Annotated in this window: 55 protein-coding genes; 45 read left to right on the top strand and 10 right to left on the bottom strand. The window is 62.4% G+C overall.

The window, feature by feature from the left end:
• From JQ617_RS38155 to JQ617_RS38140, 4 genes are all read left to right on the top strand, one after another.
• Positions 1 to 3,090 (top strand): beta strand repeat-containing protein (locus tag JQ617_RS38155; protein WP_212030848.1); only part of this gene is annotated, 3,090 nt, incomplete at its 5' end.
• Positions 3,091 to 3,401: 311 nt separating this feature from the next.
• Entirely contained in the window at positions 3,402 to 18,866 is a 15,465-nt protein-coding gene (locus JQ617_RS38150) for an Ig-like domain-containing protein (RefSeq protein ID WP_212030847.1), read from the top strand.
• A gap of 51 nt (positions 18,867 to 18,917) precedes the next feature.
• A complete protein-coding gene (locus tag JQ617_RS38145; protein ID WP_063695025.1) occupies positions 18,918 to 19,172 on the top strand; it encodes a hypothetical protein in 255 nt (84 codons plus the stop codon).
• 48 nt (positions 19,173 to 19,220) lie between these two features.
• Positions 19,221 to 19,439, top strand: a complete 219-nt coding sequence (locus tag JQ617_RS38140) for a hypothetical protein (RefSeq protein ID WP_212030846.1) — start codon at positions 19,221 to 19,223, stop codon at positions 19,437 to 19,439.
• A gap of 31 nt (positions 19,440 to 19,470) precedes the next feature.
• Here the strand turns inward: JQ617_RS38140 and JQ617_RS38135 are convergent, their stop codons facing one another.
• Positions 19,471 to 19,917, bottom strand: coding sequence for a hypothetical protein (locus JQ617_RS38135; protein ID WP_063695020.1), 447 nt, complete (start codon positions 19,915 to 19,917; stop codon positions 19,471 to 19,473).
• A 210-nt stretch (positions 19,918 to 20,127) separates the two neighbouring features.
• Between JQ617_RS38135 and JQ617_RS38130 the strand changes: the two genes are divergently transcribed.
• Complete coding sequence (locus JQ617_RS38130) at positions 20,128 to 20,592, top strand: hypothetical protein (protein WP_212030845.1); 465 nt, start codon at positions 20,128 to 20,130, stop codon at positions 20,590 to 20,592.
• A gap of 765 nt (positions 20,593 to 21,357) precedes the next feature.
• Positions 21,358 to 25,416, top strand: a complete 4,059-nt coding sequence (locus JQ617_RS38125; protein ID WP_212030844.1) for a CLIPPER-2 domain-containing protein — start codon at positions 21,358 to 21,360, stop codon at positions 25,414 to 25,416.
• A 78-nt stretch (positions 25,417 to 25,494) separates the two neighbouring features.
• On the opposite strand, the gene JQ617_RS38120 is transcribed toward JQ617_RS38125, so the two are convergent.
• Positions 25,495 to 27,894, bottom strand: a complete 2,400-nt coding sequence (locus JQ617_RS38120) for a S8 family serine peptidase (protein ID WP_212030843.1) — start codon at positions 27,892 to 27,894, stop codon at positions 25,495 to 25,497.
• Between the two features lie 1,220 nt (positions 27,895 to 29,114).
• On the opposite strand from JQ617_RS38120, the gene JQ617_RS38115 reads away from it, so the two are divergent.
• The 3 genes from JQ617_RS38115 to JQ617_RS38105 are packed head-to-tail and all read left to right on the top strand — an operon-like array spanning position 29,115 to position 32,758.
• A complete protein-coding gene (locus JQ617_RS38115; RefSeq protein WP_212030842.1) occupies positions 29,115 to 30,827 on the top strand; it encodes a type I secretion system permease/ATPase in 1,713 nt (570 codons plus the stop codon).
• Positions 30,828 to 30,836: 9 nt separating this feature from the next.
• Positions 30,837 to 32,195: an HlyD family type I secretion periplasmic adaptor subunit gene (locus JQ617_RS38110; protein WP_212030841.1), complete on the top strand. Its 1,359-nt coding sequence runs from the start codon at positions 30,837 to 30,839 to the stop codon at positions 32,193 to 32,195.
• 5 nt (positions 32,196 to 32,200) lie between these two features.
• The gene (locus JQ617_RS38105; protein WP_212030840.1) at positions 32,201 to 32,758 is read left to right on the top strand and encodes a hypothetical protein; all 558 of its coding nucleotides are present in this window, start codon (positions 32,201 to 32,203) and stop codon (positions 32,756 to 32,758) included.
• Positions 32,759 to 32,868: 110 nt separating this feature from the next.
• Here JQ617_RS38105 and JQ617_RS38100 read toward each other — a convergent pair whose 3' ends face one another.
• Positions 32,869 to 33,450, bottom strand: a complete 582-nt coding sequence (locus JQ617_RS38100) for a hypothetical protein (protein WP_502754915.1) — start codon at positions 33,448 to 33,450, stop codon at positions 32,869 to 32,871.
• A gap of 552 nt (positions 33,451 to 34,002) precedes the next feature.
• Here JQ617_RS38100 and JQ617_RS38095 point away from each other — a divergent pair.
• The 9 genes from JQ617_RS38095 (at position 34,003) to JQ617_RS38055 (ending at position 72,799) form a co-directional block, all read left to right on the top strand.
• Complete coding sequence (locus JQ617_RS38095; RefSeq protein ID WP_212030839.1) at positions 34,003 to 34,368, top strand: helix-turn-helix domain-containing protein; 366 nt, start codon at positions 34,003 to 34,005, stop codon at positions 34,366 to 34,368.
• A 929-nt stretch (positions 34,369 to 35,297) separates the two neighbouring features.
• Complete coding sequence (locus JQ617_RS38090) at positions 35,298 to 63,563, top strand: LEPR-XLL domain-containing protein (protein WP_212030838.1); 28,266 nt, start codon at positions 35,298 to 35,300, stop codon at positions 63,561 to 63,563.
• A 30-nt stretch (positions 63,564 to 63,593) separates the two neighbouring features.
• Positions 63,594 to 64,403, top strand: coding sequence for a SapC family protein (locus tag JQ617_RS38085; protein ID WP_212030837.1), 810 nt, complete (start codon positions 63,594 to 63,596; stop codon positions 64,401 to 64,403).
• A gap of 122 nt (positions 64,404 to 64,525) precedes the next feature.
• Positions 64,526 to 66,388 carry a GAF domain-containing protein gene (locus tag JQ617_RS38080; protein WP_212030836.1) on the top strand — a complete coding sequence of 621 codons (1,863 nt, stop codon included), beginning with the start codon at positions 64,526 to 64,528 and terminating at the stop codon, positions 66,386 to 66,388.
• A gap of 13 nt (positions 66,389 to 66,401) precedes the next feature.
• The gene (locus tag JQ617_RS38075; protein ID WP_212030835.1) at positions 66,402 to 68,549 is read left to right on the top strand and encodes a peptidase M50; all 2,148 of its coding nucleotides are present in this window, start codon (positions 66,402 to 66,404) and stop codon (positions 68,547 to 68,549) included.
• Positions 68,550 to 68,556: 7 nt separating this feature from the next.
• Positions 68,557 to 70,557, top strand: a complete 2,001-nt coding sequence (locus tag JQ617_RS38070; RefSeq protein WP_212030834.1) for a preprotein translocase subunit SecA — start codon at positions 68,557 to 68,559, stop codon at positions 70,555 to 70,557.
• Positions 70,554 to 71,465, top strand: a complete 912-nt coding sequence (locus tag JQ617_RS38065; RefSeq protein WP_212030833.1) for an efflux RND transporter periplasmic adaptor subunit — start codon at positions 70,554 to 70,556, stop codon at positions 71,463 to 71,465. The genes JQ617_RS38070 and JQ617_RS38065 overlap by 4 nt, the downstream gene beginning before the upstream one ends.
• A gap of 88 nt (positions 71,466 to 71,553) precedes the next feature.
• The gene (locus tag JQ617_RS40485) at positions 71,554 to 71,817 is read left to right on the top strand and encodes a cold shock domain-containing protein (protein WP_212030832.1); all 264 of its coding nucleotides are present in this window, start codon (positions 71,554 to 71,556) and stop codon (positions 71,815 to 71,817) included.
• Positions 71,818 to 72,517: 700 nt separating this feature from the next.
• Positions 72,518 to 72,799: a hypothetical protein gene (locus JQ617_RS38055; protein ID WP_212030831.1), complete on the top strand. Its 282-nt coding sequence runs from the start codon at positions 72,518 to 72,520 to the stop codon at positions 72,797 to 72,799.
• 467 nt (positions 72,800 to 73,266) lie between these two features.
• On the opposite strand, the gene JQ617_RS38050 is transcribed toward JQ617_RS38055, so the two are convergent.
• Complete coding sequence (locus tag JQ617_RS38050; protein ID WP_212030830.1) at positions 73,267 to 74,799, bottom strand: glycosyltransferase family protein; 1,533 nt, start codon at positions 74,797 to 74,799, stop codon at positions 73,267 to 73,269.
• 600 nt (positions 74,800 to 75,399) lie between these two features.
• On the opposite strand from JQ617_RS38050, the gene JQ617_RS38045 reads away from it, so the two are divergent.
• Positions 75,400 to 76,767: a hypothetical protein gene (locus JQ617_RS38045; protein WP_212030829.1), complete on the top strand. Its 1,368-nt coding sequence runs from the start codon at positions 75,400 to 75,402 to the stop codon at positions 76,765 to 76,767.
• A gap of 119 nt (positions 76,768 to 76,886) precedes the next feature.
• On the opposite strand, the gene JQ617_RS38040 is transcribed toward JQ617_RS38045, so the two are convergent.
• On the bottom strand, positions 76,887 to 78,425 hold the full coding sequence (locus JQ617_RS38040) for a glycosyltransferase family protein (protein WP_212030828.1): 1,539 nt from the start codon (positions 78,423 to 78,425) through the stop codon (positions 76,887 to 76,889).
• Between the two features lie 131 nt (positions 78,426 to 78,556).
• Between JQ617_RS38040 and JQ617_RS38035 the strand changes: the two genes are divergently transcribed.
• Positions 78,557 to 79,825, top strand: coding sequence for a glycosyltransferase family 87 protein (locus tag JQ617_RS38035; protein ID WP_212030827.1), 1,269 nt, complete (start codon positions 78,557 to 78,559; stop codon positions 79,823 to 79,825).
• Positions 79,826 to 79,912: 87 nt separating this feature from the next.
• Here the strand turns inward: JQ617_RS38035 and JQ617_RS38030 are convergent, their stop codons facing one another.
• On the bottom strand, positions 79,913 to 81,070 hold the full coding sequence (locus JQ617_RS38030) for a glycosyltransferase family 87 protein (protein WP_249157848.1): 1,158 nt from the start codon (positions 81,068 to 81,070) through the stop codon (positions 79,913 to 79,915).
• Between the two features lie 439 nt (positions 81,071 to 81,509).
• On the opposite strand from JQ617_RS38030, the gene JQ617_RS38025 reads away from it, so the two are divergent.
• From JQ617_RS38025 to JQ617_RS37930, 20 genes are all read left to right on the top strand, one after another.
• Entirely contained in the window at positions 81,510 to 81,704 is a 195-nt protein-coding gene (locus JQ617_RS38025) for a hypothetical protein (protein ID WP_212030825.1), read from the top strand.
• A gap of 123 nt (positions 81,705 to 81,827) precedes the next feature.
• Positions 81,828 to 81,977, top strand: a complete 150-nt coding sequence (locus JQ617_RS38020) for a hypothetical protein (protein WP_212030824.1) — start codon at positions 81,828 to 81,830, stop codon at positions 81,975 to 81,977.
• A gap of 61 nt (positions 81,978 to 82,038) precedes the next feature.
• Entirely contained in the window at positions 82,039 to 82,242 is a 204-nt protein-coding gene (locus tag JQ617_RS38015; RefSeq protein WP_212030823.1) for a hypothetical protein, read from the top strand.
• 171 nt (positions 82,243 to 82,413) lie between these two features.
• A complete protein-coding gene (locus JQ617_RS38010; protein WP_212030822.1) occupies positions 82,414 to 82,920 on the top strand; it encodes an A24 family peptidase in 507 nt (168 codons plus the stop codon).
• Between the two features lies 1 nt (position 82,921).
• Positions 82,922 to 83,785 carry a Flp pilus assembly protein CpaB gene (cpaB, locus tag JQ617_RS38005; RefSeq protein WP_212030821.1) on the top strand — a complete coding sequence of 288 codons (864 nt, stop codon included), beginning with the start codon at positions 82,922 to 82,924 and terminating at the stop codon, positions 83,783 to 83,785.
• A 10-nt stretch (positions 83,786 to 83,795) separates the two neighbouring features.
• On the top strand, positions 83,796 to 84,995 hold the full coding sequence (locus tag JQ617_RS38000; RefSeq protein ID WP_349630678.1) for a CpaE/TadZ family protein: 1,200 nt from the start codon (positions 83,796 to 83,798) through the stop codon (positions 84,993 to 84,995).
• Positions 84,992 to 86,413: a TadA family conjugal transfer-associated ATPase gene (locus JQ617_RS37995; protein WP_349630677.1), complete on the top strand. Its 1,422-nt coding sequence runs from the start codon at positions 84,992 to 84,994 to the stop codon at positions 86,411 to 86,413. Before JQ617_RS38000 ends, JQ617_RS37995 begins: the two co-directional genes overlap by 4 nt.
• Positions 86,413 to 87,342 carry a type II secretion system F family protein gene (locus JQ617_RS37990; RefSeq protein WP_212030819.1) on the top strand — a complete coding sequence of 310 codons (930 nt, stop codon included), beginning with the start codon at positions 86,413 to 86,415 and terminating at the stop codon, positions 87,340 to 87,342. The genes JQ617_RS37995 and JQ617_RS37990 overlap by 1 nt, the downstream gene beginning before the upstream one ends.
• Positions 87,339 to 88,250 (top strand): type II secretion system F family protein, encoded by a 912-nt coding sequence (locus JQ617_RS37985; protein ID WP_212030818.1) that lies wholly within the window; start codon positions 87,339 to 87,341, stop codon positions 88,248 to 88,250. The genes JQ617_RS37990 and JQ617_RS37985 overlap by 4 nt, the downstream gene beginning before the upstream one ends.
• 3 nt (positions 88,251 to 88,253) lie before the next feature.
• Positions 88,254 to 88,742: a hypothetical protein gene (locus JQ617_RS37980; RefSeq protein ID WP_212030817.1), complete on the top strand. Its 489-nt coding sequence runs from the start codon at positions 88,254 to 88,256 to the stop codon at positions 88,740 to 88,742.
• Positions 88,743 to 88,751: 9 nt separating this feature from the next.
• Complete coding sequence (locus JQ617_RS37975) at positions 88,752 to 90,194, top strand: pilus assembly protein TadG-related protein (RefSeq protein WP_212030816.1); 1,443 nt, start codon at positions 88,752 to 88,754, stop codon at positions 90,192 to 90,194.
• Positions 90,195 to 90,196: 2 nt separating this feature from the next.
• Positions 90,197 to 90,616: a TadE/TadG family type IV pilus assembly protein gene (locus tag JQ617_RS37970; protein ID WP_212030815.1), complete on the top strand. Its 420-nt coding sequence runs from the start codon at positions 90,197 to 90,199 to the stop codon at positions 90,614 to 90,616.
• Between the two features lie 483 nt (positions 90,617 to 91,099).
• Positions 91,100 to 92,716 (top strand): type II and III secretion system protein family protein, encoded by a 1,617-nt coding sequence (locus JQ617_RS37965; protein WP_212030852.1) that lies wholly within the window; start codon positions 91,100 to 91,102, stop codon positions 92,714 to 92,716.
• 12 nt (positions 92,717 to 92,728) lie between these two features.
• A complete protein-coding gene (locus JQ617_RS37960; RefSeq protein ID WP_212030814.1) occupies positions 92,729 to 93,121 on the top strand; it encodes a hypothetical protein in 393 nt (130 codons plus the stop codon).
• 187 nt (positions 93,122 to 93,308) lie between these two features.
• Complete coding sequence (locus JQ617_RS37955; RefSeq protein WP_212030813.1) at positions 93,309 to 93,845, top strand: tetratricopeptide repeat protein; 537 nt, start codon at positions 93,309 to 93,311, stop codon at positions 93,843 to 93,845.
• 96 nt (positions 93,846 to 93,941) lie between these two features.
• Positions 93,942 to 94,529 carry a hypothetical protein gene (locus JQ617_RS37950; RefSeq protein ID WP_212030812.1) on the top strand — a complete coding sequence of 196 codons (588 nt, stop codon included), beginning with the start codon at positions 93,942 to 93,944 and terminating at the stop codon, positions 94,527 to 94,529.
• Between the two features lie 266 nt (positions 94,530 to 94,795).
• Complete coding sequence (locus tag JQ617_RS37945) at positions 94,796 to 95,788, top strand: hypothetical protein (RefSeq protein ID WP_212030811.1); 993 nt, start codon at positions 94,796 to 94,798, stop codon at positions 95,786 to 95,788.
• Positions 95,789 to 96,516: 728 nt separating this feature from the next.
• On the top strand, positions 96,517 to 96,816 hold the full coding sequence (locus JQ617_RS37940; protein WP_212030810.1) for a PilZ domain-containing protein: 300 nt from the start codon (positions 96,517 to 96,519) through the stop codon (positions 96,814 to 96,816).
• 7 nt (positions 96,817 to 96,823) lie between these two features.
• A complete protein-coding gene (locus JQ617_RS37935) occupies positions 96,824 to 97,066 on the top strand; it encodes a PilZ domain-containing protein (RefSeq protein WP_212030809.1) in 243 nt (80 codons plus the stop codon).
• Positions 97,067 to 97,313: 247 nt separating this feature from the next.
• A complete protein-coding gene (locus JQ617_RS37930) occupies positions 97,314 to 97,610 on the top strand; it encodes a hypothetical protein (protein WP_212030808.1) in 297 nt (98 codons plus the stop codon).
• Between the two features lie 102 nt (positions 97,611 to 97,712).
• Here JQ617_RS37930 and JQ617_RS37925 read toward each other — a convergent pair whose 3' ends face one another.
• The gene (locus JQ617_RS37925; protein WP_212030807.1) at positions 97,713 to 98,066 is read right to left on the bottom strand and encodes a hypothetical protein; all 354 of its coding nucleotides are present in this window, start codon (positions 98,064 to 98,066) and stop codon (positions 97,713 to 97,715) included.
• Positions 98,067 to 98,266: 200 nt separating this feature from the next.
• Here JQ617_RS37925 and JQ617_RS37920 point away from each other — a divergent pair, with 200 nt between their 5' ends.
• Entirely contained in the window at positions 98,267 to 98,482 is a 216-nt protein-coding gene (locus JQ617_RS37920; protein ID WP_212030806.1) for a hypothetical protein, read from the top strand.
• A gap of 13 nt (positions 98,483 to 98,495) precedes the next feature.
• Here JQ617_RS37920 and JQ617_RS40140 read toward each other — a convergent pair whose 3' ends face one another.
• A complete protein-coding gene (locus JQ617_RS40140) occupies positions 98,496 to 99,662 on the bottom strand; it encodes a hypothetical protein (RefSeq protein WP_249157847.1) in 1,167 nt (388 codons plus the stop codon).
• On the opposite strand from JQ617_RS40140, the gene JQ617_RS37910 reads away from it, so the two are divergent.
• Positions 99,637 to 100,044 carry a hypothetical protein gene (locus JQ617_RS37910; protein ID WP_249157846.1) on the top strand — a complete coding sequence of 136 codons (408 nt, stop codon included), beginning with the start codon at positions 99,637 to 99,639 and terminating at the stop codon, positions 100,042 to 100,044. The two genes, JQ617_RS40140 and JQ617_RS37910, sit on opposite strands and share 26 nt — an antisense overlap.
• Before the next feature lie 25 nt (positions 100,045 to 100,069).
• Here the strand turns inward: JQ617_RS37910 and JQ617_RS37905 are convergent, their stop codons facing one another.
• Positions 100,070 to 100,444 carry a hypothetical protein gene (locus JQ617_RS37905; protein WP_249157845.1) on the bottom strand — a complete coding sequence of 125 codons (375 nt, stop codon included), beginning with the start codon at positions 100,442 to 100,444 and terminating at the stop codon, positions 100,070 to 100,072.
• A gap of 713 nt (positions 100,445 to 101,157) precedes the next feature.
• On the opposite strand from JQ617_RS37905, the gene JQ617_RS37900 reads away from it, so the two are divergent.
• Together JQ617_RS37900 and JQ617_RS37895 are read left to right on the top strand one after the other, a co-directional pair.
• The gene (locus JQ617_RS37900) at positions 101,158 to 101,667 is read left to right on the top strand and encodes a hypothetical protein (RefSeq protein WP_212030805.1); all 510 of its coding nucleotides are present in this window, start codon (positions 101,158 to 101,160) and stop codon (positions 101,665 to 101,667) included.
• 111 nt (positions 101,668 to 101,778) lie between these two features.
• Positions 101,779 to 102,153 (top strand): hypothetical protein, encoded by a 375-nt coding sequence (locus JQ617_RS37895; RefSeq protein WP_212030804.1) that lies wholly within the window; start codon positions 101,779 to 101,781, stop codon positions 102,151 to 102,153.
• 55 nt (positions 102,154 to 102,208) lie between these two features.
• On the opposite strand, the gene JQ617_RS37890 is transcribed toward JQ617_RS37895, so the two are convergent.
• Complete coding sequence (locus JQ617_RS37890) at positions 102,209 to 102,637, bottom strand: hypothetical protein (protein ID WP_249157844.1); 429 nt, start codon at positions 102,635 to 102,637, stop codon at positions 102,209 to 102,211.
• A 240-nt stretch (positions 102,638 to 102,877) separates the two neighbouring features.
• Between JQ617_RS37890 and JQ617_RS37885 the strand changes: the two genes are divergently transcribed.
• On the top strand, positions 102,878 to 105,635 hold a 2,758-nt coding region (locus tag JQ617_RS37885), incomplete at its 3' end, for a DUF5801 repeats-in-toxin domain-containing protein (RefSeq protein WP_249157843.1).

Genomic DNA, 105,635 nt, shown 5'->3' with positions numbered 1-105,635 from the left:
ACGGTCACGGCGGGAACGCCGTCCGTGGGCGGCACGCTGGCATCGAGCGATGTCGACCATGGCGCCACGGCGACCTGGAGTGGCTCCGCGGCGGGCAGCTATGGCTCGTTTGCGATCGGGACCGACGGGACCTGGACCTACACGCTGGACAACACGCCAGGCAGTGCCGCGGACCAGCTCGCCGAAGGCGTAGTGAAGACCGAGACCTTCACCGCGACGGTCACCGACGACAAGGGCGCGACGGCGACCGAGACGGTGACCGTCACGGTCACCGGCAGCAATGATGCGCCGGTGATCACGAGCTCGGCGCAGACCGGCTCGGCCACGGAAGACACCAAGCTGACGGCGACGGGCCAGGTGACATCGAGCGACGTCGACCATGGCGCGACGGCAGCCTATAGCGGCAACGCGACGGGGCTGTATGGCAGCTTTGTGGTAGACGCCGCGACGGGGCAGTGGACCTACACGCTGGACAACGCCAACCATCAGGATCTGGCGGCGGGCGAGAGCCATACCGAGATCTTCACGGTCACCGTGACCGACGACAAGGGCGCGACCGCGACCCAGGACGTCGAGATCACGGTCAATGGCACCAATGACAACCCGACGCTGACGGCGGGTGCACAGAGCGTGCAGCTGGTGGAGGCGGGTGTCGGCACGACCGGCACGGCGAATGCGTCGATCGCGCTGACAAAGGGCGATCCCGATACAGGCGATGCAGCGACCTACGATAGCACGGCGTTGTCTTCCAACGGCTGGGCAACCGGCAATGGCGGGGCGACGTACACCAAGGCTGGAACCTACGGTACTGCAACATTGACCACGGCGACCGGCGTGGTGAGCTATGCCCTCAACGACGGGGCCAGCGCCACCAATGCCCTGGCAGGTGGCGCTGGTGTGTCGGACAACTTCACCGTCTTCGTCAAGGACGGCAGCACGGGCACTGCATCGACGGCGGTGAACTTCGCGATCACCGGCACCAATGACAACCCGACGCTGACGGCGGGTGCACAGAGCGTGCAGCTGGTGGAGGCGGGTGTCGGCACGACGGGTACGGCGAACGCATCGATCACGCTGACAAAGGGTGACCCCGATACGGGCGACGCGGCGGTCTTTAACGGCACGGCGCTCACCTCCAACGGGTGGGCAACCGCGAATTCGGGCGCGACCTACACGAAGACGGGTACTTACGGTGTCGCGACGCTGACCACGGCGACCGGTGTGGTGACCTATGCGCTCAACAATGCAGACCCCGACACCAACGCTTTGGCGCAGGGAGCAAGCGCGTCGGACAACTTCACCGTCTTTGTCAAGGATGGCACGACGGGGACGGCATCGACGGCCGTGAACTTTGCGATCACCGGCACCAACGACGCACCCGTCCTAAACACTGCTACTTGGGAATGGGGTACGGGAAATCAGAGCAAGATCCTTACCATTTCGGGCAATCTCTCCGATCCGGACTCAGGAAATCTGACGACGGAGACGGTCACCATCAATTGGGGTGATAATTCATCCGTAACGTTCAATCCTGCAAGCAGCGGAGCGTTCAATCAAACTCATACCTACTCCAATAGCGGCAAATTCACGATCACGCTGACCATTACCGACCAAAATGGAGCCGTGATCACGCAGTCTACAGTAACTTCGAACAATGGGTCGGGTTCGTTCCCTGCCGGCGTGGCGGGAGAACCGATAAACCTTGCTCTAATGGACCCAACGGGTGAGCGCGGTGAGGTAACCCTGGTCATCAAGGGAGCGCCCTCTGATTGGACGATCAGCGGTGGGACGCAAAATCCGGATGGATCGTGGACGGTGGTCACAAATGACGTCAAATCTCTGAGTGTAACCACGCCAGAGACCTATATCGGTGCATCGGTCCTTCACATCGTTGAGACGTGGGTGAACGCCGATGGCACTACGAGTGAGATCTCGATAGCCGACAATGTCGAAGCATACGCTGCTGGCTCACCCATCTTTGCCTGGTCGGGCGATGACACACTTACCGCCTCGAGTGGCCATGACCTGCTCGTGTTCTCGCAGCCGATCGGTCACGACACGGTTTACAGCTTCGATGTCGCGATGGATCAAATCGACCTCATCGGGTACACGTCGTACATCGACTTCGCAGATGTCCAGGCGAACACGGTCGACGATGCGCATGGCAATGCGCTCATAACGCTCGGCGATGGTCAGACCATTACGTTGAACGGGGTACATGCGGCTGACCTGACCGCAAGCAACTTCGTCTTCGACCGGACGCCGGTCACGGAAAATTCCGGCACGATGGCAATCAGCGACGGCGCGATGCTGCCGTTGTCGGGCGACATCAACAACACGGGGATCATCGAGCTCAATTCGAGCGGCGATGTCACCAACCTGCAGCTGATCCAACATGGCATCACCCTGGAGGGCGGTGGAGCCGTCGTGCTGTCCGACAGCACCGGCAACGTCATCGAAGGTACGGCCGCGGATGTCACCTTGACCAATGTCGACAACATCATCAGCGGCGCGGGTCACCTCGGCAATGGATTTATGGCGCTCATCAATCAGGGCTCCATCATCGCGACCGTCACCAACGCGTTGGAAATCGATACCGGCGCTTACACGATCATCAACTCCGGTACGCTTGAAGCAACGGGGACGGGCGGCCTCACGATCGACAGCGCGGTTGCCAATTCCGGAGTGCTGTGGGCCAATGGTGGCAACATCACCGCCAAGGCCGATGTCAATGGCGGGTCCGCGCTGATCAGCGGCTCAGCGACTTTGGAGCTGGGTGCCGCGTCGTCTGTGGACGTCAAGTTCGATGCCGCCGGCGATGGGCTTCTGCAACTGGATCAGTCGATCAGCTTCTCGGGCCTCGTGTCAGGGTTCAACTCGGGCGATCAGATTGACCTGCACGACATCCTGTTCTTGTCCGGTAGCGCGGCTTCGTACACGGCCAACGAGACCGGGACGGGTGGGGTGCTGAGCGTGACCGATGGTGCCCATACGGCAAATATCGGCATCCTTGGCCAGTACACGTCTGACAATTTTGAACTCACCACGGACGAGTCCGGCAGTTCGGTGATCAGGTTTCACGGAGCCTGATGCGGCCAGAGGTTGAGGGAAGGGCGGCTGATGAAGCCGCCCTGTTTAGCAGCCCCTTTCGGGCGGGCTGCGAGCTAGTCGGCGACTCTTCCCTCGTTCGGGAGGTGATCGGAGTTTGCTGTCGTTATGTCGATTATATAGCAAAATCAGATAGATAATCGAAATTCGTCTTTATCGAAGTTTGGCCGACCGCCGGATTAATTAAGGGCGGAAAAACTTGCACGTTGCGCGCGCGACCGCTTTTCCAGCGTGCGTCGTGATGATATGCAAAAAGACAATTTAATTCATTTTTAACTATTTACGGTGGCGTCTTGAAGTACACCGGCACATTTCCGTCGATCGGCTCTGATCACCAAGGCCTTCACTTCGACTCCATTCCGGCTGCAGATCGGCTCGCGGGGAGCGTCGAAATCCCCGACGCGCATCTGCTCTTCTCCGGCAATTTCGAGCGTATCGGCGTCGACCTGATCCTTTCCGATCAGCTCCATCGCGTCATCGTGCCGAACTATTTCCGCGACCACGCGCGCCCGCTGCTCGTTTCGCCGGAAGGCGCGCGCCTCGATCCCGGCGTGGTCGATGCCCTGACGGGGCACACCCTTTATGCGCAGGCCGGCGCGCCAGCGGCCGGCGGCAAGGTGGTGGGCCATGTCGTCAAGATCACCGGCAGTGCGAGCATCGTGCGCAATGGCGTGACGATCGTCGCCAACGTCGGTGATGCGATCAACCAGAACGACGTGGTGCAGACGGGCAGCGGCTCGACCCTCGGTCTCGTGCTCGACGACGGCACGACGTTCAATCTGTCCGCCAATGCGCGGTTCATGCTGAACGAACTGACCTACGACGCCAGCAGCACCTCCAACAGCTCGCTGATGACCCTGGTCCAGGGCGCCGCCAGCTTTGTGGCGGGGCAGGTCGCGAAGACCGGTGACATGCGGGTGTCGACGCCGACCGCCACGATCGGCATTCGCGGCACGGCCGTGATCCTCGACGTCTCGGCGACCGACGGAAGGGTGTCGGTGTCCGTCGTCGACCAGCGCGACGGTCTGGTGCATGCGGTTCAGGTCTTCAACACCGCCGGCGTCCTGATCGGTACGGTGACGAGCAACGGATCGACGCTGACGCTGACGCCGACGGCGAATTTCGACGTGATTGCGCAGCAGAGCAACAAGACGACGGACCAGGTCGCGCAGGAGTTCGGTGCCTTCCAGCAGGTGCTGAGCACGTATGATTCCGCAAAGCAGCTGTTTCCAAACCTTCCGCAGCATACGGAGAACAAGGACAACAACAATAAGGACAATACAAATCCGAACAGCACGACGAAATTCGCAGGAAGCCCGCCGCTTCAGCCCCCCGGCACCGAATATCATTCCGCGACCGGGACAAGTCCCACGCAGCAGGCGAGCGCAGCCCCGAGCGTCGGCGTCACGGTCAATCCGGCCTCCGACACCAGCACGAGCTCGACTGCGAAGCCCGTCGTGGTGGATCCGATCATCATCCCGGTCAAACTGTCGGCTGTTCCATTCGTCGTCACTCCGCCGAACGTGGCGGCCATCACCTCGGGGGCGGGAGATCATATCGGTCCGGTGATGAGCGCCAATGGCGACGTGGTCTACGACCCAGACGGCGCGATCTATTTCTTCAGCCACGAGACTGGCGAGACCACCACCATCGCGTCTCCGGCGAACGGTTGGAGCTACGGTTCGCCGACCATCAGCTCCGACGGCCGCTACATCGTCTATCAGGGCTCCGACGGCGCCGGGAGCTTCGTCTTCGTCTATGGCACGGATACGTCCGATCCGACGCATTACCATGTACAGATCGAGGTCGCGCCGGGGAGCGCCCCCGCGGTCAGCGGCGACGGCAGCACGATCGTCGCGCAGAACGGTGGAAACATTTCGATCTACGGCCTTGACGGCACGCTCAAGGGAACGATCACGCCGGGCGCGGTCGGCGGTTCGGGGGCGCTCTGGAAGCCCGCCATCAGTGCCGACGGGCACTTGATCGCTTTCTGGAACTCGGATGCGACCGCGCCAGGCGGCAGCGGCAGGCTCCTTGCCTTCGATTTGTCGACGGGTGAGCTCGCCGATATCGCCAGCACCTCCGCTGGAGCCGGTGCGGTTGCGCCGACCATCAGCGCAGATGGCCACATGATCGCGTATCAGCTCACTGACAGCGCCGGTCATTCCGAGATCTACCTCTATGACCTGAATGCCGGCGCCGTCGTATTTCACACCTCCAACGCCTCGGGCAGCAGTTACAGTCCGGTCTTGAGCCCGGACGGCCACTTCATCGTCTTCACGAGCGAGGCCAAGCTGGTCTCGGCCGATCAGAACGGCTTCGCGGACATCTATATCGTCGACGTCACGAACCCGGCGGACCCCGCCTATCGGATGGTCTCGGACGGGGTGGGGACGGCGTCGAACGGCGGGGCCGCGATCAGCGCCGGCGGCCAGTACGTCGCCTTCGGCAACAGCAGCAACATCTTCTTTGCCGATCCGACCTCGGGACTGAGCGCGATCATCCTGGAGACGACGAAGTCGCCCGATGTCCTCACCACGAAGGGATCGATTGCCGTCACCGGCGACTACACCGGCGTCACGGTCAGCGTGTCGGATCAATTTGGCGGCGCGACCCCGTATTTCAGCGCCAGCTTCGACGCGAACGGACACATCAACTGGCGCTTCGCCGAGCCGAAGAGCGATTTTGCGGATCTGTCTTTCGGCGAGACCGCCACGCAGGAATTCCTCATCAAGCTCTCCGCCGACAATGGCTACGTGACGATCCCCGTCTTCGTAACGGTGCACGACGGTGTGCAGCCCACGATCCAGAAGGTCGATGCGGCTCCGGTGGCGGTGCCCGTCACGCTCGCGCAAGGACAGCAGGACAACCCCTACGTCATCACGCCGACCGACTTGCTCAGGGGCGCCGCCGACATCGACGGTCCCTCCCTGTCGATCTCGTCGCTGACGATCCAGAGCGGGGGCGGCGGTCTGGTCCTGAACGGCGATCAGACGTGGACATACACGCCGGATCCCGGCTTCAGCGGCCGCGTTGTCTTCGGCTACACGGTCACCGACACGATCAAGTCCGCGACGTCGACCGCAAGTCTCAACATCACGCTGCCGCTCGCCATTACGGCGATCAGTCCGGACAGCGGGGCGCCCGGCGATTTCGTCACCAACAGCACCCAATTGTCGGTCTCCGGCACAAACGGCGCGCTCTCGCCCGATGAGAGGATCCAGGTCAGCAGTGACAACGGTCTGACGTGGAGCGATGTGGTCCAGACGTCGGCGACGACGTGGAGCCTGACCGATCCCGGCGCCCACAACGCGAATTTTTCGTACCAGGTGCGCGTCGTCGACGCCGCCAGCAATACCATCGGTTCCGCCTCGCGGGCCGTCACGATCGATACGGATGCGCCCACGGTCACGATCGACACTGCGAGCGCGCTGACCAACCAGGCCAGCCAGAGAATTTCCGGAACGGTCGACCTGGCCGATGCCGGAACCAGCGTGATCGTCTTCGACAACGCGCAGGCCGTGGCCGGTGCCGTCGTCCAGGCAGACGGAAGCTGGAGCGTGATCGTGTCGCTTTCCGAGGGCGGCAACAGTTTCGTCGCCCAGGACATGGATGCTGCCGGCAATCTGGGCTCGAGCAATACCGTGGTCCTGACGCTGGACTCGACGCCGCCGACGGCAGTTGCGTCCGTTGGGGCGTTGAGCGCCGACAGCGGCACCTCGGCGACCGACTTCAATACCAATGTGACCTCGCAAACGATCGGCGGCACCTATGCCGGTGCCCTGGGTGCGGGGGAGGTGATCCAGGTCAGCGCCAACAATGGCTTCACGTGGGTGACGGCGGCTGCATCGGGCGGCGCGTGGTCGGCATCCGGCGTGCCGCTGTCGCCTGGCACCAACCTTCTGTCCGTTCGCACGATCGACCTTGCCGGCAACATCACGGCGGGAACGGGACACAGCTACACTCTGGATACAGTGGCACCGACGGCGGTTGCGACGGTGACGCTGCTGAGCTCCGACAGCGGCAGCTCCGCGACCGATTTCGTCACCAACATTTCGTCGCAAATCGTCAGCGGCACCTATACGGGCGTTCTGGCCTTCGGCGAAACAATTCAGGTCAGCGCCGATGGCGGCGTGACCTGGATCGCCGCGACCGCCAATGCAGCCAACAACACCTGGTCGGCGTCGGGGATGACGCTGTCGCCGACGGGCACCACGCTGTCGGTCCGCACGGTCGACCTTGCGGGCAACGTCGCAGCCGGGACAAGCCACAGCTACAGCTTCGACACCATCGCGCCGTCCGCGATTGCGACAGTGACGGCGCTGGGGTCGGATAGCGGGAGCTCGTCGAGCGATTTCGTCACCAACGTCGCGTCGCAGACGGTCAGCGGCTTCTATTCCGGCGCCCTGGCTGCCGGCGAGTCCATCCAGGTCAGTGCTGACGGCGCAACCTGGGTAACGGCGGTCGCCAACGCGGCAAACGGCACCTGGTCGGCATCCGGCGTAACGCTGTCGGCCGCCGGGAGCACGCTGTCGGTTCGGACCATCGATCTGGCTGGCAACAGCCTCGCGGGAACGGGGCATGGCTACACGCTGGACACCGGCGCGCCGACGGCGGCGGCGGCGGTGACGGCGCTCAGTGCGGACAGCGGCAGCTCGTCGAACGATTTCGTCACCAACGTCGCGTCACAGACCGTGACCGGAACGTATACGGGCGCTCTTGCTCCGGGCGAGTCGATCCAGCTCAGCGTCGACGGCGCGACCTGGGTGACCGCGAACGCGGCAGGCGGCGCATGGTCGGCTCCGGTGATCCTCTCCGGGGGCGGCAGTCTGCTGTCGGTCCGCACCATCGATCTCGCCGGCAATATTGCCGCAGGCACCGGCCACAGCTACACGCTGGATCAGACCGTCCCGTCCGGCGGCACACCGGATCTGATTGCGGGTTCGGATTCCGGCGCCTCCAGCAGCGACAACAACACCAACATATTGGCTCCGACGCTGACGGTCGCGCTTGGCGCCGGCGTGGCCGTGGGCGACTCGGTCCAGCTGCTGCTGAATGGGTCGTCGTTCTCCCATCCCCTGGTGCGGACCGTCACCTCCGGCGATATCGCCGCGCAAAGCGTCAGTTTCACGGTGAGCCCCGGCGATCTCGGAGCCGACGGGCCCAAGCTGATTTCCGTCCGGTTTTCCGATCTGGCGGGCAACAGCTCGACCAGCAGCGCCTTGACCATCACGCTCGACACCAGCGCGCCCGTGCTGGCAATCGCCAATGCGGGCGGCAATACCAATCAGCCCGTGCAGACGATTACCGGCACGGCGGATCCCGCTGACGCGGGTGCGATCGTTACCGTGCTCGATGACGGCGCCTCGGTGGTCGGCGTCGCGACCATCCAGGCCAACGGCAGCTGGAGCACCGACGTCACGCTGCACAGCGACAGCAACAGCCTGACCGCGCAAGCGACGGATGCTGCCGGCAATCAGGGCGTCAGCAACACGGTGATCTATGTCCTGAACACCAATGCCCCGACCGGCGGCACGCCGGACCTGGTAGCGGCCTCCGATTCCGGCAATTCCAGCAGCGACAACACGACGAACGTGACCGCGCCGACGTTCACGGTTGCGCTCGGTGCCAACGTGGCGGCCGGAGACACGATCCAGCTGTTGCTCAATGGCTCGCCGCTCGCCCATCCCGTCACGCACACGATCAGCGCAGCCGACATCGGCGCGCAGAGCGTGAGCTTGACCGTCACCGGCGGCGACCTCGGCGCTGACGGCGCCAAGTCGATTTCGGCCAAGCTCTCCGACAGTTTCGGCAACACCTCGACGACCGCCGCACTGATCATCACGCTCGATACGGCTGCACCGACGGTGAACAGCGAGGCGATCACCAGTGCGACGGGCGCGCAGAACAGCACGCTCAATGCCGGCGACGTGGTCAACGTCACGGTGTCGTTCAGCGAGGCCGTCACGGTGACCGGGACGCCGCAGCTGGCCCTGAACATCGGCGGCACGCCGGTGCAGGCGGCTTACTCCGCTGGCAGCGGCAGCACCCAGCTGGTGTTCACCTACACGATTCAGGCGGGCCAGAACGACGCCAGCGGCATCAGCCTCGACGCCAATCCGCTGAGCCTGAACGGCGGCACCATTGCGGACGCGGCCGGCAACGCTGCCGTGCTGACTGCGGCCGCGGTAACCGACAACGCCAGCTACAAGGTCGATACGACCGCACCGACAGTGAGCAGCGAAGCGATCACCAGCGCAACGGGGACGCAAAGCAGCACGCTCAATGCCGGTGACGTCGCAAGTGTAACGGTGACGTTCAGCGAGAACGTCACGGTCACGGGAACGCCGCAGCTGGCCCTGAACATCGGCGGCACGCCGGTGCAGGCCAACTATGCTTCCGGCAGCGGCAGCACCCAATTGGTGTTCACCTACACGATCCAGGCCGGGCAGAACGACGCCAACGGCATCAGCCTTGACGCCAATGCGCTGAGCCTGAATGGGGGCACCATCACGGACGCCGCCGGCAATGCGGCGGCGCTGACCGCGGCAGCGGTGACCGACAATGCCAGCTACAAGGTCGATACGGCTGCTCCGACGGTGAGCAGCGAGGCGATCACCAGCGCAACGGGGGTACAAAACAGCACGCTCAATGCCGGGGACGTGGTCAGTATTACCGTGACGTTCAGCGAGAGCGTCACGGTGACGGGCACGCCGCAACTGGCCCTGAACATCGGCGGCACGCCGGTGCAGGCCAGTTACACCTCGGGGGGCGGCAGCACCCAGCTGGTGTTCACCTACACGATCCAACCGGGCCAGAACGACGCCAACGGCATCAGCATCAACGCCAACGCCCTGAGCCTGAACGGCGGCACCATCACGGACACCGCGGGCAACGTGGCGGTGCTGACTGCGGCCGCGGTGGCGGACAATGCCAGTTACAAGGTCGATACGACCGCCCCGACGGTGAGCAGCGAGGCGATCACCAGCGCGACGGGCGCGCAGAACAACACGCTGAATGCCGGCGACATCGTCAGCATCACCGTCACGTTCAGCGAGAGCGTCACGGTGACAGGCACCCCGCAACTGGCACTGAACATCGGCGGCACGCCGGTGCAGGCGGCTTACGCCTCCGGCAGCGGCAGCACCCAGCTGGTGTTCACCTATACAATCCAGGCCGGCCAAAACGACGCGAACGGCATAAGCCTTGACGCCAACGCCCTGAGCCTGAATGGCGGCACGATCGCGGACGCCGCGGGCAACGCGGCGGTGCTGACTGCGGCGGCGGTGACCGACAATGCCAGCTACAAGGTCGATACGGCCGCGCCAACGGTGAGCAGCGAGGCGATCACCAGCGCAACGGGGGCGCAGAACAGCACGCTCAATGCGGGCGACGTGGTCAGTGTTACGGTGTCGTTCAGCGAGAGCGTCACGGTGACGGGTACGCCGCAACTGGCCCTGAACATCGGCGGCACGCCGGTGCAGGCGGCTTACGCCTCCGGCAGCGGCAGCACCCAGTTGGTGTTCACCTACACGATCCAACCGGGCCAGAATGACACCAACGGCATCGGCATCGACGCCAACGCCCTGAGCCTGAACGGCGGCACCATCACGGACGCCGCCAGCAATGCGGCGGTGCTCACCGCGGCTGCGGTGGCGGACAATGCCAGCTACAAGGTCGATACCACCGCGCCGACGGTGAGCAGCGAGGCGATCACCAGCGCGACGGGCGTGCAGAACAGCACGCTGAATGCCGGCGATGTCGTGAGCATCACCGTGTCGTTCAGCGAGAGCGTCACGGTGACGGGAACGCCGCAACTGGCACTGAACATCGGCGGCACACCGGTGCAGGCCAACTACGCCTCCGGCAGCGGCACCACCCAGCTGGTGTTCACCTACACGATCCAGGCCGGGCAGAACGACGCCAACGGCATCAGCCTTGGTGCCAACGCTCTCAGCCTGAACGGCGGCACGATCACGGACGCGGCCGGCAATGCGACGGTGCTGACCGCGGCCGCGGTGGCTGACAATGCAAGTTACAAGGTCGATACGGCCGCCCCGACGGTGAGCAGCGAGGCAATCACCAGCGCGACGGGCGCGCAAAACAGCACGCTCAATGCCGGCGACGTCGTCAGCGTCACCGTGACGTTCAACGAAAGCGTCACGGTGACCGGTACGCCGCAGCTGGCCCTCAACATCGGCGGCACGCCGGTACAGGCAAACTATGCCTCCGGCAGCGGCACCACCCAGCTGGTGTTCACCTACACGATCCTGGCCGGCCAGAACGACGCGAACGGCATCAGCCTTGGCGCCAACGCTCTGAGCCTGAACGGCGGCACAATCACGGACGCGGCCGGCAACACGGCAGTGGTGACCGCGGCCGCGGTGGTGGACAATGCCAGCTACAAGGTCGATACGGCCGCTCCGACGGTGAGCAGCGAGGCGATCACCAGCGCAACGGGCGTGCAGAACAGCACGCTCAATGCCGGCGACGTTGTCAGCGTGACCGTGACGTTCAGCGAGAGCGTCACGGTGACGGGGACGCCGCAACTGACACTGAACATCGGCGGCACGCCGGTGCAGGCGGCTTACGCCTCAGGCAGCGGCAGCACCCAGCTGGTGTTCACCTACACGATCCAGGCCGGGCAGAACGATGCCAACGGCATCAGCATCGACGCCAACGCGCTGAGCCTGAACGGCGGCACCATCACGGACGCCGCGGGCAATGCCGCGGTGCTGACTGCGGCTGCGGTCGCCGACAATGCCGGCTACATCGTCGATACCGGTTCGCCGACAGAATCCCTCACGATTGCCTCCGTTGCCGGAAGCTCGTCCTCGACGAGCACCGCGATCGCCGTGACCGGGACGAACGGCACGCTTGCACTCGGCGACAAGGTGCAAATCGGGACGGACAATGCGACGTGGACGGACGTCGTCCGGAACGGTCCGACAAGGTGGACTTTCACCGACACCACGGTCCGAAGCTCGGGCTTCACATACTTCGTGCGCGTGGTCGATGCGGCGGGCAACGCCAGTCTCCCGGTGACCTTGCCCGTCCTGGTCGCCAGCGGCGGTGCCACGGTCGTGATGGCCGCAGCAGGCGGGGTCGCCGAGTTCACCGGATCCGGCGGCACGTTACAGATCGGAGCGCCTGTGACCGGGACGGTCAATGCCATCTCGATTGCCAGCGGCCCGGTCGCGATCAGCGGAAGCGGCAACGTTACGACCAGCGCGGGCGATGCGATCGACCTCTATGCGACTGGTGCAAGCGCGGGCAATCCCGCAAACCTGACCGTCAATCCCACCGGCCAGATCACCGGAGCCGGAAGCGGCATCTCCGTGATTCAGAATGCGGCCGGATCGATTACGGTCACGACGTCCGGGCCGGTGTTGGGCCAGGCGGGCAGGGGCATCCTTGCCCAGCAGAACGGGACGGGCACGGGCAGTATCCTGATCAATGGATCGGGCAATGTAACCGGAACCGGCGCGGCATTCAGCGGGATCGTTGCCGTAAACCTCAATTCCGCGAACAACAGCGACATCACCGTCAGCCAAAGCGGAAACGTCACCGGCGGTCATGACGGCATTCGCGTCCAGACCAATGGCAACGGAAACGAGTTCATCACGACCGGTACGAGTGCCATCATTCAGGGCCTGACACTCTACGGGATCGAGGCGCAATCCAAGGGCGTGGGCAACATCACGATAACGACAGGGGCCGGTGGGAGCGTCACCTCCGCCGCGGTCGGCATCTTCGCCTACAACGAGGCGACCTCGATCCCCCAGAATGCCGGCGTCACGACGAGTACGATTTCGGTCACGGCCAACGGCACAATTCAATCGGGATTTGAACTGACCAGCAACGGCAGCCGCCCCGCCGGAATTCTGGCCGGCTACAAGGGCGGCACGAACAACACCGTCAACCCCGGTGTTTTCGGCAACGTGCTGATCAACAACTCCGCCACGATCACCGCCTCGGGTGGAGACGGCATCCGCGGCTTCAACTACGGAAGCGGTGACGTCAGCATCAACGAACTGGCCAATTCGATCACCGCGAAGGACGTTTACGGCATCGACGGGGCGAGCTTTGGCAGCGGAAACGTCGCAATCACGACGGCTGACAACACGAGCATCCTCTCGGGCTCGCACGGAATCCTGGCGATCAACCAGGCGGCCGCGATTTCCACGCTCAGTTCGACCGTGACCGTCACGGCGCGCGGCAGCATCGCGACCGGGGTGCATCTGTCGGTTGGAGGAGCCCAGTCAGGCGGCATTTCCGCAGGGTTCTGGTCGACCACAGGCGCTGCGAACACCGCTGTGAACGGAACCGTTCTCGTCGACAACTATGCCGATGTGACCGCCCGGGCGGCTTTTGGCATCGTCGCCTATAACGTCGGCTACGGAGACATCACCGTCTACAATCGGACCGGCGCCTCCGTGTCGGGCGTACAATCCGGCATCAGCGCGAGTTCGTCGGTCTCCGGAACCGCCAGGCCCTCGACCGTGACCATCAACGTGGAAGCGGGAACGACCGTCTCGTCCGGTACATCAGGCGTTACGGGTGTCAATGCCAACAACAGCAGCGGCGGCAATATCGCGATCACCGCTGCCGGCGCCATTGCGTCTGGCGGCACCGGCATCAATGCCAATGCGGTGCCGGCAAACGCCTTGTCGTCCAGTCAGATCCTGATCAATGCCGCCGGGTCGGTCACATCGGGTTACAATTTCTTCCAGGCCGGCAACATCTCGTCGGGTATCTCCGCGGGTTACGGAAGCAGCAACGGACAGTTCAATGGGGCCGTCCATGGCTCGGTCGTGCTGACCAACAATGCGGTCGTGAGCGGGGCCACGACCGGCATCAACCTCTACAATTTCGGCGTCGGGGATATCAGTGCCACGCTGCTGGCGGGGTCGATCACCGCGGGGCTGTCCGGCGTCAACGCCTTTGCTCAAGGTGGCGGCAACATCACGATCGACAATCGCGCGGCGATCAATGCTGGTGCCATCGGCATCAACACCGGCAACGGCACGAGCAACGCGGCTGCAACCGGCACCGTGTCGGTCACCAATTCCGGAACCATCATCGCGCCCGGCGCCCCGTACATTCCTGTCGTCAATCTCGGCAATTCGAACAGCGGCCAGTTCGCAACTCTTTCGAACACCGGGACGATCAGGGCCGATCTGTTCACGCGGACGACCGGCAATATCGCGATCAATATGGGGTCGAGCCACGGCTCCGCGACGAACAGCGGTACGATTTACGGCAACGTTTCGCTGAACGGAACGTCGAGCTTCACGAACGCCCTGGGCGGCGTATGGAATTTGAACGGGCAGAATGTCGTTAGCGGCAGTCTCAGCAACAACGGGACAATGAACATCTCGGGCGTTGCCACCCTGTCCGCGGGCTCCTTCAGCCAGTCCGGTACGGGAAGCATCGATCTCCTGGCGAACGGCGTCGCGCAGATCTTCAGCAGCATGACCGGCAGCGGCATCATCACGCTCGAAGACCGGTCGGTGTTGCAGTTCTCCGGCTTTGGCGCGGTGTCGCCGACCCTGAGATTCAACGGCAAGGGCCAGCTGAGTTTTGACAACCCGTCATCACTGCAGCCCAACGTCGCCCTCAATTTCGCCGGGGCCGGATTCGCGAATATCGGCGATATCATCACGTTGTCCGGCGCGAATATCGCGGGTGATGCCAGCCTCAATCTGACCGGCTCGACCCTGACGGTCACCGGCTCCGCCCAGAGCTACACGTTCCAGGTCTCCGGGCAGGGTCTGACCGGTAACACCTTCTACATGTTGTCGCCCGACCGCTTCATTCTGGCGCCGTCTTCCGCGATCGTTAACCCGGCCTCCAACGCGGTGACCCCGATAAGTTCCAGCTTCTACATCGTCACCAATGCGATCTCGGGAACGGGGACCGGATTCAGCCTGTCGACCGGCGATGCCGCGGCGGCGGATGCTTACGCCGTGGCCATCAGGTCGACCGCGCCGATTACAATGACGGGTGCCGGTGCGGGCGTCGCCGTCAGCACGGCGGGGGCGAGCGCGGCCATCATCAACGCCGCGGCCGTCTCCAGCGGCGGAGCCGGTCTGAGCGTCAGCGTCTCGAGCTCGACCGGCGGAGCCGATGTCATCGACTACGGCAGTGTCAGCGGTGCGCAGAACGCAATTTTCGCCAGCACGACCAACGGAAACGTCAACGTCAACTTCAATGTCAACGCCGTCACGGAATCAGGTGTCACGCTGACCGGCACCAGCTCCTTCGGCATCTTCGGCCGCAGCACCGGAAGCGGCGGGGTCAATGTCCTCACCACGGGCGGGACCATCAATGCGGGGCTGATCGGCATTCTTGCGGTCGAGCAGCAGAGCGCACCCGGCGCAGGGGGCAACGTCCAGGTCTATAATTCCTCGACCATCAACAGCGGCAGCAATCCGACCAACGCCGGCACCGGACCGGCCGGCATTCGCGCCGACATATTCAACAACAACACCTCGACGCCGAACCCGCTGATCACAGGCGATGTTACGGTCGAAAACCGCGGCAACATCACGGCACAGGCCGGCGCCGGCATATTTGCGGCCAACTATGGTTCGGGCAATACGTCGGTCACGCTGGCGCCGGGATGGTCGATCACGGCGACCGCTGCAGGAACGACGCCGACCAACCAGGGACTGACCCAGTACGGTATCTTCGCTTTCACTTACGGCACGGGCAGCAGCCTGGTGGATGCCGGCTGGGGAACGACGATCACGTCCGGCAGTACCGGCATCAATGCAGGCAACCAGTCGACCTCGATTGGGGCGAACAGCGGCAGCACGGTCGCGGTCTACTCGCAGGGCTTCATCTCGTCCGGCGCGAGCAACAACAATTCCGGCAGCGCGCCCTCGGCGATCCAGGCCGGCTACAATCCGTCCAACGCCGGCGCATTCAGCTCGAGCGTGCACGGCGACGTGATCGTCAACGTGGCCAGCGACGGAAATCCCCACAACAACCCCAACCCGACGATCATGGCCGCAAGGGGCTCGGGCATCAACGCCTACAATTACGGCATTGGCGACGTCACGGTCACGGTCGGGACGGGCGTGTCGATCCAGGCGCTGTTGCCGGCCTCGGGTGCGACCGGCGGCGGCATTGCACCCTACGGCATCGGTGCGGACAACCGCGGCCCCGGCAATATCGTCGTCACGACGTCTTCGGGGAGCTCGATCAACGCCGGAAGTTCCGGCATCAGTGCAAACAATGGCTCGAACCCTGCGTCGGTCAATGATCCCGCTGCGGCGTCAGCAGCGGCGCCGGCCATCATCGCTGTCACCGCCGCCGGCACGATCCTCTCGGGCAGCCAGTCCACCAACAGCGGCGGCACGCCGTCCGGCATTTCCGCCGGATTCCTGGGCGGCTCGAGCGCCCACGCGAACCTGTTCGTCAACGGCAATGTCTTCATCAACAATGCCGCGACCGTCACCGCCACCGGCTTCGGCCTCCAGGCATATGACTACGGCAATGGCGACATCGTGGTGAACAACGCCATCGGCGCCAACGTCACCGCAGGCTCGCACGGCATCTATGCCCACGCCGAGGGCGCCGGGACCGGCGATGTTGCGGTCACCGTTTACGGCAATACGAGCACGGCCACGACGATCAAGGCGGGTACCGCCTCGAGTTCGGCCTACGGCATCCTCGCGTTCAGCACCAATGCGGGCGACATATCCGTCGTCACCTCGGTTGGCGATACCATCGATTCACAGCTCGGCAGCGCCGGCATCAACGCCGTGAACGAAGCCACGAGCATTGCGGCGTCCGTCAACAGTTCGGTCGTGGTGACCAATGCCGCCACGGTCCATTCCGGCGCCGGGCTGACCGCGTTCGGCCAGCCAGGCGGCATCCTCGCCGGCTATATCGGCGGAACGACGAACCCGTCCTTGTCGGGCAACGTGGCGAACTATGCCGTCAACGGCGAGGTCGTCGTCAACAATTTCGGTGACGTCACGGCCGATGCCGGCGACGGCATCAGGGCGTACAACTATGGTGTCGGTGACGTCAGCATCAACAATTTCTCGGGGACGATCACGGCGCTCGGCGGTGCAAATCCGCCGAATGGATCAGGTGTCGGTCTCCTCGCCCAGAACTATGGGCCGGGCAGCGTCTATGTCACCACCTCGGCGAGCACCAGCATCACCTCGGGCAGCACCGGCATCGCGGCCTTGAACAAGGCGATATCGGCCGATCCCGCCAATCCCTCCGTGGTCGTGCCGGCAACGACCGAAGTCTTCGTGAATGCGTTCGGCACGATCCATTCCGGAACGACGCCGACGGGCACCGTCGCCGCCGACCCCGCCGCGGGCATTCTGGCCGGCTACAATCCCAACAATCAGAACACCGCGAACAATTCGGTCCACGGCAATGTCCTGGTCCACGATCACGCCACGATCGTCGCGCCGACCGGCACCGACGGCATCCGCGCAGTGAATTACGGCACGGGCGACATTGCGGTGATCGTCGAATCGGATTCCCGTGTGTTCGCGGGCCGCTACGGCGTTGCGGCATTCGGTTTCGACGGCGGCGATGTGAGCGTTACGATCGCCGGTTCGGTGATCGGCGGCACCGCGGGGCTCGACGTCACCACGACCGGAGCGGGCACGGTCACCATCGACAATGCCGGCGTCGTCGAGGGAATCGTCATCGGCTACAACGCGACGTTCACGAACGAGGCGGGGGCCGACTGGCAATTCAGCGATGCCAGCGGGGTCACCGGCGTCACGACGCTCGCGAATGCCGGCACGATCGAAAGCAACGGCGTCTCGTCGCTTCTGGGCCTGACGAGCTTCACCAATACCGGAACGATCGCAGTGGAATCCGGCAGCCTGGCCGTCGGCACCGCGGTGACCGGCGGCGGCACGGCGGTCATCTACAGTGCGTCGCTGGCGTTCAACGCAGCGTCCGACACGAACGTTGTCTTCGACAAAGGCATCACCAGCACGCCCGGGACTCTCGTGCTTGCCGACGCCGCCGATTTCACCGGCACGGTCACCGGCTTTGCACTCGGAGACACGATCGATCTCGTCGGGATCGCTCCCGCGAACGTCAGCGTGTCCACCGCCGGTGGTCTGCACGTCGAGTTCGGCACCGGTTCATTCGCGCTGATCGGCAGTTACGACCCGACCGCATTCCTGATCGCTTCCGACGGCCAAGGAGGCACGAACGTCACCTGGAATCACAACGGGCCCGTCATCGATACCAGCCATCTGGCTGTGAACTTCAACAGCGGCGTGTACACCGTGACCGGGATTCACGTGACCGACAGCGATCCGAACGTCCAGACCGCGCCGGTCGTGACTTACACACCCGGCCCGACGCCACCGGCGTCCGAAAAGGTGGCACTGACGCTGTCGGACATTGCGAACGCCACTCAGACCGTGAATTTCTTCTTCCAGAACGGCACGGGATCGACCGTGCAGGGCACCTCCGGCAACGACGTCATCTTCGCCGCCAGTGGTCAGGACGTGCTCACCGGCGGCGGCGGGCGGGACCAGTTCGTGTTCGCGGCCCCTCCGGCATCGACGCCTGTCCAGCACACGATCACCGATTTCACGGCGGGCATCGACAAGCTCGACGTTCGACAGTTCACGAACGTGTCCTGGGCTTCGTCGGCGGACAGTCCCAACGACACCCTGGTGACGCTGGACGCCAACGACTCCATTCTGCTCAAGAACATCGTGGCGTCGCATCTCAAGGCGGGCGACTTCATCTTTGTGTAGTCGGCGCCAACGGGAGGTGGACTGAACTGAATGCGTGACGTAGAGGCCTTGTTGAATTCGCTCGTCGATGTCGATCGCGACACGCTGATCTCGGTGTTGTCCATGGAGGTGCAAACTGCCGCGAAGCTCGCGATGAGCGGGCACCAGCGCACGGCCTGGCAGCGCGCGAAGAGGCGAAGCACCGTTGAGCATGCGGCCCGGCTTGCGCATATCCTGGCCTATTTCAGGGATGGAGAGACGCCGCAGGGCATGTCGGAAGAGGATCGCCGCCTTTGCGCTGGTCTTGCGAAGAAGCGAAGCATGTAGCCGGCCGCGTGATCCGATCCGGAAGAGATTGATGATGAGTTGATCGCCATGAATGAGAACGCCGCGATCTTGCTGGACCTTGCGGTCGGCAGCCGCTTCCGCGTGAAATCCCTCGGCAAGCACAGCAAGCGCCTGGAAGGACGGACCGGGCGCGTGGTCGGCTTTGCTCACACCAAGAACGCGCTGCGGGTCATTCTGGACGGACACAAGCATCCGCAGACGCTTCATCGCAGTTATCTGGAACCGCTGGTGGAAACCGCGTCCTGAAGCGGCCGTCGTCGCCCGCGCCGGCGCCGCCTCAGTTGGACTCGATCGGCGCGATGAGATCGACGATCCGGAGCAGACCCTGGCAGACGCGCCAGATGCAGCCGGTGCCGAGGAACAGTTCGGTGGCCGCGTTCATGTCGCCGAACTGGAGGTGGTATCCATTGGCGATCACGTTGATGGATATCCTGATGCCGTTCGTGCCCACGAGCTGGGTGCGGGCGGTGTGGACCGCCTCGACCAGGCGCCGCCCGAACTCCCTGGCATCGTCGAGATCGAGCGCGACCAGCCGGGGCGGCGTGCGCGTCTGGTTGAACGGATACACGGCGTCGACAAGGATGGTGTGGCCGTCGGACTGCAACAGCAGCTGGCTGACCGACTTGCCTGCCGGAAACAGGAAGCATCGCTCGTCGAGGTCGATCTTGATCTCGTACTTCGGCCGCAGCTCTGCAATGATCCGGGGCGCGGGATTGATATTCATCGTGCTGCAATGCGAGTTGACCGTAACATGGCTTTATCCTAGGTCGCTCGTACGTAAGCGGCAAGACGGATGCGTCCGGGGCGATGTGCCCCGTCATCTTCGGGCGACCGGCGGAGGTGCTATCCCCGGCCGGCGCTCGCGGTATAGTCGGCGCGGAATTGGGCAACAGGGGCCGGCGAGGCCCCGACCAGATTGCGGGACACGGGGCTAATGGCGATCAGGATTGCGGCGGTGAGCTCCGCCAACATGTCGGATGACGAGAAGGAAGTCATCGTCCAGACCACGGGCAAATATACCGGCGCGCTGGAGCTGAGATTCGGCGTCGACTGCGTCGACGACCTGATCGCTGTGCTGACGAAGGTGCGGGGCGGTGCGCAGCCGGGAGTCTTGAACGGCGGCGGGCCAGCCGAAACAGCCGCTCCCGATGCGGACGGCGCGGCGCCGGTCAAGCCGGTTGCGGTCGACAAGGCCAGCGAGGTGCGGTTCGAGATCCCGAAGAACTGCACGATTTCCGCGGACACCAGCGGCCGCGGCCTCGTGCTGTTCATCCTCAATCACCGGCTGGAACGACAGGCCGGCTACGCGTTCTCGCCGGATGCCGCCAAGCAGCTCGCCGGAGGGCTCATGAAGAGCGCCGACGCGCTGTTGGCGCAGCGGCCGATACCCAAGAGCTAGCCGTCACCTCCGCGGCGCGTTGGCGCCGCGCTACATAAACTCCATTGTTGCAAGCATTTACGATGATAAATAACGCCATCACGCTCAGCATTCGGCCGAAATGGCCTGACATCCCGGACCACTATGCGGTCCGCTCGCAAGGCCAGGAGATCGGCAGGATCCGTCATGCGGCCGACGCCGGGAGGCCCGATCGGTCGTGGGAGTGGTTCATCCTGATTCCAATGGGCCTGCCGGCCTGGGCGAGCGGCGCAGCACAGGACAGGGACACGGCAGTCAAGGCCTTCAGTGCGGCTTGGGGAAGACTGCTGAAGGAGACCAAGCCGGAGCGACTGCAGCGGGCCTGGGAGCTTCAGGGGGCGGCGCAATCCCGGATTGCGTCCGCGGAGCAGTCAGCGTCCGTAATTACGGTCTGAGAACCCCGCCAATCATCGAACGGTTGAAGGTATCCACCAACCTGCGTGGCGCGATCGTCCAACCTGCGTGGCGCGGTCGTCCCAAATCTTCCCGAATTTGTGTGTGGTAAGCCAATAATATTTACTCAATAAATCATTGCCTTAATCGTAAATAATTGCTTAAATTTCCCGGTTGGGCTTGTTTGGGCAGAGGCTGTTTTGATTGATTTTTGCCGACGTAGGTCTGCGTAGGCCGGCACGCTTATTCGCGTGATCCGGTCTTTTTTAATGCGCAACCGAAGGTGGCATTCCGGCTTCCTCCCACGCAGCTTCGGAAGTTTTTTTGTTGCGATTTTTTTTGGAGGGTTAAGTCATGGCATCCTACAAGTACGACCCGGCAATCGGCATGTACGTTCTTGTCGATGACTTTCAAATCATTGCCGATCCGACGCTCGCCGCCACCTCCGTCAGCACTGATCAGCCCGACTACGCGCCGGGATCGACCGCGTATTTCACCGCAAATGTCGGCATCGGCGACGTGGTCACCTTCGAAGTTCTCGACGTGGATGGAGATCCCATCTCCGGCACCAATGCGCCATGGACCGTCAGGGATGGCGGCGCCGGCGATCTCGACGGTGTTGCCAACGGTGTTGTCCAGACCTCCTGGAGCGTCGGCCTGGATGCTGCCGGCGAGTCGTTTGTGCTGCGCGCCACCGACGAGACCGCGGGGGTGATGGTCACGACCTCATTCACCGACTCCAATGGCACCCCGACGACAAACATCTCGTTCGATACCCAAGTCGATCTTTCGGCTGTCCAATCGACCGCTGAGGTCAACGGAGTGCATATCGAGCAGATTCTCCAGGGATCAACGCCTTCGTCCGGCACCGGCATATTCCCGTCGTTCCTGCGAATTCATAACAGTGGAAATGGCGGTACCGAGCAGGGTTACAACACCGACGGTGACACCAAGCCCAGTACCGGTGCGCAGGATTTCCAGTTCGATCAGGTCGCCGGAAATTTCACGCACTCGGTGCAGCTCGGGCAGATGGCTGTCGTCTCGGTTGACGGGCACCTCTATCGGGAATTCCGCCTCGATCTCGGCGAGAACGTCAACAATCTGATCTCCCTCGACGTCCTCAAGCTCTATTGGTCAGGCAGCGCAACGCTGAAGAGCTACGATCCGATCACCGCGCTCGGCGGTGGCAACACGGCCTTCGGTGGAAGCGCAACCCCGATATGGGACATGGATGCGGGCTCGGACGGCGATGTCACGCTCAAGCTGAACGATCTTTCGTCGGGCAATGGCCATCCGGACTACACCTTCCTGGTCCCGAACGAGTTGTTCGCCGGTATCAGCAACAGCTCCTACATATACCTGTACTCGGCGTTTGGCGGCGTGGACGGCGAGCGTGTCGACGGCACTTTCGAGGAATGGTCGTATCGAGCAACCGCGAATGGCGCGATAAGCATCAACAAGATCACGGGCGATGGACCCGGCGGCATCGCCGACGGCGACGGCGTGACGCTCACCATCAATGACCCGGTGGTCTGGACCTACACGGTGACGAATACCGGTAATGTCGCTCTGTCCAACGTGACCGTCACCGACGATCACCTGGGCGTGACACCGACGTTCGACCACGTCGTGCTCGGGAACAATGATGCAATTCTTGACCCGGGCGAGGTGTGGGTCTTTACCGCGACCGGTACGGTGGTTGACACCTCGCTCCTTCCCGGCGGCGTATATACGAACGTCGGTACCGCCTCGGGCACATATCAGGGCCAGGTGTTCACGGCTCAGGATCCGTCGAGCTATGTATCTGGTGGCCCCGTCGAGACCGTCGATCTCACGCTCACGAAGGATACCCTGTGCCTCGACGATCAGGGGCAACCGGAGCACAGCATCGGCGCAGGCGGCACCATTCTGAGCGGCAGCCCGATCGAATGGGTGTACACGCTGACCAACCCAGTGGACAGCCCGGCCGGTCCCCCGGTGACGAACGTCACGCTCACCGACACGATTACGGATGCCGCGCATCCATTGGGCATAACGGTTACCATCTACGGCAACGGCCAGCTGGATCCGAACGGCGACCTTGCAGCGCTGGGTTACACCGTCGATACGAACTTCGGCGATGTGGGCAGTGACAAAACCTTGAGCGACGGCGAGACGTGGACCTTCACCGTGAAGGGGGCCGCGACGGCCGGCGACTACAGCAACATTGCTGATGCCTCCGGCACCAGCAGTGGCGCCAACCCTGCACCCTCTGCCGAATCGGAGACGAATTCCTACTTCGGCGCGACGGCCGGGGTGTCAATCGAAAAGCAGGTTTCTTTCGACCATGGTACGACCTGGCTCGACGCCGACACCGTGGCAGGACAGAAACTGGTGCTGGTCGGGTCGGACGTCTGGTACCAGGTTCTCGTCACGAACACGACCGACGCCAATCTGTCGCTCGACGGCGTCGACGTGAGCGACAACACCGGTATCGATTTCAAGTTCGCGGGTCTCCAGACCGTCGATATTGCGGCGGGCCAGACGGCGACGTCGGACACGTACAAGACCACCGTCGCGAAGGGGCAGGAGTCGGATACGGCTTCGGTGATTGCCGGGACAGTGACTGACGACTGCGGCAACACCGCTACGCCGACAGCGCACGACGACGCCAACTATTTCGGCGCGGCGCCGAGCATGAGCATCGACAAGTACATCGTCTGCGAAGACGGAACGTTCGGTCCGTTCGGCAAGGGCAGCGACACCACCGTTCCCAAACTGCTGTCAGGCGACGTGAACTACGTGATCGCGGTGACCAACACCGGCAATGTCACGCTGGACAATCTGCTGGTCACCGATCTGTCGGGTCTCACGTTGACCCTGTCGCAAACGTTGAGCACCGGTGCCGGAGACCTCAGCTTCGATCAGGGCGATGTTTGGGTCTATACGGCCGTTGGAACGTGGGCCAAGGGTACCCAGAGCAATACGGCGGAAGCCACGGCGAGCTTTACCGACAGTCTCGGGCAGACCGCCGACAAGACCAACACCGCGGCGCTCGACGTCAAGGACACCGTCAGCTACTTCGGCATCGCTCCGCACATCACGCTCACCAAGCTGACCAACGGGAGCGACGGCCCGACCTTGCTGCAGGGCCAGGCGATCACCTGGACCTACGACGTCTACAATGACGGCAACGTCGATCTGACGGGCGTGAGCGTCAGCGACAATCCCAGTCAGAGCATTACGGGCGTGCTGATTACCTCGGGTCAGTACACCGGATACAACACCGGTGATACCGACCACGATGGCGTGCTCGATCAGGGCGAGACGTGGCATTTCAAGGCGACGGGCTCGGCTATCGACACATCGTCGCTTCCCGGCGGGATCTATTCAAACCTTGCGACGGCGACGACTGCTGATGTTACGGACAGTTGCGGCGACACCGTGCCTGTTTGCGCGAAAGACGGCAGCAGTTACACCGGGCTGGGTCGAGCGGTGGAAGGTTTGACCAAGGGTTACTGGGCGACGCATGCCACGCTGTGGGATGTCGTCAATGGTGACGAGAAGGGCGCCGGAGCGGAGATCAACAGCTTTGGCGTCAACCCGCCTGGCATCACGACCGATTGGAACAAGGACGGCTCGATCACGCAAAGCACTGTCGCAACCAAGGGGGCCGCGAGCGGCCTTGGCCTGGTCTCCGGCAACAACAATGGAGGAGGCGACTCCGGCCTGCTGATGGGTGACCTGAACCACGATGGTCTCGTGACCGGCGATGGTTCGGCTCATCACCTCTTCCTTGATCTTGCCTCTGCTCAGGCGCTGACGAACAGCTCAGTTGTCGGCGATGCCCGCATCATTCTTGCGGGCCAGGCGGTTGCCGCTCAACTCAATGAGTATCAGGACTACGTCATGTACGGCCATGACACGTCGCCGAACGGACTCATTAGCGAAGCGGTCGACTGGTTGCTGGGGCAGGGGCCGATGGGCAACTCCAAGAGCAACATCGATACGGTTGCGGCCAACAACAAAGGCCCGGCTCCGGAGGTCATCTCCGACTCCTGGGGGAGCGACTACACGCTCAAGGGCGGCGCGATCACTCTCGGCGCTCCTGCGTTGTCGTCCAGCGATCCTGCCTGGCAGACCAAGGTCCTGATGTTCTCCGAGTCGACCTTCGGCTTCGATGTCAATCATGACGGCGACACCAAGGACACCGTCTATGCCAACGGCGAGGGACTGAAGAACGCGCTTGCGGCCTACAATCACGGGCTGTCGGGCGGAACTCAGGGCTTCGTCACGAGCCAGGATGGATCGTTGATTGGTTGGGAAAGCAGCATCGGGGGAACGCCCGTCGACGTGTTCCAGAACAAGCCGGACGTGTTCTGGGGAATCCTGGCCAACCAGAACGTCACCGGTGTGGAGTGGCACCTCGCATAGCGGGCGATTGCTTCGCCAGAAATACCCTGCAGCAGAATGTTGCAGGGTATTTGAACAACGCGTGTCGGGGCCGCCGGCCTACGCGGTGAGCAGGCCGAAACTGCTTCCCTGATGCAGCGATGCAGGTTGTATGCCGGCGAGGTCGACAACCGTTACCGGCGACAGTCCGTTGTGCTGATCGATCTGCAGATAGGTTCCTCCAGCTCCGTCGGAAACCAGAGCGACCCATTTGTCGGCGACCGCATCGGCTCCCTTGTAGCCCACCGACGTCAGCAGCACATTCAGATCGATGACGTCCTGGCCCGCGGCGAAGTCGGTGATCACGTCGAACGTGGCGGCCAGGGCCTTCCACGCAAAGACATCACTTCCAGCACCACCGGCGATGATGTCCTTGCCGCCGCCCGCGACGATGGTATCGTTGCCCCGGCCGCCCTGGATCGTGTTGCCCGCATCGTTGGCAATGATCGTGTCGTTCCCGTCACCAGCCCAGACGTTCTTGATGAGCGTGCCCGCGGCGATCTGAAGCGTCTTTCCGGCGATCGTGTCGACCGCGCCGGCATGCAGGTCGAGATATGATCCCGTCGTCACAGCGGCCGTATTGATCGTCGCATTGCCGCTGGCGTCTGTGAGAGTCTGGTTGCCGGGGCTGGTCGCGCTCGCGAATTCATCCGTGTATACATAGGTCGTGGGTGTCGATGATGCCGATCCCATTGCCGTCAGGGACCAGTTGTTGAGGGTGCCCGTGTTGCCGGCGACATTGTCCGACACGCTCAATGTCCAAACACCCTTGGCGTCTTCACCCCAGAAACTATTTGCCGTCGCTTCGAATACGATACCGGTGCCCGTGCCATTCGCCGGGTGCGAGACGAGAGTTGCCGTCGTGCCGCCCGGCGACGTCAGGGTGACGGTCAAATCGCTCACGTGAAGATGCGAGATGTCGAGGTCGATCACCATCTTGTTGATGTCGAGGGAGGACGCAAACGTGATCTGGCTTTTCAGGCTGCCCGTGCCGTCGGGAATCGAGAGGTTATCCGTTCGGCTTGCAGCTTCGGTGGACATGTTCGAATAGGTCGTCTGATACTGCCAACTTTCGGCAAGTCTCACGGCCGCCGTGGCGTCGACCAGACCGAAGCCGTAATTTTCGCTGAAATGCAGACCGCCGCCATTCCAGTTGTGCGCACCGTTTGTCTGCCAGCTTGCACTCGCGGCATCGGTGTTTCTGGCCGAGTAGGCCAGGATTTCCTGGACGTCCCAAAACCCGAGGTTCGGATTGGCCTGGAGCATCAACGCCACGACGCCCGAGACGTACGGGGCAGCATAGGATGTTCCGGAATTGTTGATGTAGTCCCCGGTCGAATAGCCGGTCGTCCCGACGCGATCGTCGGTCTTCGCGGTCCCCGGTGCAGATACCAGGATGGCCGCGCCCGGGCTGCTATAGCTGGTGATGTGTCCCGATGAATCGGTTGCTGCGACGGTAATGACGAAAGGATTGTTCTGGAAGTTGTGATAGTTGACGTTGTCGCCCAGGCTGCCGTTTCCGGCGGCAAAGATGATGTCGATTCCCAGGCCGCCGCGACCCATGGCCACGTCGTTCTGGATAGCGCTCTTCGTTGCCGCGAACGCTGTCGAGAGGAAATTGTCCGAGTAGGCGGTGGGATATCCCCAACTGGCATTCACCACATCCATGCCGCTCGCGAGAATATGGTTGAATGCGTCGGCGATCTGGCTGGCGCTACCGTTTGCGCCGTATCCGATCCGGAACCCAGCCATGCTGGCATCGTGAGCGACACCCACGACGCCCGTACCATTGTCCGCAGCGCCAATGACTCCCATGACGGTCGTGCCATGCTTGTCCGCAACGGGGTCGCCGAAGGCATCTGCGCCGGCCGTAATGGCGTCGTAGTCCAGATTGAACAAATAGTTTGGATTGATGTCGCTGTGCTTGTAGTCGAAGCCGTCGTCAATGACGCCAATCTTGACACCAAGACCCGTATAGTTCTGCCAGGCCTTGACGACATCGATCCCGCCCGTGGCGCTGGTTAAGCCCCACTGCTGGATATAGTAGGTGTCCGTCGGCGGCGCCGAATCTCCGGTCGGCGGATTGAGTGTCTGCCAGTGAACTGGAATGTCGTGAGTGACGAACGTCGTCGTTCCCTGCCCGGTGGTCCCGCCGGACGTCGTCGGACCGGACCCTGAGGTGGTTGTGCCGGAGCCGCTCGTACCGGAGCCGCTTGTGGATGTGGTTCCACCGCCCGTTGTTCCTCCCGCTCTCTTCGCAAATGCGTCGGGTCCGGCGCCGTCGGTGACAGGATAGTCCCAATTTGAATCGATTGATCGTACCGATGTGAGCGCTGCCGGATCCTCGCGCTCGAGGGAGCGAGAAGAAGCGATGTTCAGTCCGGCGAATTCCCATTCCACAGCATTTGCGTTCGCTTCGGAGAAATTCCCGTGCTGATCATTCGCGCCCCGCTTCGCCATCGAATCTCCTTGCATGTGCGACGGAAGAAAACGCGCGTTACGTCGCGCGTTGCTGCGGGGATCGGACGGCGTCGCGAATTAAAGGCGAGTAAATTCGGTCGTTAAACGGGGAACAGTGGTTCCAAAGCCCTGATGGGCGCGTTCCAATTTTCCGCATCGATTTAATCGTGCGTAAATTTTTGACGTTCGTTTATGTCGCCTGTTTACTGGGGCGGTGAAATCGTCCGGCCGGCACGGTGACGATGGCGATGATGCCGTTCCGGGACGGAGCGTCGTTTCTCCGCGCACATGATCTCGCCCTGCCGGATCCGATGCCCTTCCGGCGGGAAGAGGGGTTGGCCGTTGCCGGAGTCGTATTCGTAATTTTCAAATATTCGGATTGACAGAAATTGCGAAGAGAGCTATAGACGTTGCCATCCTGGCCCATCAACAGGGGCGTATCGCGATCGTCACGAGACGGGGGCCGGGATGCGGTGGACGCGACGGCGTCGGCGCGGGCAGGGTCGCAGGGCGGGAATGCTTCCGTGAGCGGCAATGGCGCGCGCAACGACACGGCGCCGAAAGCGTCTTCACATGGTCCTTGCGGCGCGCCCAGTGGAGATGTGCGCGGACGGAGAAGTCGTGTGGTCCTGGCGCCCGAAGTCTGGCGCCAAGCCTGGCGGATGCGTTTCGCGTCAACCGGCGCGAGCGCTCCATATCCGCCAGGTGACGGGGGCAATAGAGCTCGTCTCCCCGGGGAGAGCGCGAAGGAAACCGTTAAAACCATCCGCGCAGGGAAGGCGGAGTGCCGGCTTCACCTGTGACCCACCCGTGCGCATGTCCTTGCACACGGGGCTGCGGGTGCCGGCGGGCGCCCGGCCTTCCCTGCGCCCTTACTTGCGGAAAGGGCAGTTCCAAGGTCAAGCTCGGGCATGTTGCGCCGCGAGAACGCGAACCCGTGCCCGGCCGTGCGTCCGCGTACATCTCGCTGCCGCCGCGCCTGGGCGGATTTAAGTACGTTTCATGCGAGATAAATCCCTTAACTCGGAGAAAATCCGTAGCTCTACGGGGGCCTTTACCTTTTCGGCGAGGATTGATTTCGCTGCGTCCGGGGATTGTGCTAATCATCGTTCTCGATTTGACGAGAATTGTAACGACTGTCGGCAGGCTTTTTAATTCGGCCAGGGCGTTGTCGCTCCGGCGGGCTTTTCATTAGAGGGGCGGGGGTCCCGCCGAATTGCGTGAGTGCGCCTTTCAGAAGGCCGGATGAACTCCGGCGCCTGCTGCAGACATGCCAGGGCTATTTCGTGACGGCGGGCGTCTTCAGCCTCGCCATTAACCTGCTGTACCTCGCCGGCCCGCTCTACATGCTGCAGGTTTATGACCGCGTGATCTCCAGCGCGAGCGAGATCACGCTGCTGATGCTCACGATCGCGCTGCTGCTGGCGTTCATGGCGCTTGCGGGGCTGGACGCGGTTCGTGGCAGGGTACTGACCCGCGCCAGCGTCCGTCTTGACCGGAAGATCGCCTCGCGGGTGATGACGGCGATCATCGATCGTTCGGCCGGCGCGGGCGGCGCCCGCAGCCAGGCGCTCCGCGATTTCGATACGTTTCGCCAATTCGTCACCGGGACGGGCATCCACGCCATCTTCGATCTGCCCTGGGCCCCGATCTACATCGCGGTGATCTTTGCGCTGCATCCGTTCCTCGGAGCCTTTGCGCTGGGCTGTTCGGTCATCCTGGTGCTGATGGCACTCCTGAGCGAGTGGCTGGTCAAGCTGCCGCTCACGGAATCGAACGAAGCCGCCGCGCGCAGCTACAGCTTTACGGAAATGAGCCTGCGCAACACCGAGGTCGTGCGTGCGATGGGCATGACCGGCGGCCTGCTGCGGCGCTGGAGTCGCGATCGCGACCGGATGCTCGAGCGCCAGGTCGCAGCGAGCGACCGCGCCGCCGCGATCCAGAGCCTGATCCGCTTCCTGCGCCTCGCCATGCAATCGCTCATTCTGGGGCTCGGCGCCTACCTCGTGATCGAGCGGGTCACGACCGTCGGATCGATGTTTGCGGCCAGCATTCTGCTCGGCCGCGCGCTGCAGCCGGTCGAGCAGATCGTGGGATCCTGGCGGGGCCTCGTGTCGGCACGTGCTGCATTCCTGCGCATTCGCGAACTGCTGACGGCGCATCCTCTGCTCGAGGCCGGCCTCACGCTGCCCAAGCCCAAGGGGCGCGTCTCGGTCGAAGCGCTCACCTTCGTTCCGCAAGGGAGCGCCAAGCCGATCCTGCGAGGCGTGACCTTTGCGGTGGAGGCCGGGGAGGTGCTCGGCGTCATCGGACCATCCGGCGCCGGCAAGTCGACCCTGTCGCGCCAGCTCGTGGGCGTGCTGACGCCGTCTGCCGGCGCCGTGCGACTGGATGGGGCCGACGTCTCGACCTGGGTCAAGCGGGCGATCGGCGACCATGTCGGCTACCTGCCGCAGGATATCGAGCTGTTCTCGGACACGATCGCCGCCAATATCGGCCGCTTTGACGAGGGGAGCGACGGCGAGGTCATTCTTGCCGCGCAGCTCGCCGGCGTGCACGAGATGATCCTGAGGCTTCCCGGCGGATACGACACCCAGGTCGGAGAAGGCGGTGCCATTCTGTCCGGCGGCTTCCGTCAGCGGATTGGCCTCGCGCGCGCCGTCTATGGCGGCCCGAGTTTGGTCGTGCTCGACGAGCCCAGCTCGAACCTTGACGCCGAGGGCGATGTCGCGCTGGCAGACTGCGTCGTGCAATTGAAGAAGCGCGGAGCAACGGTCGTCATCGTCTCGCATCGGCCGGCGACCATCGGCGTCGTCGACAAGATTCTCGTACTCAGGGACGGCGTCGCCGAAATGTTCGGGCCGCGGGCCGAGATCATGGCACGTCTGACCCGTCCCGTGCCCATGCATGCCGTCCAGGGCTCCGGCAGTTAGGTTCGCGCAATGACCGTTCTCGATGGGACACCCAGGAATCTCGCAGCCGCTGGTAGCCAGTCCGGTCGTTCCGCGGGCGCGCCGAGCGACTCGATCAAGCGGATTGCTTTCGCCGGCTGGGCGATTGTCGCCGTGTTCTTCGGCGGGATCGGTGCGTGGGCTCTGACCGCGCCGCTCAACGGCGCCGTGGTGGCGAACGCGGTCGTCAAGGTGGAAGGCAATCGCAAGAGCGTGCAGCACCTCGACGGCGGCATCGTGAAGGAGCTGCGGGTGAGGGAGGGCGACAGGGTCCGTTTCGGCGACCTGCTGATCGTGCTCGACGAAACCCAGGCGCGCGCCGAATACGAAGTTCTGACACAGCAATGGGTCGTGCTTCGTGCGACGGAGGTTCGTCTTCTGACCGAGCTCGATCACGGCTCCGAGCTCGTGATGCCGTCGGATCTGAAGGCGCGGTCCGAAGACCCCTATCTCAAGAGCGTCTGGAACGGGCAGGTCAGCCAGTTCGAGAGCCGCCGGGCCGCGCTGGAGGGACAGCGCAGCGTCATCCGCGAGAAGATCAATCAGCTCGGCTCGCAGATCGTCGGCTCCCAGGCGCAAGTGAAATCATTCACCGATCAGATCAATTCGGTTCACAGCGAGGCAAAGGATATCGCGCCTCTGGTCGAGCGCGGCCTGATCGCGCGGCCGCGCATTCTGCAACTGGAGCGGACCGCCTACGGCCTCGAAGGCCAGATCGCGGATAGCAACGCCAACATTGCCAAGGCGCGCCAGGCGATTGCCGAGCAAGAGCAGCAAGTGGCGCAGCTCGACAATGATCGGATGACCGACGTGACCAAGGACCTCAGGGACACCCAGGCGAAGATCCTGGAGGTCATCCCGAAAGCCATGAACGCCAAGGCCGTGCTCGGACGCATGGAGATCCGCGCTCCCTACAGCGGCCAGGTCGTCGGCCTCAACGTCTTTTCCGTCGGCGGTGTCATCCAGCGCGGTGACAAGATCCTGGACATCGTCCCCGAACAGGACGGGCTGACGATCGAAGCGCAGGTGGCGGTCGAGGACATCAGCGACGTGCATCCCAACACGCGTGCGGAAGTCCACCTGACGGCCTACAAGCAGCGGATCGTCCCGATCATTCACGGCGACGTCATCCAGATTTCGGCAGATCGCCTGGTCGACCCCAAGACCAACAATCCGTACTACACGGCCTTCGTCCGGATCGATCAGGACGAGCTCGCGGCCATGCCGAACATCAAGCTCTATCCGGGAATGCCTGCAACCGTCATGATCCCGACCGTCCAGCGCACGGCATTTGAATATCTGGTTGGTCCGTTGATCATGTCGTTCAATCACTCCTTCCGCCAGAAATAGGACGCATGGGCCCGTTCGAGCGTGCTCGCGCGGATGGCGGTGAGGCGACCGTCAACCCGCGGCGCCGACGCGGTAAAGACGGCATTACGATGCGTAATGCCGTTGTTGCGCTCCTGTTCAGCCTGCTTGCGGGCTGCGGAGGAACGCGACTTGCGCTTCAGAGCGAGGCGGAGGAGTCGTCCGTCAATTTGGCCGACGCGCTCGCGGATTGCCGCAACGGATTTCCCGACCAGATCGCGCAGGCGGTGCCGCGCGCCGATTGTATCGTGAAGGCAACCGAGCTCTCGGTTCGGCCGGGCCTGCGGTTTCCGGAGCTGCTCGACCGCGAGAATATGCTGCGCAAGGCGCTCGCTGCCCAGGTCGCGGCCGGCAACGTCTCGCTGCTCGAACGAAACGACCGGATTGCGAAGACGCACAAGGCCATCCTGGCGGAAGAGGCCGAGAGGCTGAGAGCCGCGCCGCCGGAAGGTCAGGGGACGACCCCATTGGCCGTCGTTCAGTGGCGGGCGTCCAATTCGGATGCATGTGCCCGGCTCGGGGGCAACTCTCCGAATTGTTATTGAACACGCCCGCCATGGCGGCGGGCATGTCCGGGTTCGCGAGGGCGGCGCGAAAACCTGCCTGCGTCGCTACAGGACTATTTGCAGGACTGTTTGCAAGACTATTTGCAGGACTATTTGAAAGGGTCGTCGATCGAAGCGGCCGACTGCCTGACGCGTCGCACCCCGATGGGGGAGCCGTCCGACACGAACTGCAGCTCGTAGCTCTGTCCCCGCGAGTCCGTCGCGGTGCAACTGACGCTGGAGACGCGGCGCGCGGCAAAATTGCCGAACTGCCGGCAGATGCCGGTCGAGGCTTCCTCCGCGGGCACCGGCAGCCCATGGACCTTCGGCCGGTGCTTGGAATTCAGGAGCATCCGATCGACCGGAAGCTCGTAGGAATTATCGTCGAAGCGCTTTCCCTTCTCGCCGGAAAAGGACACGACGTGGCCATCGTCCGCGGGATCCTCGAGGGCGACTGCGAAGCTGACGCGCCCGGCTTCGCTGTGGGCGTAGGCAACCGCCTTGCAGGCGTAGCTGCGCCCCGCGACCTTGAGGACGGTGCACTTGCCGGACATGTGCGCGAGGATGTCGATCAGAGGCAGGCGATGCTCGATGCGCTTCGGAGCCTCCGCTCTCTGCTCGGCTGCCGGTGGGGTCCCGGGCGTCTGCGCGGCGCAAGGGGCCGCAAACGCAAAAAGCGCTCCCGTGAGCAATAACCCGGGCCGCCGCCAACGTAAAAAACCCAACCGATCGATCACGCAATCCCCGCTGCCGGGTTGAGCGCCGCGGCGAAGAAAAGCCCGTCCGGCCAAACCCTTAACATGCTTGTCCCGGCGCATAGTGACATTGAAGTCAGCACCGATCAATCGGTTGAACGAGCGGCAAAAACCGTTTGCCTGTTTACTTAACAGCGTTGAAGCTTTACAGGGCCGGAATCGGCCGGCATCGCCCCTTTCGCTCGGCAGAGCGGCCGTCCTCCGCCAGGTCGGGCTGGTCACGCGGGCGTAGATATAATGAGTTAGGAACAACTCGTGATGCTGTGCGATAATCCATGTTCTGCAGCTCTGGCTCGGGCCTTGCATACCTGCGGGACGGCGGCCCAAGGGGGGTGGTCAGGCTGACCGACTGCATGGGGTTGCGACCGGCTGCACCGGTTTCGAACGCGGAATTGAAGGGGCGATGATTGACTTGAAATCGAACGCAACCGTAATCTCGCTCACTTATGGTAGTTAAGGCCGATTCTCACATATAGAAATGGAATTTCAGTGTCTAAGACCAAGAGCAAGACGGTCGCCAGCTTCGGATCGCGCTTGAAACAGCTGCGTGAAGAGCAGTCGATGACGATCACGGAGCTGGCGAGGCGGATTGACGTCACGCCGCCCGCCATCTGGCATTGGGAAAAGCGCGGCAGGGTGCCCAAGCCCGCCACCATAAAGGCCGTGGCAAGGGTGCTTAACGTCAGCTCCGAGTTTCTCGAGAACGGTGTCCACGTCGTGAGCAGCCAGGACCAGGGGCCTCTGGATCAGCTTTCGAGGCGGCCCGACGACATGAACCTCGAGGAGCTGATCCGCGCCATCGAAGCAAAGGGCTTTTACGTCCGGATCTCTTCGGCCCGCGATCGCGAAAACTAGAGGATGGCGGGGGAGCCGTTTGGTTGAACCGGGCTCCCTTCTTCAATCGTCGCGAGGAGCCTCGCGCCATCCGTGCGTCGAGCACCGCGTGCTCGATATCTGACGATCCGCCGCTACCACAGGCCCTTTGTGCCGAACCCGCGAGCTCAATAGAGGCTGCAACCGCCGCGTCACTCGTGTTGCATCGAAGCGCCTCGCGCTGTCGTGCAAAGGCTTCTTCGTAAGGCCCGCTCACGGAGCGCTGCGGAACAAGCTGCCGAGGCAACGCCCGGCTTGAATGATCTTTCCGCGCAATACTAGGCTACTTCCGGTGTTCGGGTTGTGCCCTTGATCGTGATCCCCCCCCCCCCCGCCGAACGCGTCATCGCGCGAGCCGTGCGCTGATAAACTCAGATTAAATGTTTAGTTCCGGGTGGCGAAACGCAATAACAGGTGCGTTATTCTCGCGCCGAGGTTTTGCAACTTGCGAGTGCGGCCGACGTTCGGTTTTGATGCCGCGATTCGCTAAGCGCTTGATCAGATGTGCCTTGTCTGCGCGAGGCCTGATTTGATCGAAACTCGGAATGCAACCGAAAGTAAGTGCTCCAATCCACACCAGTTGCGCGAGTAAATGCTGGTGGTAAAGCGCTTGTGGTGCGGCTACCGTCGTGTCATACTTTCGTAGTTAAGCGGAATTAAACTCCGCGTAAATTCGATTAAGTCGCCAACTCGACGTTCGAAGGAGGCGCTGCAATGAAAAAAGATTTTAGCACCTTAGATGTTTTGCATTTAGCTCATCTCCTGCCGCGTGCTGTTGAAGGCACAAGCGGTCAGGCTCTCCCCGGTAGACATCGCTAATCCTTCTACTCAAGCGCGTCTGTGCTTGAGCGTCTTCGCGTACGTCAATTTGCTGCACGCCGTTCGGTCCATTTTTTTGATGGGGCATTCCGATGGGTATAGCCTGGCGCTGGAACAAGGAAGCTCACAAGCGCTCCGCGTTCGAAACCCTGCTCGACAAGGTCATTCGCGAAATCCTTCCGGGACGCGACAGCAGAAGGCGCCACTGGGGCGGCGCGGCGAAACCGGCGGCAAAACCGCGGCGGCAGAGCTTCACGCTGGAGGCGATCGAGCCGCGCCTGCTGTTGTCTGCGGATCTGACCTATGGTGCACCCGGCAGTGTCCCCGGCGGCATCACCAGTGCGACCGATATCAGCAACTACGTCAGCACGCTGACGTCGACGACCTTCGTGCTGAAAGCCGAAGAGAGCAGCGGCAACGCCTTCTGGAATCTCTACGCGACCGGGCTGGACGGCAATGCCTCGCCGACGCTCGCTGCACAACACCAGATCACTGCAGCCAGCGACCTCGATGTGAACATCAAGCGCGACGATCTGGGCGTGAGCAATTCCAAGCTCAGCCTGATCGACTTCATCGGCGACAAGGTGACGGTCGATACCGACAGCCTGTCGGTGCTCAACGCCAGGTTCGCCGGTACCAAGATCGACATCGACTTCGCCGGCGGCAAGGATATCGACATCGGCTCGCTGATCGGCATTCAGCTTCCGCTGCCTCTTGCGAACGACCAGGTCGTGTTGAGCGGCAACGGCGGCACCTTCAGCGGGCATGACTTCACGCTGCACAGCTCGTCGGACATCGTGAACGATTCCTCCGGCCTGCAGGTCACCGATTCGGGCGGCACGTTCGAGGTCATATCCGACTCGAAAGTCACCATCGACCAGGGTTCGGTGATCAGCGCTGCGAACATCACCCTGAAGGCCGATTCGAAGAGCACGGGCGGATTGTTCCAGGGGCTGCTCGCCGACGCGAAGAGCGAAGTCACGCTTGGCGACGCGACCCTGACCGCCACCGGCGGGACGGTGCAGTTGCTCGCCCATTCCGACGCCACCTTCGTCGAGAGCGGCGACACCTATTTCAGCAACGGCCTCGCCGGTACCGCCGTGCTCAGCTTCGGCGATGCGCTGGTCGACGTGAAGTCCGGCGCGGCCGTCCACGCCAAGGATGCCATCATCGACGCGACCGTGAAGGACGACATCACGGCGAATACCAATTCCGCCTCGGCGACGGTCAAGGCCGTCGTCGTCACGGTCATCGACAATCCCGAAGTCAAGCTCGCGGGAAGTTTCGATCTGAGCGGCTCCTTCGATGCCAAGGCATCGTCCGACATCAAGATCGTCGCGACGACCGCCCCCAAGGACGGCGGTGCCTCGACGTCCGACGCGGCGGTGGCGGTGTCCGTCGTCAAGAGCGATCCGAAAATCACGGTAACCGGCGGCAGCATCGTTGCCGGCGGCACGGTCACGATCGCGGCGGACAACAAGGTCGATGTCAATGACGCCGCGGCCGGCGACAAGGGCGGCTCGGATGGCAACGGCGCGGGCGCGACAGGTGCCGCTGTCGGCGTCACCGTCCTGTGGGGCGACACCTCGGCCGCCATCACCGGCGGTACCGTGCAGGGTGCCGGCGTCACGCTCTCTTCAACCAGCGACCGTACCGCGACGACGCTCTCCGTTGCAACCGGAGGCGGCTCCGACGACGGCAGCTCGTCCAACCAGTCCAAGCAGCGTCTTGCCGATCCCAATCCCAACAAGGCCAATGACGGCAAGTCCGTCGACAAGGCGAAGACCAGCGATGGCGATCTCCCGTTCGCCGCCGGTGTCTCCGTCGGTGTCGTCACCGGCGATACCACTGCCTCTATTATCGGCGGTTCCGTGATCGCCACCGGCGGTACCGTCATCGGGGTCACCGCCAGCGGCAAGCACACCGTGGCCACTACGGCTGACGGATCGCACAAGAGCGATAATTCAGGCACGGCCGTCGGCGTTGCCGTGGCGATCCAGGTCGTCGACAGCACGAGCTCAGGCTCGATCGGCGGCACGGCGAGCCTTACGGCCGCGCACGTCAATGTGCTGGGCGAGATGCCCACCAGCACGCTCGACGCGGAGGCGACAGCGGGGGCCAGCGGTTCCGGCATCTCTGTTGCCGGTGCGCTGTCAATCAATGTCGCGACTCTCGACGCGAGCGCGATGGTCAGTTCCGGCACGGCGGACGTTCACGGCGCGGATGTTGCGCTGACGTCCAGTTCGACGCTGAGCAATACCTCCAAGGCGCTGGGCAAGTCCGAGACCAGCGGTAACGTCGGCGTCGGCGCCGCCGTGGCCCTCAACATCGTCAACGACACCACGGTGGCGGGGATCGCGAACGGCGCGGGCCTGCTGTCCGCGCACGATCTCACTCTCTCGGCAACGGCAGTCGATACCATCGCCACCACGTCGCAGGCGGGGTCCTCCGGCGGCGTCGCAGTGTCGCCGAGCGTTGCGATCACAATTGCCAATGTCAACACCACGACGTTCATCGGAACCGGCAGCCTGCTCACGCTGACCGGCAAGCTGTCGATGACGGCGACGCAAACCGCCATCGTGACAGAGACCAATGCCAAGGCGGATGCGGCCAGTTCCGGCACCGCGGCTATCGGCGCCTCGCTCGCGCTCGCCGTCATCGATGATTCCGTGACCGCATCGATCGCGCGCAGCGTCACCGCGTCCGGCGATATCGAAGTCAGCGCGATCGGTTCGGCTTCGGCCGACACCGAGGCCAGCGCCAGCGCGGCCGGTGCGAAGGACAAGGACTCCGACAGCGATGGCGACGTCAACAAGAAGGGCGACGACCAGCTGTCCCTGGGCAACAGTCGCGCGCAAAGCGACAACGGCGGCGACGCCACGAAGACCTCCGGCAAGAGCAAGACGCCCGATGCATCCACGGGCGACAAGGATACCGGCGGCAGCGGCAACTCCAAGGTCCAGGTGGCGGCCGCGGTCGCCATCGACATCCTGACCACGTCCTCGCAGGCGCTGTTCCTCGGGACGCCGGCCATCACATCGACCGGCGGCAGGGTCTCGCTGAAGAGCTCGGCAAATACCGACGCCAAGAAGACCAAGGCAGACGGCACGGCGACCGACGCCTCGGCGGCGGGCATCGCCGCCGCGGTTGCGATCAACGTCGTCGACATTACGAACCGGGCGTCGACCGGAACGGCGACGGTTGTCGCGCAAACCGGCCTCGACATCGAAGCGACGATGACCAATGTGTCGGGAGACCAGACGCACGAGATCGTCGCCGAGGCCGATTCGGGCGCGACCGGCAACGACAAGGTCAGCGTCGCCGGTGCTCTTGCCCTCAACATCGTTCACAACAATACCGAAGCGTCGGTGGCCGGCGGATCGGTCACGGTGAACGGAGGCCCGATCACGATCAAGGCCATCCACACCGAGATCGACGATGCCAAGGCCGACTCGGAAGCAGAGGGCGGCAAGGTCGGCGTGGGCGCCTCGGTGGCGCTCAATCTCCTGCTGTCGAGCCACACCACGGCGCAGATTGCGGACAATGCGAGCTTCACGGGCACCAATCTCGGGACCGTCGAGGTCACCGCGGATTCGCACCGCACGGTCAAGACCAAGGTCGACGGCGGATCGCAGGGCGAAATCTCAGTCACGCCGGCCGTCGCATTGGCGCTCGATCTGGATGACAAGTCCATCGCGCATATCGGCTCGGGTACGGGCTCGCTCTCGGGCAGCGGGACCGTCACGGTCCAGGCCACGCACAGTGCGGATTACAACGAGACCGAGGCAAAGGTTGCGGCCGCGGGCAGCAAGGCTGCGATCGGCGCGGGTGTGTCGATCATCGTTGTCGATGGCTGGGCCACGACCGCGGACGTGAATCGCAGCGTCACGGGCAGCCAGGTCACCATTCTCGCCAACTCCGATTTCGAGAGCACGGTCGTCGCCAGCGCGAGCGCCAAGGGCGGCAGCACGAGTGACAAGAAGGGCAACGAAAAGACCGACGACCAGCTCCAAAACAACAGCAACACCAGCAGCACCAACGCGCCCACGACCAATACGTCGCAGAACAGCGGTTCCGATGCCAACAGCCAGTCGAGCGGCCAATCGGGCACGGGCGGCAGCAGTGTCGGCATCGCGGCGAGCGTTGCAGTCGACGTCGTCTCAGTCAGCAACACCGCGGCGATCGGCGACAACGCCGTCGTGACGGCGACAAGCGGCCTGCTGAAGGTCAGCGCGTTGAACAATGTCGATGCCAAGGCGAAGAGCGACGCCACGGCGATCGACAAGGACGGCAGCGTGAACATTGCCGCCGCCTTCTCGCTCAATTCCGTGTCGATCTCGAATACCGCGAAGATCGGCGCGGGTGCCAACGTGACCGGAAACGGCATCACCGTCGAGGCGGTTACGCCCGACACGAATGACATCTCGTCCCGCGCGCTCTCTGCGGCGGGCAACAAGGGTGGCGATGTCGCCATCGCCGGCGTTGCCGCGATCAACGTCGTGGACTCCGAAACGCGTGCCTATACGGGCGATGGATCGCATCTGCACGGAGGCGCCGGCGAGATCGACATCACGGCCCGGCACGACCTGCGAACCCAGGCGCTCGCCGCATCGGCGGGCTTCTCGGGCAGCGGCGCCGGCATCGGTGTCGCCGTCGCGATCAATGTCATCGGGACGGGCCCGGGCGGTTCGCACACGACCGCCAGCATTGGCGATCCGGCCGGGGGCGGCACTGCGGCGACCGTCGACGGCACCGGCGCGGTGAAGGTGACCTCGCAGCACACGGTCAACCCGCTGAATGTGGACTTCAGCGATCTTCCCAGTGACATCAGCTCGAAGCTGAGCAGCGTCAACATCCCGCTGACCTCGATTGCGCTGGCGGCCGGCGGAAGCGCGGGCAGCAGCAAGCCGGGTCTTGCCGGATCGGCCAGCATCAACGTCTATAACACCACGACGCAGGCGTTCGTCGACGTCAACGCGACCGTCGGGCAGGGCGCCTCTCACAATGCGTCCCTCGATGTATCGGCCACGGATACGACGACTATCAAGTCGGCTGCCGGCTCGGCCGGCATTGGCGTGAGCGGCACCGGTATCGGCGCCGGGCTCGACCTGTCGATCGTCAGCAAGGATACGCGCGCCTATATCGGCCAGAGCGCGCACGTGACGACGACTGGCCAGACCTCGATCGTCGCAACCTCCAACGAGGACCTGCTGTCGGTGTCGGCCAACGCCGGTATCGGCGGGAGCGGACCTGGTGTGGCCGCCTCGGCCTCGGTCGAGGTGCTCAAGACTCAAACTCGCGCCTATATCGACGGTAACGCGCAGGTGACGCAGGTCGGAAGCGTCAATATCGACGCCAGCGACACCATGAGCATGGTGATGGTCGCCGGGTCCATCGGCTTCGGCAGCAGCGTGGGCGCCGGCGCCGCCATCACGACCCTCGTCCACAACGATACGGTTGAAGCCTATATCGGCCAGAGCGCCACGGTGACGACGTCGGCAGGGGCAGGCAAGAATATCACCGTCAACGCACATTCGACGGAAACTGAGGCTGCGATCGGCGCGGCCGGTGCCGGGTCGTCCGGAAGCTTCGCGTTTGCCGGCGCAGGCGTCATCAACATCCTGACCGAGGACACACGCGCGTTCGTCGACCGGTCTGCGACCGTCAATGCCGGCGGCGATCTCTCCGTGCATGCCGACGATCAGACCAAGTTCGTGTCGGTGGCGGGCAACCTCGCCGTGTCTGCCGGCGCTGCGGCCGGTGCGGGTGCGGCGGTCGCGGTGGTCAACAAGCACACCGACGCCTTCATCGAGTCCGGCGTGCACTCGACGATCGGCGGCAATATCAACGTCCAGGCGACCTCGAAGGAAACGATTACGGCCATCGGCGCCGGCATCTCGGCCAGCGGTAACGTCGCCGTGACCGTCGATGCTTCGGTCAACGTGCTGAACGTCGACACGCGCGCCTTCATCGGCGACGACCCCGACGACGGGATCGCCAGCGCCGGCGCCGGTAACGTCCACGCCGACGGGTCAATCGCCATCCAGGCCGACGAACGAACCGAGCTCAATGCGATCGTCGGCGTGGTGGGCTTCTCCGGCTCCGCCGCGATCACCGCGGGTGCTGTCGTCACCGTCACCAACAAGCATACGGAAGCCTTCGTCGGCAGCAACGCCATCGTATCCGCCTCCGGAAACCAGTCGATCCATGCCGCCACAGGCCACCTCGATCCCGTCACCTCAGGCGACGGCGGGACGCAGGGCAAGATCGACACCGGCAGCATCAATGGCTCGCCCAATGCCGACACCCTCGCGGGCCAGGGGCGCGTGGTCTCGCCGACGGTCAGCAATTCCGACGCGCCGACGGTGAAGGATGACGACGGCAACGCGCGGCCGAACAACCCCAGCACCAGCAGCAGCATGCTCGGCGGCAAGGTCAAGATCGATCCGTTCGTCACCGATCAGACCGGCATCACGATCACCTCGACCAACTACGATCAGATCAACGGCCTGGCAGCCGGCCTCGCCGGCGCCGGCAGCGCGGCAGTTGCGCTCAGCGCTGTCGTGAACTCGATCAACGATACGACGACGGCGACCGTCAACGCGGGCGCGCAGGTCACGGCCAATGCCGGCAACGTCAACGTCAGTGCCGCCAGCGACGTGCACCATCTTGCGGTTGCCGCCTCCGTAGCCGTCTCGGGCGGCGGCGCAGTCGCGCCCGCTGTCGACGTGACGGTGATCAGCAACGTCACGACGGCCTCGACGGAGGCCGGCTCGCAGGTGAACGCCTTGGCGGGCGACATCGTCGTCGATGCCAATGCCAAGGAAGACATGTTGCTGGTCGGCTTCGGCATCGCCGGCGCCACGGTCGGCATCGGTGGCGCGGTCAGCGTGCTTGTGGTCAACAACACGACCACCGCGAGGATGGCCGGTTCGGCCGACGCCTGGGGTAGCATTGTCGTGCATTCGACCGACGCGACCGACATCACGATTGTCGACGGCGCGGGCGGCTTCGGGCTCGGAGGCGCGGGTGCGTCGATTGGCGTCATCAGCCTGAACAAGACGACCGAGGCTTACATCGACAGCGGGTCGGCCGCGGCTCACGCGATCGTGCATGCCGGCGGCAATGGCGCCGGTGCGACGGGGATGGTCGGCACCCTGACCGGCGGCCAGAGCCCGACCGATTTCGACAGGGCGAACGTCAAGGGCGTTCTGGTCGAGGCGGAATCGCATGAGGACGTGTTCCATCTCAACGTTGCCGCCGGCGGCGGCTTCATTGGCCTGGCTGGCGGTGTGACCGTCACCACGCTCGCGGGTACGACGCACGCCTATATCGACAACGCTGACGTCAACTGGACGAACAACACCGGCTCCAGCGACCAGTCGGTGTGGGTCAATGCCGCGAATGACGCCCAGGTCGCGACATTCGCCGGCGGTATCGCCGGTGGTGTCGGCGCGATGGCCGGTGCCGTCGACATCGGCGTGATGCGCAATAGCATCAATGCCGAGATCAAGTCCGGTGCCAACGTCGCGGCCAACCGTGACGTCAAGGTCAATGCACTCGGTATCAAGGACATCGCCAGTATTGCCGCGAGCGGTGCAGGCGGCATCATCGGACTTGCCGCGTCCGTCAGCGTGTGGTCGGTCGGCACGCAAATGGCCAGCAACTACACCGGCGACGGCGCCGCGCCACAGCAGAATTCGCTCGCCAAGGGCGGCAGTGGCCCCTCGGCCGACAGCGACGCGACGAAGCAGGGCTCGGATGCCAGCGGCAAGCTTTCCGACGCCATGAGCGGCACCGGGGGCAAGTTTGGCACAGGTGGCGTCAATCTGGGCGCAAGCACCATCCAGATTGCGGCCGGCAACAAGCTGACCACTGGCTCGAAGGTCACCTACTACAACGGCGGATCGGCAGGAATCACCAACCTCACGGACGGGAATAGCTATTTCGTCCGCGATACGGGCGATCACCAGACCTTCAAGCTGTACAATACCTTCGATGACGCCAACAACGACACCAACGCGATCTCCTTCGGTGCATCCGCGGGCGGCGCCGGCCAATCCATCGTCGGCAACGTCGGTTTGACCAACGGCAGCACAGATCCCAACACGGCATCCAATTCGCAGGATCGTACGTCGGCGATCTCGTACCAGTCGCTGAACGGAACCGGTGGGTTCTCGACCAAGGCGCCCAGTCAGACCACGCTCGGCAACGCACTGACCGGACCGACCGTGGGTACCAACGCGGCGATCGGTGGCGGCGCTCACGTCACCGCGGTGAACGGCGACATCACCGTGAACGCGGTGGAAAACCTGCACATGACCACGACGCAGGGCGGTATCGCCATCGGCCTCGCCGGAATCGGGGCGGGCATCGGCGTTCTGAACATCGCCTCCAACGTGTCGGCGACCGCCGGCGGCATCTTGTCCGCGGGCGGCGCACTCAATATCCATGCCGACCTCTACGAGAAGGTCGACGAGGTCGCATTCGCGGCTGTGGGCGGCGTGATCGGCATCGGCGCCGGCGTTGCCGTGATCAACGACACCAGCACGGTGACCGCAGGTCTGATCGACAGCGCGGTCGTGCACAAGGCGACGGATATCGACATTCATGCCAATGCCAAGCAGGACATCAATGTTCTCTCCGTCGGCATATCGGTCGGCGGTGTCGCGGCGGGTGCATCCTTCACCAAGGTCGACGTGCATAACGACAGCGCGACGGACGTGCTCGCCTTCATCGGCGACAACGTGTCGATCGGACAGGGTGTTGGCGACAACGTCGGCAGCGTCACCGTCGACGCGGATTCCACGGTGCTGGTCAAGGCCAATGCCTTTGGCCTCGCGGGCGGCGGCGTTGCGCTCACCGCCAATTTCTCGTTCGTGACGGTCACGCCGGATGTGATCGCAAAGGTCGGTGACGGTGCGAACGGCGCCAACATCACGCTCAACGGCACGGGCGACCTGAAGGTCTCGGCCTCGTCGACCGACAACCTCGATGCGACCGTCACGGGCGTTAGCGTTGGCGGCTTTGCGGCTGGCCTGTCCTGGGCCAGTGTCGATGCCAGGCCCCAGGTGCGTTCGAAGCTGGTGAAGGGCAATGTCAAGGCCCGCAACGTCACCGTCGAGACCAACGCCAATGTCGGGGCGCCGGACGATTACGGATCGTCGGCGACGGCATTCGCGGGCGCCGGAGGCGTCGCGGCGGCATCAGGTGCGGTTGCGAAATCGACCAACAGCCCGATCCTCGAGACGGTGGTTGGAAGTGGCGCGACCATCGCAGGAACGGGCGAAGTCAAGATCCTGGCGGAAGGCCATGATCTGGCGGCTGCAAAGGCCAGCGGCGTCGCGATCGGCTTTGCGGGTCTCGGCGGCACCTCGGCCGAGGCGCACACCGATGGCGACATCGAAGCCCATCTGGACGGCCAGGTCGTCGGCGCCAACAACACGGCAGGCGCGTCCAATCTGACGGTGCAGGGCAAGTCGGTCGATTCGGCCAATGCCGTTGCGGAAGCCGCCACCGGCGGCATGTATGCAGGCCAGTTGAACGTAACCAACGCAACCGCCAATACGACCGTCAAGGGCTACATTGCATCCACGGGCACGATCAAGGTCAGCTCCAACCTCGACGTCAACGCGCTGTCCCATCCCGAGGCGGACGCGCTGACGAAGGGGACGAGCATCGGCGGCATCAGCGTCGGCGGCTCGAAGGCGACCACGAGCCTGACGCCCGTCGCCACCGCCTATGCCATGGCGGCATCGATCGACGCAGGCGGCAGCATCACGGTCCATGCCGAAGCGACGCCCCAGGGCAAGCCGGCGCCGACCTACGCCGTGGTGGCCGGCAGCGATGCCAACAACACCGTGGAAGTCGATAATCACGGCTTGAATACGGGCGATGCTGCCGTCTTCGACGGAGCGACCCAGTCGGGCCTGACGCAGAACCGCGAGTACAGCGTCCTGTCGGTCGACGGCAACGACCTGTCATTTGGTTCGCAGTTCAGCGGTGGTTCCAACAATGTCAACGTCGATACCGACACGATCAAGTTCGACGCGCCGCATCACTTCATCACCGGCGACAAGGTGCAGTACATCACGGCGGGCGGCACGCAGATCGGCGGCCTGATCAGCGGCAACCTGTATTGGGTCAAGGTGGTCGACGGCACGTCGATCAAGCTGACGACCTATGACCCGTCGGTCCCGGCCAACGACCCCCTGAAGAATTTCACGCCGTCCGGATCGACCATTACGGTGACCGGCACCAATTACGCGACCAACCTGCCGGTGACCTATCACGCGCCGGCTGCGATGACCTTCTCGAACCAGCAGGTCGACGTCAACGACACGACCAGCGGCGGCGTGGCCGAGCTCCACGACAACACGAATGCCAACAACATCGAGTTTATCGACACTTCCGGCACCGCCGACAACACGGGCAACGACGGCAAGCCGATCCCGTCCGGCTTCAACAACACCGATGAGGTCATCTATCACGTGACCAACGGGGCCGCCATCGGAGGCCTGAAGGACGGGACGACCTACCGCGTCTCCGGTGCCGGAGGCACCAACAACAGCATCGTGCAGCTCGACGCCTACGTCAAAGATGTTGCCGTCACCTTCCACAAGAGCGGCAACAACGCCGTCAACGACACGATCACGCGTGCGTCGGGGAGCTGGAAGGATGCGGGATTTGCGATCGGACAGCAGATCACCGTCACCGGCGCAGTCGCCACCAACAACACCACCTATACGCTGGTGGACGTCACCGACGACACGTTGAAGCTCAGCGTCAATAACACCGTCACGGGCGGCGACTTCACCAAGACCATCGAGAGCAACGCGATCGCGCTGGCGCCGACCAAGGCGCAGACTCTGGCGCTGACGTTCATCAACGACGGTGCGGGCGGCAATCTCGACCAGATCCAGCGCAGCTCCGGCAGCTTCCTGGCCGACGGCTACAAGGTCGGGCAGGTGGTGTCCCTGAGCGGCGGTACCACCGCGACCGACAAGTCGACCAACAACGGCAGCTTCACCATCAGCGCGATCTCGGTGGATGGCAAAACCCTCACGCTCAAGGACACGGACAATGTCGTCGCCGCGGGCGTCTTCACCAAGTCCATTGCCGCCGACAAGGCCGCGGTGCACAGCCTCGTCAGGAGCGGCGACCTGCCGATGCAATATTCGACGGACGGCGGCCTTACCCGCTTCAATGCCGACGGACGCACCTTCTACGTCATCAATCCCGAGAACGACGATTCCTTCCAGCTCGCGCTGGCGCCGAACGGTCCGGCACTGACTCTCATTGGCCCGGATTCGCCGACCAGCAACCACAAGATCGGGCCGGAAAGCGTCGACCTGACCAGCACGGCCACCGGCAATCAGTGGGTCCGCATGGACATCACCGGCAACGTGACGGGCGCGACCCTCACGGGACCGGGCGGCGTCCCGCTCTCGGTGCTGTCGCCGCCGATCGGCGACGGCAACTCCTCTGCGGTCGCGCGCGGCTCGGGCGGCGGCTTCGTCGGCGTGAACATCAACGATGGCACGATCACCGACAGCCCGACCGTCAATGCCTACATGCAGGCCGGCCTCGCGCACGCCAATCTCGACGTGTCGATCACGACCAACTCGATCACCAGCGGCAGCGCCAGCGGTGCCAACGGCACTGGCGGCCTGGTGGGCGTAGGCGGTTCGTCCGCGACCAGTGATTCGACCAACAAGAGTGAAGTGTGGGTCACCGCCGGCACGCGCATCATTGCCGGTGGCAATTTCAACCTGACATCGAACCTGTTTACGGGGGCCTCGGCCGCGGCACGGTCCACGACCGGCGGCGCCGTGGGCGTTGCCATCACCCACACCCATTCCACCGTCAACAACACCACCACCGCAAAGATGAAGGACGGCTCCGACGTCCTGGCGGGCAACACGGCGATCGTTTCGGCGACGACGGGCACCGCCCAGTCGACCAATTCGGGCTCGACCGGTATCGGCATCGGCGGCGACGGCAATGCCTATGCGACCTCGAGCTCGACCGACGAGACGACCGTGGACTTCGCCACGGCGGCGTCGCTGACGGCGCGTGCGATTCTGGCCGCGGCCGCGGTGCCGTGGATGGACGTAGAGGCGCGGTCGCGTGGCGACGGCGGCGGCCTGGTTGCGGTCGGCACCGGCTCGGCCGACACGACCATCAACGCCCAGAACAACGTCAATCTGCACGCCAATGCCTCGCTGATGGGTTATGAAGGCGTCGATCTGGTGGCGCGCTATTACAATCCCGATCCGAATTCGGCTCCGGACCATCAGGCGGTCACTTCTGTTGCCGATGCGTTCGGCCGTGCCACGGGCTTGTTCGGCTATGTCGACGGGTCGGCCGACAACCACACGACGCTCGCGTCGACCATTCTTGGCGAGCTCCACTCGCTGGTCACGGCGGGTCCGCGCGATCCCAACGACCCGGCGCTGCAGGACATCACGGACTACAATCACCTGGCGCTCTATTCGGACACGAAGAACGGCAAGATCGGCTTCGTCGACCATGGCGATGTGAAGCGCCGTTCGCTCGCCGCCGGCGGCAGCAGTTCGGGTCCGCAGGATCCGACGGTCACGCGCAAGATCGACTTCAGCTCCGACGTGGTGATCTTCTCCGGGCGTTCGCCCGAGCTGGTCATCAATTCGTCCGGGAATATCGACAAGGCGGTGAACATCTCCGTGAACGGCGTGTTCGAGCCGCTGTTCGGAAGCAGCGCCGTTTCGGGCGGCGTGATCAACGTCGACAACATCGTCAACGACGATCCGGGCGAGGTCTATTTCGACTCGCCGACCATTCTCGGCGGCAACGGCTCGCCGGGTGCGGGCAGCGGAACCTGGGAATTCCGGGATTCGTACCAGCAGGTGCTGATCACCAACAATTCCGGGTTCGATCTCAAGATCAACAACATCGATGTCCTCAATCGCGGTCCCAATCACCCGATCGTGGACTTCGTGCCCTACGACAACACGCCGACGATCAGCTTCAATCTGAAGCGCACCGTCACGCCGACGCGAGTGGAGATCGAGGACTTCGGCAGCGCCAATTCCGTGCTGCTCCAGGGAACCATCGAGAACCCGATCGGCACGACGATCATCCGCAATGCCAATGGCAACGTTCGCGCGACCAAGCCGCGTGACCTGACCAGCGCCGATCCCAATGCGTCGCTGGTGCGCACCAACATCGTCGATATCGAGTCGGCGAACGCCGGCGTTGGTGTCGGGGGGCGGGTCAATATCGACCAGGTGGAAGCCGCCGGATTGCCGGCAGCCACCAGCTTCCTGACCGCGCGGGCCGCCACCGACGGGTCGATCTTCCTTGGCCGGAATCAGTTCTTCGGCGGCGAACTGGTGCAGTATCACACCAGCGGCACGGCGATCGGCGGGCTGACGGATGGCAAGTACTACGTCGTCATCACGTCGCCGGGCGATCTCTCGATCAAGCTTGCGTCCCTGTCCAATCCGGGACTGGCGCTGACGCTTGACCCGAGCACGTCGACGCTGACGACCAGTCATTCGCTGACGCCTGCCCAGCGCTTCACGGTCAAGGCCGCGGGCGATGCCAATCTCGACGTGCTCGGCCGGCTGCGCGACGACACGGTCACCGACTACCGCGTCCATATCGACGCCGTGGTCACCGGCGGCACGACCAACATCATCATGCAGCCCAGCGTCAAGGAGACGGGGGTTCCGAACAGTGGCGGCGTCGAGGTCCGGTACAAGGCGCATCCGAATCCGAACGGCGAGATCCACAACACGTTCTTCAACCAGCCGATCGGCTCGCCGGTGCCGGAGAACGTCGGTGCGTTCGCCACGCTGGCCCCGAACAACACGATCAACAGCACCTACGATGTTCGCGCCTTCGATACGGACGGCAATCTGTACCGGCCCGGAATCCAGTCGAACAGCAACATCATTCTCACAGCCGCGCAGCCGACTGCCGGAAACGGCAAGATCATCAACGTCAAGGCGATCACCGAGATCGTCGGCGGCGGTGCGCCGGCATCGGGCGATAGCCATCATGTGGATGTGCTGACCAACGGCTGGATCGACCTCGCCGAAAAGACCGACGATCTGCGCGTCGGCCGCATCATGTCGACCGCGAACGACGTGACGCTGCATTCGCCGAGGATGATCATCGATGCGTTGAACGACGGCATCGGGTCGGAGGCCGACGTCACCGCCGTCAATATCACCATGACGGCGGGCGACAGCGGGATCACCGGCACGGCGAGCGACAAGTCGGGCACCGGCGGCATCGGAACCCCTGACAATTTCATCGAGATCAACGTCGACGAGCTCTATGGAACGGGCTCGAGCCTGGGCGTGCTCACCGCCAACGACATCGCGGTCGCCAGCAAGGCCAATACGCTTGGCATCTTCATCACGGAAGTGGTGCGGGGTGCGGAGTCGCTGAGTCTGCTCGGGAGCGCCGGTGCGTCGCACACCGATGCCTTCGGCAAGGAGATCGACGATCTCGAGGTCAAGCTGGTCCAGACCAAGGGCGACGTGACGCTCGCCACGGATCCGGGCTCCATCGTCGATGCCCGCAACGGCGGCGTCGGCGCCGACACCGCCAACGTAATCGGTAATACGATCAACCTGTTCGCCGAGGGCGGCAATATCGGCAATGCGAACGGCGGCAACGATCTCGAGATCGATTCGCAGGCCTACGGGTACGGCACGATCGGCGCACGGGCGACCGGCAGCATCTATCTCAGCGAAGCCCTGCCGACGACCGCGGTCGGGACGTTCTACGCCCGCAATGCCGAAGTCGTGCTGCTGCAGGCCTTGGGGATCGCCGGCGGCGACGGCGACATCAACGGCAACATCCGCTTCACGGTGCGCGAGAGCGCCGTGCAGGGCGAGGATCTGCATCTGCTGGATTCCGGGAGCGTTCTGTTCCTCGAGAACGCGCCGGAGACCATGGTGCACGGTCTCGTCAACACGCCGAACGGCTCGATCCTGCTGCGCGTCGGCGATAACGTGACGACGGAAGCGAATTCGCAGATTCTCGCCGCAAAGAACATCGACATCTACGGCGATTTCCGCCGGACCGGCGAACTGTCCAGCGGTGTGGCGCAATTCGACGCCGATACGCCGAACGACACGCCGAACTTCGGCACCGTCATGCACCTGCATGGCGTCATCGCGCACGGCCCGACTGCGAGCGGGTATCTTACCCGCATCTTCGGCAACGCCGATACCGACCAGATATTCTTCGACGAGACTTGGCTCGGCGGCCTGAGCGGCACCCCGTCGTCGCCGATTCCGGGCGGACAGGGCCAGACGATTCCGACCGGCTTGCTCGGACCGGCTCGCCTGATGTCGTTCTATTCCGGCGGCAATACGCGCGCCTATGGCAGCAACACGCCGACCACGACGACGGCCGGGATCGACGCGAAGGTGACGTTTGCGCCGGATCCCAATGGCGACACCATCACGCGTACGGATGGCGGCACCTTCGCCGGCTTCGCGATCGGGGATGTCATCACGGTTGATTCCGACGACGTCAACATTCCGATTGCCAACAATCGCGTCTATACCGTTACGGGCATATCAGCAGCGGCCACGGTGCTGACCCTGAGCTCCGCCCGGGTCGTCTCGACGGCCACGAACGTCAACGTCAAGATCAAGAACACCAGGCTCAATCCGTTTGCCCCGACCGGCGACAGCGAAGACTTCTTCGTGGTCAACGAGCTCCAGTCGATGGTGTACACCCAGACCGCTGCGGCGACGGCGTCGAGCGACACGCTGACCCTCGACGGCCAGGCCGGCACCGATACCTATGTCATCAATACGACAGGTACGCGGGGAAAGACGGATGCGCAGGGAAATCTGGTCGACCCCTACAATCGCAACTACGTCATCAACGTGCTCGACAGCGGCGGACCGACGGACGGCGTCAACAACCTCTCGGTCTACGGCAAGGACAATATCGATCCGAACTTCATCGGCGCGGGCAAGGCGTTCGACGACATCTTCCTGCTCCGCCGCACGACCGACATTCCGCGCGAGACCGGATCCCGTCCGCAGCTCTACGCGAACGAGTCGGCCTTCGTCGCCGTGCTCGACTTCGATCCGACCAAGCCCGGTACGGCCCTCACGCAGGCGCAGGCCTCTGACCAGCCGGCCGACGGAAGCGTGCGCTCGGAATCCGTCCAGCGCATCAACTACGACAGTTCGGTCAATGGCCGGTTGATGGTGTTCGGACAGGGCGGCAACGACTACTTCGCGGTCGACGACGATGCCACGACCACCACCCTGGACGGCGGTGCCGCCAACGACACCTTCCAGATTGGACAGATCTACGGCTATCAGCGCGATGCCAGCACGCATTCGGCGGGACCACTCGGCAACACGCTGGGCGGATCCATCGTCACCGCCGCGGACCTGTTCCCGCAGCTTCCGAACTCGCTCACCCCGCAGAGCATCTACGGCACGGTTGCAACGACACGCGGCTGGCTGTCCGCCGGTGCGACCTCGCCGCTGGTTGCCGAGGGCGGCAGCGGCGACGACACGTTCACGGTCTACAGCAACCAGGCAGTGCTGCGTCTCGAAGGCGACGACGGCAACGACCTGTTCACGGTTCGCGCGTTCGCGCTGGCCCAGACCGATCCCACCAGCGGCGACATCGTCTGGCTCGATCCTGTGCAGCAGATCGCGATGCCGAAGCTGACCAAGGGCTTCTCGACCGCGGCCGAGACTGCGATCCGCACCGGTGCCGGCAGCAACCAGGTGGAATACAACATCAATGCGCCGGTTTCGGTCGATGGCGGCTCCGGCTTCGACAAGCTGGTGATCCTCGGTACCGAGTTCGCCGACCATATCGTCGTGACCGACAAGGGCATCTTCGGCGCCGGCCTGACCGTCACCTACAAGAATATCGAGGTGCTCGAGGTCGATGCTCTCGAAGGCGACGACACTATCGATGTGCTGAGCACGCCGCCCGGCATGGCCGTCCGCGTCATCGGCGGCCTGGGCAACGATGCCATCAATGTCGCGGGCGACGTGGCCGGTGACGTGGTGTCGCGCGACATCAACGGCACGAGCTCGACCATCAATCACCGCATCTCGACGGACGATGGGGCATACAAGCCGGTCGTTCCCGACGGCATTTCGCTCAGCGTTTCGCGTCCCGACCAGGGGCAGGTGATCATCGACGAGAACGTCCCGCACGATCTGAGCCCGAGCATCACCGACGTGACGGAAGGCAAGCTGATCAGCGGCAATCCTGCCGACGACGTCTACGGCATTCGCCTCGGGCACATCCCGGTCGTCGGAACGTCCGTCTACATCACGATCTCGGCCGCGATGAACCCGGAGGAGGAGCATGTCGCGGCCGGTGCGATCGCCTCCGGCGACATCATCGACACGCTGGGACTTGGCGACAGCATCCTGCTGGCGTCCGGCAATCCGCTTGCCATGGGTGACAAGGACAAGGCCGGCCTGTTGACGCCGGCAGCCTATGCGCGCGACGTCGTGCTCAACGGCACGCTCATCCACGTGCCGGCGCGCGCCATCGTGCTCGTGTTCGACAGCAGCAATTGGGACACTGAACAGTATGTTCACGTCGTGGCGGTCGACGATCAGCTCGCCGAAGGCGACCGGACGGTTGCGATCAGCCATACGGTGCTGAGCACAGATCCGACCTTCGACCACGCGATCGTGCGCAACGTCGAGGTCACGATCCACGACAACGACCAGCCTGCCGTCAAGGTGACGCAGCTCGATGCCACGGTCACGGTGCCGGACTTCGTGAAATATCCGGGCTATGGCCGGCCGGTGGATGGAGTGACCAAGGTGCTCGAGGGCACGACCGCTCCGGACGATCCGGCGCCGATCACCTCGGTGGACGACTATTTCGCGGTCGAGCTCGCAACCCCACCGACCGGCACCGTCCAGGTGGCGATCAATCCGCAGTATCTCGATCCGAGCGTGCCGAAGGACCTCCGCGTTTCGCTGAGCTCCACGGATGCGCGATTCCACGTTGTTCAGGCTGCGCTGCCCGACCAGGACGGCGTCTACTACATCACCTTCGGACCTGGCGACACCACGCCGGTCATCGTGACGACGCATGCGATACAGCGTCTGCCCACCGAGGATCCGCACGACACGACGATTACGGCGGCCGTGGTCGACACGATTGCCGGGCACGCGACGACGGATACCGCCTACAAGAATGCCGCTGTGGGCATCAATTATTCGGGCGTCCAGCTGACGTTCGCGCAGCATGCCACCGGCGATACCATCACCCGTGACACGGGCAGCTGGATCACCGATGGATACAAGGCGGGCCAGAACATCATCATCTCCGGCACGCAGACCATCGCAGGCGGCCTCACCAACAACGCCTTGTTCGTCATCAAGAGCGTGGACGTGACCGGCAAGATCCTGACGCTGACCACGCGGCTGACGGTGATTCCGGCCGTCGAGAATCCCACGGCATTGCTGCCTGTGAAGTTCCGCATCAACGGCTCGGGCATCACCCAGAACATCGACGCGCAGGTCTTCGACGACGGCGCAGCGGGCCTCTTCACGCTCGAGAGCGGCGGCGCCACGTTGGTGAGCGCCGGCACGGCCACCCAGGGGCCGGGCGACCCCGACACCTACACGATGCGCCTGACGAAGGTGCCGCTGACCACGGTCAATGTCGATGTGATCACCGACGGGCAGACCGACATCATCCCGGACGGCGCCCAGATCACCCTGAAGCAAACCGGCTTTACCCAGACCTTGACCCTGTTCACCAAGGGCAACATCTCGGTCGGCCAGGATCCGTCCACCAGCGTATGGATGATCAAGCGCGCCCCGGGCTCCGAGCTCGGCAGCTTCATCGCCGACGGCTTCCTGCCGGGGCAGACGATCACGATCACCGGCACCGGCCCGGGTGGCGTGGACGGCACCTACAAGATCGATGCCGCCAAGGGATCGGTGGGCGATCAGTTCATCAAGCTGACCAACGCCGGCGGCGCGGTCCTGCCGAGCGTGTCGGGGACGTTCAACTCCACGGCCGGCCAGACCATCTCGATCACCACCGTCAAGTCGAACGGCGTCTATAACAACGGGACGGTCAAGTATACCGCCGCGGACGAGGCGTTCTTGATGTTCACCGGCAACATCACGGTGAACGGGGCGGTCATCACGCGGTCCGCCATCGGAAGCTTCATCAATGACAACTTTGCGGCGGGCGAAATCATCCGCCTGCAGCGCAATGACGGCACGATCGTGGGCGATTTCACCATCGCTGCGGGCGGCGTGACCGACACGCAACTGACGCTCACGGCTACGACCGGGCTGAGCGGGCAGGCGGGTGACCTCAAGGGCGCCGCCATCAGCAAGATGCTGGATACGCTGGTTCGCACTGACGGCTCGAGCTGGCTCGACAGCGGCTTCTTCGAAGGCCAGCTGGTGCAGATCACGAATCTGGCCGGCGGCAGCCCGGTGCTGGTGAAGATCGATCTGATCACCGGCACGGACGCCGGGAAGCTCGACAAGATGGTGCTGACCGACCATCCGGAGACCGACGGCCTGAACGGCACGGTTGTCGGACCGGTCAAGTATAGCGGCCGTCCGCCCGGAGGTTTGCTGCCGAGCACGCCCATCAACGTCAACATGGTCCAGATGGCCGCACGGGTCGAATTCGATCCGACAAATGGCACGTATCCCTGGTACACGCAGGCGACGATCAAGGTGCAGGCGGATCCGTATTTCGACATCCAGCCCGGGCACGAGAACCTGCGCGCCTTCCCGAAGTCAGCTCACACGTTGAGCGGCATCAGGGGTCCGCTTGCGGTCGAGGGCGGCACGACCAGCGCCGACCGCTCGCTCGTACAGGCCGTGCTGCTGCCCGGCGAGGCCAATGGCCCGTTCTTCAACATTCCGCCGCAGCCGCCGGAGACGCAGTCGATCGACGTGCTCAACGTCTATAGTGACGGCACGCAGGGCGCTGCCACCGGCAAGCTGACGTCGACGGCGCTCACCGGCCTCAACATGAACAAGGCGGATCTCGACTTCACGGCGATGCTCGGCGGAGCACATCCGTTCGGCGAGAGCGGCGTGTATCCTGGCGGCATCAGCTACGGCTCGATCGTGCTGGCGCAGGACCCGAAGTTCCCTGGCGATCCGACCAAACAAGTGTTCCTGACCGACGGTAGCCATTCGACGCTCGAGGTCGTGAACATCTTCCTTGGCCAGGGCAACGACAAGCTCGACATCAACAGCACCCTCATTCCGGGTCCGGACCACAATGCCGACGGCACGATCGGTCTCGTCTCCGAGCATGGTGGGCTCACGACGATCCACGGCGGCGGCAACGCACCGCTGCAGCTGATCGCCAACAATGGCGGCTATTTCAACACTTATGCGGGTACGCAAGCGGGCACATATCGACTGGTGCGTTCGGATGGCCTGAACTGGGCGGTCGACGGCTTTGCGGTCGGCCAGCAGGTGCTGCTCAACGTTGGCGGCCTCGTCGGGTCGTACACGATCATCGCCATCGGCGATCCGCCGGCCGGAAATCCGCCGACCGGAGAGCCGGACGCCTCGCACAAGCCGGGCAGCGCCTTGACGCTATTGCCGGCCGCCGGCGCGCCAGTTCTAACGCCTGGCACGAAGCAACTGGGCACGATCTCGGTGATCGACCAGCTCGCCGTGGTCACCGGTCAGGTCCTCGGCAATCAGACGACCGGGAACCTGGCAGTAGCGGGTGCAGACGGCTTCAATCGCATCACGCGCAGTGACGGCTTGACCTGGGCAAGCCTCGGTTTCGCGGCCGGACAGCAGGTGGCGTTCTCGATCGGCGGGCTCCTCGGCACACGCACGGTGCTCGGCTTCGACAACGCGACGGCGACTTCGGGCTTCGGCAGCGTGCTCATCCTCGATGGTCTGTCCCTTGGGGCAGTGGCGCCCACGTCAGGCGTGGTGGCGGTGAGCAGCCGCAACATCGTTTCGTCCAGCGCGGCAACGCCGTTTACGCTGACCAAGACCACGATCTCCCGCAGCGATGGCGGCAACTGGATCAGCGACGGCTTTGCGATCGGACAGGCCGTGACGATCGGCGGTCAGTCCGGCTACTGGCTGGTCTCTGACGATCCGACCGCGACGAAGCTGACTCTGCAGGGGGCCGATCTCACGACGCTGCCCGCGGTGCAGAAGGTCGCGATCGTCCGCATTGGCGGCGACACCATCAATGTCAATGGCAGCAGCGAGGTGGTGACCGGCAATTTCGACGTGACGGCGCCTGTCACACCGGTCGGTGGTGTTGGTGGCGATCCGGCGGGCACGACCAATCGCCTGACACGCAACGACGGGCACACCTGGGATGGCACCGACAGCGGCGACAGCGCCTTTGCGGTCGGCCAGCAGGTGACCATCAGCGCCACGTTCAGCTTCCCGCAGGTCGCTTTCGCGCGCAGCGCGACGGGCGACACGATCACGCGCAGCGGCGGCAACTGGATGAGTGACGGTTTTGCGATTGGTCAGACAATCGTCATCACCGACACGACCAGCAAGAACACCGACCCGAGCAACACCGGCGGATTCCTGACCAACAAAGGCAGCTTCACGATTGCCAACGTCACGGCGACCGTGCTGACCCTGACGGCGGCCAATACCGTGGTGCCGACCCTAGACTTCGCCGCGACCGAACCGGCCAAGATCTCGCTCTATGGCAACTTCATCGTCATAGGCTTTGCGGATCAGGTCGGCAATACCGGCCACTTCAAGACCGTGCTGGTGAACGGAGCTGTCCTGCCGCGTCAGACGGCCGTGCCGATGACGGTCAATGTCGACGCGCCGCTCGTCGTTTACGGCGACACGTCGCAGGACGGCGTCTGGTACAACGGCGTCGCCACGCAGCAGTCGCTCGGCAAGTTCGCGAACAAGCCGCAGCCGCATATGGACAATGTGTCCTTCACATTGTCGAGCCCGTCGAGCCCGTTGGTTGGGTTCGACAATATCACCGCGCCGGCCGGCACGGTGCAAGTCAGCGCGGCCTACACCGGCTTCAACACGGTCTCGGTCTCGGACGATACGTTCGGCAACCTGACGAGGGCCGATGGAACCTCGTGGGTCACGGCAGGCTTCAAGGTCAACGGCCTGGTGACGATCAATGGCGTTTCGGTCGGTACCGTGTACGGCTTCAAGTCGTCCGACCCGTTAGCGCATCCCACCGCGACCGACGTCCTCGTGCTCAACAACCTGCTTCCCGGCTATACGGCCATCTCGAACACGTCGACCACCCAGGCGGTCAAGGAGTGGAACACCGCGTCGATCAAGCTCGGTTCCGGCCAGTTCGATCCGGGCTTCGTGCCCGAAGGTCTGATCGCGATCGGCAAGACCTACACGTCCCTGGTCTTTGCCCGCAGCGGCGGCGGCGACACGATCACCCGCAGCGATGCCGGCGGAAGCTGGATTGACGACAAGTTTGCGATCGGGCAGAGCATCTCGATCTCCGGCACCACTTACAATGACGGCGGTGGGGGCCCGAATTACGTCATCACCGGCGTCACCGCGACCCAGCTCACCCTTGCCGCGGTCCAGCAGCTCATTCCGACCGCGCCGAACACCTTCGAGACCGCGCGCATCAGCATCGATGTGGGCACCATCGCGGTGATCGGAACGCAGTACCAGGTCTCATTCTCCAGCTCGGGCGGGCAGTACTTCATCACCCGCGCCACCGGCAGCTGGCTTGATGACGGGTTCAAGACGCCCGTGACCCCGGATAAGGCGATCTCGATTGCGCTCTATGGCGCAACAATCGAAACCAACGACCAGGTCTACAAGGTGCTGGCCGTTTCCCTCGACGGTACCAAGCTCACCGTCGACAAGGCCGTTACGCCAGGCGGTTCCCAGTCCGTCGTCATCAGCGGCGGTCCGGTGAAGCGCGATACGCTCTATCTTGCGAACCTGCGGCCCGGCGCGCTCGCCATGCTCAACGGCGACGTTCCGCAAACCAACACGATCGTCGAACGCAATCGGCTCGGCCAGAATGCGGACTTCTTCGTCTTCCCGCTGGCCGCGCAATATCAGTTCGACGGCAACGACGTCATCGATGCGCATGGTCTGTTTGGCGGCATCGCGGACGGGCGTCTGCCGACCGTGGGCATCACGGCTTATGGCGGCCGCGGCGACGACACGATCATCGGCAGCGCGGCGAGCGACTTCCTGGCCGGCGGCTCCGGCAACGACATGATCATCGGTGGACGCGGCGGCGATCAGATCTACGGCGACTCCGGCATCAACGTCGACGTGATCCGGCGCGTGCTGCTGGTTGCCAACGCGGCCGGTACTTCGGGGGCCGTAAATGTCGACACGATCAAGGCCGGCGACGACCTGATCTATGGTGATGCGCAAGCCTCGACCAACACCAACGCATTCGGCGACTATAACGACATCATCTTCGCCGACCTCGGCGACGTGCGTCAGGACGTCTCCGGAGCACGCGATACCACCAAGCCGGTGGACCTGAAGCCGCAGCGCATCGAGACGACGGCGCGTGACATCGCGATCGTCAGCCAGTCGCGCCAGAACGGCGGAAACGACATCGTCTACGGCAACGGCGGCGAAGATGTCCTGATCGGCGGTACCGGCAACGATGCGCTCGATGGCGGCACTGATCGTGACCTCGTCTTCGGCGACAACGTCACGCTCGACCGCACCGGTCACTTCGGCAATTACTCCAATCTCCGCTTCGAGACTCTGAGCGGCACGAAGATCTACAGCACCGCGCTGAGCACGGACACGCAGGCGGCCGGACTGGACTACGCCAACGGCATTCCGCAGGCAGATCCGCGCGGACACGGCGCATGGGGCGATTACCTCGTCACCATGTACGACACGCTGCCCGACCTGACCAAGTCGGTGGCCGTCTCGAAGTCCTTTGGCGATGACTACATTGCGGGCGGTTCCCAGGACGACATGATCTTCGGTCAGTCCGGCAATGACACGGCCCAGGGCGACGGATCGATCGACTATGTCTCGCACATCCTGGTCGACAACAACCTTGGCGCAATGCTCGTGAGCTCGAACGACAAGCTGGGCGGACGCGTTGGGGTGTACCAGACCGGCACCAATATCGCAGGCAATCCGTTCCGCGGCTCGGATAATAGCCTGCTGCTGCGCCCGTCATTCGACGGCACGGCCGATGGCCAGGACTACATCGAAGGTAACGCCGGAAACGACCTGCTGCTTGGCAACCAGAACCAGGATGACCTGGTCGGCGGCAACTCCGACATGTTCAGCCTCAAGGATCCGACGTTCAACATTTCCCAGAGCCTGCGCCCGGACGATTCAGATCTGATCTTCGGCGGTTCCGGCGTGGCAGTGGCACGCAACGGCGCCGGTGACGGCGCAAGCGATGCGAACGGCAACATTACGACGAGCGCAAGCGGTCACGCGAATGACTCGGACGCGATCGTCGGCGATAACGGCGACATCATCCGCCTGGTCGGCGTCAAGGGTGTTGTCGCGGATCCGGTCGGTCTCAGGACCGTCGCCAGCTTCACGATGAACGCAGATCTCACCACGACCGCGATCGCGACCACGGTGCAGAGCTTCAACGGCTACCTGCGCTTCAACTACGATACCAGCACCGCGGAAGGGACGGCTTACGACGACGTGGCCAAGATCGTGGTTCGCGCCGTGCGGCTGCTCGACTATTCGCCGGGCGGACCGGACGTCAACGGAGCCGATCCCATCAACAAGTCGATTGCGAAGAACGACATCGGCGCGGCCGACGAAGTTCATGGCGAGTCCGGCGACGACTTCATCTACGGCGAGCTCGGCAACGACTGGCTGTACGGCGAAGGCCAGAACGATGACATCATCGGCGGCTACGGCAACGACTGGATTTCAGGCGGCACCGGCGATGACGGCATCATCGGCGACGACGGCCGGATCTATACCAGCCGCAACAGCCTGAGCGCCGACCCGACCAACATCTCCAAGTACACGAAGAGCGCCGGCGAACCGCTCAACGGCATTGCGCCGCTGCTCTCCGCGGATCCCGATCCCAAGTACAGCAACGGCAACGCGCTGAACGAGTACATCTATACGCCGGGCAACATGCAGACCGACACGATCAATGTGAGCGGCGCATTGAAGAAGACCGTCGACCTGACGCCCTTCAGCGTGGATACGACCTTCAACGGAACCAAGGACGACTTCGCGCTCCTCAGTACGAAGAACAACGGCGCCGCGAGCGACGGCAAGACGAGGTCGCATAGCGACGACATCATCTTCGGCGGCCTGGGCAGCGACTGGATCCATGGCGGGTCGGGTGACGATGCAATTTCGGGCGCCGAGGCGCTGAAGCTCTCCTTTACGCAGATACAGAACCCACTGACCCTCGATCTGACAGGCATCGCCGAGACCGACTACGGCCATCCGTTCAATCCCGGCGACGCGCTGCGCTTCAATCCGGTGGATCCTGACGGCAAGTTCACCCATCCGCACATCGCGAACCGTACGGGCGAGTTCGCACTGTATGACGAAAACAACCCGATGCGGAAGATTCTCCTCAATGCGGACGGGACTGCCAGCAGTACGGGTACCGGACTCGAGTGGTTCCTGAACTTCGACCAGACCGAAGGTGTCCTGAGGCCGGGCGGCACGACGCCTGGTAACCAGAACCAGTCCGTGACCTACGGGCCGGTCCGCGACGACGGCAACGACGATATCTTCGGCGACAACGGCAACGACTGGATCGTCGGTGGCACGGGCCGCGACCACACCTATGGCGGCTGGGGCAACGATCTGCTCAATGCCGACGATGACCTGACGACGGCAGGCGGGCTCAACAACGTTCCGGAAACCGCGCCGACCTACGAGGATCGGGCCTACGGCGGAGCCGGGAAGGACGTTCTGATCGCCAACACGGGCGGCGACCGGTTGATCGACTGGGTCGGCGAGTACAACAGCTATCTCGTGCCGTTCTCCGAGTTCGGCATGGCCACGGTCAGCCGCACGATGCAGCCGTTCCTGCACCACTTCCTGTATGCGGAATCGCTGAGCGACGGCGTCGACGCCACGCGCTACTCCGACCTGAACAGTGGCGCTACGGCGCCGGTGCCGACCAAGAACAATGACCCCAACCCGGGCCGTAACGGCGAGCCGGCCGGTGAGCTTGGTCTGGTGCTGCAGCAGGATGACGCCTGGCACGCCCAGACCGGTGCGCCGACCGATCCGCAGGCCGGCAACACGCCGGGCACGCAGCGCGACGTGCTGCGGAGCGCGAGTTTCACGGGCAATGGTGGTCCGACCGGCATGTTCGCCGCTGCCGGGTCGTGGAGCATCGTCAGCGCCTCGTACTCGAACAGCCAGAGTTCGGCCAGCGGCGACAACATCAGCCTGTTCGATCTCGATACCTGGCTGCCGACCTATTATGAAGTGCCGGTGACCTTGAAGGTTGGCAGCGGCGGGTCGAACCAGAACAGCTATGTGATCTTCGACTATCAGGCGCCGGACAATTTCAAGTACGCCGGCATCGATGTCACCCACAACACGATCGAGATCGGCCAGCGCACGGCGTCGGGATGGACGGATCTCGCGACGCTGTCGGTCAAGGGACTCGGCGTCAACAAGCAGACTGCATTCATGTTGGCGGCGAACTATATGACCGCGACGGTCACCTTCAACGGCTATTCGCTGTCGTACACGTTTGCCGGCCCGCTCAATACCGGCATGCTGGGTCTTGGAACCAACAGCTCCCTGACCAATTTCACCACCTATTCGGTGCAGCGGCTTCCGTTCACGCCCACTTACTCCGTCCTCGAAGACCTCTCGGACGGCGTCGCAAACAAGTTCGTGGCGCAGACCGGGACGTGGACCACCACCAGCGGGACGAGCGGCCGTTACTTCGCGGTGCCGCCGGCGAACGATGCCGCCTTGTCCACGAGGCCGCTGGCAGTGGCGCCGCTGTCGTACGTCGAGTACTCGGCAACGGTGAATGCGAGCAAGGCCGGTGCGTCGGCAGGACTCACCTTCGCGTACACGTCGACCAATGACTTCCTCTATGCCGGCATCGTCGCCGGAACCAACCAGGTCGTGCTCGGACATCGCAGCAACGGCACCTGGTACGTCGACGCCGTCGCGAGCACGACCATCACGGCCGGGACCGACTACAATCTGCTCGTCGCCCTGTCCGAGACCGTAGGCAATAGCGTCAACGTCGTGCTGAACGGCAAGAGTGTCCTGAGCTTCAAGTATAACTTCCTGGTGCACGACGGCAGCCTCGGGCTCTACGCCCGCAACGGCAACGCGTCCTTCGACAACGTGTTGATCCGCGGTGACGATATCGCCTATGCCGGCGGCGGTACGCCGCAGGCGGCTGCGCTGGCGGCGCCTCCGGCAACGGACATCGCCGTCGTGGCGGCCGATCAGCTGGCGGCCATCGTTGCCGCTGCGAAGCAAGCCTGGGCCGCCGCGCTCGGGCCGGACGACCCGCGTCTGCTGATCCTCGATCAGGTCACGGTGCTGATGGCCGACCTGCCGGATCAGCTGCTGGGCGCGACGACGGGCTACACGATCGTTCTCGATCCCAATGCAGCCGGTTGGGGTTGGTTCGTCGACCCGACACCCGGCGACAACCGGGAGTTCTCGATCAGGCTGTCCGGCGAAGTCTCCGAAGCGGCTTCGTCGAGCCCGGCTGCCGGACACATGGACCTGCTCTCGACGCTCGTCCATGAGATGGGCAATGCGATGGGAATGCCGGAAGATCTCGGCGACGACGTGGCCGGGATGACCCTGCGCGCCGGCGAAAGGCGGCTGCCGGAGCCTACCGGTCATCCGGCACCCGCTTCCGCGGCGGTGCTGCAGAGCACGCCTGCCGCGCAAGTCACGCCGCAGATGACGCTGATCCCGCTTGGGCCGGTAACGGCCACGATCGCGCCGCCGGTACCTGCGGTCGCCAAGGAGGATGAGCCCAGCGGTATCACGCTGATCTCGAACATCCTCCTGAGCCCGATCGCAAGCGCATCGCAGAACGGCGAGGTCCACAAGTCCGTCGGCACAGCCGAGGATCTCGGCAAGTCATTCGTCGCGCTGTCGGCAAGCCTGACGGGTGGCAACCCGAAGAGCTCTACGGCGCAGCAGGACGATCTCTCTTCGCCGGAGCATCACTCCTCGCGGAATATCAATAGCGCGAAGGAGACGACGAGCATAAACTGGCAGAACAGTCTCGATGCCGTTGAGCATCTCGCCTCAGGACCTTCGAACGGTTCGCAGGAGTGGCTCGACGACTTCCTGAACCACGTAGGGCAGGACAAGGCCCAGTGGAATCCGAACGCGAGTCTCCGCGTACGCCCATTGTCGAGTAATAGTGCGGGCCATGCCTGAGCCCGAAATTGCAAGGGAAGGAGCTTTGTAATGACTGCGCAACTGTTGATCTACGAAACCGTTATTCCGTTGTCCGCCGCGCGTCATCGCGGTTGCGCGGTCGAGATGGCCAGGAACTATGGCTTCAGCAGCAAGACCAATTCGGTGCCTCTGATGGCGGTCGAGTTTCCCGCCGCAGCATCCGAATATGCGATCGTGTTTGCCGGCACCAAGGACAACGTCATGCCGGCCGTCATTCTCGGCGTACGGGACAGCGAGAACCTGTTCCTGTCGGCGGATTCCAAGTGGGACGGCAAGTATGTCCCCGCCTTCCTGCGTCGCTATCCGTTCGTGTTCTCGACCAGCTCCGACGGCGAGCGGTTCGTTCTCTGCATCGACGAGGACTATTCGGGATTCAATCGTGACGGTCGCGGACAGAAACTGTTCGACGACGACAACAAGCCGACCCAGTATGTCCAGAACATCCTGACGTTCCTGCAGGAATATCAGACCCAGTTCAATCGCACCCAGGCCTTCTGCAACAAGGTGCGCGAGCTGGATCTGCTCGAGCCGATGCAGGCCCAGGTCGAACTCCCATCGGGCGAAAAGCTCTCGCTCGCGGGGTTCATGGCGGTGAACCGGGAGAAGCTGAAGGCACTGTCCGGCGAAAAGCTCGCCGAGCTTGCCAAGACGGACGAGCTCGAGCTGCTCTATCTTCACCTTCAGTCGATGCGCAACTTCCAGGCTCTTCCGTCGCGCCTCGCGGTCGTGAAGGGGGCAGCTCCGCCGGCGGTCGAACCGGGCGACGCCACGGAGGCGGAATCAGGCGATCGCCTGAATGGGGCGAGAGCATCCGCCTAGAGAACGGATCACATCGTGCCCCCGTGTGATTGCGACGCCTCATCGGCGATTCCGTCGCGCGCGCCGCGATGCTGCCCGCTATGGCAGCATCGCGGGCATAGCTCCGAGAGCGATGAGTAGCCATGACCACTGCGTCCCCGATCTATTCCTTCACCGAGGACGCAGCGCGGGCGGAGTCGATAGCCTGGGCTAAATTTTCGGCAGCCAAGGACAGTTCCGAGTTTTGCGCGAGCTGGCTTGCAATCCTTTGCATGCAGGTCGAAAGGGTGGGCGGGGGGCTCCTGTTGCTGGGGCCCGACAAGGACGGCGGCTACGTGCCCGCGGCGGTGTGGCCGCACCCCGGTCTGGACATGCAATATCTCAGCCCGGCCGCCGAACGGGCTCTGACCGAGCGCCGTGGAATCGTGCTGCCCTCGGAGGGGCATGGCGCTTTGCGCGAGCACCACGCCTTCATCGGCTACCCGATCGAAGTGTCCGGCACACTGCATGGGGTGGTGGTGCTCGATATCGGGCCCGGCCCGGAGGCTGCGTTGCAGCGGGCCTTGCGGCTGCTGCATTGGGCGAGCGCCTGGCTGATCGACCAGTTCCGCAAGGGCGCGCTGGAGGAGCGCGACGCGCGGCTCGCGCGAATGGGGCTCGCCATGGATATCGTGGCGACGGCCATGCAGGAGCGGCATTTCTCGGCAGCGGCGCTGGCTGTCGCCAACGAACTTGCAGGCCGCCTGGCCTGCGATCGGGTGAGCGTGGGGCTCGAGCGTTCAGGCAGCGTCCAGGTGAAGGCGATCTCGCATACGGCGACGTTCGATCCCAAGATGGACCTTGGCCGGCGCATCGGCAACGCCATGGACGAGGTGCTCGACCTCGACGTCGCGCTCGTGTTTCCCCCGCGTGACGACGTGGAGAGCGCGGCACTCGCGCATGCCGATCTCGCACGCGAGTACAGGGACGTTGCGATCTGCTCGGTGCCGCTTACGGATGACGGGCACGCGACCGGCGTCTTGACCCTGGAGCGGACGGCGGGCGAGCCGTTCGATATCGAGACCATCGAGCTGTGCAAGACGGTTGGCGCGCTGCTTGGTCCGATCCTGAAGCTCAAGCGAGACAGCGAGCGCGGTGTCCTGCGCCATGCCGGAACCTCCTTGCACCATGGCCTGGAGCTCCTGTTCGGGCCACGCCATCCCGGCGCGAAGCTCATCGCGCTTTTGCTGGTCGGCGTCATCCTGTTCTTCAGTGTCGCGACCGGGACGTATCGTGTTGCGGCGAAGACGGTGATCGAGGGGGCCGTACAGCGGATCGCCGCGGCGCCGTTCGACGGGTATATCGCGCAAAGCTTCGTCCGCGCAGGCGACACCGTTCATGCCGGGCAGGTGCTGTGCAAGCTCGACGACCGGGAGCTCAAGCTCGAACAAACGCGGTTGTCGTCCGAGCGTGAGCAGCTCGACCGCAAGTATCGGCAGGCGCTGGCGGCACAAGAGCGCGCGAACATGACGATCCTGCAGGCCCAGATCGAACAGGTCGACGCCATGCTGTCGCTGGTCACCGACAAGCTCGCTCGCGCCACGCTGCTGGCTCCCTTCGATGGTGTCGTCGTCGCGGGCGACCTGCACCAGCTTCTCGGAACGCCGGTCGAATTGGGCAAGATGCTCTTCACGGTCGCGCCATTGGACAGCTATCGCGTCATCCTGCAGGTCGAGGAACGCGACATCTCCTACGTGAAGCTCGCTCAACAGGGCGAGCTCACCCTCTCGGGTATTCCGCACCGGAGGATGGACTTCTCGGTCGAGCAGATGACGCCGGTCTCGACAGCCCAGGAGGGCCGCAACTATTTCCGGGTCGAGGCGCGGCTCCACAATGCATCCGAACGCGTGCGACCCGGCATGGAGGGCGTAGGAAAGGTCGATGTCGGTGAGCGCAAGCTGATCTGGATATGGACCCATAATTTCACCGACTGGGTCCGCCTGTCGATTTGGAAATGGCTGTTCTGATTGCGAGGTCGTGGTGAACGCGCCGTTGCTCAGCAATTGGTGGTATCGTGTCGCAGCGCGAAAGCCAAAGCTGCGCTCGCACGCGCGACTTCATCGGCACATCTATCGCGGCGAGGTCTGGTACCTTTTGCAGGATCCCGCCTCGTCGCGGGTGCATCGCTTCAGCCCTTCGGCCCGGTTGATCGTCTCACTCATGGACGGGACGCATTCCGTCGAGCAGTTGTGGGAGCTCGCGAACAGGCATCTGGGCGAGGACGCACCCAGCCAGGACGAGCTCATCCACCTGCTGGGCCAGCTGCATGCCGCCGACCTGCTGGAAAGCGACGTCACGCCTGACGTCGCCGAGCTTTTTACCCGCAGCGAGCGCGAGCAAAGGGCGCGCCATTTGCGCTCCTATGGGAATCCGATGGCGATCCGCATCCCGCTGTTCGATCCGGATCGGCTGCTCAATCGCTGGGCGGGTCTCGTGCGGTTTGTCTGGAGCGGCTGGGGGGCCCTCGCGTGGCTGGCGTTCGTGCTTCCGGCTTTCATTCTGATCTGGCCGCATTGGCCGGAGCTCAGCCACAATTTCAGCGACCGCGTGCTGGCTATCGACAATCTGTTCATCATTTATCTGGTCTTTCCCGCGATCAAGGCGTTGCACGAACTGGGGCACGCCTCCGCCACCAAGGCCGGCGGTGGAGAGGTCCACGATCTCGGCATCATCCTGCTGGTCTTGCTGCCGGTTCCCTACGTCGATGCCTCGGCCGCCACCGTTTTCAGGTCCAAGTATCGGCGCGCGCTTGTCGGCGCCGCCGGCATGGGCGTCGAGCTCTTCGTCGCGGCGATCGCGTTCTACCTGTGGCTTCTGGTCGAGCCGGGTTTGGTGCGAGCGATCCTGTTCAACGTCATGCTGATCGCGAGCGTGTCGACGCTTCTGTTCAACGGCAATCCGCTGCTTCGCTACGATGCCTATTACATCCTCGTGGATCTCATCGAGATTCCGAATCTGGCGGCGCGATCGTCGCGCTACTGGGGCTATCTGCTCGAGCGATACCTGCTCGGCGTCTCCGATCTGGAGCGCCCTGAGGCATCCGGCATGGAGCGAGTATGGTTCTTCTTCTACGGCCTGGCGTCGACGCTCTATCGCATCATGGTGACGATCTTCATCGCGTTGTTCATCGCGGGACAGTTCTTCTTCATTGGCGTCATTCTTGCTGTCTGGGCGGTGGCGGCGATGGCGATCCTGCCGATTACAAAGGCGGTGCGGCATCTCCTTGAGAATCCCCGCCTGCGCAAGCATCGCGCCCGTTCCGTCACGATCGCGGCCGGACTGGTGTTTGGCCTGGCTTTCTTTCTGGTCGCCGTCCCGATGCCCTACCATTCCAGCGTGGAGGGAGTGCTGTGGCTGCCCGAAGAAGCAATGGTACGCGCCGCCTCGAACGGCTTCGTCCACGAACTTCTGGTCACCCCGGGAACGCTGGTCACCCAAGGGGACCCGCTGATTCAGAGTCGGGAGCCGACGCTTGTCGCGCAATTGCGCAGGAACGAGGCCAAGGTGGCTGAGCTGCAGGCCGAGTATGCCGCGCAATTCGTGTCGGACCGCGCAAAGGCGCAGATTGTTCGCGACAAGCTCGAACTCGAACGCGCAAATTTGGGCCTTGCCCGCGAGCGCGCGTCTGACCTCGTGGCGCGTGCCCGCAGCGATGGCGTGTTCGTCGTGCCACAGATGGTCGATATGCCCGGCCGCTACTACCGTCGGGGCGAGCTGCTCGGCTACGTGGTCGGAAACGCGACGCCTCTGGCGCGTGTTGTCGTGCCGCAGGAGGCGGTGGACAGGGTGCGCCTGACCACCGATCGCATCCAGGTCCGCCCGGTGGACCAGCCGCGTCTGGTCCTGGAGGGACGCGTGTTGCGTGCGGTGCCCGCCGGTGGCGAATATTTGCCGAGCGCGGCGCTGGGCGTGGATGGCGGCGGGGATTTCGTGATTGATCCGCGCGATGCGAAGGGGCCGAAGACGCTGCAGCGGACCTTTCAATTCGACATTGAGCTTCAAGGTCTGGAGGCCGTGGACCATTTCGGCCAGCACGTCTTCGTCCGGTTCGAACACCGGATGGAGCCATTGGCCGTGCAATGGTATCGCAGCGTCAGACTGCTATTGTTGACGAACTTCCATGTCTAAGAGCGTTATGGAACTCGATCACCGCGACCTGGCGGTGGGCCGTCCCTATCCGGAACGCGCGGACCGCGAGCCGGCGGTGCACGATCGCGTAGCCGAATATCTGGCGAAAGGCCTGATCCAGCGCCCGTTCAGGCGGCTGCGCGATCCTGTTCGCGCCTTGATGCCCATCGTCGAGTATGCCGCTGCGCATGAGAACGCCTTGCGGATCATGAGCGACGAGGAGCTGCGCCTGCAGGCGTCCGCCATCCGCGCGAAACTGCGCAATTCGGGCTTTGCGCCGCCTCTGGTCGGCCGATGTTTTGCGCTGGTGCGGGAGGCTGCGACACGGACCATCGGTCAGCGGCACTATGACGTGCAGCTGATTGCGGGATTCGGGCTGCTGAAGGGCAGACTGGTGGAGATGGCGACCGGCGAAGGCAAGACCATTGCCGCGACGCTGCCTGCAGCGACCGTCGCGCTTGCCGGGTATCCCGTGCATCTCATCACCGTCAACGATTATCTTGCCCAGCGCGATGCAGGCGAGATGAGGGCGCTCTATGAATTCCTGGGCCTGAGCGTGGGCGCCGTGGTGCAGGGCATGTCGAGAGCCGAGCGGCGACGCGCCTATGCGAGCTCGGTGACGTATTGCACCAACAAGGAGCTAGCATTCGACTATCTGCGCGACCGTGTCGCTCTGACGCACCGAAGCAGCAGTCTGCATCTTTCGCTCGGGCGGTTGCGCGGCAGCCTGCAGCGCGACGAGGACCTCGTGCTACGCGGGCTTTATTTCGGCATCGTCGATGAGGCCGACAGTATCTTCATCGATGAAGCGCGTACGCCTCTGATCCTCTCATCGTCGACGGGGGCGGGCGAGGAGAGGCTGCAATGCGAGCAGGGCCTCCGGTTCGCGAGCTCTCTGGTCGCGGGAAAGCACTTTCAGATCGATCTCGCTGAGCGAAATCTGGCGCTGACCGAGGAGGGGCGCCAGGAGCTCGGCGAACTGACCGAAGGGCTGCAAGGCGTCTGGAGCTCGGTTCGCGCTCGCGAGGAGCTCGTGACCCAGGCTCTCACCGCGATGATGCTGTTCAACCGTGACCAACACTATGTCGTCATCGACGGCAAGGTCCAGATCGTGGACGAGTCGACGGGACGCGTGATGCCAGACCGCTCATGGGAGCGCGGCTTGCATCAGCTCATCGAGGTCAAGGAAGGTTGCGAACTGACCGACCGTCGCGAGACGCTCGCACGCATCACCTATCAACGGCTGTTTCGGCGCTACATTCGTCTGTCCGGGATGACGGGGACCGCCCATGAGGTCGCTCGGGAGATCAAGTCCGTGTACGGACTGGATGTCGTTCGCATCCCGCTGAATCGGCCCTCGCAGCGCCGTGTGGCTCTCCCTCTGGTATGTACAACCTCGGCTCAGAAGCTGCGGATCATTGCCGACAGGGTGGAGCGGCTGGCGATGGCCGAGGGCCGGGCGGTGTTGATCGGCACGCGCTCCGTGGGCGCCTCGGAGGAGATCAGTGCCGCCTTGAACGCGCGTGGCATTGCGCATGCGCTGTTGAATGCGAAACAGGACAAGGATGAGGCCGATGTGGTCGCGGCGGCCGGCGAGCCTGCGCGGGTGACGGTTGCGACGAACATGGCTGGCCGCGGTACCGATATCCGGCTTGGCGCAGGCGTCGCCGCGCGAGGCGGCCTGCATGTGATCTTGACCGAGTACCACGACTCCCGGCGGGTCGATCGCCAATTGTTCGGTCGCTGCGCCCGGCAGGGCGATCCCGGCAGCTGCGAGGCCATCGTTTCACTTCAGGACGAACTGTTTGTCATCCATGCCGGAGGGGTGACGCGCCTGCTTGCAAGGCTCGTTGGCGGCGGTGTTCCAATTCCGTCACGGCTCTACCAGCCGCTGCGTTGGCTGGCGCAGTTCCAGGCGGAGCGACGACACGGCTATGTGCGCGTGCAGGACGTGAAGCAGGATCGCCGGCTTGACCGGGTGCTTGCATTTTCGGGGAGAGGAGAATGAAACAAATCCAGGCGTCTGAGTGCGCCCCCGGCCCTCGGGCACGGCCTCTCGACTTCGGCGCGTCGCACGCAGTCTCGGGAGTTCTTTGCAGGGGGCTTGCGGTTCTGGCGCTTGCAATTCTCGCGGGAGCGGGATGCGCAAATGCCCAGGAGAGAAAGGCACAGGGGCAATTCGATTGTCTGATCCAGCCGAAAATGGTGCTCAAGCTCGGCACGTCCGTGCCGGGCCTCCTGAGTGAGATGCTGGTTGACCGTGGCGACATCATCAAGAAGGGTAACGTGGTTGCTCGGCTGGAGTCCGGAGTGGAGCAAGCGGCGGTTTCGCTGGCGAAGGCCCGGGCCGAAAACGAGGCAACGGTCCGCTCGAGCGTCGCCAAGCTCGAGTTTCAGCGGCGGAAGGACGAACGATCCAAGCTGCTGCGCAGGAACGACTCGGTTTCGGCGGCGGTTGCCGACGAAGCGGAGACGAGTGCACGGGTGGCCGAACAGGACGTCGAGGAGGCCAAGGTCAATCTTGCGATCGCAGGGCTCGAATTGGCGCGCGCGAACGAAGTGTTGAAGCTTCGTACCATCCGCAGCCCGATCGATGGTGTGGTCGTCGAGCGCAAGCTCGGCCCGGGCGAATACGCATTCGACCAGGCGCATCTCCTGACGGTTTCGCAGATCAATCCGCTGTTGGTTGAGGTTTATGTTCCCCTCGGCCAATTCGGAAAGATTCGCGTGGGGGCATCTGCGGAAGTCTATCCCGAGGATCCTGTCGGAGGCAGGTACGACGCCCTCGTCACGGTCGTCGATCAGGTCTTTGACGCGGCCAGCGGGACGATCGGCGTTCGCCTTGAACTGCCCAATCCGAACTACGCGCTTCCTGCCGGGCTCAAATGCCGAGTCCGTTTTCCCGGTATCGGCTGACACAAGTACAGAGACGGAGATCAGGTCAATTCTATCCGAGAGCAAATTCCGACCGCACCGTTCGTCGATCGTATCGAAAGGTTGCAAGATGCTGGAAGGTACAATCAAGACATATCACGGCGACAGGGCATTCGGCTTCATCAGGCCGGATTCCGGTGGCACCGACGTTTTCTTTCATCTCAAATCGTTCTCGCCCGGCGTCATCCCCGAGGCCGGTACACGGGTTTGCTTCAATCTGGCGCCCGATCAGCGGTCCGGAAAGCGGCAGGCTGTCAGCGTCAGGGTCGTGGCGAACGTGCATAGCGCGCCGGTCCTGACGCGATATGTCCGGTCGCCACGCCTGCCGCGCTAGCTCAGATGCCTGGTGGTGCCCATGGGTACCACCTCATGCACGCGATGACATTGAGGAGGACATCATGCTCAGTCGTCTTCGAAAGCTCGTTTTCAGCATTCAACACCGCGCTCCCGCGGTCCGCTTCACCGAGAGTATTCGCCGCGTCAATCGTTTGGCGCGCCTGATGTCCATGATGCAGCGACGACCTCCCCGCAAGGTCGAGCAGGGCTGACGATGCCGGCTGATCTGGAAAAATCCGGCATTGTCGAGCGGGAGACGATCGTCCGTCGACTCCTGCGACGTGCAGCTGGACGGGCCCGTAGCTCGCAAAGGCGGGCGGCTGAGGTCCCCTTCGGCCGTGAGAATGACCCCAATCTTGAATTTCAGGACGGCCCGGCAGTGGGCGGGCTGGGATGGCTTCTCGGGGCCTTGACGGTGTTTCTCATTCTTCATGCCGCGTGGGTAAGGCTGGGCGTGTTGTAGGCGGGTTGGCCGCGTGTCGATGGTGGCGCCGCTACGGCCGATCGACCCTTCACCCAGGGCCCGCGCGATGCGGTGTGCCTCCGCGAGCAGGTGATCACGACAAAGCGGCTCGTGCACGTGACGCACGTGACGCACGTGAAGCTTGCGACCGTACCCCTACGGACTTCCGCCGCGAGGGCGAATCTGGCCTATTGCGTTCGAAGCGTGCGTCCGTAGAGGATTGGCGGAGCAGCGTTTGGACGATCTGGACCGCAAGATTGAGCTGCTCAAGACGTCGCTCGCAGCGACGTGGGGTAGTCTCGCCAAACCTTCAGGCTCCGCCGACGACAAGTGCCAGATGCGCGCGCAGGCAAAGCGCTGCAGCGAGGAGCTGAGGCGCTGCCTTCTGATCGCCGAGGCGAAACAGACCCGCGAGCACGCCAAGGCTCTCTCCGATCAAGACGGGCGTACGTTGCCAAAACCAAACTTCCGTTTGCTCTCGACCGACGCCGCGGCGGAGGCGGCAGGTCCGAGATAAACGCCCCTTAAACGGAAGGCGCCCTCCGGGCATGCCCATTAAATGACAGTTATGTTGACCTAATTAGTCGATCTTGAAACCGTCCGGAAACTCGTTTCCGGAAACGCCGACATCACGCTGAAACGTCGATGGACCACCCTATTATGGTTTTGAGTGATGGGGCATTAAAATTTCGAGCGATGGGGATTTATCATGTGGGCAATTCTCAACGACCTGTACCGCGAATATTGTCTGGCACGCGTGACCGAGATGCGGAGGTTCGAGCTGACGCATTGACCGGTGGCGGTGCGGGCATCGGTTGGTCCGTGCCCTCAATGCCGGAGAGACGCTTGATGGGGGTGGCCGCCTCCGCCCGGCATCCTTCACACGCTCTGGCGGTTCTGACAAGTCCAGTGCACGCTCGGTTCGAAGCCATGGCTGACGAGAGCCTGATGGGACCGCGCGGGGATTTCTGGGCGTCTCAAAGCTCACCTGGGCAGCTTCAACGTTCTCTTCTCATTGTCGTTTATGCGGACAATGACTTCGTTGATCGCGAAAGGCTCGGCGCCCACACTCTTGCAACTGCCGCTTCTGGCATAGATGCAAACATCATCTCCGCTAGTATCGATCGCGCATTTGACCGATGAAAATTCCTTCGGAAGATCGGTCTGAGGTCGGGCGACGACGCGATTGAAGGCCGGTTTGAGATTTTGCATCAATACCGGAAGCGGATCCGTCAGCATGGGATCTTCAGGGTGGAAGAGGTAAAGAGACGAGCTGCCGGTTAATCGTTCACGACCGGAGAGTCCGGTCCACTCCGTGTTGTAGAGCGCCAGAGCGCAAAGTTCGGGATCTGCCCGTAGGGCAGCGGACAAGCGAGCAGTTCCAGTACCGCGCAGCCAAAACTCTCGCATTTGTTCCGTGCCGGCAAGGCCAACTGAAATGACGGCCCAACCTCCGAGGATTATCGGCAGTGCCCAAGGACGCCATCCCGGCTTCTCATGCAGCGCTACACCCCAGTCAGCCGAACCAAGCGCCGCTGTAATAATGAGCAACGGAATTGTCAGAAAGATAAACCGATACTCCTTATGCTCAAGAGCGCTGTGAAACGCCAGGTTTACGAGCGCTGCAACGAGGAGCACGGGGAAGTGCCGACAGCCGGGCCACGTGGCACAAAGCAACAAGACCGTCGCTCCCGACCAAATGAAGAAGAGGAAGTAAACGTAGGCAATTGCCGGCGCTACACCGAATGTGGCTGCTCGTCCGTGGAGGAGGTTCTCTCCAATATTCAGCACCAACCATTCGAACGGCGCGGTACCATGTGCGACATCGACCATGCCTGCTATCGACAGCACGCCCAGTCCGCCGAGAACAAGCGAAGCTGCGTTTTGCCGGTATCTGCAACAGGCCCATAACGCAAGTATGGCGATAGCCGGCGCATACTGAAATCGCCAGACAAACCCGAGAGCAAGTAGCGCTCCCCCAATCATTGAGCGCTTTCTTGAGGGTACACCTGTTAACAACGCGGCCGCCGGGAGGATCACCGCGGCAGCTAATGGCTCGCTTAGCGTATGCGGCGCAAAGTGCACCAACTCAAACCAGATGGCCGCGGCGAATGCCGCGACAATCGCGTGCATATGTGAGACGCGCGCGCCGATGAACCAGGCGCTGACGACGACGGAAAGCGACGCGAGGGCCGCGACCACGCGGGGCGCGATGAAGGCGCCGGCTCCACCTGGCGCGAGCCAGTTGCCCAGGGCGACTGGTCCTGCGAGCAGGGTTGGCAAGAGCCAGCTCCGTATCCCCTCGTGCCATTCCCACGTTACGATTGAATCATGACCGAGCAGGCGCCAGGCAGGCTCAAGGTATTGAAATACCTCGTCAGGATGATGGACGTTCGGCCAAAAGGCGAGCGGGAGCCGGACCGAAACAGCCAGCAAGAGCAGTACAATCAGTGGATGTATCTGGTGGGTGGCTGTTCCACCCTTTGTAGTCGGCTCCGCCGAAACGCCGGTATCCATTTTCTCGAATTCTTCTGATCTTGAAAGGTGATTAAACGAGGTGGAAATTACCAATATAAATACTTTAACGTAAGACTATCACCTTCGCTGCCCAGGTGGAGAGGGCATAACGTCCGAGAATAGCAGGGCGTGTCTGCCGCCTGGTATCGGCAACGTTGCCCGAGCGATCGGTGCAATCCCGCCGTTCTTGACGCTCGAGCATCGGATGCGCTTCCGCTCGAGCCGCCGCGTGCGCTGGTCGACAGTGCCCCCTGATTAACCACTGCTACCGCGACCCTTTGAAGCATTACGCTGATTGATTAAGGTAACGATCCCGGCTGCGGCGCGCCTCTGAAAGAGTTGCGCGCGTCAAAAGTCGCGCTGGGAGAGGCTAGCGATTCTGTAAATGCAGGGGATCTCATCACCCCTCACTTCGGAGATCTAGGGGTGGCCAGGTTCGGTCCAAATCGGAATCACGTCGGATGTGAACCGGCGTCCGACGATGTCAACGGGGCGCACGCGAGTGGGCTCTCCTTTTGGTTGCCATTCATATTTGGGTGCGTTGCGTATTTAGCCATTCTGCGGCACGGCAGTAAGGTGCTCGTTGATGGAGATGTCTATTTGCATCTCGCGATTGGTCAGTGGATCGTTGATCATCGGGCCTTCCCGCATGCCGATCCGTTCTCGCTCACCGCGGCTGGAGCGCATTGGATCACGAGCGCCTGGTTGTCCGAGATCCTCTATTTGTTTGCATTCAAAGTGGCAGGCTGGGCTGGACCGGTGGTCTTGGCGGGGGCGGCCCTCGCGGTAACGTACATTCTTCTCACGTTGCTGCTGCTCCGCCGGCTGCCGCCGATCCCGGTGTCGATTTTGGTCGGATGCTCCTTGGTGTTGACGAGCAGTCATTGGCATGCGCGCCCTCACGTACTGGTGTTTCCACTGATGGTTCTGTGGACCAACGCCTTGGTCGAGGCGGCAGAGGGGCGGCGCGCCCCCAGCCTTCCACATCTGGCACTGCTTTGCTTGTGGGCGAACCTCCATGGCAGTTTTACGCTCGGGCTGGCGCTCGTTTTGCCATTGGCGACGGAGGCGATTTGGACTGCGGATCAGTCGGAGCGCAAAAAGATGGCGCTTGATTGGGGTCGGTTTGGGCTGTTGGCGATCATTGCGGCCTGCATCACGCCCTATGGTCCAGAGTCGATCCTGGTCACGTTTCGGCTCATGAACCTCGGTGACGTGCTAGCAAGCATCAGCGAATGGCAGCCGCAAACATTCGGCAAGATGAACTACTTCGAGATATGCCTGCTGGGTGGAATGGCATACGCGCTTTCCAGTGGACTGAAAATTCCGTTCTTGCGGATTCTATTCTTGCTCGCGATCATTCACGAGACGTTTGCTCATATACGTTACGTTGTCGTGATGGCGTTGGTAGCGCCGTTCTTTATCGCCGGTCCGCTCGCGCAGCATCTGCACTATAAAGCTCAATCGACTGCGTTTTCTATGCCCCGATCGGCGCGTGGCGGGCTTGTCGTTCTTATGGCGGTCTTGGCCATTGTCACGGGCGTTGCGTCCAAAGTGATGGATTTCAAGCCGCCGCCAGCGCCCTCAGTTGCTCTGGGGAAGATCAGAGAGGCAGACGCTAGCCGTATTCTGAACGACTATGCTTTTGGTCCATACTTGATCTACGCAGGCTTCCGACCCTTTATCGATTCACGTGCCGAATTGTATGGAGCCGAATTCCTGGCGCGTTACCAGCGGGCGATTTTGCTGCAGGATCTGCCCGATCTCTTCCGACTTCTTCATGAATACCGAATTACGTCCACTTTGCTAACGCCGACCAGCCCCGTTGTCGGCTTGCTCGATCGACTGACGGGATGGAAACGGGCATACGAAGATGATGTTGCGGTCGTGCATGTCTATCGCAATCCCACTGAGCCCAAGGCAAGCTCCGGGCAGGATGCCAAAGTCCAAGTGGACAGGGTTGATTGACCCGACATCTGCGCGGTACGGAGTCTTGATGCGAGTGAAGAAGAGCATGATCGAAAGGGCTTAGCGCCAAACACGTCAACGACGCATCCACGCAAATTACCTCTTCCCACTGTTGGACCTCACTCCTGCGGTTTCGATGCGCTCTTCACGCCGGCATTGATGCGGGCAATCACGTCATTGATTTCGAACGGCGCTGCGCCCGCGTTTTCGCAGCCGCCGGGACTTGCAAATACGCAGATGTTTCCGCCATCGTCGTCGCTATTGCAGCTTACGGCGGAAAAGTCCGGGGGTAGCTCGCTGGTTAACTGCAACGGAGCGATCACGCGATTAAACGCGGGTCTTAGCGTCTGTACTAACCCTGGAAGACCTCCCTGCGCCATGGGATCTTTTGGATCGAGGAGGTACAGAGGCAGGCCTCCGACCATTCGTTCGCGCCCGGATAGCCAAGCCCAATTCGTGCTGTAGATTGCCAAGGCGCAGAGTTCGGAATCTGATCGCAATTCAGCGGACAATCGGGCGGCGCCAACGCCGCGTAGCCAAAGGTCTCGCATCGGTTGCGTGCCGGCAAGTCCTACGGATGCAATTGTCCAACCGCCGAGGATTATCGGCAGTGCCCAAGGTCGCCAAGTTGGCTTCTCCCGCAGGGCCATGCCCCAGTCAGCCGAGCCCAGTGCCGCGACGATAATGAGCAAGGGAGTCGTCAGGAAAATGAACCGATATTCCTTATGCTCAATTAAACTGTGAAACGCCAGATTTACGACCGCTGCAAGAATGAGCAGGGGGGAATGCCGCCAGCCACGCCAAAGGGCGCACAGCAACAAGATCGTCGCTCCCGACCACATGAGGAAGAGCAGATACACATAGGCGATCGCGGGGGCCACTCCGAATGTGGCTGCTCGTTCATGCAGCAGGTTTTCTCTAATATTCAGGACCAGCCATTCGAACGGCAGCGTGCCATGTGCGATATCAAGCAAGCCCGCGACGAGCAGAACGGAAAGTCCGCCAAGGATAAAAGGACCCGCATTTCGCTTGTCTTTCCAGAATGTCGCAACAGCCAATACCGCGATCGCGGGCGCATACTGAAACCGCCACACGAAAGCGAGAGCGAGCAACCCTCCGCCGATGAAAACCCTTTTGCTCGATGGCGTCCCTGTCAACAACAATGCAGCTGGCAGAATGAGCGCGGTCGCCAACGGTTCGCTCAAAGTATGCGGCGCAAAATACACCAGCTCAAACCAGACCGCCGCGACGAACGCAGCAACGATCGCATGCAATTGCGAGATCCGTGCGCCGAAGAACCAGGCCGTGATGACCAGCGAAAGCGATGCTAAAGTGGCGACCACACGGGGAGCGATGAAGGCGCCGGCTCCGCCTGGGGCAAGCCAGTCACCGACTGCGACCGGGCCAGCGAACAAGGTCGGCAGGAACCAGCTACGAACTCCAGCATGCCACTCCCACGATATGATCCCGTCATGGCCGAGTAAACGCCAAGCTGGCTCGAGGTACTGAAAGATCTCGTCGGGATGATTGATGTTGGGCCAAAAGGCGAGGGGGAGCCGAACCGCGAGAGCCAGCAACAGCATCCCAGCCAGCGGCCGCAACCGATTGGCGAATGAGGCGGCCTTCGTGCCTGGTCCTGACGGAATGCCCTTATCCATTCTTAAACAGTCTAGCAGATTTCCGAGCCTGTCAGCAGGGCATGCTGAATTGCCGATGCGGCGGCTTCTGCGTTGCTGGCTGATCCCTCTTGTTGTTGCCACCAGCAGACACGAAGCTTATGGTCGTCGCTATGACGCACGTCTCGGTCGCTAGGCGGAAATCCCGGAAGCGGTTTGCCTGGCTACTGCAATGGGGGGCTACCGAGCGAAAAACCGGCTATCTTTGCACGCTGGTCCTCGTCGCGTGCGGGCTGTTTTTGGCTGCATTCCTTTTCGCCACGTGGTCCGATTTCCGGACTGAAGCCGCGAATGGTCGGTTGCCGTTCTGGGATTTCTTTGCGCTTTGGTCATACGGCAAAATTGCCATCAATCATCCCGTTATTGAGCTTTATGATCCGGCCATTCTTCACGCCAGAGCGCTTGACCTCGGCATGGATCCGAGTCGGAGAATATGGTTTCCGTACCCCCCGGTCGCTATATTTGTGTTCTGGCCTCTGGGGTTGATGCCGTTTGGGGCAGCATATCTGGTTTGGGTCGTTGCCACCTTGGGGGCTTTTCTCTGCGTCCTCGTCGCAACGTGCTCACGTGCCCCGGTTTGCATAATCGGCGCTGTTGTTGCGCCGGTAACGACAGCCACAATATGCTACGGCCAGAGCGGGTTCCTGGCGGCGGCGTTGATCATCGCGGGCATCCGATTGGCTCCATGTCGGCCGGTCTGCGCGGGAATCCTGCTCGGCCTTCTCAGTTTTAAGCCGCAGCTCGGCCTGTTGGTGCCGATCGCACTGATCAGTGCGGGCTATTGGCGTGCGCTGTGGGTGTCATGCGCAGCCGTGGCTGGTCTGATCGTGCTCTCTGTCGTGGCATTCGGTTGGTCGGTCTGGCTGGCGTGGATCGCCGTGCTCCTTCCGTATCAAGCAGCATTCGATATTCGCATTGTTCATCAGCTCTATCTCATGCCCACCGTGGTCAGCAATTTGAAGCTGATGGGCCTCCCTTCGTCCGTTGCAAACTACGCGCAGCTCGCAAGCGCTGTTGCTGTCGTGGTCATCGTAGGTCGCTGCTTTTATCTGAACGCTGGAGGTCTTGCCGTAGGGGCCTTGCTGGTCGGAACATTCTTGGCAACGCCTCATGCGTTTATCTACGATGCCCCCATGATCCTCGGTGCCATGGCACTGTTGATCGAGGAGGAACGGCTGAGGAGCGGCACGTTCAGTCTGGCTACTATTCTCGTCCTTTTGTTGGCGATGTTATTTCCGGCCATGATGTTGATAAATTACCCGGACGTTCCGGTGAGTTGTTTGTCACTTTTCCTGCTGTTCTGGATCATACTGAGACAAGGAAGGTTGCTCGCGCCCGGCGGTCTTGAGGCCACAGCAGCGGTAGAACTGCGTCGGAGTTAGTAGACCTCGGAAAGTTTGATCGCGCGTATTCCCAGGTGCGGACTCTTTTGGTCGAGGCGACTCGGCGTAGATAGAATGTACCGGGTGTTAGGTGGGGCTTGGGGCCTCGGCGCTCGCCGTAACCGGATCGGAAGCTTTATTCTGTAACCACCACGAGACAGCTCGTGCAAGGATGAGTGCCGATACGAGCAGTGTGGCGCCGAGTGCACTCGGGTTGCCCGTAAAGTAGAGGGCGATCATACCGATTGCAGCAACCAGCGTGGGAAGCTCGTATCGACGGAAGCCTCGCCTCAATCCGATCCGGAATAAGAATGCGATCGGAATGGTGAGAACCACCATGTCATAGATCGCGATGTAAGGCGTCACGAGCAACGTGGCCGAAGATAGGGCGGCCGCCTTGAGGGCATACGGCATCCGACTGCGCCACATCACGGCCACGACCACCGAAATAGCGCCTGTGAGGGCAAAATGACAGATCCAGGCAAGCTGCTCAGAGCCGCCGAAGTAACGCACGGCGGTGTAGATACTCAGCAACTTCCACCAGCTCAGTTGGCCCTCGCTCAAGACCACCAGCGACGACTGCGACAACCAATGAAAGAAGGCGAACCAGCTTTCGGTACCAAATGCGAGGGACGAGAGGACGACCATTACGATCGTGGTGAGGCTGGCGCTCACAAGGACGCGCCAATGGCCGCCCGCAAGGACCGCCAGAGGAAATAGCAGTCCTAGTTGCGGCTTGTACGTTAGCAGCCCGAGGCATATGCCGGCGAGCGCCGGGCGCAGGGGGAGGAAATAGAGCGTGCCCCCGATCAGCGCCGCGCTCAGGAAGCCGGTCTGCCCCACCATCGCGTTCATGGAAACCATCGGCACTGCGAGCGCAAGCAAAACGCCGAAGTTGTGGCCCACGATCGCCCGCGTCACGAGCAGGTACGGCACAATGCTGGCAAGAACCCAGCCGAGATGAGCTGCCCAATAGGGCAGCAGCGACAGCAAAGAAGCGACGAGGAGGAAGGGAGGCGGGTAATGCCAGGGAAAATTGCCATCGAAGTCATGTCCGAGCTTCGCAACCTGAACCCGCTTGAGCAGATCCCAGTCGAAAGCCTCCGATGGTGCGCCGTTAACGGCGAGATGCCCGGCACCCCAGAAACTGATGAAGTCCGTGGGGATGTCGAGACCGTCGCGGTCGAATATCCATGCGTGCGTGAGATAAGCCAGCAGGCAAATCGCCAGGTTGATGGCGCACAACGCAAAGCACGCCTTTCGAAGGGCTCTCGGAACATCGACCTGGTTCGAGCGATTTCCAGGAAAGTCTACGGAGGTTGTTGTCATTTAAATCCGAGACCAGGCGAGACCGAGTTTGCGGCCGAGCACATGCTCGCGCGCTTCGCAACTATCGCACTTCTTAGAATATCATGCAGGCCGTCAGTTGAAGAGGCCGGGTGGGGGCCGAGATCGGTCAGCAATGCTGTGGCAGTTCAAGTTAATGACTGGAAAGATGCCGGGTTATTGGGCGTCCCGCAGCTGGAACACCGCAAAGATACGGGTTAATTATAAGTTCTTTAATCTAAGCATAAACATTGACTTATCGCGGACATTAATTGAAAATTTACCGCAGTGGTCGTCGGGAAAGCCCGCATCACTTATTGCGATATTTCCAGCTTAAAGTCAATTTGGAGGCGTTAATATGCGTAAGTTTATCAATGACGTAAAGTCTCTCGCCAAGGACCAGGACGGCGTTGTCTCGTTCGAGTACATCATCGTCGCGGCGTGTGTTGTGGCGGCCGTGGCGGCCGTGTTCAGCACCAACACTGGCACTGGCATTGGCTCTGCTCTGTCCACGGGCCTGAGCGCGATCATCTCGAAGATCCCGACCGCGTGATCCGTCGGAGGGGGGGCTCCGTTATGAGCTCCCTCATGTTCGATCAATGATCCTAGCGGCGGGGCCGCTAGGCGAGCGTCAGTTCCAGTGCTGTCGAGGCACCGTTCGGGCAGGGTCCGGGTTATGGAGCGTTATCTCAAGAGTTCGGAAGCGCTGAAGAGGCTGTATGCCGATAGCAACGGCGTGGTGTTCAGTACGGACACCGCGACCGGAATCGGCTCGGCTTTGCAGACTGGGCTCAGTGCAATCGTCTCCTTCATCCCGACAACCTGACCGAGCGGAAGGAGTCTCGCAGATTTTGACACCGTATTTTTTGTACAAGGAGTGTCGAGTTATGAAGTTTTATATCGAGGCTACCAGAAAGCTGAAGAGCTTGTATGCCGACCGGGATGGCGTGGTCTCGTTCGAGTACATCATCGTCGCGGCCTGCATTGTCGCAGCTGTCGCGGCCGTATTCTCCACGGACACGGGTGCAGGTATCGGCTCGGCACTATCCACCGGGTTGAGCGCCATCGTCTCGAAGATCCCGACGGCTTGACAGGGGAGCGGGCATCGCTGCCCGCGTCCTGCCCAGTATGTTTGAACGTCGATGCTTTGGCTGGTTATTTGACACTGAGCCGCAATTTCGCGGCAGGTCTTTTCGCCCGTGAGTCGGGGCTATTGCGGATGATTTTATTCGGTCGAGCTATATTTTTGAGGCGAGCGATCGATGGACTGGATTGTTTCTGTAGCGTCTGTTCTTGAAATCTTGTTGCTGCTCTATGTCGCGACGATGGATGTTGCGACAAGATTGATCCGGAATGATGTCTGTCTTGCCCTGGCGCTGCTTGGGATCGCAGTACAGCTGACGAGTCCCTTGCAGTTTGCCCAATCGCTGGCAGCTGCAGCAATCCTGTTTATGCTGTTGCTGGGGGCTCACGCACGGGGCTGGCTCGGCGGCGGTGACGCCAAGCTCCTTGTGGCTCTGGCGATCGGCTTGTCGCTAACCGGACTGATGCAGCTCTTGACGGTCACGGCGTTGGCCGGTGGCCTTCTTGCCGTGGCTCATCTCGTGATGCGCCAGCTACCCGAACCCAGTATTGCGCCAGCCGGTTCGTCGTTAGCACGTAGAGTCTACACGGTCGAGCGTTGGCGGCATCTGCGAAAGGCACCGCTTCCTTACGGAGTGGCGATCGCGTGCGGCGGGATCTGGACGGTTTTTACTCGAGGAATTTAACATGTCATCCACGTTGCGCCTCTCCATCATCATGGTTCTGTTGCTCGCAAGCGCGGCCCTTGGGTTGATTGCCTACAGCATGAACCTGCCGAAAGAACAGACGGTCGAGTTGCCCGCGAAGGTGGCGGAAAAGGCGCCGGCTGCGATGGTCGGTTACTTCGTTGCCGCACACCCCTTGCCGCGAGGAACGTTGGCCCGTGACGACGACTTCACCTTGCGCATGGTGTCGCCGGGCAACGTTCCTCCGGGGGCCATCCTGGATACTCCCGACACGAAGATCGCAATTCGTGGTTCACTGGTGCGTAATTTCCTCGACACCGGCGCTCTCGTCACTTCTGAAGATATCCTGCGACCCCGCGAACGAGGTTTCCTCGCCAGCGTTCTGGCGCCGAACACGCGCGCCATCAGCATCAACGTTGATGCCGCCTCCGGGGTGTCGGGCCTGATTTGGCCCGGCGATTATGTGGACGTCGTACTGACGCAGGAGGCAACGGGCTCTGGTGACGACAAAACAGCCCCACTCAGCGAGACCGTTGCGTCCAATGTTCGTATCGTCGCCATCGATCAGGAAATTGTTCAGGGTGGACCGTCCAACAATAGCGCTGCGGGCAAGGTAGCCCGAACCGTTTCGCTGCAGCTCATGCCGGAGCAGGTCAGAAAGGTGACCCTCGCCGGACAGCGCGGCAAACTGACCCTCGCGGTGCGATCCGTTGTCGATCAGCAGGATACGGGCGAGGCGGATGGGACGGTGGTGGTCCATACGCGCAACGGCACCACCAAGTATTCGGTCAGAAGGGAAAACGTAGGCGGTACTCTGAGCACATCGTCTGCGCCGGTCGCTTCGGCACTTCCAACGAGACGGTAGGGAGGCAGTGGTGAGTGTTGATATGGTAACGATCAGTCCTCCCGATGACACGCCCTCAGTCGCAGCGCGCGATCGAATTGTCTGCTTCGTGAATGACGAGCTGAGCGCGGCGGCACTACGCAAGGGACTCGAGGGGGCCAATGTAGCGATCAGACGCGGCACGATCCGCAATGCCATGCGGATGCTCGAGACGGATACGGACCTGTTCGCGCTGGTGGTCGACATCAGCGGAATTGCCGACCCCTTCACGGAGCTGGAGAAGCTGTCGGTACTCTGCCCACCGGATGTGCTGGTGGCTTTGATCGGCGAGAGCAGGGAAATTACCTTCTACCGCGAGCTTATGGAAATCGGCCTGACCGAGTATTTGCCGAGGCCGCTTACGCGCGACATGGTGCTCCACCAGCTTCGCCCGAAACTGCTTGGTGACGTCGCACCGGGTGCGGCGGATCGGGGCGGGCACGTCATTTCGATCTGCGGCGCCCAGGGAGGTGCGGGAGCAACCAGCATCGCCATCAATCTGGCGCTACAATTGGCCGAAACCACCAAGGCCAAGGTCGCACTGCTGGATCTTCATCTGCAAAATGGTGAGACGGCGGTGATGCTGGGCGTTCGGCCCGGGCCGGGGCTCCGCATCGCCCTGGAGAACCCCATGCGCGCGGATACGCTGTTCCTCGAACGCGCCGCCATCGAGATCAATGACCGGGTGTCCCTGATTTCGGCCGATGAAGATTTGGATGCCCAGCTGGACATCACCGAAGCCGGTGTCCGCCATGTCCTGGGCCTGCTCCGTCAGCGGTTCAGCTACATTGTGGTGGACGTCCCGGTACCATTTCCGCCGTCGATCCATCCGGTGATCATGTTGTCGCGCCATGTTCTGGTGCTTCTCGAAGCCGAAGTGACCGGACTTCGAAATGCCCATGCGCTGCGCACGGCCGTCACCAATATCGCGGGCAAGGACCGTGTGTTCACCCTGCTCAATCGTGCAAACCGTGCCGGGGGGCTTCCCAGGGCGACCATCGTCAAGGCTCTGGGAGCCGAACCAGACATGGTCATTCCCGACCTCGGCAAGGGAATGACCCAGGCTGTCAATCTCGGGGTGCCGGCGCTCAAGCACGTGCGTGCCCTGCGGCGTCACCTGGCTCCCATCGTGCGCGAGATTGCCGGCGTCGGTGCACAGCGGAAGGGATGGTTGAGGAGATTGTTCCGGTGACGAAGAAATTCGGTAGCCGCGACCGCGACGTCGCGCCGGCGCATTTCCCATCATTGGCGCCGTCGGATACGCCTGCGACCGTTTCTGCGTGGACGTCGCCGGACGTCGCCTCGTCTCGACCGCCGTCCCTGCCGGTCAAGCGCGACGAAGCCTGGAGTGAACATTCCGCCTTGCGCGCGTCGTTGCGCGAGCGGGTCATCGAGCAGATCGAACCGGCCGTAGCTGCCACCGTCTCGCGTGATGTTCTTCGGCGACAGATCGAAGAGATTATCCACGGGATCGCCAACCAGGAACGGCTCGAGCTATCCGGTCGCGAGCAGATCCAGCTGGCCGATGAAATTGCCGATGATATGACCGGCCACGGTCCGCTGCGTCCGCTCCTGTTGGACGAAACCATCAACGATATCATGGTCAACGGACCGAACAGTGTTTATGTGGAAAGATCAGGCAAGCTCGAGCGGATCGCGATAAGATTTCGCGACAATGATCACATCGCCTCGGTCGCGCAGAAGATCGCCGCACAGGTCGGCCGTCGCGTCGACGAGTCCAGCCCGATGGTCGACTGCCGCCTGCCGGACGGCAGCCGCGTCAACATCATCTTCCCGCCGCTCGCGATTCATAGTCCCTGCATATCAATCCGCAAGTTTCCGAGCCGAAGGCTCGACCTGGCCGGCCTGATTGCGAACGGTTCCTTGACACCCGCGATGGGGAAGTTGCTGGAGATTGCGGGGCGATGCCGGCTCAATATTCTGGTGTCCGGCGGTACCGGTTCCGGCAAGACCACGCTGTTGAACGCGCTCAGCCAGTTCATCGATCACAGCGAACGAATCGTCACCATCGAAGACGCGGCTGAGTTGCAGCTCCAGCAGCCCCATGTAATCAGCCTCGAGACCCGCCCTCCGAGCATCGAAGGCACGGGGCAGGTCACTCAACGCGATCTCGTTTGGAACGCGCTGCGCATGCGCCCGGACCGGATTGTCGTCGGCGAGGTGCGTGGTGCAGAGGCGTTCGACATGCTGCAGGCGATGAACACGGGTCACGACGGCTCAATCTCTACAGTGCATGCCAACAGCGCCCGCGATGCGCTGACCCGTGTCGAGAATATGGTGCAGATGGGCCAGCCAAACCTTCCGCTCCGCGCGATCCGCAACCAGATCGTCGCGGCGCTGGATATACTGGTGCAAGTCGAGCGAATGCGCGATGGGCAGCGCCGCGTTATCCAGATTACCGAGGTTACCGGCCTTGAGGGCGACGTCATCACAACCAATGACATTGCTGCCTTCGAATACACGGAGGAGGATGCTCACGGCCGCATCTCGGGGACTTACCGGTCCACGCACGCCGTTCCAAAGTTCAAGAGCAGGTTGACCTATTACGGGTTCGAGCGGGCCTGGACCGAGGCGATGAGACAACTCTAATGCAGCAGTCTTTGATCATAATCCTGCTGGTGCTCGTGATTTGTGCAGCAATCACCGCGTTGAGGCTCGACTCCCGGCAGCGGCGCTTGGATCGTCGGGTGGTCACCGCATTGCCGACTTCCCGTGCGGAGAGCCTGCCGTCGATTCGTCGCGTCGAATCCGGCTCGCGATGGCGGTTCATCCAGCAGGTGGCGAATTACCAGACTGGAGTTGTTTATGCGCTCCACCCGGCTTACGTGCTGCTTGCCGGCCTCGCCACCGCATTTGCGGTTTTCTACGCCAACAGCTTGGTGAACTTCTCTGCTCTCTACGTGTCGATTGCTGCAGCGGTCCTGTCGCTCCTGGTCGTGCGTGGTCTGTTTGGCTGGCAGCAACGCCGTCTCGCCAACCAGCTGTTTCGACAGCTGCCCGATACGATTCAGATCGTGACGAGTACGGTTCGGTCCGGACTTCCCGTAAGCGAGGCATTCCGCACGATCGCCCGCGAAATGCCGCAACCGACGGCCGGCCAGTTTGCCATCGTCTGCAACGAATTGAGTCTCGGCAGGGCTCCCGAGGAAGCCATCGAGGCCGTGTATCGGCGGACGCAAGTTGCTGAATACGCCATGTTCGCAGTAACCCTCGCGGTACAGCTCAAGTCGGGCGGCAGTCTCGCGGAAACACTGCAGACGCTGAGCGATACCGTCAGTCAGCGTGTGGCACTCGCGGCGCGGGCCAAGGCGCTGGCTGGTGAAGTGATCTTTTCCTCCAGAGCGCTTTCATGCGCACCGCTGATCGTCGGCGGCCTGCTGTACTGGATCAATCCTCGATCGATTGACCTGCTGTTCTACGATCCAACCGGAAACGCGCTGTTGGCCTATGCGGTGGTCTCGGTATTGATCGGGCATTTTGTGATTCGCTGGATGATTAAGAAGGAAACCGCGCTATGACGGTCGGTTTCGGTGTAGTGGCGCTCGCGATCGTAATTGCCGCTGCGGGCTTCGTGTTGATGATCCGCGAGCTCCATCTTCGGACGCTGGATGCGCGCGCAGTCAATGCCGTGACGGGCGTCTCGGACCATTCGCCACTCTTGCGAGACAAGACAACGAGCTGGATTTCTGCACTCGGTGCGCGTTACCGCCACTTCTACGCGCAGGAGAACCTGGATCAGCTCCGAGGAATTCTCCAGTCGGCCGGGTTCAATCATCATCGCACGCTTCCGGTCTGGATCGGCGTCAAGACTGTCAGCATGTTCCTGGTCCCGGCGCTGGCGTTCTGCGTTTCGGCGCTTTTGGGCAAGCATCTGAGCGATATACTGGTCATCACGCTCGTTGGCGTCGTGATCGGGATCATGGGGCCGCGGTTGGCTCTGATCGTCATGAGGCGGCGTTTCGATGCGGCCCTCCGCCTCGGCACGCCGGATGCCATCGACCTGCTGGTGGTCTGTACCGAGGCCGGAATGGGCCTGGAGAGCGCGCTCGAACGGGTCGCCGGGGAGATGGAGCACACCAACCCTGCGATGGCGCACGTCCTGTTCGCTCTGCTGGATGATCTCCGCGTCATGCCAAACCGCGCCGATGCCTTCGAGAAGTTCGGATCGATGTCGGACGGACTTCGCCGGTTTGGCACCATGGTCAGTCAGAGCCTGCAATATGGCACGCCGCTCAGCCAGGCTTTGCGCGGCATTGCGGTCGATCTCAGGCGGGAGCGGATCACCAAGCTCGAAGAACGCGCGCACAAGCTCGGCGCAAAACTGACGGTTCCGATGGTGTTGTTCTTGCTCCCGGCCATGTTCGTCATTCTGGGCGCAAGCCCGTTTCTGCATCTCGTGCGCGCGTTCTCCAATCTGGGTCAGTAGGCCATGACCGGCTTGCGGTTGAATTTCATGCGATTTCTTTGGTCGGCCCGGCCAGGTAAGCCGGTGGCCGGAAGACGGACCTTCATCGCCGATCAACGCGGGGCTGTCGCTATTGAGGGCCTCTTTGTTTACTCGTTGATGATGTTCACGTTGCTCCTGCCGCTTGCCGACGTTGCGATCGCGGGCTTCAAGTACATCTCGGCGTATCAGGCCCTGCGCGACATGGGGCAGTACACGCAGTATTCGCCTCCCCCTGATGCGACCGATGCGACCAGCATCACCACCTGGCAAAATTCACTCCCGGCAACAGTAAGCGGCTATACCGTCAGTGCGGCAGTGAAGTGCGGCAATGCCGGCACAGCGGCGCCTTGCGTTGGGACGGATTTTCCGAAGTATTACACGTTCCAGACGTCCTTTACCCTTTCGCCACTGGTGCTTGGATCGGCTTTTTGCAGCACCTGCACCGTGAACTACTCGCAACGCTTCCAGTAGGAGGAGTTCGTGCGCAGCTTTCTTCAGTGTCGTCGCGGTTCGGTGGCTCTTGCCACGGTGATCGCGCTCGTCCCTCTCATCGGATTCATCGCACTCGGCGCGGAAGCGGGCTCGTGGTACGTGACCAAGCAGCACGCACAGAATGCGGCCGACGCAGCAGCGTACTCGGGAGGCCTGCGACTCGCCTGCTTGCTCTCCGGAAGCAGCGCTTGTGAAACCACTCAGAGTCCGCCCGATTATGTCTATCGAGGCAAGCAATTCGCTGACCGAAACGGTTTTTGCGACACCCGCGACACGTCCTACGCCTGCAACAGCACGCCTCCGGCAGGCACGACCCACACAGTTCAGATCGATCGCGGCACGTATGCCAGCGGCGCCTGGACCACCTCGGCCTCCGGCAATTTCATCCGGGCTAGCGCCAGCCAGCAACAGTCGGGCTATTTGGCGGCGGTGCTTGGCTTTACCACCATCAACATCGGCGCGCAGGCCATCGTCGAGGTAAAAAATCCGAAGAATTTGTGCGGGTTGGGTATTGGGCCGTCGGCTCCCGCGCTCACGATCGGGGGCAGCAGCACCATTACCGGAACGGGGTGCGGGCTGATGTCGGATACCTCGGTCAAATACAACAGTGCTCCCAGTTTCAGTGGCTCCGACTGGGCCGTCAACGCTGTTAATGGTTGTGTTGCCTCGGCAGGACATTGCGCTCTAAGCGTGCCGTACAACTACAATGCGCTGCCCGCTAAAAACCCACTCGCCGTGTTGAACAGCGAGTCATTCAACACTACGCCGACGATCACGGGCAATTCGTCTCCAACAACTTCTTGTCCCAGTCCGCCACCTGCTGGCGCTACGCAATGCGTGAACGAGAACACTGCGGGCACTGCGTATGGAAAACTGACGGCAAATACCGGAGACTATTTTGTCTTTGTCCCTAAGGTGGCGGGGACTCAGGGAACGTACTACTTCACTAAGAACTTTACTGTGAACGGCGGTACGATCGATCTCGCCCCCGGTACCTACTTCTTTAAAGACTCGGCTGTAAGCCTTGGCGGAACGGTAACCTGCTCCACTTGCACAAGTTGGACAGGGACGGGGCTGGGTGTCACCCTTGTCCTGCTGGGCAATTCCAGTCTCTCCATCACCGGCAACGTTAGCCTCTCCGCGCCGAAGACCAATACATTTTCTTCCGATCTGAATGGCGTGTTGATCGACGATCAGGCGACCGGGAACAGTAATAACGTGACCATTAACGGCGGCACAGTTTCCCTGGGCGGCGCAATGTACTTTCCGTATGTCAGCGTCACCTGGGGTGGAAACGTTCAGAGCAGCACGACCACCTGTACGGAAGTGGTCGCGAATTCGCTGACGATAAACGGCAATGCTTACTTGAGCAGTAGTGGTTGCACAGGGAATGCAGTGTTCAAAAGCCAAGTCGTAGCATTGGTGAATTGACGATGCGCAAGTTGGATCGCAGAGGGGTCGCGGCGTTGGAATTTTGCTTCGTCGGCGCGCCCGTACTTATTCTGATGTTCGTAATCTTTGACTTCGGCCGATATGCGCTCACTGTGCAATCATTGCGAAAGCTCGCAAATGATAGTGCGCGGGCCTTGATGATCCAGTGCTACACGCCTGCAAAAATCGGGCTCACGAGTACATCGCCATCGACTTGTACCGGTGACTATTTGTCGGATGCCGAGAAGCGCAACTCCGCACCATTCCTGTACGGCGGCACGCTATCCCCCACGGTGACCACCACTTCCGGCGCCAATGCCCTCACCGTAACGGCCACGTTGCCTGGCTTTGCGATGATCATGCCCGTGTGGCCCGTAGCTCTGAACGCGACGCCGAGTGCATCCACCTCGGTTCCATTCTAGCGGGTTGCTCGAGCTCATCGCCGAAGCTCCCCCCGGGTGAGCTTGCGCTTGAGAATCCCGTATTCTTCCGGAGCGCCGTCAAGGTATCGGGCGCATGGCATAGCCGTTCGGGGCAACCCGGGGGAACTCGAGACCGATCGTCTTCGGAAACGCGCGATGGTGTGGCCGGCAGGCGGCATTCGGCGCGGCTTCGTCTTCCGTCGATACCTCAGGGTGGGATCTTTAAGTGGTGCCGAGCGGCAACATCGGCATGTTTTCTCTGGCGTTGCGACAAGCCAAGAGGGCTATCTCCTTGCAAATCACAGGGCGGACGGAGGATATTTGCGGGGGTGACGGGGAGGTAAGCGATTCCGGGCGCTAAACTTGTACCGATTTTTAATGGACAATTTGTAGGCTCTTTAGCGCAGGGTTGCGAAGGAGAGTTGTTAGGGCGTTGATGGCTCCCCGGGGGGCCAGCCGCAGAAGGCGGCAAAGGGGTTTATGATGGGTGGTGGTCGTGTTGCGATCAGGGGAAACGGGCTTGTCGCCTTAGGTGCGATGACCTTTGGTGTTGCCCTTGCCCTGTTCGGGGCGATCGATCGCACCGGGGCGGCGGAGGGCGGCTCCGGCGTGTTCATCAGCGACATGAACGACGTCCAGCGCGTCAAGCTGACCATCAACAAGTCGCGCACATTCAGGGTGAATACCCCTTACTCCAGCATCGTGGCCGGAAATACCGATATCATCGACGTGAAGTCGCTGAGCGATCGTCAGATTTACGTCCAGGGCAAGCAGACCGGCACCACCAACGTCATCCTGTTTGACTCCTCGATGAGACAGATCGGCATCCTGGATGTCGAGGTCACTATCGACACCGGCAGCCTCCAGCAGAACATCCAGTCCAGCCCGGGTGGAAGGGGCATTCGTGTCGCGGCCTCGGAAGGGCAGGTGGTGCTGAGAGGGACGGCCGTAGATGCCGTCGCTGCCGAGCGTGCGATGGCAATTGCCACAGGCAGCGTCCCCAAGGGAGCCGTAGTCGTCAACGCCATCACCGTGGCGGCGCCGCAGCAGGTGATGCTGGAGGTGCGCTTCCTCGAGGTGAACCGGCAGGCCGGTCGCGAGCTGGGCATGAACCTCTATGCTGGAAACGCGAACGGTACGAACATCGGGAATAGCGGCCGTGGTTCCATAATCCCTGGTACTACCGGCCGCATTCCGCTGCCCAATACCGGGCCTCCGAATACGGCTCCGCCACAAGGCTCGATTCCGCTGCTCGGCACTGCAGGGACTTTGGCGGCGTCCGCGGCGGGGGTGCCGGCGATCCCGTTCGGAAGCCTGTTGACGAGCGTTCTCAGGACGAACGGTGCTTCGGTCGACCTGCTGGTTACGGCGCTGGAGACCAAAGGTCTGGTGCGGCGGCTGGCCGAGCCAAACCTGATGGCGTTGTCGGGCGATGCCGCACGCTTCCTGGCCGGCGGCGAATTTCCTGTACCCGTCGCGTCCAACACCACGAATGGCTTTCCTACAACCACAATCGAATTCAAAAAATTCGGTGTCGAGTTGGCCTTCGTCCCAACCGTCCTGTCGCGCGGCGTGATCAACTTGCGGGTCGAGCCGTCGGTCAGCGAACTTGATTTTACCAACGCCGTCACGATCGCCGGGACGACGATCCCGGCGCTATCCCGGCGCGACGCGCGCACCACGATCGAACTCCGCGACGGCCAGAGCTTCGCGATCGCCGGGTTGCTGCAGACGCGCAACATCCAGGACGTGTCCCAATTGCCCTGGATCGGCTCGGTGCCCGTGATTGGGACCTTGTTCAGCAGCAAGTCGTATCAGCAGCAGGAAACCGATCTCGTCATCATTGTGACGCCGCGCCTCGTGGCACCCGCTGTGCCCGGACAGCAACTGGCGTCGCCGCTGGACTCCCGCCTGCCGGCCAATGACGTTGACTTCTTCCTGAACGGCCAGATGGAAGTCCGCAAGCGCTACAACGATTACGTCAACTCCGGTGGCGAGGTGAAGGGTCCTTATGGGCACATCATCGCGCCCGAGCTTACCACCCCCGTTCCGCCACCAGCCGTCCCCGCCGGGGAAACGGTGGTGAAAACCCTCAACTAGAGGAGCGAGACAATGAGCATCAGATATCTGGCTCTATTCGCACCCCTGTTGCTTGGGGGATGCTACGGGCTTGCCGGCCATGACGAGGTCGACCGTTACTTTCAGCGCTCCGACACCATTACGATGAGCGCGGGCAATGCCAAGGAGGTCAACGCGGCCACCCACACCATCCATCCCTGGGCGCGCTATGTGGCTGACCGCCGGATCCCCTCTGACGGTCGGCGCGTAGGCGCCGCTGTGACGCGCTACAGCACAACGACGCGGCCGGTGGATCAGTTACCCGACATGGGTCAGGCGACGGAAGCGATGGGCCAGCCGCCGCCCGTGACGACAAACACCAACCAGAATGTGAATGTCAGTGGAGCGGGTGCCGGATCAGCCGGGGTATCCGTGGGGATCAGGTAGTTGGCAAGCACGCTGGAGAGTCCAGCGGTTCGGCCAATGTGCGTGCGGAGCAGAAGATTGGGGTACGACGTCTGTTTCCTGTTGGTGAGGGTAACGGGGACGCGCGTTGTGTTGATGTGGCGTAATTGATTGGCGTTATTTCAAACGGTGCGCTGAGTCCGCTGGGGCCGGGGCGGGGGAAAGGTTTATGCGGCGTCTCATCCTAATTCTGGCAGGTTGCTGTCTGGCGATAGTGCTGGCCGGGTGCGAGACCACGCTCCGAGATGCAGCGATCGTCGCCCCCGTCGAGCCGGCGGGAGGTGATCCCGTGCAAGAACCGACTGACGTGAAATACTACCCCTCGGACCAACCGGTGCGGATGGGGCTCGAGCAATATAACCGCGGCAATTACGGAATCTCGCAACGTTACTTCAGGGACGCGGTGGAGAAGTCGCCGAAGGACGTCACCGCGTGGATTGGCCTCGCCGCCAGTTACGATCGTCTGCGCCGTTTCGACCTTGCCGATCAGGCTTACGCTCAGGCCATCCGGCTCGGCGGCGTTACGGTCCAGATCCTGAACGATCAGGGCTATTCCTACATGCTGCGGGGCAACCTCGGGGCCGCACGCAAGAAGTTCGAGCAGGCTTATTCGATGGATCCCGGCAATCCTGTCATTGCCAACAACCTCGAGCTTCTGAACGGCAGCCGCCGTTTCATCGAAAGGCCGCCGAACAACCAGCCGTAAGGTCGATGTGATCCGCCGCTTGTCGGGCCGGCAGGAACGTACCCAACCCGGGAACCGTTAAGTCAAGCTAAACGTTTTTAACGTAAGGCTTGGCGCATGAACCGACTGATTAAGCTGCAATTCGTGGGACCGTTTGCGCTTTTTGTCGCCACCCTTTGCGCTGAATTGGCAAGCCGAGCGCTTCAAAACAATCCGACCTCGGAGCTTCTCTGGTTCATCAATCTCAGGGTGTTCGGCATCTTTCAGCGGAGCCACGCCTCGTTAAGCTATTTCGTTCCCATCGATGGCTTCCAGTTCTTAGGCGTGGCGCTTCCAATCTTTGCTCTCGCCTGCATCGGGCTCGCTGCCAAATCCAGGGTCGCGTTCACAGTGGCGACGCATCTGAGTGCGGGTTACGCGGGATTTCTGATCCTCGCCTGGCAGTTGGGCGTTCCCGCCGTTAAGCAGGCCTCGCTCGTGACCATGGCGATCCCCAAAGGCGTGGGCCTGTACATGACCGCGGCCATTCTGGGCTCTTGCCTCTTGTCGTTCGCGGTCACGCACGTTCTGTATCTCCTGACTGTTCGAAACGAAATCAGAGATCTTGTGAGGCGCCTCTCCAAGGTCCGGCGGTCCGGGACGCGGCAGTCCAAGGACCAAGTCCAGATCGGTCAGGCCATGAGTTCGAGCGATTTGCCGGCCTAGGAGCCAAGGCGGAAATGACCGCCAGTCGTCCGTGCCTGATATCTGTCCTGCATGGACACCGCCAACGGCAGAAGAGCTCGGCTTGTTTTGGGGCCACTCGCGTGCGGATCTAACCAGTTTCGACCTTTAATAGCGAAATTGATGAACGTACCGCTGCCCCGCTATGCCCTTGGTGCATTGCACAACCTTGACAGAGGGTTGCAATAGCGACGATCTTGCACGGCTGATAAATTGTTTATTGCTGTTTTATTATGGGGATTTCGGTTGTGGATACGAATGCGGACAAGCTCAAGACCGTAAGCGAGGCGATCGAGGGTATACTCCGCCAAACTTCCGCGCCGACGACTTACTTCGACGAGGACCCCACGGACGGCGCCTTGCCTGACGAGCCCAGTTCTCACGGCGTTTTATCCAGGTCCGCAAGTTCGGAAAGCAGTTTCGGAAGCGTCGGGCAGGATGCCCACGGTTTGGCAGCTGTTGGCTCCGAGAGGAACGAGAGCATCGAGTCCATCCGTCGGACACTGACGGAACAGGCCGATCTCGCCCGTTCGAAAACTTCGGGAAGGCAGCTGTTCGCAAAGACATCGCCCGAGCTCCCGGCTCCGCAGGTGGACACTCACACAGCCAGCAAGCATGTGCCTCGATCGACCGGCGCGGAAACCGGAGTTTCCGTCGGGAAAAGGGTATTGTGGAGCGTTGCTTTATTCGTGCTGGGAGCCGCTGTCAGCGCTGCGGTTCTTGTTTGGCGTGGCTCGCTCAACGGGGCGGGGACCCCTGGCTCCGAGCCGACCTCTGCTGCCTTGGCCGCGCCCGCAGCGCTGCCTGCGGATTTGAAGCCATTGCTTCAGTCGATGTCGATCGACATCGCCGCCTTGCGGAAGGATATCGAGCAGCTTCGCCTCCGGGACACGACCGTCCGCGATAGCGCAACTTCCGGCGAGCAGCTCAAGGCCTCTCTGGACCCATTGGCGCGTGCGGTCGCGCGACTTTCCGATCAAGTGAAGGCAAGTCAGGAATTGACCGAGCGCGACAATGCGATCGCAGCCGAACAAATCAGGGCTGTCCGGGAGCAACTGATCCGCCTGGAGCAGAATGCGGTATCCAAAAGGGTCCCGCCGCCGCCGCGGACAACAACGGCTCCTGCCGCGCCGAAACCCGCCCCGGCCGCCTCGTCGCAGCAGGCCGCTTCCCAGCCGGGTGCCGTGAAGCCGAAGCCTGCACCGTCCGCGCCGGCTTCTGCTCCCGCGCCAGCGCGCTGAGACCCTGTTTTTTCGGCCGACCGGGCATTTTGGCCCCTTTCTTGGCCTTTGGGGCAGGAAACCGCGCGGGAATTACGGCAGTATGGCTCACCGTAGTAGAACGGAATCCACATGGCACTTCAGTACCGGTAGGGTTGCTGATGCCGGGGCTGGCATTTCATCACGGACAATCATTTCAACCGGCAAGGGGCCGCTCTTTGAGCGGCCCCTTTCAGTTTGGCAGGCGGAAACAGAAAGGAAGCCCGCCTCCGGCAAAAAGAGCGATGGAGGCGGGCCAAGGTCGTTTGCGGCGCCGGTCCACCCGGGGCTGGCTAGGGGTCCCGTCGCTCGCGATGGAACCGTAGCATCATGGAACCCGGCGTGAAAACCCGCAGGACTACCGGGATCGTAAATCGAGTTAAGTCGTATTTACGATGACGGAGACCGGAGTTACGAATCGTAAAATCAGCTGAAGGCGAGGCCGTCGTGCGCATTCAATCTGCGTTTGCGCCTCGATCGGTTGCGGCGGGAGATCGGTTGCGATTTGCCGAAATCCGGTAGGCTCATTAGCCCTTCTTGAATTTTTGTCCTGCATGATCGAGGCAACGCGCAATTGCTGTGCGTGCTTCGGCCGGTGGCCGAGCGGTGCGTGATTTGGTGGGAGCGTCTCGCGCCGGCAGGCCTGGTTTATCAGGCCGCCGGCGAGCGGCGACTCGATTGAATTTTCAAACCCAGATTTCGGCCTGAATATGTCTGATTCACTAGCGCCCGAAAAACGTGGAACGGCACGTGTCGAGTTCTCGCGGGGCGTCGATGTGCACATGGTGGCCATCGACGGGACCTGGAGCCGTCAATGTCAGATGACCGACGTGGCCGAAGCCGGTGCGAAGCTCAAGGTCGAAGGCTCGATCAAAGGGCTTGCGCTGAAGGAGTTCTTCCTGTTGCTCTCGACGACCGGAGCGGCTTTCCGCCGCTGCGAACTGGCCTGGATCAACGGCGATTACATCGGAGTTCACTTCCTCCGCGCCGGTAAATCGAGCAAGGGCTGAGTTTGTCATGGAGGAGCGTCGCAGGCAGCAGCGCGTAACGGTCGACGAAGTCGCCTACATCGCTGGCGACGGATCCAGCTTGCGATGCCGCGTCGTCAGTCTCTCCGACCTCGGCGCCGCCATCGAGATGACTGACAAGGTCTATGTCAGGCCCCGCATCAAGCTGATGCTGGAGAAGGATCGCATCGTCAGGGATTGCCGGGTCGTCTGGTCCAGCGGAAATCGTATCGGCGTCGAATTCCTGGACTAGGGGCGCCATCCCGGCAAAGCGGCGCCACGCCGCCTGGCGTTCCACAAGGCTGCTCAGGCCGAAATCCGGCGCGCCCGTGGTCGGTAAACCTCCCGCCGGTCATGCTTTTATCGGCACATTTAATCTTTAACGACCAAGATTTAGGCTTGCATCGGGGATTGGCTTGGACAACTGTGACGGTGTCATGGACCCATTTTGGTCCGGATAACGAGAGTATTTCCGGCGTATCTATTTTTGGATTTTGCGAATGAGAACGCTGTTGATCATTGTCAGCATCTGGTTGCTGATTAACGTTCTCTTCGTCGTCGTGATGATCCCTCCGCGCAAGCCACGGAGGGCTAGCGTCGGCGGCAGGTCGGGCGACGCCACGCCTGCCATGGCCGGGATGAACTCCCGCGCAACTGAAACCCGGGACGAGAGCGTTTCATTACGGCATCTCGTCATTGCGATCGCGCTTGGCGTCTTCTTCTCGCTGACGCCGCCCTTGCTCGAGGCTTACGACGCGATCAAGAAACTCGTCAGCAAGCGCCTGCCCGGATCCTAAGCGAGCCCGCATGGTCCCGAAGGGGACGCGCGAGCAGGCGAGGGGTGACTGGCTCTCGGCCTGCGCGGCGTTGCCGCCGCGCAGGAGGTTCGGTCGATCGGCTCACCAGTATTGGTTCATGCGGTAAGGGCGGGGATACTGGCCGCGATAGTGGATGATTCCTGGTCCGGCGACCGGTCGGTGCCGAAAGCGCGAGTTGGAGAGGTCGACGGCGATCGCTCGTACGTCGTGGCCCACGAAAACGGGATACTCGTAACTGAAGGCGTGGCCGTCATCGGCAACGTACTGTCCATAAAAGGACGGGCCCTGGCCGTAGCCAAACCCCCACGCATTTTCGACGGTGGGAAGGCCGCCCGTTCCCATCCGCGTTCCGCCAGCCAGAGCCGATCCGGACGTCGCGAAGGCGCCGATCCCAAGAAGGGCGGCAGCCGCCACGATGTATGTAGTGCCTCGCATCGCGTTCCTCCTCGCTCAAATCAGATGTCAGAAACAGGAATAGACAGCTGAGCCTACTCGCTCTCGCGCGACAGCGGTAGCGAATAGGAAGCTGCGTTTGGCGGTGAGTTAGCATCTGCAAAAACGATAAAACTTGCCTCGGTTAATCGGTTCGTTAGTCTTCGTTACTTTCGAGATAGTCATTTTTACAGGGGCTTCGGGTGACAAACGATACCGCTGTGTTTGATGCGTTGCGCTTCGATCCGCAACAAGGGCGGATAGCGACGGGGAGAATAGGTACGCGCGAGGCCATTCTTCGAGACGGTCTCCTTATCGATCCATCCACGCTAGCCTATTGCCCGCATCAATGGATCGACGGCAGCGGCTACCTCGATCTCGATCTGACGAGACAATTTCCGTACTCGCTCGCGCTCTGATGAACCGGAACACTCAGTTCGGGCCGAGTACGGCGTCGATCTGACGGCTGTCCCTTCGGACGATGAGGATGGCTCCATTGCGGATCGCGAATCTCGCGCCGAGCAGTTTGGGCACTTTTTCGGTGATCGGCGATGGGAAGGGTATTGTCGCGCTGCCAATCGGATCGCCAACAGCCGGCGCTGCGGTGGAAGGGCCGGTGCCGGGTGCGGGTTTGATATAGTCGCGAATGAGCTGAACCTCCTCCCGCGACAAAGCGAGAGGCACTTGCTGCAGGGGATTGTCTGCCGTTCGCTTGTTCCGGTCTTCCCGCGCCTTCTCCTCGGCCTGCCTTGCTTTTTCTGCCTGATCGAACCGCGACAGCCGCTCCTTCAGCGGCGACAGCTCTCGCTGCAAGGAGGAGATTTCCGTCTGGAGTGACTTGATCTGTCGCAGCGCAATCACGGCGCCGGCGCAGATGATGACGACCAAGAGGCTGATGAGCGCAATCACGATTCCATTGACGCTTGCACTCTTACTGACCGTCCGCGCTTTCGGCAGATCTTCTTCAAGATGCCGCCGCCACAGGACAGCCACGCGATGCAGCGGGCGGGAAATTGCGTCGAACGTACGAGCTCGCCAGTCGCCATTGTCTGGCGCGGGATCCCGCTCGCTTCGCGTGAGGCGGAGGGCCGTTGCCGATGGTAGAGGCGCTAAGGCTGGCGGGATTGCCGGTTCGGGAATAGCAGCGTTCACATCCGGCTCGGCCGAGCTCGGTTGGCCCACATGCCTCGGTGCGCCGTCGGCGCCGTCTATCCTGGGAGCATTCCGGCCCTGAGAAAAGACCGGCTCGGTATCCTCGCGGAGATCAAGGTTGAACATCCTCGAGCGCACCTCTGCGCCAATCAGGTGATCAATGATCTCAAGCGAATTCGACTGAGATGACGAGTGATGGGGCAGGGCCTCAATGACCGAGCGGCCGGCCTCGGTGATCTCCAGGCTGTCGCCATCCACGATGGCAAGACCGGCCTCAATCAATTCGATTCCGGCCGATACCTGTTGTTCTATCCGGCCCTGGATCTCGCCATTCTCGTCATGTGCCTGCAGTTGCCGCTCGAGCTCGGCAAACGCAATCCGTCCGTCCGGACGACTCGCAAGTGCAGCTAGGATGGCGAGATTGGCTTGCACGGCGACCACGATCATCAGGCAGGACGCCAAGGCAGGCGAAACGAGCGCGCAACCCGCGCTCAACTATTCGCCCACGAGGGCCTTGATTGGAAACTCCCGCTTTGGCACTGTCGCGCATTCGCGCGTGAAGATCGAGGGCAACATGCCAAAATTGCTGGCCGCAACTGCCGTCTCCCTGACAGTTATGTTCGTTTCAAGCGCCGCTTACAGCGGTCCTTACCCGTTCGGAGACGAGCCATATCGCCTGGGCTTCGGTCCCGAACCGCAGATTGATGCCGGCTGCTGGAAATGGAACTGGCAGCAGTATCAATGGAATAATTACTGCCCGGTCTATGTTCAGCCCAAGGCTTATCTGCATCCGCGGTCGCAGGGAGCCGTGCTGCGCACCAAGGGCTGATTCAGTTCGCCTCAGCTTCCTCGCCCTAGCGGGCGAGGGTGCAGGCGACTTGGCTGTGCTTGCCGAAGTTCAGCAGGGCATTCTCGCGGAAGCCGTCGAGCCAAATGCCCCGTCCGGCGTAGCGGTACCCCACGCCCATTGGAACCAGCCGAACATGCGCGCCGCCATGGCGTCCGGTGTGCAGGGATGCCGTGACGACCTCACCGGCCACCGAGACCGCGATCGGGCAAAGCGGATATTGCCGGCCATTCTCGCAGACAAACACCAGTTCGCTGCAGCTTCCGACCGCTGCGGGCCCCGAGGTCATCAGGCCCAGATCGGCCGCGCTGGCTCGGCTCGTACCGACTGCCAGACTCAAAAAGGCCGCTGCCCAAAGAAGTCCGTTGAATCTGCTCCGCATCGCAGCCCCCAATAGCGAGAAAATATTCAACTAAAAGAGCAAAAATGGCATCAAAGGTCAATCTGCACGGCTTGCTTTGCGACGTGCGCAGAACCCGCTCGCGGACCAGGATTCTGGCGCTCTGCGTGAGGACCGAGGATTTGCCGCTTTCCGCTTTTCAGAAGTTGTTTGCGGTCAGCAATGTTGTTCGCGAGGCACCCGTCCAGGCGAGGCGGCGTCGTCGCGCAAAGCTCGGGATAAATCCGGTTTAGCTTTCGCGTACGCTGATCCCGGGCTTCGCGAGCGCCTACACCTCCGCCTCCGTGCTTTTGCGGTCGCGCCGGGCTCGCTGGCCGCCAGCCCCCAGCTCTATTTAAATACCGCCTGCGCGCGGCCGCCATATTTGGCTGTTGTGACCTCCCTGCGATCGGGCCTGCTCACTGTTACCGAAATGCCGCGGTCGCCGGAATTAATGTTCGTGAATTGCCGTTTTGACCCGGTAGCTGATCTTCCGTAATGGTGCGTGGTTGACCGGCCGTCCGATGGCGTGACAAGAAGTCGCGCGGGGAGCAGGGGTAGTCACGCGCGATTCGAAAACAGCCGGTCGGGCAAGCGGGTTTTCCGTAATTTAACGGATCTCTCGCATTGTTAATGTTTGCTTTACGACGGTGCCTGAACCTGAGGCGGTGCTTTTCGACTGTGCAGGCTTTTCCTTGGGGCGCAAGCGAGCAGGTATGGAGACCATGACCACAGGCCGTCGTTCAATCCTTGCGACCTCTCTCGTCCGTTGTGCCGCTCTGGCGCTTCTGATCACCGCAACCACCACTGCAGCCAAGGCTGATGAATTCCAGGGGCCGACCTTCCGCAAGGGACTTTGGCACTTCGTCCGGACGCTCGACATGGTCGCTCATCGCAAGCCGAAGCACCGTTTGCTCGAGCGGGAATTGACGGCCTGTGTGGATCCGACCGTCTCGATGAAGGCGACCTTCGCGTCTCCCTCGGTCGGCAGCTGTGTCTCCGCGAGACCCGAGAAGAAGAACAATCAATACACTTTCGCGAACCGTTGCGACTTCATGGGCCCCGTCAGCACGGTGATCACGGTTCATAGCGAGGAATCCTACACGGAGCAGAACGAGCTCAGTGAAGGGCAGGTGCCGCGGGTCGAGCTGGTCGTGGCGCATCGGATCGGCGATTGTGGTGCAGGCGCAGACCTGGGGGCGGGCGCAAAGACGCTCTCTCACTGACGCGGCATCGCCGTAGGATGGCCGCGGCGGTTCTCGCGCCGCAATGACGACAGGCCCTTGCGCGGACCCGACAGACGCGGAAATATCGCCGCGTTGGGGATGAGGCGTGCCATGAGGCTGTTGACCGGGATCGTCTGCTGCGCGGCGCTGTGCGTCCTGATTGATGCCGCGGCGGCTCAGGTCGCTGGACCACCCGCTGCGCAGCCAGGCCTGAGCGAGCTGGTCAAGATCGACTCACTTCAAACGACGCGACGATCTGACAGTTACGGAATCGCCAGCTTCGTGCTGTCCAACGGCACCGACAAGAAGATCGACAGCGTCGAACTGACTTGCTGGATGGATGACGACCGGGAGCGCGCCACCAAGGTTCTGGTGTGGGCCAACCAGCCTGTGCCGGCGCATGCGAGTTACCAGTTCAAGAACGTCAACATCGGCGTGGTCGGACTGAACTCACGCAGCCAATGCGAGGTCACGCGGGTGGACTGAACCGGTCGACCACGGGCGCAGAATGTTGGCGCCGAGCCCGCCACGATATCGTGCCCTAGATCTTCTGGCCGCCCGCTCCAGTGACGTTGACCGTGATCTTCTGGATCTCGGTCCGTCCGCCGGGATACTTCACCTCGATGGTCAACGTATCGTCGCCGACAAAGTCTGGAGGCGATTTGTAGAAGGCCACGTAAGCCGGCACCTCCAGCGCCAGGCAGGCCTTGTAGTTAGTCGCCTTCACCTTACCGGGCTTTACGACGACCTTTCCCGACGTCGGGGAGGTTGCCAATCGGATGGTCGGCAGCGGCCCCGAGGTGCAATCGGGTCTGACGTTGATGTAAAGCCCGATCTGGGTGTCCTTGTTCGGCTGGGCCTTAACCGTGCGTTCGACCGTCTGGGCCTCTGGCGCCGGCGGGTTTTGAGCGGCGGCGGCATGCAATCCGAAAGATCCGGCCAGCACGGCTGTTACCAGTAATTTCCTCATCCCCTTGCTCCAGCTGCCGCCCTGTTGGGCCTGGAGCGACATGCGTCAAAACGACGTTCATCTGGTCCGTTTTGCGACATATCGCGACCGCGCGGTCCCCTTTACCACATCCTGATCGAAAGTATTGATTAACCAAATAGTTTTCTTGACCGTCGTCGGGGTTAACAATAGCTTAAAGGTACAGTTCGACGTAAATTTCCTGCAATTTTTCAATTCACGTTCTTTTGGCGGAGAGATTTCATGAATGAGCAATTTCGGATTGCCCAGGCTACTGGTGCCGGAAATTCGAACAACGCCTCGCCGCCGCGCATCTTCAAGCTCACCAAGCCATTTGCAGATCAGGCAGTCGTTTTAAACCTCGGTTATGACCAGAAGGTTCAAGTCGACTTTTCGGCTATTGCGAACGAGAAGATTACGCTCGTTCATGTCGGCGAAAAGCTGATCATTCTTTTCGACAATCACTCGACGGTGACTGTCGAGCCCTTCTTCGACTCCCGGCACGATCAACTCGGCAATCTCTCCATCCAGGTCGCGCCAGGTCGCGATCTCTCCGTCGCCGAGTTCGCCAGCGCGTTCCCGATCATCAACGATCCCTCGGCAGCTTCGGCCGTTCTTCCCGCCGCCGGCGACTCGCTGGGGCAGAACAATGCGCAGGCGAGCGGCGCGAACTTCAGCCCGTTCACGGTCGATCCGCTGCCGCCGGTCGGCACGAACACGTTGGCTCCCAATGAGGACCTGCCGACATTCCAGACGACCCCCCCGACCGGCTTTGTTCAGCAGCCGACGACCCCGCCGGCTCCGACGATCTCGCTGGGCACGCTGCCCGAGCTGGTCCTCGATGAGAGCTTCCTGACCTCCGCCACGAATGGAATTGACGGCTCCACGCCTGACGCGTTGAGCACGGTGATTTCGGGTATTTTGCCGGTCACACTCAATGTGCCGGGCGGCCAGCAGTCGCTGACCTTCGCGCTGTCGATCAGTGCGTCGGGCGTGGACACCGGCCTGATCGATTCTCAGACCGGGAATCACGTGTTCCTGTTCCTGGAGAACGGTGTCGTGGTCGGCCGCGAAGGCAAGGACGCGGCGACGGCGGCCAGCGGCCCGCAGGATTTCACGTTGTCCGTGGATTCCAGCGGCAAGCTGACGCTGACGGATCTGCGCTCGGTGCATCAAGGCTCGGGCGAGGATGGCGATATCAGCGAAGGCATACATGTGCCTGCCGGTCTGATCTCGTTGACCGCCACGGTGACGGACAACAGCAACCAGAGCACGAGCGCGAGCGTCGACGTTGGCCCGCATCTGACATTGCAGGACGATGGTCCGTCGATCCACGTCGTCCTGGATGGCGAAAGTGAGGGGCAGGTACTTACGAACCTCGTCGTCGACGAGAGCAACCTCACGGCCGTCACCAACGGCATCGACGGTTCGATCCACAACGGCATCAACTCGGCCACCGGGTGGTTCGGCGGCATCTTCCAGGCGAACTCGGGTGCGGACGGCGTGGCCGATTCGGAACATCCGATCAGCTATGCGCTGTCGATCGGTGCCTCCGGGACGAGCGGCCTGGTGGATGCGCAGACCGGCGAAGCTGTCGTGCTGCTGATGAACGGCACGACGGTGGAAGGTCACACCGCGGCGAGCAACCTGCTGGTGTTCACGCTGTCGGTCGACAGCAGTGGCTTCGTGACGTTCACGGTCGATCGCTCCGTGAAGGAAGCCGACGGCACCAATCCGGATACCAACGAAGGCATCAGCCTCTCCGACGGCGCGGTGACGCTGACGGCGACGATCACCGACAATGACGGTGACACGGCGACCACGGGCATCGACATCGGCAGGCAGGTGACGTTCCTGGACGACGGTCCGTCTATCCAGATCGTTCTGGAGGGCGAGGAGCGGACGCTTCCGAGCTTGATCGTCGACGAAAGCAACTTGACGGCTACGACCAACGGCGTCGACGGTTCGATCCACAACGGCAACAACACGGCGACCGCGTCGTTCGGCAGCATTTTCCTGGCGGAGACCGGTGCGGACGGTGTTGCAGATCCGCAGCATCCGATCAGCTATGCCCTGTCGATTGATACCTCCAAGCCGAGCGGCCTGGTGGATGCGCAGACCGGTGAAGATGTCGTGCTGTCGATGAACGGCACGACGGTGGAAGGCCATACCGCGTCGAGCAACCTCTTGGTGTTCACGCTGGAGGTCGACAGCGACGGCAATGTGACGTTCACGGATAACCGCTCGGTGAAGGAAGCCGACGGCACGGATCCGGACACCAACGAAAGCATCAGCCTGGCCAGCGGCGTGGTGACGCTGACGGCAACGATCACTGACAATGACGGTGACTCGGCGAGCACGAGCATCGATCTCGGCAAGCAGGTGACATTCCTGGACGATGGGCCGAGCATTTCGGCGGGCGGCGAGGCCCCGTCGCTGTCGGTGGACGAGAGCAACCTGACGGCTTCGACCAACGGCATCGACGGCTCGATCCACAACGGCAACAACACGGCGACAGCGTCGTTCAGCGGCGCGTTCAATGCGATCTCGGGCGCGGACGGCGTGCCGGATTCGCAGCATCCGATCAGCTACGCGCTGTCGATCGACACCTCCAAGCCGAGCGGCCTGGTGGATGCGCAGACCGGTGAAGATGTCGTGTTGACGATGAACGGCACGACGGTGGAAGGCCATACCGCGTCGAGCAACCTCTTGGTGTTCACGCTGGCGGTCGACAGCGACGGCAATGTGACGTTCACGGACAACCGTGCGGTGAAGGAAGCCGACGGCACCGATCCGGACACCAGTGAAGGCATCAGCCTCGCCGACGGCGTGGTGACGCTGACGGGCACGATCACCGACAATGACGGTGACTCGGCGAGCACGAGCATCGACCTCGGCAAGCAGGTGACATTCCTGGACGATGGGCCGAATGCCGGCACGGTGACGGCGGCAACGGTTCTGGACGACGAGGCGCAGACGCTGTTCGTCGGCAACGACGTGC

The sequence above is a fragment of the Bradyrhizobium sp. KB893862 SZCCT0404 genome, assembly GCF_018130885.1.
GTDB classification, from domain to species: domain Bacteria; phylum Pseudomonadota; class Alphaproteobacteria; order Rhizobiales; family Xanthobacteraceae; genus Bradyrhizobium; species Bradyrhizobium stylosanthis.
Note: the sequence above shows the minus strand (reverse complement) of the source record. Positions and strands in the feature narration are given on the sequence as shown.

Bases quoted from the DNA above. Each gene is read 5' to 3' on its own strand.
- JQ617_RS38140 (WP_212030846.1), top strand. From the start codon at position 19,221: ATGAATGAGAACGCCGCGATCTTGCTGGACCTTGCGGTCGGCAGCCGC.
- JQ617_RS38135 (WP_063695020.1), bottom strand. From the start codon at position 19,917: ATGAATATCAATCCCGCGCCCCGGATCATTGCAGAGCTGCGGCCGAAG.
- JQ617_RS38130 (WP_212030845.1), top strand. From the start codon at position 20,128: ATGGCGATCAGGATTGCGGCGGTGAGCTCCGCCAACATGTCGGATGAC.
- JQ617_RS38125 (WP_212030844.1), top strand. From the start codon at position 21,358: ATGGCATCCTACAAGTACGACCCGGCAATCGGCATGTACGTTCTTGTC.
- JQ617_RS38120 (WP_212030843.1), bottom strand. From the start codon at position 27,894: ATGGCGAAGCGGGGCGCGAATGATCAGCACGGGAATTTCTCCGAAGCG.
- JQ617_RS38110 (WP_212030841.1), top strand. From the start codon at position 30,837: ATGACCGTTCTCGATGGGACACCCAGGAATCTCGCAGCCGCTGGTAGC.
- JQ617_RS38105 (WP_212030840.1), top strand. From the start codon at position 32,201: ATGGGCCCGTTCGAGCGTGCTCGCGCGGATGGCGGTGAGGCGACCGTC.
- JQ617_RS38090 (WP_212030838.1), top strand. From the start codon at position 35,298: ATGGGTATAGCCTGGCGCTGGAACAAGGAAGCTCACAAGCGCTCCGCG.
- JQ617_RS38085 (WP_212030837.1), top strand. From the start codon at position 63,594: ATGACTGCGCAACTGTTGATCTACGAAACCGTTATTCCGTTGTCCGCC.
- JQ617_RS38080 (WP_212030836.1), top strand. From the start codon at position 64,526: ATGACCACTGCGTCCCCGATCTATTCCTTCACCGAGGACGCAGCGCGG.
- JQ617_RS38070 (WP_212030834.1), top strand. From the start codon at position 68,557: ATGGAACTCGATCACCGCGACCTGGCGGTGGGCCGTCCCTATCCGGAA.
- JQ617_RS38065 (WP_212030833.1), top strand. From the start codon at position 70,554: ATGAAACAAATCCAGGCGTCTGAGTGCGCCCCCGGCCCTCGGGCACGG.
- JQ617_RS40485 (WP_212030832.1), top strand. From the start codon at position 71,554: ATGCTGGAAGGTACAATCAAGACATATCACGGCGACAGGGCATTCGGC.
- JQ617_RS38050 (WP_212030830.1), bottom strand. From the start codon at position 74,799: ATGGATACCGGCGTTTCGGCGGAGCCGACTACAAAGGGTGGAACAGCC.
- JQ617_RS38040 (WP_212030828.1), bottom strand. From the start codon at position 78,425: ATGGATAAGGGCATTCCGTCAGGACCAGGCACGAAGGCCGCCTCATTC.
- JQ617_RS38035 (WP_212030827.1), top strand. From the start codon at position 78,557: ATGACGCACGTCTCGGTCGCTAGGCGGAAATCCCGGAAGCGGTTTGCC.
- JQ617_RS38025 (WP_212030825.1), top strand. From the start codon at position 81,510: ATGCGTAAGTTTATCAATGACGTAAAGTCTCTCGCCAAGGACCAGGAC.
- JQ617_RS38020 (WP_212030824.1), top strand. From the start codon at position 81,828: ATGGAGCGTTATCTCAAGAGTTCGGAAGCGCTGAAGAGGCTGTATGCC.
- JQ617_RS38015 (WP_212030823.1), top strand. From the start codon at position 82,039: ATGAAGTTTTATATCGAGGCTACCAGAAAGCTGAAGAGCTTGTATGCC.
- JQ617_RS38010 (WP_212030822.1), top strand. From the start codon at position 82,414: ATGGACTGGATTGTTTCTGTAGCGTCTGTTCTTGAAATCTTGTTGCTG.
- cpaB (WP_212030821.1), top strand. From the start codon at position 82,922: ATGTCATCCACGTTGCGCCTCTCCATCATCATGGTTCTGTTGCTCGCA.
- JQ617_RS37990 (WP_212030819.1), top strand. From the start codon at position 86,413: ATGCAGCAGTCTTTGATCATAATCCTGCTGGTGCTCGTGATTTGTGCA.
- JQ617_RS37985 (WP_212030818.1), top strand. From the start codon at position 87,339: ATGACGGTCGGTTTCGGTGTAGTGGCGCTCGCGATCGTAATTGCCGCT.
- JQ617_RS37980 (WP_212030817.1), top strand. From the start codon at position 88,254: ATGACCGGCTTGCGGTTGAATTTCATGCGATTTCTTTGGTCGGCCCGG.
- JQ617_RS37970 (WP_212030815.1), top strand. From the start codon at position 90,197: ATGCGCAAGTTGGATCGCAGAGGGGTCGCGGCGTTGGAATTTTGCTTC.
- JQ617_RS37965 (WP_212030852.1), top strand. From the start codon at position 91,100: ATGGGTGGTGGTCGTGTTGCGATCAGGGGAAACGGGCTTGTCGCCTTA.
- JQ617_RS37960 (WP_212030814.1), top strand. From the start codon at position 92,729: ATGAGCATCAGATATCTGGCTCTATTCGCACCCCTGTTGCTTGGGGGA.
- JQ617_RS37955 (WP_212030813.1), top strand. From the start codon at position 93,309: ATGCGGCGTCTCATCCTAATTCTGGCAGGTTGCTGTCTGGCGATAGTG.
- JQ617_RS37950 (WP_212030812.1), top strand. From the start codon at position 93,942: ATGAACCGACTGATTAAGCTGCAATTCGTGGGACCGTTTGCGCTTTTT.
- JQ617_RS37940 (WP_212030810.1), top strand. From the start codon at position 96,517: ATGTCTGATTCACTAGCGCCCGAAAAACGTGGAACGGCACGTGTCGAG.
- JQ617_RS37935 (WP_212030809.1), top strand. From the start codon at position 96,824: ATGGAGGAGCGTCGCAGGCAGCAGCGCGTAACGGTCGACGAAGTCGCC.
- JQ617_RS37930 (WP_212030808.1), top strand. From the start codon at position 97,314: ATGAGAACGCTGTTGATCATTGTCAGCATCTGGTTGCTGATTAACGTT.
- JQ617_RS37925 (WP_212030807.1), bottom strand. From the start codon at position 98,066: ATGCGAGGCACTACATACATCGTGGCGGCTGCCGCCCTTCTTGGGATC.
- JQ617_RS40140 (WP_249157847.1), bottom strand. From the start codon at position 99,662: ATGATCGTGGTCGCCGTGCAAGCCAATCTCGCCATCCTAGCTGCACTT.
- JQ617_RS37905 (WP_249157845.1), bottom strand. From the start codon at position 100,444: ATGCGGAGCAGATTCAACGGACTTCTTTGGGCAGCGGCCTTTTTGAGT.
- JQ617_RS37900 (WP_212030805.1), top strand. From the start codon at position 101,158: ATGGAGACCATGACCACAGGCCGTCGTTCAATCCTTGCGACCTCTCTC.
- JQ617_RS37895 (WP_212030804.1), top strand. From the start codon at position 101,779: ATGAGGCTGTTGACCGGGATCGTCTGCTGCGCGGCGCTGTGCGTCCTG.
- JQ617_RS37890 (WP_249157844.1), bottom strand. From the start codon at position 102,637: ATGAGGAAATTACTGGTAACAGCCGTGCTGGCCGGATCTTTCGGATTG.